This is a genomic window from Serratia sp. LTN-2 (genome assembly GCF_059740205.1).
This window is the reverse complement of record NZ_JCAXDO010000015.1, coordinates 1-114,783: the sequence shown is the minus strand read 5'-3', so window position 1 is coordinate 114,783 and position 114,783 is coordinate 1. Positions and strand designations below refer to the sequence as shown.

At 59.8% G+C, this 114,783-nt stretch carries 99 protein-coding genes, 1 tRNA gene and 1 riboswitch (1 of these 101 only partly in view); of the genes, 44 read left to right on the top strand and 56 right to left on the bottom strand.

Annotation, left to right across the window (positions count from 1 at the left end):
* Window positions 1–141 carry the 5' portion of a ubiquinone biosynthesis accessory factor UbiK gene (gene ubiK / locus AC6BYQ_RS22475; RefSeq protein ID WP_004937216.1) on the bottom strand. It extends 135 nt beyond the left edge of the window, so 141 of the gene's 276 nt are visible here — the first part of the coding sequence; the start codon lies at window positions 139–141; its stop codon lies beyond the left edge, outside the window.
* A 145-nt stretch (window positions 142–286) separates the two neighbouring features.
* A riboswitch (FMN riboswitch) is annotated at window positions 287–447 on the top strand.
* Window positions 448–556: 109 nt separating this feature from the next.
* On the opposite strand from ubiK, the gene ribB reads away from it, so the two are divergent.
* Window positions 557–1,210, top strand: a complete 654-nt coding sequence (gene ribB, locus AC6BYQ_RS22470) for a 3,4-dihydroxy-2-butanone-4-phosphate synthase (RefSeq protein WP_004937218.1) — start codon at window positions 557–559, stop codon at window positions 1,208–1,210.
* Window positions 1,211–1,264: 54 nt separating this feature from the next.
* Here the strand turns inward: ribB and AC6BYQ_RS22465 are convergent, their stop codons facing one another.
* Window positions 1,265–2,797: an alkaline phosphatase family protein gene (locus AC6BYQ_RS22465; RefSeq protein WP_498057554.1), complete on the bottom strand. Its 1,533-nt coding sequence runs from the start codon at window positions 2,795–2,797 to the stop codon at window positions 1,265–1,267.
* A gap of 325 nt (window positions 2,798–3,122) precedes the next feature.
* On the opposite strand from AC6BYQ_RS22465, the gene ygiD reads away from it, so the two are divergent.
* Entirely contained in the window at window positions 3,123–3,905 is a 783-nt protein-coding gene (gene ygiD, locus AC6BYQ_RS22460; protein WP_004937222.1) for a 4,5-DOPA-extradiol-dioxygenase, read from the top strand.
* 48 nt (window positions 3,906–3,953) lie between these two features.
* On the opposite strand, the gene AC6BYQ_RS22455 is transcribed toward ygiD, so the two are convergent.
* A complete protein-coding gene (locus AC6BYQ_RS22455) occupies window positions 3,954–5,114 on the bottom strand; it encodes a glutathionylspermidine synthase family protein (RefSeq protein WP_019453073.1) in 1,161 nt (386 codons plus the stop codon).
* A 3-nt stretch (window positions 5,115–5,117) separates the two neighbouring features.
* Window positions 5,118–5,786 carry a DUF1190 family protein gene (locus tag AC6BYQ_RS22450; RefSeq protein WP_019453072.1) on the bottom strand — a complete coding sequence of 223 codons (669 nt, stop codon included), beginning with the start codon at window positions 5,784–5,786 and terminating at the stop codon, window positions 5,118–5,120.
* Window positions 5,787–5,854: 68 nt separating this feature from the next.
* On the opposite strand from AC6BYQ_RS22450, the gene AC6BYQ_RS22445 reads away from it, so the two are divergent.
* The 5 genes from AC6BYQ_RS22445 (at window position 5,855) to dhaM (ending at window position 10,446) form a co-directional block, all read left to right on the top strand.
* The gene (locus AC6BYQ_RS22445) at window positions 5,855–5,986 is read left to right on the top strand and encodes a hypothetical protein (RefSeq protein ID WP_261799241.1); all 132 of its coding nucleotides are present in this window, start codon (window positions 5,855–5,857) and stop codon (window positions 5,984–5,986) included.
* 153 nt (window positions 5,987–6,139) lie between these two features.
* A complete protein-coding gene (locus tag AC6BYQ_RS22440; RefSeq protein ID WP_197667910.1) occupies window positions 6,140–7,240 on the top strand; it encodes a glycerol dehydrogenase in 1,101 nt (366 codons plus the stop codon).
* Between the two features lie 51 nt (window positions 7,241–7,291).
* On the top strand, window positions 7,292–8,362 hold the full coding sequence (dhaK, locus tag AC6BYQ_RS22435) for a dihydroxyacetone kinase subunit DhaK (RefSeq protein ID WP_309530661.1): 1,071 nt from the start codon (window positions 7,292–7,294) through the stop codon (window positions 8,360–8,362).
* Window positions 8,363–8,371: 9 nt separating this feature from the next.
* On the top strand, window positions 8,372–9,004 hold the full coding sequence (gene dhaL, locus AC6BYQ_RS22430; protein ID WP_154747307.1) for a dihydroxyacetone kinase subunit DhaL: 633 nt from the start codon (window positions 8,372–8,374) through the stop codon (window positions 9,002–9,004).
* 11 nt (window positions 9,005–9,015) lie between these two features.
* A complete protein-coding gene (gene dhaM, locus AC6BYQ_RS22425; protein WP_498057552.1) occupies window positions 9,016–10,446 on the top strand; it encodes a dihydroxyacetone kinase phosphoryl donor subunit DhaM in 1,431 nt (476 codons plus the stop codon).
* On the opposite strand, the gene dhaR is transcribed toward dhaM, so the two are convergent.
* Window positions 10,443–12,392 (bottom strand): dihydroxyacetone kinase operon transcriptional regulator DhaR, encoded by a 1,950-nt coding sequence (dhaR, locus tag AC6BYQ_RS22420; protein ID WP_498057551.1) that lies wholly within the window; start codon window positions 12,390–12,392, stop codon window positions 10,443–10,445. The genes dhaM and dhaR overlap by 4 nt on opposite strands.
* 150 nt (window positions 12,393–12,542) lie before the next feature.
* Window positions 12,543–14,057, bottom strand: a complete 1,515-nt coding sequence (tolC, locus tag AC6BYQ_RS22415; RefSeq protein ID WP_019453066.1) for an outer membrane channel protein TolC — start codon at window positions 14,055–14,057, stop codon at window positions 12,543–12,545.
* Window positions 14,058–14,404: 347 nt separating this feature from the next.
* Between tolC and nudF the strand changes: the two genes are divergently transcribed.
* The 6 genes from nudF (at window position 14,405) to AC6BYQ_RS22385 (ending at window position 19,822) form a co-directional block, all read left to right on the top strand.
* A complete protein-coding gene (gene nudF, locus AC6BYQ_RS22410) occupies window positions 14,405–15,037 on the top strand; it encodes an ADP-ribose diphosphatase (protein ID WP_004937242.1) in 633 nt (210 codons plus the stop codon).
* Window positions 15,037–15,462: a DUF1249 family protein gene (locus AC6BYQ_RS22405; protein ID WP_004937244.1), complete on the top strand. Its 426-nt coding sequence runs from the start codon at window positions 15,037–15,039 to the stop codon at window positions 15,460–15,462. Before nudF ends, AC6BYQ_RS22405 begins: the two co-directional genes overlap by 1 nt.
* 27 nt (window positions 15,463–15,489) lie before the next feature.
* Window positions 15,490–16,317: a 3',5'-cyclic-AMP phosphodiesterase gene (gene cpdA / locus AC6BYQ_RS22400; protein WP_019453065.1), complete on the top strand. Its 828-nt coding sequence runs from the start codon at window positions 15,490–15,492 to the stop codon at window positions 16,315–16,317.
* Window positions 16,317–16,901 carry an esterase YqiA gene (gene yqiA / locus AC6BYQ_RS22395; protein ID WP_063918730.1) on the top strand — a complete coding sequence of 195 codons (585 nt, stop codon included), beginning with the start codon at window positions 16,317–16,319 and terminating at the stop codon, window positions 16,899–16,901. Before cpdA ends, yqiA begins: the two co-directional genes overlap by 1 nt.
* A 46-nt stretch (window positions 16,902–16,947) precedes the next feature.
* Window positions 16,948–18,843, top strand: a complete 1,896-nt coding sequence (gene parE / locus AC6BYQ_RS22390) for a DNA topoisomerase IV subunit B (RefSeq protein WP_004937254.1) — start codon at window positions 16,948–16,950, stop codon at window positions 18,841–18,843.
* 82 nt (window positions 18,844–18,925) lie between these two features.
* On the top strand, window positions 18,926–19,822 hold the full coding sequence (locus tag AC6BYQ_RS22385) for a LysR substrate-binding domain-containing protein (protein ID WP_019453062.1): 897 nt from the start codon (window positions 18,926–18,928) through the stop codon (window positions 19,820–19,822).
* A gap of 8 nt (window positions 19,823–19,830) precedes the next feature.
* Here the strand turns inward: AC6BYQ_RS22385 and AC6BYQ_RS22380 are convergent, their stop codons facing one another.
* Window positions 19,831–20,139 (bottom strand): putative quinol monooxygenase, encoded by a 309-nt coding sequence (locus AC6BYQ_RS22380; RefSeq protein ID WP_019453061.1) that lies wholly within the window; start codon window positions 20,137–20,139, stop codon window positions 19,831–19,833.
* Window positions 20,140–20,172: 33 nt separating this feature from the next.
* Window positions 20,173–20,754 (bottom strand): NAD(P)H-dependent oxidoreductase, encoded by a 582-nt coding sequence (locus AC6BYQ_RS22375; RefSeq protein ID WP_019453060.1) that lies wholly within the window; start codon window positions 20,752–20,754, stop codon window positions 20,173–20,175.
* Between the two features lie 325 nt (window positions 20,755–21,079).
* Between AC6BYQ_RS22375 and parC the strand changes: the two genes are divergently transcribed.
* From parC to ftsP, 4 genes are all read left to right on the top strand, one after another.
* Window positions 21,080–23,353 (top strand): DNA topoisomerase IV subunit A, encoded by a 2,274-nt coding sequence (gene parC / locus AC6BYQ_RS22370; protein ID WP_019453059.1) that lies wholly within the window; start codon window positions 21,080–21,082, stop codon window positions 23,351–23,353.
* Between the two features lie 3 nt (window positions 23,354–23,356).
* Window positions 23,357–23,551, top strand: coding sequence for a hypothetical protein (locus AC6BYQ_RS22365; protein WP_498057550.1), 195 nt, complete (start codon window positions 23,357–23,359; stop codon window positions 23,549–23,551).
* Window positions 23,552–23,604: 53 nt separating this feature from the next.
* Complete coding sequence (locus tag AC6BYQ_RS22360; RefSeq protein ID WP_004937266.1) at window positions 23,605–24,339, top strand: 1-acylglycerol-3-phosphate O-acyltransferase; 735 nt, start codon at window positions 23,605–23,607, stop codon at window positions 24,337–24,339.
* Between the two features lie 132 nt (window positions 24,340–24,471).
* Window positions 24,472–25,887, top strand: a complete 1,416-nt coding sequence (gene ftsP / locus AC6BYQ_RS22355; RefSeq protein WP_019453057.1) for a cell division protein FtsP — start codon at window positions 24,472–24,474, stop codon at window positions 25,885–25,887.
* Between the two features lie 17 nt (window positions 25,888–25,904).
* On the opposite strand, the gene AC6BYQ_RS22350 is transcribed toward ftsP, so the two are convergent.
* The gene (locus AC6BYQ_RS22350; protein WP_498057549.1) at window positions 25,905–26,816 is read right to left on the bottom strand and encodes a LysR family transcriptional regulator; all 912 of its coding nucleotides are present in this window, start codon (window positions 26,814–26,816) and stop codon (window positions 25,905–25,907) included.
* Window positions 26,817–26,952: 136 nt separating this feature from the next.
* Between AC6BYQ_RS22350 and xapA the strand changes: the two genes are divergently transcribed.
* Together xapA and AC6BYQ_RS22340 are read left to right on the top strand one after the other, a co-directional pair.
* Complete coding sequence (gene xapA / locus AC6BYQ_RS22345) at window positions 26,953–27,774, top strand: xanthosine phosphorylase (protein WP_063918732.1); 822 nt, start codon at window positions 26,953–26,955, stop codon at window positions 27,772–27,774.
* An 81-nt stretch (window positions 27,775–27,855) separates the two neighbouring features.
* Window positions 27,856–29,106, top strand: a complete 1,251-nt coding sequence (locus AC6BYQ_RS22340; RefSeq protein ID WP_309530658.1) for a nucleoside permease — start codon at window positions 27,856–27,858, stop codon at window positions 29,104–29,106.
* A 34-nt stretch (window positions 29,107–29,140) separates the two neighbouring features.
* Here AC6BYQ_RS22340 and AC6BYQ_RS22335 read toward each other — a convergent pair whose 3' ends face one another.
* Window positions 29,141–30,073, bottom strand: a complete 933-nt coding sequence (locus AC6BYQ_RS22335; RefSeq protein WP_025160101.1) for a PfkB family carbohydrate kinase — start codon at window positions 30,071–30,073, stop codon at window positions 29,141–29,143.
* On the bottom strand, window positions 30,070–31,467 hold the full coding sequence (locus tag AC6BYQ_RS22330) for a purine-cytosine permease family protein (protein ID WP_074055062.1): 1,398 nt from the start codon (window positions 31,465–31,467) through the stop codon (window positions 30,070–30,072). Before AC6BYQ_RS22330 ends, AC6BYQ_RS22335 begins: the two co-directional genes overlap by 4 nt.
* A gap of 657 nt (window positions 31,468–32,124) precedes the next feature.
* Here AC6BYQ_RS22330 and AC6BYQ_RS22325 point away from each other — a divergent pair.
* On the top strand, window positions 32,125–32,859 hold the full coding sequence (locus tag AC6BYQ_RS22325) for a GntR family transcriptional regulator (RefSeq protein ID WP_019453051.1): 735 nt from the start codon (window positions 32,125–32,127) through the stop codon (window positions 32,857–32,859).
* A gap of 80 nt (window positions 32,860–32,939) precedes the next feature.
* Complete coding sequence (locus AC6BYQ_RS22320) at window positions 32,940–35,108, top strand: YgiQ family radical SAM protein (RefSeq protein WP_019453050.1); 2,169 nt, start codon at window positions 32,940–32,942, stop codon at window positions 35,106–35,108.
* A gap of 66 nt (window positions 35,109–35,174) precedes the next feature.
* Here the strand turns inward: AC6BYQ_RS22320 and AC6BYQ_RS22315 are convergent, their stop codons facing one another.
* The 3 genes from AC6BYQ_RS22315 to yqhD form a co-directional block, all read right to left on the bottom strand.
* The gene (locus AC6BYQ_RS22315) at window positions 35,175–35,780 is read right to left on the bottom strand and encodes a transglycosylase SLT domain-containing protein (protein ID WP_025160100.1); all 606 of its coding nucleotides are present in this window, start codon (window positions 35,778–35,780) and stop codon (window positions 35,175–35,177) included.
* Window positions 35,781–35,921: 141 nt separating this feature from the next.
* Window positions 35,922–36,746 carry a 2,5-didehydrogluconate reductase DkgA gene (dkgA, locus tag AC6BYQ_RS22310; protein WP_498057548.1) on the bottom strand — a complete coding sequence of 275 codons (825 nt, stop codon included), beginning with the start codon at window positions 36,744–36,746 and terminating at the stop codon, window positions 35,922–35,924.
* Window positions 36,747–37,011: 265 nt separating this feature from the next.
* A complete protein-coding gene (yqhD, locus tag AC6BYQ_RS22305; RefSeq protein ID WP_498057547.1) occupies window positions 37,012–38,175 on the bottom strand; it encodes an alcohol dehydrogenase in 1,164 nt (387 codons plus the stop codon).
* A 226-nt stretch (window positions 38,176–38,401) separates the two neighbouring features.
* Here yqhD and AC6BYQ_RS22300 point away from each other — a divergent pair, with 226 nt between their 5' ends.
* A complete protein-coding gene (locus AC6BYQ_RS22300; protein ID WP_154747344.1) occupies window positions 38,402–39,289 on the top strand; it encodes an AraC family transcriptional regulator in 888 nt (295 codons plus the stop codon).
* A 19-nt stretch (window positions 39,290–39,308) separates the two neighbouring features.
* On the opposite strand, the gene AC6BYQ_RS22295 is transcribed toward AC6BYQ_RS22300, so the two are convergent.
* Window positions 39,309–40,337: a zinc-dependent alcohol dehydrogenase family protein gene (locus AC6BYQ_RS22295; protein WP_498057546.1), complete on the bottom strand. Its 1,029-nt coding sequence runs from the start codon at window positions 40,335–40,337 to the stop codon at window positions 39,309–39,311.
* Between the two features lie 108 nt (window positions 40,338–40,445).
* Here AC6BYQ_RS22295 and AC6BYQ_RS22290 point away from each other — a divergent pair, with 108 nt between their 5' ends.
* Window positions 40,446–41,366 (top strand): LysR family transcriptional regulator, encoded by a 921-nt coding sequence (locus AC6BYQ_RS22290; RefSeq protein ID WP_197667901.1) that lies wholly within the window; start codon window positions 40,446–40,448, stop codon window positions 41,364–41,366.
* A gap of 10 nt (window positions 41,367–41,376) precedes the next feature.
* Here the strand turns inward: AC6BYQ_RS22290 and AC6BYQ_RS22285 are convergent, their stop codons facing one another.
* Together AC6BYQ_RS22285 and metC are read right to left on the bottom strand one after the other, a co-directional pair.
* Window positions 41,377–42,039, bottom strand: coding sequence for a DedA family protein (locus AC6BYQ_RS22285; protein WP_019453043.1), 663 nt, complete (start codon window positions 42,037–42,039; stop codon window positions 41,377–41,379).
* A 145-nt stretch (window positions 42,040–42,184) separates the two neighbouring features.
* Window positions 42,185–43,381: a cystathionine beta-lyase gene (metC, locus tag AC6BYQ_RS22280; protein ID WP_498057545.1), complete on the bottom strand. Its 1,197-nt coding sequence runs from the start codon at window positions 43,379–43,381 to the stop codon at window positions 42,185–42,187.
* Window positions 43,382–43,812: 431 nt separating this feature from the next.
* Between metC and exbB the strand changes: the two genes are divergently transcribed.
* Window positions 43,813–44,790 carry a tol-pal system-associated acyl-CoA thioesterase gene (gene exbB, locus AC6BYQ_RS22275; protein WP_498057544.1) on the top strand — a complete coding sequence of 326 codons (978 nt, stop codon included), beginning with the start codon at window positions 43,813–43,815 and terminating at the stop codon, window positions 44,788–44,790.
* A gap of 3 nt (window positions 44,791–44,793) precedes the next feature.
* Window positions 44,794–45,216 carry a TonB system transport protein ExbD gene (gene exbD, locus AC6BYQ_RS22270; RefSeq protein ID WP_004937307.1) on the top strand — a complete coding sequence of 141 codons (423 nt, stop codon included), beginning with the start codon at window positions 44,794–44,796 and terminating at the stop codon, window positions 45,214–45,216.
* A 57-nt stretch (window positions 45,217–45,273) separates the two neighbouring features.
* Here exbD and AC6BYQ_RS22265 read toward each other — a convergent pair whose 3' ends face one another.
* From AC6BYQ_RS22265 to AC6BYQ_RS22230, 8 genes are all read right to left on the bottom strand, one after another.
* Window positions 45,274–46,317 carry a LacI family DNA-binding transcriptional regulator gene (locus AC6BYQ_RS22265; protein WP_498057543.1) on the bottom strand — a complete coding sequence of 348 codons (1,044 nt, stop codon included), beginning with the start codon at window positions 46,315–46,317 and terminating at the stop codon, window positions 45,274–45,276.
* A 21-nt stretch (window positions 46,318–46,338) separates the two neighbouring features.
* Window positions 46,339–47,748: a sucrose-6-phosphate hydrolase gene (locus AC6BYQ_RS22260; RefSeq protein WP_498057558.1), complete on the bottom strand. Its 1,410-nt coding sequence runs from the start codon at window positions 47,746–47,748 to the stop codon at window positions 46,339–46,341.
* A complete protein-coding gene (locus AC6BYQ_RS22255; RefSeq protein ID WP_063918739.1) occupies window positions 47,748–49,118 on the bottom strand; it encodes a sucrose-specific PTS transporter subunit IIBC in 1,371 nt (456 codons plus the stop codon). The genes AC6BYQ_RS22260 and AC6BYQ_RS22255 overlap by 1 nt, the downstream gene beginning before the upstream one ends.
* 64 nt (window positions 49,119–49,182) lie before the next feature.
* Window positions 49,183–50,592, bottom strand: a complete 1,410-nt coding sequence (locus AC6BYQ_RS22250) for a carbohydrate porin (protein WP_498057557.1) — start codon at window positions 50,590–50,592, stop codon at window positions 49,183–49,185.
* A 194-nt stretch (window positions 50,593–50,786) separates the two neighbouring features.
* Window positions 50,787–51,713, bottom strand: coding sequence for a fructokinase (cscK, locus tag AC6BYQ_RS22245; RefSeq protein WP_154747323.1), 927 nt, complete (start codon window positions 51,711–51,713; stop codon window positions 50,787–50,789).
* 177 nt (window positions 51,714–51,890) lie between these two features.
* Window positions 51,891–53,417 (bottom strand): p-aminobenzoyl-glutamate transporter, encoded by a 1,527-nt coding sequence (gene abgT / locus AC6BYQ_RS22240; protein WP_198636849.1) that lies wholly within the window; start codon window positions 53,415–53,417, stop codon window positions 51,891–51,893.
* A gap of 100 nt (window positions 53,418–53,517) precedes the next feature.
* The gene (locus AC6BYQ_RS22235; protein WP_498057542.1) at window positions 53,518–54,969 is read right to left on the bottom strand and encodes a M20 family metallopeptidase; all 1,452 of its coding nucleotides are present in this window, start codon (window positions 54,967–54,969) and stop codon (window positions 53,518–53,520) included.
* Window positions 54,966–56,282, bottom strand: a complete 1,317-nt coding sequence (locus AC6BYQ_RS22230; RefSeq protein WP_498057541.1) for a M20 family metallo-hydrolase — start codon at window positions 56,280–56,282, stop codon at window positions 54,966–54,968. The genes AC6BYQ_RS22235 and AC6BYQ_RS22230 overlap by 4 nt, the downstream gene beginning before the upstream one ends.
* A gap of 272 nt (window positions 56,283–56,554) precedes the next feature.
* On the opposite strand from AC6BYQ_RS22230, the gene AC6BYQ_RS22225 reads away from it, so the two are divergent.
* Entirely contained in the window at window positions 56,555–57,451 is an 897-nt protein-coding gene (locus AC6BYQ_RS22225) for a LysR family transcriptional regulator (protein WP_025304273.1), read from the top strand.
* Between the two features lie 28 nt (window positions 57,452–57,479).
* Here AC6BYQ_RS22225 and AC6BYQ_RS22220 read toward each other — a convergent pair whose 3' ends face one another.
* From AC6BYQ_RS22220 to AC6BYQ_RS22160, 13 genes are all read right to left on the bottom strand, one after another.
* Window positions 57,480–59,603, bottom strand: coding sequence for a TonB-dependent receptor family protein (locus AC6BYQ_RS22220; protein WP_498057540.1), 2,124 nt, complete (start codon window positions 59,601–59,603; stop codon window positions 57,480–57,482).
* Between the two features lie 162 nt (window positions 59,604–59,765).
* On the bottom strand, window positions 59,766–60,902 hold the full coding sequence (locus tag AC6BYQ_RS22215; protein ID WP_498057539.1) for an ABC transporter substrate-binding protein: 1,137 nt from the start codon (window positions 60,900–60,902) through the stop codon (window positions 59,766–59,768).
* Window positions 60,903–60,990: 88 nt separating this feature from the next.
* A complete protein-coding gene (locus AC6BYQ_RS22210) occupies window positions 60,991–63,135 on the bottom strand; it encodes a phosphocholine-specific phospholipase C (RefSeq protein WP_498057538.1) in 2,145 nt (714 codons plus the stop codon).
* Window positions 63,136–63,258: 123 nt separating this feature from the next.
* Window positions 63,259–64,098, bottom strand: coding sequence for an NADPH-dependent 7-cyano-7-deazaguanine reductase QueF (queF, locus tag AC6BYQ_RS22205; protein ID WP_074055082.1), 840 nt, complete (start codon window positions 64,096–64,098; stop codon window positions 63,259–63,261).
* Window positions 64,076–64,972, bottom strand: a complete 897-nt coding sequence (locus AC6BYQ_RS22200; RefSeq protein WP_019453032.1) for a queuosine precursor transporter — start codon at window positions 64,970–64,972, stop codon at window positions 64,076–64,078. Before AC6BYQ_RS22200 ends, queF begins: the two co-directional genes overlap by 23 nt.
* Window positions 64,973–65,587, bottom strand: a complete 615-nt coding sequence (locus AC6BYQ_RS22195) for a helix-turn-helix domain-containing protein (protein WP_004937341.1) — start codon at window positions 65,585–65,587, stop codon at window positions 64,973–64,975.
* A gap of 526 nt (window positions 65,588–66,113) precedes the next feature.
* On the bottom strand, window positions 66,114–67,415 hold the full coding sequence (locus tag AC6BYQ_RS22190) for a cytosine permease (protein WP_025160095.1): 1,302 nt from the start codon (window positions 67,413–67,415) through the stop codon (window positions 66,114–66,116).
* Window positions 67,416–67,435: 20 nt separating this feature from the next.
* A complete protein-coding gene (locus AC6BYQ_RS22185; RefSeq protein ID WP_019453030.1) occupies window positions 67,436–68,125 on the bottom strand; it encodes a helix-turn-helix transcriptional regulator in 690 nt (229 codons plus the stop codon).
* Window positions 68,126–68,153: 28 nt separating this feature from the next.
* A complete protein-coding gene (locus tag AC6BYQ_RS22180; RefSeq protein ID WP_019453029.1) occupies window positions 68,154–68,564 on the bottom strand; it encodes a GNAT family N-acetyltransferase in 411 nt (136 codons plus the stop codon).
* A 428-nt stretch (window positions 68,565–68,992) separates the two neighbouring features.
* Window positions 68,993–69,907: an alpha/beta hydrolase gene (locus tag AC6BYQ_RS22175; protein ID WP_498057537.1), complete on the bottom strand. Its 915-nt coding sequence runs from the start codon at window positions 69,905–69,907 to the stop codon at window positions 68,993–68,995.
* Window positions 69,908–70,522: 615 nt separating this feature from the next.
* A complete protein-coding gene (locus AC6BYQ_RS22170) occupies window positions 70,523–71,407 on the bottom strand; it encodes an ATP-grasp domain-containing protein (protein WP_498057536.1) in 885 nt (294 codons plus the stop codon).
* Between the two features lie 40 nt (window positions 71,408–71,447).
* On the bottom strand, window positions 71,448–72,743 hold the full coding sequence (locus AC6BYQ_RS22165) for a lysine N(6)-hydroxylase/L-ornithine N(5)-oxygenase family protein (RefSeq protein WP_063918748.1): 1,296 nt from the start codon (window positions 72,741–72,743) through the stop codon (window positions 71,448–71,450).
* A 1,585-nt stretch (window positions 72,744–74,328) separates the two neighbouring features.
* Window positions 74,329–74,404, bottom strand: a tRNA-Phe gene (locus tag AC6BYQ_RS22160).
* Between the two features lie 703 nt (window positions 74,405–75,107).
* On the opposite strand from AC6BYQ_RS22160, the gene speF reads away from it, so the two are divergent.
* The gene (gene speF, locus AC6BYQ_RS22155) at window positions 75,108–77,273 is read left to right on the top strand and encodes an ornithine decarboxylase SpeF (RefSeq protein WP_063919695.1); all 2,166 of its coding nucleotides are present in this window, start codon (window positions 75,108–75,110) and stop codon (window positions 77,271–77,273) included.
* A gap of 50 nt (window positions 77,274–77,323) precedes the next feature.
* Here speF and mltC read toward each other — a convergent pair whose 3' ends face one another.
* The 3 genes from mltC to mutY form a co-directional block, all read right to left on the bottom strand.
* A complete protein-coding gene (gene mltC / locus AC6BYQ_RS22150; protein ID WP_198636826.1) occupies window positions 77,324–78,400 on the bottom strand; it encodes a membrane-bound lytic murein transglycosylase MltC in 1,077 nt (358 codons plus the stop codon).
* Window positions 78,401–78,463: 63 nt separating this feature from the next.
* Window positions 78,464–78,736 carry an oxidative damage protection protein gene (locus AC6BYQ_RS22145; RefSeq protein ID WP_004937404.1) on the bottom strand — a complete coding sequence of 91 codons (273 nt, stop codon included), beginning with the start codon at window positions 78,734–78,736 and terminating at the stop codon, window positions 78,464–78,466.
* A complete protein-coding gene (gene mutY, locus AC6BYQ_RS22140; protein ID WP_074055087.1) occupies window positions 78,733–79,833 on the bottom strand; it encodes an A/G-specific adenine glycosylase in 1,101 nt (366 codons plus the stop codon). The genes AC6BYQ_RS22145 and mutY overlap by 4 nt, the downstream gene beginning before the upstream one ends.
* Before the next feature lie 177 nt (window positions 79,834–80,010).
* On the opposite strand from mutY, the gene trmB reads away from it, so the two are divergent.
* From trmB to AC6BYQ_RS22110, 6 genes are all read left to right on the top strand, one after another.
* Window positions 80,011–80,730, top strand: a complete 720-nt coding sequence (trmB, locus tag AC6BYQ_RS22135; RefSeq protein ID WP_019456099.1) for a tRNA (guanosine(46)-N7)-methyltransferase TrmB — start codon at window positions 80,011–80,013, stop codon at window positions 80,728–80,730.
* Window positions 80,730–81,056, top strand: coding sequence for a YggL family protein (locus tag AC6BYQ_RS22130; protein WP_019456098.1), 327 nt, complete (start codon window positions 80,730–80,732; stop codon window positions 81,054–81,056). The genes trmB and AC6BYQ_RS22130 overlap by 1 nt, the downstream gene beginning before the upstream one ends.
* A gap of 215 nt (window positions 81,057–81,271) precedes the next feature.
* A complete protein-coding gene (gene glsB, locus AC6BYQ_RS22125; protein WP_498057535.1) occupies window positions 81,272–82,195 on the top strand; it encodes a glutaminase B in 924 nt (307 codons plus the stop codon).
* Window positions 82,196–82,225: 30 nt separating this feature from the next.
* Window positions 82,226–82,948 carry a YggN family protein gene (locus AC6BYQ_RS22120; protein ID WP_498057534.1) on the top strand — a complete coding sequence of 241 codons (723 nt, stop codon included), beginning with the start codon at window positions 82,226–82,228 and terminating at the stop codon, window positions 82,946–82,948.
* 95 nt (window positions 82,949–83,043) lie between these two features.
* On the top strand, window positions 83,044–83,286 hold the full coding sequence (locus AC6BYQ_RS22115) for a DUF4160 domain-containing protein (RefSeq protein ID WP_004937418.1): 243 nt from the start codon (window positions 83,044–83,046) through the stop codon (window positions 83,284–83,286).
* A complete protein-coding gene (locus tag AC6BYQ_RS22110) occupies window positions 83,270–83,518 on the top strand; it encodes a DUF2442 domain-containing protein (RefSeq protein WP_004937422.1) in 249 nt (82 codons plus the stop codon). The genes AC6BYQ_RS22115 and AC6BYQ_RS22110 overlap by 17 nt, the downstream gene beginning before the upstream one ends.
* 36 nt (window positions 83,519–83,554) lie before the next feature.
* On the opposite strand, the gene hemW is transcribed toward AC6BYQ_RS22110, so the two are convergent.
* The 6 genes from hemW to AC6BYQ_RS22080 are packed head-to-tail and all read right to left on the bottom strand — an operon-like array spanning window position 83,555 to window position 87,723.
* Window positions 83,555–84,697 carry a radical SAM family heme chaperone HemW gene (gene hemW, locus AC6BYQ_RS22105; protein ID WP_033635947.1) on the bottom strand — a complete coding sequence of 381 codons (1,143 nt, stop codon included), beginning with the start codon at window positions 84,695–84,697 and terminating at the stop codon, window positions 83,555–83,557.
* Complete coding sequence (locus AC6BYQ_RS22100) at window positions 84,690–85,283, bottom strand: XTP/dITP diphosphatase (RefSeq protein ID WP_019456094.1); 594 nt, start codon at window positions 85,281–85,283, stop codon at window positions 84,690–84,692. The genes hemW and AC6BYQ_RS22100 overlap by 8 nt, the downstream gene beginning before the upstream one ends.
* Window positions 85,284–85,300: 17 nt before the next feature.
* A complete protein-coding gene (gene yggU, locus AC6BYQ_RS22095; protein ID WP_025160357.1) occupies window positions 85,301–85,591 on the bottom strand; it encodes a DUF167 family protein YggU in 291 nt (96 codons plus the stop codon).
* Window positions 85,588–86,142: a YggT family protein gene (locus AC6BYQ_RS22090; protein WP_498057533.1), complete on the bottom strand. Its 555-nt coding sequence runs from the start codon at window positions 86,140–86,142 to the stop codon at window positions 85,588–85,590. The genes yggU and AC6BYQ_RS22090 overlap by 4 nt, the downstream gene beginning before the upstream one ends.
* Before the next feature lie 31 nt (window positions 86,143–86,173).
* Window positions 86,174–86,995: a pyrroline-5-carboxylate reductase gene (proC, locus tag AC6BYQ_RS22085; protein ID WP_019456091.1), complete on the bottom strand. Its 822-nt coding sequence runs from the start codon at window positions 86,993–86,995 to the stop codon at window positions 86,174–86,176.
* A 20-nt stretch (window positions 86,996–87,015) separates the two neighbouring features.
* The gene (locus tag AC6BYQ_RS22080; protein WP_019456090.1) at window positions 87,016–87,723 is read right to left on the bottom strand and encodes a YggS family pyridoxal phosphate-dependent enzyme; all 708 of its coding nucleotides are present in this window, start codon (window positions 87,721–87,723) and stop codon (window positions 87,016–87,018) included.
* 20 nt (window positions 87,724–87,743) lie between these two features.
* Between AC6BYQ_RS22080 and AC6BYQ_RS22075 the strand changes: the two genes are divergently transcribed.
* Window positions 87,744–88,766, top strand: coding sequence for a type IV pilus twitching motility protein PilT (locus AC6BYQ_RS22075; protein WP_498057532.1), 1,023 nt, complete (start codon window positions 87,744–87,746; stop codon window positions 88,764–88,766).
* Here the strand turns inward: AC6BYQ_RS22075 and ruvX are convergent.
* The 6 genes from ruvX to AC6BYQ_RS22045 form a co-directional block, all read right to left on the bottom strand.
* Window positions 88,763–89,185 (bottom strand): Holliday junction resolvase RuvX, encoded by a 423-nt coding sequence (gene ruvX, locus AC6BYQ_RS22070; RefSeq protein ID WP_498057531.1) that lies wholly within the window; start codon window positions 89,183–89,185, stop codon window positions 88,763–88,765. The two genes, AC6BYQ_RS22075 and ruvX, sit on opposite strands and share 4 nt — an antisense overlap.
* On the bottom strand, window positions 89,185–89,748 hold the full coding sequence (locus AC6BYQ_RS22065) for a YqgE/AlgH family protein (protein WP_498057530.1): 564 nt from the start codon (window positions 89,746–89,748) through the stop codon (window positions 89,185–89,187). The genes ruvX and AC6BYQ_RS22065 overlap by 1 nt, the downstream gene beginning before the upstream one ends.
* A 133-nt stretch (window positions 89,749–89,881) precedes the next feature.
* Window positions 89,882–90,832, bottom strand: coding sequence for a glutathione synthase (gshB, locus tag AC6BYQ_RS22060; protein ID WP_015379045.1), 951 nt, complete (start codon window positions 90,830–90,832; stop codon window positions 89,882–89,884).
* 10 nt (window positions 90,833–90,842) lie between these two features.
* Window positions 90,843–91,574 carry a 16S rRNA (uracil(1498)-N(3))-methyltransferase gene (gene rsmE, locus AC6BYQ_RS22055; protein ID WP_019456087.1) on the bottom strand — a complete coding sequence of 244 codons (732 nt, stop codon included), beginning with the start codon at window positions 91,572–91,574 and terminating at the stop codon, window positions 90,843–90,845.
* A 69-nt stretch (window positions 91,575–91,643) separates the two neighbouring features.
* Window positions 91,644–92,339 (bottom strand): deoxyribonuclease I, encoded by a 696-nt coding sequence (gene endA / locus AC6BYQ_RS22050; RefSeq protein WP_498057529.1) that lies wholly within the window; start codon window positions 92,337–92,339, stop codon window positions 91,644–91,646.
* 101 nt (window positions 92,340–92,440) lie between these two features.
* On the bottom strand, window positions 92,441–92,953 hold the full coding sequence (locus AC6BYQ_RS22045; protein WP_004937462.1) for a SprT family zinc-dependent metalloprotease: 513 nt from the start codon (window positions 92,951–92,953) through the stop codon (window positions 92,441–92,443).
* A 350-nt stretch (window positions 92,954–93,303) separates the two neighbouring features.
* On the opposite strand from AC6BYQ_RS22045, the gene fumA reads away from it, so the two are divergent.
* Entirely contained in the window at window positions 93,304–94,950 is a 1,647-nt protein-coding gene (fumA, locus tag AC6BYQ_RS22040; RefSeq protein WP_019456085.1) for a class I fumarate hydratase FumA, read from the top strand.
* A 151-nt stretch (window positions 94,951–95,101) separates the two neighbouring features.
* On the top strand, window positions 95,102–95,968 hold the full coding sequence (locus AC6BYQ_RS22035) for a helix-turn-helix domain-containing protein (protein ID WP_019456084.1): 867 nt from the start codon (window positions 95,102–95,104) through the stop codon (window positions 95,966–95,968).
* Here AC6BYQ_RS22035 and AC6BYQ_RS22030 read toward each other — a convergent pair.
* Together AC6BYQ_RS22030 and AC6BYQ_RS22025 are read right to left on the bottom strand one after the other, a co-directional pair.
* Complete coding sequence (locus tag AC6BYQ_RS22030; protein WP_074055094.1) at window positions 95,892–96,944, bottom strand: XdhC family protein; 1,053 nt, start codon at window positions 96,942–96,944, stop codon at window positions 95,892–95,894. The genes AC6BYQ_RS22035 and AC6BYQ_RS22030 overlap by 77 nt on opposite strands.
* An 8-nt stretch (window positions 96,945–96,952) precedes the next feature.
* Window positions 96,953–97,537 carry a nucleotidyltransferase family protein gene (locus AC6BYQ_RS22025; RefSeq protein ID WP_063919687.1) on the bottom strand — a complete coding sequence of 195 codons (585 nt, stop codon included), beginning with the start codon at window positions 97,535–97,537 and terminating at the stop codon, window positions 96,953–96,955.
* Window positions 97,538–97,745: 208 nt separating this feature from the next.
* On the opposite strand from AC6BYQ_RS22025, the gene AC6BYQ_RS22020 reads away from it, so the two are divergent.
* Genes AC6BYQ_RS22020 through AC6BYQ_RS22010 form a run of 3 tightly spaced genes read left to right on the top strand, consistent with a single transcriptional unit; the run spans window position 97,746 to window position 102,318 of the window.
* Window positions 97,746–100,535, top strand: a complete 2,790-nt coding sequence (locus AC6BYQ_RS22020; RefSeq protein WP_498057528.1) for a xanthine dehydrogenase family protein molybdopterin-binding subunit — start codon at window positions 97,746–97,748, stop codon at window positions 100,533–100,535.
* Window positions 100,532–101,086, top strand: a complete 555-nt coding sequence (locus AC6BYQ_RS22015; protein WP_063919685.1) for a (2Fe-2S)-binding protein — start codon at window positions 100,532–100,534, stop codon at window positions 101,084–101,086. Before AC6BYQ_RS22020 ends, AC6BYQ_RS22015 begins: the two co-directional genes overlap by 4 nt.
* On the top strand, window positions 101,083–102,318 hold the full coding sequence (locus tag AC6BYQ_RS22010) for a c-type cytochrome (RefSeq protein ID WP_498057527.1): 1,236 nt from the start codon (window positions 101,083–101,085) through the stop codon (window positions 102,316–102,318). The genes AC6BYQ_RS22015 and AC6BYQ_RS22010 overlap by 4 nt, the downstream gene beginning before the upstream one ends.
* Before the next feature lie 67 nt (window positions 102,319–102,385).
* Here the strand turns inward: AC6BYQ_RS22010 and AC6BYQ_RS22005 are convergent, their stop codons facing one another.
* Complete coding sequence (locus AC6BYQ_RS22005) at window positions 102,386–103,762, bottom strand: amino acid permease (RefSeq protein WP_019456078.1); 1,377 nt, start codon at window positions 103,760–103,762, stop codon at window positions 102,386–102,388.
* Window positions 103,763–104,393: 631 nt separating this feature from the next.
* Between AC6BYQ_RS22005 and pdhR the strand changes: the two genes are divergently transcribed.
* From pdhR to acnB, 5 genes are all read left to right on the top strand, one after another.
* Entirely contained in the window at window positions 104,394–105,158 is a 765-nt protein-coding gene (gene pdhR / locus AC6BYQ_RS22000) for a pyruvate dehydrogenase complex transcriptional repressor PdhR (protein ID WP_004937490.1), read from the top strand.
* Window positions 105,159–105,323: 165 nt separating this feature from the next.
* On the top strand, window positions 105,324–107,987 hold the full coding sequence (gene aceE / locus AC6BYQ_RS21995) for a pyruvate dehydrogenase (acetyl-transferring), homodimeric type (protein WP_063919683.1): 2,664 nt from the start codon (window positions 105,324–105,326) through the stop codon (window positions 107,985–107,987).
* 13 nt (window positions 107,988–108,000) lie between these two features.
* Window positions 108,001–109,884, top strand: coding sequence for a pyruvate dehydrogenase complex dihydrolipoyllysine-residue acetyltransferase (gene aceF / locus AC6BYQ_RS21990; RefSeq protein ID WP_019456076.1), 1,884 nt, complete (start codon window positions 108,001–108,003; stop codon window positions 109,882–109,884).
* A 233-nt stretch (window positions 109,885–110,117) separates the two neighbouring features.
* Window positions 110,118–111,542, top strand: coding sequence for a dihydrolipoyl dehydrogenase (lpdA, locus tag AC6BYQ_RS21985; protein ID WP_004937500.1), 1,425 nt, complete (start codon window positions 110,118–110,120; stop codon window positions 111,540–111,542).
* Between the two features lie 515 nt (window positions 111,543–112,057).
* A complete protein-coding gene (acnB, locus tag AC6BYQ_RS21980; protein ID WP_004937504.1) occupies window positions 112,058–114,655 on the top strand; it encodes a bifunctional aconitate hydratase 2/2-methylisocitrate dehydratase in 2,598 nt (865 codons plus the stop codon).
* The last annotated feature ends 128 nt before the right edge of the window (window positions 114,656–114,783 follow it).

Sequence of the window (114,783 nt, the reverse complement as noted above, 5' to 3'; positions counted from 1 at the left end):
AACCAAATCCAGGCGGGTAAGCTGCGACTGCAGTACCTGACGGATTTTTTTCTCAACGTCTTCCCCGAATTCACGAACGCCTTTAGGCATGGACTCATGAACCTGGCGTGCGATTTGTTCGATTTTTTTCGGGTCAATCATGGCGTATCCCTTTCAGAGTTTAATAGCTGCCGCTTAGTGTAATGCGAGTTGCCCGCCGGATAAACCATTAAGCGCATTCGCCGTGCGTGGCCGAATTGTGCTTTTGCCAATTGCCCTGCCTACCCATTAGCGTTATAGTCATCCTGCTTATTCTCAGGGCGGGGTGAAAGTCCCCACCGGCGGTAAATCACCTTCTACGGTGAAAGCCCGCGAGCGCTCAGCCAGCCTGTAAAGGCCGGTTAGAGGTCAGCAGATCCGGTGTAATTCCGGGGCCGACGGTTATAGTCCGGATGGGAGAGAGTAACGGTATCTGCCGGGCTTGCGCCCGCTTGCGTTATTTTTTTAGCTATTGTTAGCTACTCCTCAAGATCGCCCTGGTTCTGGTAATCCATAATTTTTAATGAGGTTTTTTACCATGAATCAGACGCTACTTTCAGACTTCGGCACGCCGACAGAACGCGTTGAACGCGCGATCGACGCACTGCGCAACGGGCGCGGCGTGATGGTGCTCGATGATGAAAATCGTGAAAACGAAGGTGATATGATCTTCGCCGCGGAAACCATGACCGTTGAGCAGATGGCGCTGACCATTCGCCACGGCAGCGGTATCGTGTGCCTGTGCATCACCGAAGAACGCCGTCAGCAGCTTGAGCTGCCGATGATGGTGACCAACAACTCCAGCCAGTTCCAGACCGCCTTCACCGTGACCATCGAAGCGGCGCAGGGCGTGACTACCGGGGTTTCCGCTTCCGATCGCCTGACCACCATCCGTGCGGCGGTGGCAGACAGCGCCAAGCCGAGCGACCTGAACCGTCCGGGCCACGTATTCCCGCTGCGCGCGCAGCCGGGCGGCGTGCTGAGCCGCCGCGGCCACACCGAAGCGACCATCGATCTGGTCTCCATGGCCGGCTTCAAACCTGCCGGCGTGCTGTGTGAACTGACCAACGACGATGGCAGCATGGCACATGCGCCGGAAGTGATCACCTTCGCCAAACAGCACGACATGGTGGTGCTGACCATCGAAGATCTGGTGGCCTACCGCCAGGCGCACGAGAAAAAAGCCAGCTGATAGCCGGCCGCTTTCAACGATAAAAAAAGCCGCTCAACGCGGCTTTTTTTGTGGCTACTGTTTTGACAGGCGTTCGCCGATGCGGCTGGCGTAATTCATCACGTGGAAGGTGTAGTTCTCCTCTACCGTACCCTGGAACAGATGCGCCCAGGGGCCGATGGCGTAGATGCCGAGATCTTCCCCGCCGTGCGTCTCACTTTTCAGCGGCACCAGCGCTGGCTGAATAAAGTCGGGCGCGGTGGCCTGCTCCATGGTCAATGCCGGGCGCTCGGTCAATGGGATTGTGCCGCCGGGGCCGTTGGCGAAGCCGACGGTGGTGTAAGGCTTGCCGTCGCTGCCCAGCCGCGGTTTGCCGTCGACGCCGACGGAAATGCCGAGGATGGGATTGCCTCGCTTGGCATAGCCGGCAATGGTCAGCGTGTGGCTGTGATCGCCGGTTACGATCACCAGGGTCTCGTCCAGATTGACCTTGTCGACGATGGTTTTCACCGCTTCGTTCAGCGCGACCGCGTCGCTCAGCGTGCGGTAGGCGTTACCGTTATGGCTGCCGTGATCGATGCGTCCGCCCTCCACCAACAGCAGGTAGCCTTCGGGATTCCTGGCCAAAATATCGATGGCCTTGCCGGTCATTTCCGCCAGCGAAGGCTCTCCCGCCGCGTCTTGCCGCCGATCGTGCTCGAAGTTCATGTGCGACGGTTCGAACAGGGCCAGCAGGTGGTCGACTTTGGCCGGATCGATTTTGTCGAACTGCGCTTGATTCCATACGTATTGCCCACGCTCGCCGTAGCGTTGCAGCCAGGCCTGCGTCAGGTCGCGGCCATCCTTTCTGGCGCCTTTCTTGTCGGGGTATTCCGGATCGCTCACGCCGTCGGGCAGGAAGTTGGCGCGCCCACCGCCCATCGCCACGTTCAGGCCGTTGCCGTATTTCATTTCCACCAGCTGGCGTGCGATGTCGCGGCAGCCTGCGGCCAGAGCATCCGCCGGCATTTTGGCGTCGGATTCCCAGTCGCGGTTGGCGATATGGGCATAGGTGGCGCCCGGCGTGGCGTGGGTAATGGTCGCGGTCGTCACGGCGCCGGTGGACATGCCGAGCGTTGCGGCCATCTCCCACAGCGTGGTGACGGCCTTGGTTTGCTGGTCTTCGCAATTGTTGAGGGCGGCCGTATGGTTGAGGCCCATCAGATCGTTGATGGTTTTGACACCGGTGGTCATCGCCACCGCGCTGGGCGCGGAGTCGGTGATTTGGGCGTCGGCGGAATAGGTTTTGGCCGCCGCCAGATAGGGGAACGCTTCCCAGGCCAGCACGTTGGATTCGCCGTCCACGCCGCGCTGCTGCCCTTCAAAAATGCGAGCGGCGGTCACGGTGGAAAACCCCATGCCGTCGCCGACCACCAGAATGACGTTTTTGGCGCGGTTGGTGTTTGGTGTTTGCTTCAGCCGCTGTTGCAGCTGAGTTTGCGCCTGAAGGAAATAAGGGTCTTCGCGCTGCGTCAGCTGCGCTTTGTCCGCCGCGCCGGCGGCTGCCGTTGCAGTGGCCAGCAAGGTCATGGAAAGCGCCAGGCGGGTTGCCAGTGTGGGTCTGAACATGAATTCCTCCTTGGTGAGACGTGATTCCCGTAGCGCCGACGGGCTGCCAACACCCTGTCGACTGAAAGAGGAGTGTATCGACTGCGTTAACAAAAAGTACATAAATTGTTCACAAATTAGATCTGTGTGGCAGTAATGTCACGGTATTCACGGAATTTATTAATTAATTGAAAAGTATGTGTTTTTTAACTTTCTGTTGGCCGGTGCATTTTTGCGCTTTTTAATTCAAATTTATTGAAGATCATCATCACGGTTATCCGGCTGTGTTGCTGCGGCAAAGCGCGTAATGTAACGCCATAGCACAATTTGAACTAAGGATCTCCCTATGAACACCTCTCGTATGCCGGCACTGTTCCTGGGCCATGGTAGCCCGATGAACGTGCTGGAAGACAACCGCTACACCCGGGCATGGCGTGCGTTGGGTGAGTCATTGCCGCGCCCGAAGGCGATCGTGGCGGTTTCCGCGCATTGGTACACCCGCGGCACTGCGGTCACCGCGATGGAAAAACCCAAAACCATTCACGACTTCGGGGGGTTCCCGCAGGCGCTGTTTGATACCCGCTATCCGGCGCCGGGCTCTCCCGCGCTGGCCGCGCAGCTGCAGCAAATCCTGGCGCCGGTGCCGGTAACGGCGGATCTCGGCGAGTGGGGATTGGATCACGGCACCTGGGGCGTATTGATCAAAATGTATCCCGATGCTGATATTCCGGTGGTGCAGCTCAGCGTCGACGGCACACAGCCGGCGGCCTATCACTATGAGCTGGGCCGCAAACTCGCCGCGCTGCGGGACGAGGGCGTGATGATCGTCGCCAGCGGCAACGTGGTGCACAACCTGCGCATGGTGAAATGGCAGGGCGATACCAGCGCCTACCCGTGGGCGGAATCATTCAATAACTTTGTCCGGGATAACCTGCGTTATCGGGGCGATAACCATCCGCTGGTGGATTTCATGCGCCATGAGGGGGCGGCGCTGTCGAATCCGACGCCGGAACACTATTTGCCGTTGCTGTACGTGCTCGGCGGCTGGGATGGAAAAGAGGCCATCAGCGTGCCGATCGATGGTATCGAAATGGGGGCGCTGAGCATGCTGTCGGTACAGGTGGGATAAAGAAAAAACGCCAGTCTCTGACTGGCGTTTTTGCCTTCAGCGGTGCGATCAGCCGAGGATGGTGTGCGGATAGAAGCGCGACAGATCCTGCGTGATCAGTTCGCGATCTTCGCGCAGGCCGATGCCGCAAGGTTGATCGTTCACCAGCCAGCTGCCGATCAGCGTGTAGCTGTCTTCGAACTTCGGCAGCGGATGGAACTGCTGCACGATCATGCCTTCTTCGCCGTATGGCCCATCGACGCGCGCCACTTCCTGACCGTTTTCGACGATCTGGATATTGGCGCCTTCGCGTGAGAACAGCGGCTTGGTGACGTAATGATCCATCGGCGGATGATCGTCTTGCGCGAAATAAGCCGGCAGCAGGTTAGGGTGGTTCGGGAACATTTCCCACAGCAGCGGCAGCAGCGCCTTGTTGGAGATGATGCTCTTCCAGGCTGGCTCCAGCCAACGCACGCCGGCGTCTTCCAGCTTGGTGGAGAACATCTCGCGCAGCATGAACTCCCACGGGTAGAGCTTGAACAGGTTGCCGATCACCTGGTCCTGCAGATCGGTGAACTGGCCTTTCTCGCCAAGGCCAATGTCTTCCATGAACAGGAATTCGGTCGGCAGACCGGCTTCCTGCGCGCAGTCCTGCAGATATTGCACCGTGCCGCGATCTTCTTCGCTGTCCTGGCAGCACGCCAGGTGCAGCAGGCCGAAGCCGTGGTGCGCTTTCAGCTCGGCGAAACGCTCGATCAGCTTCTCCTGCAGGCTGTTGTACTGATCCGATTGCGGATCCAGCTTGCCGGCGTTGATCTGGTCTTCCAGCCACAGCCACTGGAAGAAGGCCGCCTCATAGAGCGAGGTCGGCGTATCGGCGTTGTTCTCCAGCAGCTTCGGCGGGTTGACGCCGTCGTAGGCCAGATCGAGACGCGAATACAGCGACGGCTGGTTGGTGCGCCAGGAGCTGCGTACGAACTCCCAGGTGTGTTTCGGGATGCAGAACTTGGCCATCAGCTCGTCGCTGGCGACCACTTTCTCCACCACCTGCAGGCACATCTGGTGCAGCTCGGCGGTGGCGCTTTCGATCTCTTCAATCTGCGCCAGCGTGAACTGGTAATAGGCGTCTTCACACCAGTACGGCTCGCCGTACATGGTGTGGAAACGGAAACCGAACTCGGTCGCTTTTTCGCGCCAGTCCGGGCGCTCGGTAATGGCAATACGTTTCATGCATCAACCGCCCATGCTGCGAGAGCTGGAGTTGGAGGTAGCGCTGCTACGCTGCATGCTGGTCTGTTTGGCCACGGTCTCGCCGAAGCCGCCGCGGGTCACGGTGTTGGTGACCGCAGGCTTTGGCGCCATCGCGGTTTTCGGCACCGTCATGGTGCGGCCGCCGGCGGTGGCCGGGCCGTAGCTCTTGCCGCTGGCGTCGACAAATTTGCCGTTCGCCGGGCTGGCGGCGTTCTTGGAGGTGAACAGCGGCTGCTGCGCGAAGCCGGAACCGCCCATCAGGCGGCCCATCATGTAGCCCGCCATCAGCGGCATCCAGAAGCTGCCGCTGCTTTGCGATTCCGCCGCCATGCCGGCCTGCGCCGGGGCCGGCGCCTGAGTGCACTGCGCTTCGCCGAATTCGGCGACGCAGTCTTCGCGGGTCGCGTATTTAGGCGCGGTTTTCGCCGCTTCTTTCAGGGCGTTGTTGTAGGCGGTGGTGCACTGCTCGCTCATCGAAGGGTTGGCGCGCGAACAGTCATCGGCATTCTGATACAGGGAGACCGTTTCATCGCTCTTCTCGCAGCCGGCCAGCATAAAGACGGCGCTGATCGCCAAGGCCACGGGCGCGACACGGTAGCTGCGCCAGGATTTGCGGAACGTCTCTTGGTTGATGTTTTTTGTCCGTTTCATCGTTATCAATCCCATCATGCGGGCTGTTTTCGCCCTTTCCCAGTAGTGGCGCTAAGGATAGGGGAAACATGGTCAAAATTAAAGCTGAAACGCCCGCAGAAGCCACTCTTTACGCAGTTATACGTTGGGGTGTGCGCCAGTTCGCTTTCACGGCGAAAAAACGCGCGTTGGCGTTTCATCATGAAACGTTAGCGCTATGATGATGTTCCATAATGGAACAAAAATCGCGAGGCTCGCCAGGTGGACGGCAGGCGCTCATAGTCGAAGCACAACAACAAGCCGGCGGTGAAGTCGGCGCGTCATCACCTGATATCTGAACGTTACCATCGCCAATTCCCTACAAGGATCCGGTTATGTTGAGAATCATCCAGTCACCAGGCAAATACATTCAGGGCGCCAATGCGTTGGCCGCCGTCGGCGAATACGCCAAATCCCTCGCCGATCACTATTTCGTGATCGCTGACGACTTCGTGATGCAGCTGGCGGGCGACACCCTGATGGGCAGCCTGCAGCAGCACGGCGTGAAGCATCATGCGGCCCGCTTCAACGGCGAGTGCTGCCGTAAAGAGATAGACCGGCTCGGCCGCGAGCTGCAGGCCCACGGTTGCCGCGGCGTGATCGGTGTCGGCGGCGGCAAGACGCTCGACACCGCCAAGGCCGTCGCACACTACCAACGGCTGCCGGTGGTGCTCATCCCCACCATCGCCTCCACCGATGCGCCGACCAGCGCGCTGTCGGTTCTTTACACCGAACAGGGCGAATTCGCCGAATACCTGATTTACCCGCGCAACCCGGACATGGTGGTGATGGACAGCGCCATCATCGCCAAAGCGCCGGTGCGCCTGCTGGTGGCTGGCATGGGCGACGCGCTCTCCACCTATTTCGAGGCGCAGGCCTGCTTCGACGCGCAGGCTACCAGCATGGCCGGCGGCAAATCGACGCTGGCGGCGCTCAGCCTGGCGCGGCTGTGTTATGACACGCTGCTGGCCGAAGGGGTGAAGGCCAAACTGGCGGTCGAGGCCGGCGTGGTGACGGAAGCGGTGGAACGCATCATCGAAGCCAATACTTACCTGAGCGGCATCGGCTTCGAGAGCAGCGGATTGGCGGCGGCGCACGCCATTCACAACGGCTTCACGGTGCTGGAGGAGTGCCACCACCTGTATCACGGCGAGAAAGTGGCGTTCGGCACCCTGACGCAGCTGGTGTTGCAGAACAGCCCGATGGCGCAGATTGAGACCGTGCTGGCGTTTTGCCACAGCATCGGCTTGCCGATCACGCTGGCGCAGATGGGCGTCGCCGGCGATGCGACGGCGAAGATGATGGCGGTGGCCGAGGCCAGCTGCGCCGCCGGCGAAACCATTCACAACATGCCGTTCGAGGTCACCCCCGCCAGCGTGCAGGCGGCGATCCTGACGGCGGATCGGCTGGGCGCTGCCTGGCTGCAGCGTCATTGATACCCTTGGGGCGCGGTGCGCCGCGCCCCTGTTCTTACAGAGGAAACCATCGTGAAAAAACTGATTAATCAGGTCGAGTCGGTGTTGGAAGAGCAGTTGCAGGGGCTGGCGGAAGCCCATCCCGAGCTGCTGGTGCACGCGGATCCGGTGTTCGTGACCCGCGCCGACGCGCCGGTGGCGGGCAAGGTGGCGATCCTGTCCGGCGGCGGCAGCGGCCACGAGCCGATGCACTGCGGTTTCGTCGGTGAAGGGATGCTCGACGGCGCCTGTCCGGGCGAGATTTTCACCTCGCCGACGCCGGATAAAATGTACGAATGCGGTCAGGCGATCGACGGCGGCGCCGGCGTATTGCTGCTGATCAAAAACTACACCGGCGACGTGCTCAACTTCGAAACCGCCACCGAGCTGCTGCACGACAGCGGCGTCGCGGTGGCGACGGTGCTGGTGGATGACGACGTGGCGGTCAAAGACAGCCTGTTCACCGCCGGGCGGCGCGGGGTGGCCAACACCGTGCTGATGGAGAAACTGTTGGGCGCCGCTGCGGCGCGCGGCGACGACCTGGACAGCGTGGTGACGCTGGGGCATCGCATCAACAACCACGGGCATTCGATCGGCATTGCGCTGGGCGCCTGTACCGTCCCCGCCGCCGGCAAGCCGTCGTTCACCCTGGCGGAGAACGAGATGGAGTTCGGCGTCGGCATTCACGGCGAGCCGGGCATTGCGCGCCGCCCGTTCACCACGCTCAACGCGGCGGTGGATGACATGTTCCATACGCTGATCGACCACGGTCACTATCAGCGCACGATCCGCGTCTGGGATCGTCAGCAGGGCGAGTGGCGCGACGAGATGCAGACCAAGCAGCCGCTGACGCGCGGCGATCGGGTGATCGCGTTGGTCAACAACCTGGGTGCCACGCCGCTGTCCGAACTGTACGGTGTGTACCATCGGTTGGCGGAACGTTGCGCCGAGGCGGGCATCATCATCGAACGCAACCTGGTGGGCGCTTACTGCACCTCGCTGGATATGCAAGGCGTGTCCATCACGCTGTTGAACGTGGACGACGAGATGTTGTCCTTGTGGGATGCGCCGGTGAAAACGCCTGCGCTGCGTTGGGGTTGCTGAGGAGGAATCATGGCGTTGACCAAACAACAGGTCGTCGATTGGCTGATGCGTTGCGGCGAAGTGTTCAGCCGGGAGCGCGATTTTCTGACCCAGCTGGACACCGAGATCGGCGATGCCGACCACGGTCTGAACATGAACCGCGGTTTCAATAAGGTGGTGGAAAAGCTGCCGTCGGTGGCGGACAAAGACATCGGTTTTATCCTGAAAAACACCGGCATGACGCTGCTGTCGAGCGTAGGCGGCGCGAGCGGCCCGCTGTTCGGCACCTTCTTCATCCGCGCGGCGCAGGCGGCGAACGCCAAGCAAAGCCTGGATCTGACGGAGCTGCATCAGGTAATGCAGGAAGGGGTTGAAGGCGTGGTGATGCGCGGCAAAGCGGAGCCGGGCGACAAGACCATGTGTGACGTTTGGTGGCCGGTGGTGGCGAGCCTCGGTCAGTCCGCGCAGCAGAACCTGAGCGTGGCGGAGGCGTTGCAGCGCGCCGCCGACAGCGCCGAGAGGGCGGTGGAGAGCACCATCACCATGCAGGCGCGCAAGGGGCGGGCCAGTTACCTGGGCGAGCGCAGCATCGGCCACCAGGATCCCGGCGCCACTTCGGTGATGCTGATGATGAAAACGCTGGCCGAGGTCGCCGGCAGTTAGCAGGAGGCGAGATGATTAATATCGTGGTGGTTTCGCACAGCGCGTTGTTGGCGCGCGGCGTTGAGCAGTTGGCGCGGCAGATGATGCGTGGCGACGGCTGCAAGCTGGCGCTGGCGGCGGGCGTGGATGACGAGGAGCACCCGATCGGCACCGACGCGGTCAAGGTCATGGAGGCTATTGAATCGGTCGCCGACGGCGATGGTATTCTGGTGCTGATGGATTTGGGCAGCGCGCTGCTCAGTGCGGAAACCGCGCTCGATCTGCTGGATCCGGAGTTGGCCGCCAAGGTGCGGCTTTGCGCTGCGCCGCTGGTCGAAGGCACTCTGGCAGCGGTGGTGGCTGCCAACTCCGGCGCTTCGCTGGAGCAGGTGGTGGCGGAGGCGCAGGGCGCGCTGCAGGCCAAGCAGGCGCAGCTGGGCGAAGGCTCACAGGCCGCGAAGAACGCGGCTTTGCCGCTGGCGCAGGGCAAAAGCATAACCTGGACGGTGCAGAACCCGCACGGGCTGCACGCGCGCCCGGCGGCGCGGCTGGTCGAGGCGCTGGCGCCGTTCAAGGCCGAGCTGGTGCTGGAAAAACAGGGGCAGTGCGTCGATCCGCGCAGCCTCAATCAGCTGGCGCTGCTGCAGGTGCGTCACGGCGACACCATTCGCCTGATCGCCGACGGCGCGCAGGCGGACGACGCGCTGGCGGCGTTCAAGGCGCTGGCGGAGCAACACTTCGGCGAGACGGTCTCCGAGCGGCAGCAGCCTTCGCTGCATGGCATCCCGGTGGCGGAAAGCGTCACCAGCGGGCCGGTGTTCCAGGCCCGCAGTTTCTGGCCGCCAGCCGCCGATCGACGGATTGGCGCGGACGAGGTGTTGGGCGAACAGCAACGCCTGCGGGAGGCGCTGCAGCAAACGTTGAGCGATCTGAACCGGCTGGCGGAGCGCACCGGCACGCTGATCGGCAAGCCGCAGGCGGCGATCTTCGGCGCTCACAGCATGCTGCTGGACGACCCGGATCTGCAGCAGGCGGCTTACACCCGCATTGCGCAGCAGCTGTGCAGCGCCGAGCAGGCCTGGCGACAGGTGCTGGAGGCGATCGCCGAAGAGTACCGCGAGCTGGATGACGACTACATGCGGGCGCGCGAACTGGACGTGCGCGACATGCTGCGCCGCACGCTGTGCCATCTAGAGGGGCAGGCGCTGCCGGCCATCGCGCTGGCAGAACCGTCGATACTGGTGATGGACGAGCTGATGCCCTCAGAGGTGGTGATGCTCGACCGCCGGCTGGTGCTCGGCATCTGCCTGAGCGGCGGCAATGCCCTGTCGCACAGCGCCATTTTGGCGAAGGCGATGGGCATTCCGATGGTGGTCGGCATGCAGGATTGCCTGAGCAAAACCCGCAGCGGGCAGAAAGCGATGTTGGACGCCGCGCGCGGGGTGTTGCAGCTCAGCCACTAAGCGCGCAGCTTGAATTGGCGGATGTCGATCCCGTGCTGTTTGATCTTCCGCCACAGGGTGGTGCGGCCGATGCCCAGCAGCTGCGCCATCTCCGTCAGCTGGCCGCGGCTGACGGTCGCCGCGCGGAGGATCGCCTGGCGCTCCATGTCCGTCAGCGTCAACAGCGGCGCGCCGGGCTGCGGATCGCTCTCCAGCAGCGACGGCTGGCCGAGCAGGTGCGCCGGCAGATCCGCCAGCTGGATGTGGTGGCCGTGGCAGATCATCGCCGCGCGCTCCACCACCCCTTTCAGTTCCAAATCGTTGCCCGGCCACAGGTAGAGCGCCAGCTGGGTCATCACTTCGTCATCCACCCGAAAGCGGCACTGAAAATGCTGCTCCAGCGTGCGCAGATGGTGTTTGACCAGCAGCGGAATATCGCTCAGCCGCTGACGCAGCGGTGGGATCTGGATCTCGAACGCCTGCAGGCTGTAAAACAGCTGGCGGCGGAAGCGGTTTTGCTGCACCAGCAGCGGCAGATCGGCGGCGCTGCCGGCGATCACCCGCACATCGACCGGGATCACCCGGCTGGAATTGAGGCGGATCACTACGCCGGTTTTCAGCACCTGCAGCAGCGCCGATTGCATCTCCGCCGGCAGGTATTCGATCTGTTCGAGGTACAGCGTGCCGCCGTTGGCCAATTCGAATTTGCTGAGCTGACCGGCCTCTTCTTCGCTGGCGTCGCTGCCCAGCAGTTCACGTAGCCCCTGCGACTGCGGCAGCAGCTGGCAGTTGAGGGCGATATACGGCCCGGCGGCGCGTTCGCCGGCGTTGTGGATGGCCTGGCTGAGCAGCTCTTTGCCGACGCCTTCCTCCCCGCGCAGCAGGATCGGATGCTGGCCTTTGGCCGCCTGCTGCCCATAACGGATCAGCCGCCGCATCTCCAGCGAGGCGGAGGGCATCTGCTCGAAGCTGTGGCTGACGCGCCCCAACTGGCTGCTGACATACTGGCGCAACCGCTCGAGCGGGTGCAGCAGAGCGATGAAACTGCAGCGATCGCCGTCGAAAATCGGCTTTAGCGTCAGCAAGGCGGCGATAAACTGCCGCTGGCTTTCGAAGGTGACCTCGACGTGTTGCAGCGGTTGCCGATCGGCGATGGCGCGTTTGAGCAGGGCAGGCAGCGTCAGCAGTTGCGCCAGCGGTTTGCCTTGGCTCTGCTGTTCGTCCAGCTTCAGCAGGCCGGCGGCGCGTTGGTTGATGTATTGCAGGTAGCCGCGGTGATCCCAGGCCATTACGCCGTCGTCCACGCCGTCCAGCAGGCCGTAAAGCTGATTCAGATGGCGGTTGGACTCCGCCAGCAGGCCGTCGGCGTTCAGTGAATTGCCGATTTCGCGGGCGATGGCCAGCGTCAGCGACAAATCGCCGGCGGCGCAATCGGCCAGCAGGCAGCCCAACGCGATCGAGCCGCGCTGACGGCCGCTGTTGTCGTAAACCGGCGTGGCGCAGAACGACCAGCCGTGCAGCGCCCGGCGCACATGTTCTTCACCGCTCACTCGCACCGGATGGCCTTCCGCCGCCGCCAGCGCCGGGGCGTTGGTGCCGATCTGCCCCTCTGCCCAATAAGCGCCGGGGGCGAACCCCAATTGCTGCAAATGCTCCCAGGTTTGGGCGTCGCCGCAGCGCCACAGCATGCATCCGCTCTCGTCGAGGATCATCAGCAGGCAGCGGCGCGGCTCCATGTATTCGCAGGCGTCTTCCAGCGCCGCCTGGCCGAGCGTCAGCAGGTCGTTCTTGCGGCGACAAATCGATTCGAAGGTGGCGCCCTGCGCGCGGTGCGGCGCTTGCCAGACCTCGGGCTGCATCAGGCTGCGGCAGCGCAGCCAGGAGGCGTAAACCGCCTGCGTCGGGCGCAGTGGCGGCGGCAGTTCGCCGTCGTTAATCAAACGCTGCCAGCGTGAATCGTTGTCCATCGAACCTCATCCAGACTGCGAAAACGAGAGTGACGATGATACCACCTGGCGCAGCGGCGGCTGTGAGGCGGTGGGCAGAAGCGGGGGAAATAGGGCAAAAAAAACGGGGTGCGGCGCAGGCCGAACCCCGTGTTTATCAACGTGCGCGCATCAGTTGCGGAATGGGTTGCCGCTGTTGCGAACCGGCTGGCTGACGGCCGGTGCGGCAGCGCGGGTAGCGGTTGGCGCAGGCGCGGCGACCTGTTGCATCGGCGCGTTGTCCTGATAGCCGTCCGCGTAGGCGTCCTGAGCACGGTTCTGCGGCGCGACGGCGTCAGGCGCGGTCGACACCGGTTTGCCCAGTGCGCCGTTCAGCGTCAGCAGATCGTTCTGGTTCAGCGTGCCGAGCGCCGACTTGATGTTCAACTGGTTGATCAGGTAGGTATAACGCGCGCTGGAAAGCTGCTGCTTGGCGTTATACAGGGTACTGGTGGCGTTCAGCACGTCGACGATGGTGCGGGTACCCACCTGGTAACCGGCTTCCATCGCATCCAGAGAGCTCTGCGCGGAGATCACCGCCTGTTTGTAGGCGTTGATGCTGCTGATCGAGGCGTTGACGTTGTTGAACGACGAACGCACGGTCTGCACCACGCCGCGGTGGGCGCTTTCCAGCTGCTCGCTGGCGCCGACAAAGCCGTACTGCGCCTGTTCCACCTGCGAGTTGGTTGCGCCGCCGCTGTACAGCGGCAGGCTGATCGAAACGCCCACCTGGTTTTGGCCGGCATCAGAATTGCTGTAACGGCTGGAGCTCAGCGTGTCGTGAGTAGCGGAACCGTTGTAACGGGTATTGGTGATCCCGGTCGACGCATTCAGGTTGACCGTCGGCATATAACCGGTCTGCGCAGAGCGGATCTGCTCGCGCGCCAGGTCCTGGCTCAGACGGGCGGACAGCAGGCTCAGGTTGCGCGCTTCCGCTTCTTTCAGCAGGTTGTTCACCGCTTCCGGGCGCTGGGTGCTGAAGCGATCGGTATTCAGCGAGGCCAGCTCCGGATAGAAGGTGCCGGTGATCTGGCGCAGCGCTTCCAGCGCGTTGTCCAGGTTGTTGCGGGCGGTGACTTCGGCCGCCAGCACGGTGTCGTAGGAGGAACGGGCGTTCTGCACGTCGGTGATCGCCACCAGGCCCACGTTGAAGCGCTGGGTGGTTTGATCCAACGTACGGTAAACCGCTTGTTTGTTCGCCTGGGTATAGGAGAGCGTGTCAATGGCGCTCAGCACGTTGAAATAGGCGGTAGCGGTATTGAGGATCAGCTGCTGTTCCGCCGTCTGGAAGGTCACGTCGGAGATGCCGGCGGTCTTTTCCTGCAGCGTCAGCGCGCGCCATTTCGACATGTCGAAAATGGTTTGGGTCAGGCCGAGCGAAGCGCTGGTGACATTGCTGTTGACGCCGTTGCTGTCGCGATAGCCGTTATTGTAGTTGTAACCGGCGCTCAGGCCGAGCTGCGGCAGCAGCGGGCTGCGCGCTTCATTGATCTTTTCGAATGCGGCGTCGCGGTCAGCAGCACTTTTGCGCAGATCCGGGTTACTTTCCCTGGCCTGTTTGTAGACCTGCAGCAGGTTCTCTGCCTGGCTCATTGCACTGAAGCCGCCCAGGCTCAGTCCGATAAGAAGGGGGAGCAGTTTCTTCATTTGCATTCCTTGTTGTGCAGCAATATTGCTATGTTAGCGCTGACGATAGACGAAATAGTTGCCGATTCTAGCAGAGTCTGCGGTGCGCATCAGGTGGCTGAATGTGCCATCTCGCGCAACTTTTACCTTTCAGACCGCCTATTTACCTTGACGTACTGCCCGGGTCGACTGCAGCTGATATTATGGCTGACAATCCGGATTGTTTCCCACTATTACATGCGAGCGCACAAACGTGCCGCATCCGGCGGCGAAAAACAGCCTAACATAAAGCCGCGGCGGACAGTCCCGCTGTTTCTGTCATCAAAACCGTTTATTTTATCGGCATACTCACGCAGGAGAATTCGCTAATGAACCGTTCGCAGCCGTCGCCCGTCACTTTCGACAAAAAAGATGTAGAGATTATTGCACGCGAGACGCTGTACCGTGGTTTTTTTTCACTCAATTTATACCGGTTCCGTCATCGCTTGTTCAATGGCGAAATGAGTCCTGAAATCACGCGTGAAATTTTCGAGCGCGGCCATGCGGCGGTGCTGCTGCCTTACGATCCGGTGCGCGACGAAGTCGTGCTGATTGAACAACTGCGCATCGCCGCGGTCGATACCAGTAATTCGCCCTGGCTGCTGGAAATGGTGGCGGGTATGATCGAAACCGGCGAAAGCGTCGAAGACGTGTGCCGCCGCGAAGCGCAGGAAGAGGCCGGCGTGGTGGTCGGACGTTGCAAACCGGTGCTGAGCTACCTGGCGAGCCCCGGCGGCACCAGCGAACGTCTGTCGATCATGGTCGGCGAGGTGGACGCCGGCACCGCCGAAGGCATCCACGGCCTGGCGGAAGAGCATGAAGATATCCGCGTCCACGTGGTCAGCCGCGAGCAGGCTTACCGTTGGGTCGAAGAGGGCGCGATCGATAACGCCGCATCAGTGATTGCATTGCAATGGCTGGCGTTGCACCATGAATCGTTGAGAAAAGAGTGGGCCAACTAATGAAACAGCGCTATACCCCTGATTTCCCCGAAATGATGAGATTGTGCGAAACCAACTTCGCGCAATTGCGCCGCTTGCTGCCGCGCAACGACGAAGCGGGTGAAACGGTAACTTATCAGGTGAACGGCGCCGGCTATCGTTTGACCATCGTTGAGTCCACGCGTTACACGTCGCTGGTGGAGATCGAGCAGATTTTTCCGGCGGTCAGCTACTGGAGCCTGCCCGCGATGACGGTGCGGTTATACCATGACGCCATGGTTGCGGAAGTGTGTTCCAGCCAGCAGATCTACCGCTTTAAAGCGCGTTATGATTATCCTAATAAAAAGTTGCATCAACGCGACGAAAAGCATCAAATTAACCAGTTTCTTGCTGATTGGCTGCGCTACTGTTTGGCGCATGGAGCGATGGCGGTTCCGGTTTGTTAGACAGACTGAAATAACAAAGGACACCATTTGGAAAGCCTGTTTAAACTGCCTGTGGCGAGTGGGGCCGCGGTCAGGATTCTACAAATAACAGATACCCACCTTTTTGCCGGCGAACACGAGACGCTGCTCGGCATCAATACCTATCGCAGTTATCACGCGGTGCTGGAGGCCATTCAGGCGCAGCGCCGCGATGTCGATCTGATCGTCGCCACGGGAGATTTGGCGCAGGATCATTCGCAGGCGGCGTACCGCCACTTTGCCGCCGGCATTGCGCAACTGCCGGCTCCCTGCGTGTGGCTGCCGGGCAACCACGATTTTCAACCGGCGATGGTCGACGCGTTGGCCGCCGCTGGCATCGCCCCTTCCAAGCAGGTGTTGCTGGGCGACAGCTGGCAGGTGCTGATGTTGGACAGCCAGGTATTCGGCGTACCGCACGGCGAATTGAGCGAATACCAGCTCGAATGGATGGAGCGCTGCCTGCAGGCTCACCCCGAGCGCTATACGCTGTTGCTGTTGCACCATCATCCGCTGCCTTCCGGCTGTACCTGGCTCGATCAGCACAGCCTGCGCAACCCGCATATGCTGGGGGCGATCCTGCTGCGCTACCCGAAAGTGAACACCGTGGTGTGCGGGCACATTCACCAGGATTTGGATCTGGAATGGCAAGGCCGGCGTCTGCTGGCGACGCCGTCCACCTGCGTGCAATTCAAGCCGCACTGCACTAACTTTACCATCGACGACGTCTCTCCCGGTTGGCGCTACCTCGATCTGCTGCCGGACGGCCGCGTCGAGACGCAGGTGTTCCGCCTGGAAAACGACGACTTCCGCCCCGATATGGACTCGGATGGATACTGATGCCTTCGACACTGCTCTACCTGCACGGTTTCAACAGCTCGCCGCAGTCGGCCAAGGCGGTGGCCTTCAAGGCCTGGCTGGCCGAGCGTCATCCCGATATCGAGATGCTGGTGCCGCAGCTGCCGGCGTTTCCGGCGGAGGCCGCCGAGATGCTGGAGAACCTGGTGCTGGAACGCGCCGGGCAAACGCTCGGGCTGGTGGGCTCATCGCTGGGCGGCTATTACGCCACCTGGCTGTCGCAGTGTTTTTCGCTGCCGGCGGTGGTGGTCAACCCGGCGGTCAAGCCGTTTGAGCTGCTGGTCGACTACCTCGGCGCCAACGAGAACCCCTACACCGGCCAGCAATATGTGTTAGAGTCTCGGCACGTTTACGATCTGAAAGTGATGCAGATCGATCCTTTGGAGTCGCCGGATTTAATCTGGCTGCTGCAGCAAACGGGCGATGAAATTCTCGATTACGGCCAGGCAGTGGCGTATTACACCGCGTGTCGGCAAACGGTGGAGTCGGGTGGAAACCACGCCTTCGTCGGTTTCGAGCACTACTTCCCCCAGATTGTGGATTTTTTAGGGCTAAACGCGGTCTGACGGACCGTTCCGGCACCTCCCTTTAACCACGAAAAAATAATCAACGATGACTCAATCCAGCTATAACGCTGATGCCATTGAAGTACTCAGCGGTCTAGAACCAGTGCGCCGTCGTCCCGGCATGTATACCGACACGACGCGCCCAAACCACCTCGGCCAAGAGGTGATCGATAACAGCGTCGACGAAGCGTTGGCCGGCCACGCCAAGCGCATCGACGTGATTCTGCACGCCGATCAGTCGCTGGAAGTGATCGACGACGGCCGCGGCATGCCGGTGGACATCCACCCGGAAGAGGGCGTGCCGGCGGTTGAGTTGATCCTGTGCCGGCTGCACGCCGGCGGTAAATTCTCGAATAAAAACTACCAGTTCTCCGGCGGCCTGCACGGCGTTGGCATCTCGGTGGTCAACGCCCTGTCGAAGCGGGTGGAAGTCAACGTGCGCCGCGATGGCAACGTTTACAGCATCGCCTTCGAAAACGGCGACAAGGTGCAAGATCTGACGGTGACCGGCACCTGCGGCAAACGCAACACCGGCACCAGCGTGCACTTCTGGCCCGACGAACAGTTCTTCGACAGCCCGCGTTTCTCGGTATCGCGCCTGACTCACCTGCTGAAGGCCAAAGCGGTGCTGTGCCCCGGCGTCGAGATCTATTTCATCGACAAGGTGAACAACACTGAACAGCGCTGGTGCTACCAGGACGGCCTGACCGACTACCTGATGGAAGCGGTCAACGGCCTGATCACCCTGCCGGAAGCGCCGTTCGTCGGCAACTTCGCCGGTGACACCGAAGCGGTGGACTGGGCGCTGCTGTGGCTGCCGGAAGGCGGTGAGCTGCTGACCGAAAGCTACGTCAACCTGATCCCGACCATGCAGGGCGGCACCCACGTCAACGGCCTGCGTCAGGGGTTGCTGGACGCGATGCGCGAGTTCTGCGAATTCCGCAATATTCTGCCGCGCGGCGTGAAGCTGTCGGCGGAAGATATCTGGGATCGCTGCGCCTACGTGCTGTCGGTGAAGATGCAGGATCCGCAGTTCGCCGGGCAGACCAAAGAGCGTCTCTCCTCGCGTCAGTGCGCGGCCTTCGTTTCCGGTGTGGTGAAAGACGCCTTCAGTCTGTGGCTGAACCAGAACGTTCAGGCGGCGGAACAGTTGGCCGAGCTGGCGATTTCCAGCGCCCAGCGCCGTCTGCGCGCCGCCAAGAAAGTGGTGCGCAAGAAGCTGACCAGCGGGCCGGCGCTGCCGGGCAAGCTGGCGGACTGCACCTCGCAGGATCTGGCCATGACCGAACTGTTCCTGGTGGAAGGGGACTCGGCGGGCGGATCGGCCAAGCAGGCGCGCGATCGCGAATATCAGGCGATCATGCCGCTGAAGGGCAAGATCCTGAATACCTGGGAAGTCTCCTCGGACGAAGTGCTGGCCTCGCAGGAAGTGCACGACATTTCCGTGGCGATCGGCATCGATCCGGACAGCGAAGACCTCAGCCAGCTGCGCTACGGCAAAATCTGCATTCTGGCGGATGCGGACTCCGACGGCTTGCATATCGCCACGCTGCTGTGCGCGCTGTTCGTGCGCCACTTCCGTTCGCTGGTGAAAGGCGGCCACGTCTATGTCGCCATGCCGCCGCTGTACCGTATCGATCTCGGTAAAGAGGTGTTCTACGCGCTGGATGAAGAAGAAAAAGCCGGCGTGCTGGAACAGCTGAAGCGCAAGAAGGGCAAGCCGAACGTCCAGCGCTTTAAAGGCCTGGGCGAGATGAACCCGCTGCAGCTGCGCGAAACCACCCTCGATCCGAACACCCGCCGTCTGGTGCAGCTGACGGTGGCGGAGGATGACGTCGATCAGACGCTGGCGGTGATGGACATGCTGTTGGCCAAGAAGCGCTCGGAAGATCGCCGCAACTGGCTGCAAGACAAGGGCGACATGGCCGAATTGGCGGTCTGAGCCTGACCCTGGCCCGGCGGTTCGTCGGGCCTGCTTTCCCGCAGGGCGTTCATGCGGCGCCCGATAACCTGGGGCGGAGTGCATGAAGATCACGCTCGAAGAATTGCTGGCGTTCACCTCGGTGGTCGACAGCGGCTCCATTACCTCCGCCGCCGATCAGCTCGGCCAGACCACCTCCGGCATCAGCCGCGCGCTCAGCCGCCTGGAGAACAAGCTCGATACCACCCTGATGCGCCGCACCACGCGTCGCTTAGAGCTGACCGAAGAGGGGCAGAGTTTCCTGAGCCATGCGCGTACGATCATCAGCTCGGTGGAAAATGCCGAGGAGCAAATGGCGGTGCGCCGGCAAATGCCTGCCGGGCGGTTGCGGATCAACGCGGCCGCGCCTTTCATGGAGCACGTCATCGTGCCGATGGTGGCCGGGTTCAGAGAACGCTATCCGCAAATTTCGCTCGAACTGAACACCGACAACCTGATTATCGATCTGCTGGAAAAACGCACGGATATCGCCATTCGCATCGGCGTGCTGCGTGATTCGACCATTCACGCGCGCGCGCTGGGGGCCAGCCGGCTGCGCATTCTCGCCAGCCCGGCTTATCTGCAGCGGTGCGGTGTGCCGCAGAGCGTGGATGAGCTGCATCATCATTGCCTGCTGGGTTTTACCCAGCCGGAATCGCTGAACCAGTGGCCGTTGCGTTATCGCCAGGCGCCACATTTCACCATCACGCCAACCCTGGCTGCATCCAGCGGTGAAACGCTGCGGCAATTGGCGCTGCGAGGCGAGGGGATCGTACAGCTGGCAGACTTCATGACCCGCCGCGATCGTGAAGAGGGCCGGCTGGTGACGTTGCTGGAACAGGAGACGCTGGACGTGCGCCAGCCGATCAATGCCGTTTATTACCGCAATACGCAATTGGCGGCGCGCATCACCTGTTTTCTTGACTACGTCAGCGCGCACATCGACGCGCAGACGTTATAAGGCGGGGTTTACAGGGCGTTTTCCAGAATGTAGATCTCGGTGCCCAGCACGCTGTCCTTGATGGTGTCGCGGTGTTTGAGCATGTGCTCAATCGCCAGGTGTTTTTCCAGATGCGCCATGCTTTCCCATTTCTCCAGCATGAATACCGAATCCGGCGACAGCTTCTGCCAGGGGGCTTGGGTATTGCTGTCGATCATCGGCGTATATTCGCCGCAACCTTCTTCCGCCAGCACCAGCGGCACCAATTTTTCAATGGCTTGCAGTACGGTGGCGCGGTGGCCCGGTTTGGCTTTGATTTCTGCAATTACAGTGATCATGCTTGCCTCGTTAATGAAGATATTCTGGCTCAGTTAAGCAAAAATTTTCGCCAGATGCTCGCGATAACGTGCGATATCCGTCTCGATATCCGGTTGTTTTATCACGTCATTGCAGATAAAGGTCGGCAGCGCTTCCATTCCCAGGAACTGATTGGCTTTGTGGAAGTGCAGATAAACGCCATCGACGCCGACGCCGTGGAAGAACTGATCGGGATCGGTGAAAGCTTCCAGCGGGGCGTTCCAGGTCAGGCTCAGCAGGTATTTCTTGCCCTGGATCAGGCCGCCGGAGCCGTATTTTTTACCGGCGTCGGTGCGGGTGCGGCCGTCGCTGGCGTACAGGCTGCCGTGACCGGCGGTGAACACTTCATCGATGTATTTTTTCAGGATCCAGGGCTCGCCCATCCACCAGCCCGGCATCTGATAGATGACCGCGTCGGCCCACAGGTATTTCTGTACTTCGGCCTCGATGTCATAGCCGTCGTCGACCACGGTGACCTGCACATCGTGCTGCAGATCGCGCAGGAAGCTTTCCGCCACGTCACTCAGGGTTTGGTTGAGTTCGCCGTTAGAATGGCCGAATTGCTTTTTAGCGTTGATAATCAGGATATTGCTCATCTTTCGCGGCTCCCGTCAGAGTTAAGATATGGCATGCTTCCCGCCGAAAGGGGGGAAACTACCTAGCTGGCGGTGAGTGTAATCGTTAGCCGCGCAGGTAAAAATGCGATCTGGCGCACAACAGTGTTGACTGCCAGTCAATAAACAGGCCGCCAGAGAGCGAAATTTTGCATAAACCGCATAGCGCAACCGGCCGTCGCCGGCGATCCTTGCGCCAACTGTGACAGCTACCCCGCAGATGGGTTACTATCGCGGGCAGAATCGACAAGCGATGCCTTTTGTCGTCCAAGGGATTGCCAAGCCACGGTCTGAGGATAATTGAGTAATGAGTGATCTGACTCATGACGGTGTAGAGCGTTTACCGCTGCACACATTCACTGAAAACGCCTATCTGAACTATTCCATGTACGTCATCATGGATCGGGCGTTGCCGTACATTGGCGACGGTTTGAAGCCGGTACAACGCCGCATCATCTACGCCATGTCTGAGCTGGGGCTGAACAACAGCGCCAAATTCAAAAAATCCGCCCGTACCGTGGGCGACGTGTTGGGTAAATACCACCCGCACGGCGACAGCGCGTGTTATGAAGCCATGGTGCTGATGGCGCAGCCGTTCTCGTACCGCTATCCGCTGGTGGACGGCCAGGGGAACTGGGGTGCGCCGGACGATCCCAAGTCGTTCGCGGCGATGCGTTATACCGAATCGCGCCTGTCCAAATACGCCGAAGTGTTGCTGGCCGAACTGGGTCAGGGCACGGTCGACTGGATCCCGAACTTCGACGGTACGCTGCAAGAGCCGAAGATGCTGCCGGCGCGTCTGCCGAACATCCTGCTGAACGGCACCACCGGCATCGCGGTCGGCATGGCGACCGATATTCCGCCGCATAACGTGCGCGAAGTCGCCGCCGCTGCGGTGGCGCTGCTCGACAAGCCGGGCGCCTCGCTCGACGACCTGCTCGAGTTCGTGCAGGGGCCGGACTTCCCGACCGAAGCCGAGATCATCACCCCGCGCGATGAAATTCGTAAGATCTACCAGAGCGGCCGCGGTTCGGTGCGCATGCGCGCCGTGTGGAAGAAAGAAGACGGCAGCGCGGTGATCACCGCCTTGCCGCATCAGGTGTCCGGTGCCAAGGTGCTGGAGCAGATCGCCAGTCAGATGCGCGCTAAAAAGTTGCCGATGGTCGAAGATCTGCGCGATGAGTCCGACCACGAAAACCCGACGCGTCTGGTGATCGTGCCGCGCTCCAACCGCATCGATCTGGAGCAGGTGATGAATCACCTGTTCGCCACTACCGATCTGGAACGCAGCTACCGCATCAACATGAACATGATCGGTCTGGACAACCGCCCGCAGGTGAAAGGGCTGGTGGAGATCCTCACCGAATGGTTGGCCTACCGTCGCGATACGGTGCGCCGCCGCCTGAACTACCGCCTCGAGAAGGTGCTGAAGCGCCTGCATATCCTCGAAGGTTTGCTGGTGGCGTTCCTCAACATCGACGAGGTGATCCACATCATCCGCAGCGAGGATGAACCGAAGCCAGTGCTGATGCAGCGTTTCGGCATCTCCGATACCCAGGCGGAAGCGATCCTCGAGCTGAAACTGCGCCACCTGGCCAAGCTGGAAGAGGTTAAGATCCGCGGCGAACAGGATGAGCTGGCGAAAGAGCGCGATCAGCTGCAGGCGTTGCTGGCGTCCGAGCGCAAGCTGAACACGCTGATTAAGAAAGAGATCCAGGCCGACGCGCAGACCTACGGCGACGATCGCCGTTCGCCGCTGACCGAGCGTGCGGAAGCCAAGGCGATGAGCGAGCACGACTTCGTGCCGTCCGAGCCGGTAACCATCGTGCTGTCGGAAATGGGCTGGGTGCGCAGCGCCAAGGGTCACGATATCGATCCGAGCGGTTTGAGCTACAAGGCCGGCGACAGCTTCCGTGGCGCGGCGCGCGGCAAGAGCAACCAGCCGGTGGTGTTCATCGACTCTACCGGGCGCAGCTATGCGCTCGATCCGATGACGCTGCCTTCGGCGCGCGGGCAGGGCGAGCCGTTGACCGGCAAGCTGACGCCGCCGCCGGGCGCCACCATTGAACAGGTGCTGATGGCGGCCGACGATCAGAAACTGTTGATGGCCTCCGACGCCGGTTACGGCTTCGTTTGCACCTTCAACGATCTGGTGGCGCGCAACCGCGCCGGCAAGGTGATGATCACGCTGCCGGACAACGCCAGAGCGCTGCCGCCGATGGAGATCCACGGCGCAGACGACATGCTGCTGTCGATCACCGCCGCCGGGCGCATGCTGATGTTCCCGGTTGCCGATCTGCCGCAGTTGTCGAAGGGCAAGGGCAACAAGATCGTCTCCATTCCGGCGGCGCAGGCCGCGGCCGGCGAAGACAAACTGGCCTGGCTGTTCGTCCTGCCGCCGCAGGCCTCCGTCACGCTGCACGTCGGCAAACGCAAGCTGACGCTGCGTCCTGAAGATCTGCAGAAATTCCGTGCGGAACGCGGCCGCAAAGGCACCCAGCTGCCGCGCGGCCTGCAGCGCATCGATCGCGTCGAAGTGGATGCGCCGGTGCGGGCTGCGGGCGGCGACAGCGAAGAGTAAGCGTTGGCGCTGGCGTTAATGGGCGGTCGCAGCGTGCTGTGGCCGCCTTATTTATTTTTGCTGGCGTTTATTCTCCAAATAGTTAACATTTCTGCGCATAAAATTATTGTGCGTACTGCCGCCGGGCGGGAAAATAGCGAGAAATGCAGGCGACATGGGCGTGCTTTCCGCCTTGCCGGCAAATCAAATAATGAGTAAAGGAATCTGCGCAGCGAAGTAAACTGCGTTGGCAGTGTGCTAATGAGGTTGTTATGTTATTGATTTTGCGTGCCGTTCTCGCCACTCTTTTCTGTATTCTGGTGTGTATTTTCGGTTCTGTTTATTGCTTGTTCAGCCCGCGCAACCCTCGCCATGTGGCGACCTTCGGCCATCTTTTCGGCCGTCTGTCGACGCTGTTCGGCATCAAGGTTGAAACCCGCGTGCCGGCCGATGCGGCCAACAACGGCAACTGCATCTATATCGCCAACCACCAAAATAACTACGACATGGTGACGGCCTCCAATATCGTGCAGCCGCGCACCGTGACCGTCGGTAAAAAAAGTCTGGTGTGGATCCCGTTTTTCGGCCCGCTGTATTGGCTGACCGGTAATCTGCTGATAGATCGTGATAATCGTGCCAAGGCGCACGGCACCATCGCCCAGGTGGCGGAGCAGTTCAAGAAGAAAGACATTTCGATCTGGATGTTCCCGGAAGGGACCCGCAGCCGCGGGCGCGGGCTGATGCCGTTTAAAACCGGCGCGTTCCACGCGGCCATCGCCGCCGGCGTGCCGATTGTGCCGATCTGCGTATCCACCACCAGCGGTAATATAAATCTTAACCGTTGGAATAACGGTCATGTGATCGTCGAGATGTTGGCGCCGGTGGATACCAGCAAGTACGGCAAAGAAAACGTGCGCGAGCTGGCGGCCCATTGCCGCGAGCTGATGGAGGCGAAGATCGCCGAATTGGACGCCGAAGTCGCCCAGCGCAACGCTGCAAAAAAATAAGAGTCTACCGGCTTCAAAGAATAAGGTTTTAATTGGCGTTCAGCGCCGTTAACGCCTGAACGCCTGCTAATCTTGATTGGCGGGCGTTTGGGTTTTGCACACGGTTTAGTTATTGCTTTTCATGGAGAAAATATGTCACTCAGTCGACGTCAGTTTTTACAGGCATCGGGCCTGGCGCTGTGCGCGGGCGCCGTGCCGCTGAGGGCTGAGGCGAGCGGAACGCAGACCCCGTTACCCATTCCCCCGCTGCTGGAATCTCGCCGCGGTCAGCCGCTGTTCCTGACCTTGCAGCGCGCCCACTGGGCGTTTATGGATAACCGCAAAGCGGCGGTGTGGGGCATCAACGGCATGTACCTGGGGCCGACGGTGCGGGTTTACAGCGGTGATGACGTCAAACTGATCTACAGCAACCGTCTGCAGGAGCCGGTGGCGATGACCATCAGCGGTCTGCAGGTGCCGGGCACCCTGATGGGCGGCGCGCCGCGCATGATGTCGCCTAACGTCGACTGGTCGCCGGTGCTGCCTATTCGCCAGGCGGCGGCCACCTGCTGGTACCACGCCAACACGCCAAACCGTATGGCGCCGCACGTATACAACGGGCTGGCCGGGCTGTGGCTGGTGGAAGATGCCGTCAGCAAAGCGCTGCCGCTGCCCAACCACTACGGTGTCGACGATTTCCCGCTGATCATTCAGGACAAACGCTTCGATAACTTCGGCACGCCGCAATACGATGCACCGTCGCAGGGCGGTTTCGTCGGCGATACGCTGCTGGTCAACGGCGTGCAAAACCCGTATGTCGAAGTGTCGCGCGGCTGGGTGCGTTTGCGTTTGCTCAACGCTTCCAATGCCCGGCGTTATACCCTGCAGCTCAGCGACGGGCGGCCGTTCAACGTGATCGCCAGCGATCAGGGCTTCCTGCCTGCGCCGGTCGCGGTGCAACAGCTGTCGTTGGCGCCGGGGGAACGTCGGGAAGTGCTGATCGACATGTCGAAGGGCGACGAGGTGACCATCACCGCCGGTGAAGCGGCAGGCATCATGGATCGCCTGCGCGGCCTGTTCGAACCGTCGAGCATTCTGGTGTCCACTCAGGTGCTGACGCTGCGCCCAACCGGCCTGCTGCCGCTGGTGACCGACAACCTGCCGATGCGCCTGCTGGCGGATCAGCTGTTGGACGGCAGCGCCAGCCGCACCCGCGATTTCCGCCTGGGTGAGGGTGGCGTCGGCATCAACGGCGCGATTTGGGACATGAATCGCATCGACGTGCAGGCGCAGCAAGGCACCTGGGAACGCTGGAACATTCATGCGGATACGCCGCAGGCGTTCCATATTCAGGGCGTGCAGTTCCTGATCAAACGCGTTAACGGCGCGCAGCCGATGGCGGAAGATCGCGGCTGGAAGGACACCGTCTGGGTCGATGGCGACGTTGAGCTGTTGGTGTATTTCAACCAACCCACCTCCGAACACTTCCCGTTCCTGTATTACAGCCAGACGCTGGAGATGGCCGACCGCGGCACCGCCGGCCAGCTGATGGTGCAGCCGGCGATGTAACCTGCTCTGCGGGCCGCTTACGGCGCCCGCAGCATTTCCAAAAAGGCCTGCACCACCGGTGTCACGCTGTCGGTGCGGTATACCGCGTACAGATCCGCCGAAGGCGCGTGCTGCAGCGAGCAAAACCGCACGCCGGGCCATGGGATGCGGCCGTAGCTGTCCGGCAGCAGCGTAATGCCGCAGCCTTCCGCCACCAGCGCCAGCAGGGTCTGCGGCTCGTTGACTTGATACGCGACGTCCGGCAGGAATCCCTGTTGCAGGCACAGATTGTGCAGATACAGCCCCAGGCTGGCCTCATGCGGCGGCAGTACGATGAAGCTGTCGTTCTGCAGCGCCGCCAGCGGAATATTTTCCTGCTGCGCCAGCGGGTGATCGAGCGGCAGCACCACGGCGATGCTTTCGCACGCCAGCCGTTGGCTGGTCAATCCCGGCAGCGTCTGCTGCTGCGCCTCTCGCCATACCCCGATATCGATATGCCGCTTTTGCAGCGCGGCGATTTGCTGGCTGGGCGTCAGCTCGTTCAACGACCAGGTGACGCCGACGCTCTGCTCGCTGAAGCACCGCAGCGCCGCGATCAAACCGCCCCAGGCTGAGGTGCCGACCATGCCGACCACCATGTGGCCGCCTTCGCCGCGCCCCATTTGTTGTACCTGATGCAGCGCGCTGTCGGCCTGATCCAGCAGCCGTTCGACGTTGCGCAGCAGCGTGCGGCCGGCCGGCGTCAGCGTCATGGAGCGGGTGGTGCGTTTGAACAGCACTACCCCGAGCTGGCTTTCCAGTTCTTTGATGTGCTTGCTGAGCGGCGGCTGTGACATATTCAGCCGCCGCGCCGCCTGAGTAAAATTCATCTCTTCCGCCACCACGCGGAAATAATGCAGCAGGCGGAAGTTAATCCGACCGGGATCGGGCAGGGCATGGGGCGGGTTCATCCGGGGTAACGCCTCCTGTGACGCAGCTCAACTTATAGGTAAATGGAATAAATCAGCCGCCAAGAATGTATTGGTCTCGGCCATGCCTCGCTCTCTACTATGGGCATTATTGTCCCCCGCTGAAAGAGAGAATACGATGTTTAATCAAGAAGATGCTTTTACCTGCGCCGATGTCGTCCGCGCCCGCCTGCCGGGTTTCCAGCCGAAGGCGGCCTTGATTCTCGGCTCCGGGCTCGGCGCCCTGGCGGAGGTGATGACCGAAACCGTCACCATCGATTACGCGGAGCTGCCGGGTTTCCCGGTGAGCGGCGTCGCCGGCCACGCCGGGCAACTGGTTGCCGGCAAGCTGGAGGGCGTGCCGGTATTGTGCATGAAAGGGCGCGGTCATTTCTATGAAGGGCGTGGCATGCAGGTGATGACGACTGCGGTGCGCACCTTCAAGTTGCTGGGCTGTGAATTCCTGCTGGCGACCAACGCTGCCGGTTCGCTGCGCCGCTCGGTGGCACCGGGCAGCCTGGTGGCCATTACCGATCACATCAACTTCATGCCGGAATCGCCACTGGTCGGCGCCAATGACGATCGCTTCGGGCCGCGCTTCTTCAGCCTGGCGAACGCTTACGATCGCGATCTGCGCGCCCAGTTGGCGGCGGTGGCCGAAAGCGCCGGCATCCCGCTGGCGGAAGGGGTGTTCGCCGCGTACACCGGGCCGAACTTCGAAACGCCGGCGGAGATCCGCATGATGCAGACCCTCGGCTGTGACGTGGTGGGCATGTCGATCGTGCCGGAAGTTCTGACGGCGCGCCACTGTGGCCTCAAGGTGCTGGTGGTGTCCGCGATGACCAACTACGCCGAAGGGCTGTCGGATACCCCGCTCTCCCATGAACAAACGCTCAGCTGCGCGGCGCTGGCGGCGGACGATTTCATGCGTCTGATCCGCGAGCTGTTCAAAACGCTGTAACACCGCAAGCATACCGGCGGCGGGCTGCAGGGGGCCCGCCGCACCAATCATCGTTGAAAGCATAATAACAAGGTGATGGCGATGGCGATAAAAACACGATTGAAGTTAATGATTTTCCTGCAGTTCTTTATCTGGGGTGCCTGGCTGGTGACGCTGGGCTCCTACATGATCAACACGCTGCATTTCAGCGGCATGCAGGTGGGGATGGTTTACAGCGCCAAGGGCATCGCGGCGCTGGTCATGCCGGGGCTGGCGGGCATCATCGCCGACCGGTGGATGAAGGCCAACTACCTGTATGCGCTTTGCCACCTGCTCGGGGCGCTGGCGCTGTACTGTGCGGCGCAGGTTGAACAACCGATGCTGATGTTCTGGGTGATGCTGTTCAACGCTATGGTCTATATGCCGACCATCGCGCTCTCCAACGCCATTTCCTATTTCTGCCTGGAGAAACACGGCTTTGACACGGTGAAGGACTTTCCGCCGGTGCGGGTGTACGGCACGGTGGGATTCATTCTGGCGATGTGGCTGGTCGGTTTCAGCCAAATCGAGCTCAGCAACCTGCAGCTATATCTGGCATCTGCGGCCTCGCTGCTGCTGTCCGCCTACTCGCTGACGTTGCCGCGCTGCCCGACCAACCGCGCGGCCGAGTCGAAGAGCTGGGTCAGCGTGCTGGGATTGGATGCGCTGGTGCTGTTCCGCCAGCGGCGCATGGCGCTGTTTTTCCTGTTCGCCATGTTGCTTGGCGCGGCGCTGCAGATAACCAATACCTTCGGCAATCCGTTCCTGCACGATCTGTCGCTCAATCCGCTGTATCAGGACAGCCTTAGCGTCCGGTATCCGGCGGTGCTGCTGTCGCTGTCGCAGATCTCCGAAGTGTTCTTTATCCTCACCATTCCCTTCTTCCTGCGCCGTTACGGCATCAAGCAGGTCATGTTGATCAGCATGGCGGCCTGGACGCTGCGCTTCCTGTTCCTGGCCTATGGCACGCCGGTCGGCTTTGGTTTCGTGCTGCTGTTGTTGTCGATGATCGTCTACGGCTGTGCGTTCGACTTCTTCAATATTTCCGGCGCCATTTTCGTCGAGAAGGAGGCCGATCACCGCATCCGCGCCAGCGCGCAGGGGCTGTTCATGACCATGGTCAACGGTTTGGGCGCCTATCTGGGGGCGCTCGCCAGTGGCGAGGTGGTGGACTTCTTCAGCCATGACGGCGTGAAAGACTGGCAGAGCATCTGGTTGGTGTTTGCGCTGTATACGCTGGTGCTGGGGATCGTCTTCGCATTGAGCTTCAACTACCGCCACCAGCCGCAGGAGAGCGCGGCGGCGGCGCAGTGAGGCAGAGGGCGCAGCCAGGCTGCGCCCGGCAACGTCAGGCCTGAGGGAAGCGCTGTTGCAGTTGCTGCCGGCTCGGCGGATTGGCTGCGCCGAGGCTGGCCACCACGCAGGCGGCGACCCGGTTGGCCAAATCGACCGCCTGCGGCAGCGGCCAGCCGGCGGACAGGCCCGCCAGCAAACCGGCGCAGTGGGCATCGCCCGCGCCGATGGTATCGACCACGTCCACCGGATAGGCGGGAACGTGCAGCGGCGGCGTGCGGCCATCGCAGATCCATGCGCCGTCGCGATCCAGGCGGCAAATCAGCGTCAGATTACGCGCGGCGGCATAGCGCTGCGCGGCTTCCACGGCGTCACCGGCGCCGCACAGCGTGGCCACCTCGTCGCGGTTGAGCGTCAACAGGGTGTGGCTGTCGCTGAGCATGGCGAAGAAATCTTCGCTGAGCTGAGCGATGCGCGGGCCGGGATCGATCAGGCGCGGTTGGTCGAACGGCATACGCGTCAGCCACTCGCGCAGCGCCTCGCCGCTTTCGCCCGCCAGTTCGTAACCGCTGGCGTAGATCAGAGTGTGCTCCGCCAGCGGCAGCGTGGCCAGCTGCGCTTTATTCCACTGGCTTTCACAACCGGAAACCGTGATGAAGGTGCGTTCGCCGTTCGGTTCCACCAGCGCCAGGCACCAGCCGTTATCCATCTGGCCGTGGCGCAACAGCACCTCCAGCCCGAGCTCGCCCATGGCGGCTTCGATCGCCGCGCCCCATTCGCCGTTGCCGACCGGCATGCCGTTGATCACCGGCGCCTCGAGGTGCACCAGCGCGCGCGCCACGTTGAACGCGCAGCCGCCGATTTGCCGCGCCTGCGGCTGGGCTTCGATATCTTCGCCGCTGGTCGGCAGGCGCGGCAGCGTCATCACCAGATCGCCGACCGCGCCCCCAATCACCAGGACAGGTGTTACAGCTTCCCACTCACTCATTGATGTTCTCTGCGTTGGGTCAGGTACAGGCCGTAAGCGATCAGACTCACCGCAAACGACACAAACAGCCCCAGGCTGGAATCGGCGAACAAGCCTTTGGCCAGCGGGCCGTCGATAAAACCGGTTTTGGTGACCAGCAGGCCGCACAGGGCGCCGAGGAACCAGCAGAACAGCGGGGCTTTGCGCACGCCGCGGTTCTGGCCATGCAGGCCGTACAAAGCGTTGCCATCATACCCGTGGTGGCGGCGCAGGCACAGGTAATCGAGCAGGAAAATCGCCTCCCAGGCCGCCAGGAATACGCCGCAGAACACCAGGAAGGAGATGAACGGCCCCATAAAGTCGCCGGAGATGAACAGCACATACAGCGCGATGCCCAACACCACTACGGCGTCGATCGACACCGCCAACCACTGTTTGACCTGCACGCCGATGGTCAGCAGGTTAAGGCTGGCGGAATACAGGCTGAGCACCGCGATGGTGACGATGCCGGCGGTGGCGGCCAGCAGATAAGGAATGGCCATCCAGGCGGGCAACACCGAGCCAATTAGCGCGATGGGGTTGGCGGCGCTGGCCAGATCGGGCAACTGCACGGAAAGCAGGATGCCGGCCAGCATCAGCAGCATCAGCGGCAAGCAGGCACCGCCCATCACTGCGGCGAAAATGCTTTTGCTCGAGGAGTTCGGGCTTTGATAGCGGCTGTAATCGGCGCCGGCGATCGCCCAACTGATGCCGGTGCCGGCGGCGATCACCGAGACCGCAGGCAGGAAGCCGGTTAACCAACTGCCGGAAGGCAGCGCCAGCACCTGGCTCCACTCGGTATTGAACAGGATATACAGCACCACGATCAGCGTCATGGTGCCGAAGATGCGGCTGAACCAGCTTTGCATCCAGACCACGGTATTTTGCCCCAGTAGGCTGACAACGATAGTGAGCCCGCCGAACAGCAGCAGGCTGAGCGCGGTCAGCAGGTGGCTGGTTCCGAGCCCGAAGGCCTCGAACAGCGCCGCCAGCGTCAGGGTGCCGGTGATCACGTTGACCGCTTCCCAACCCATCAGATTGATCCAACTGAACAGGGTCGGCGCCACGTTGCCCTTCAGGCCGAAAATCACCCGCGAGAGCGTCAACGTAGAGGTGCGCCCGCGCTTGCCGGCGAAGCTGGTGAGGCCGACCAGCACGAAACTGGCGACGCCGACCAGTGCGGCGAGTACCGATTGCAGGAATGACAAGCCGAAGCCGACGATGATGGCGCCGTACACCACGCCGAGAATGCCGATATTGGCTGCCGACCAGATCCAAAACAGCTCGATGGGCTTACCGGTTTGCTCTGCGTCCGGCACCCGGTCGATACCGGTGCTCTCTACCTTCCATGCTTCATTGCGATTGATATCGGTCATAGCAAATGATCCCTGTTGCGCAGGGCCGCGAGGGCCGCCGCAGTTGACTGAAAATCGATTCCGTTGGCGCGGTTGACGCTGGCTATCCCGCGGTCGGGACAGGTGTCGATACCGCGCAGTGTATAGCGGCTGATGCCGCCAGGTCTGTCAAAGTGAGGGCGATGCCCGTCTTTTCGGGTGAGGCACGTCGGCCGCACGGCGCCAATGAGTGTAGTCAAAGAGTGGGTCTGCAGCGGGGGGGGGCGAAGCGGGAACGTTTCTATATGCCGACATCGATCCGTGTCGCCCGCCGCAAAGGGATCCTGTGATATGGCTATGAGCAGTGAGCAAGCTATCCATTAGCTCCGTTGCTTATTATAGGGCGTTTATGCTGACAGTATATACCCGCTGCCGACCATCAAGGGTATCCTTTAGGCGCGGCAGCGGGTTTTTTATTGTTTTTAAAGTGGGTCCCTGGTGTTGGTGCGATTGATGTATCAACATCAATAAGCACAGATTACGCGCGATCTAGATCCAATGAAAGTCCATTGAGCAAAAATTGTGATGTCACTCTGAAAACATTAGCGATATTTTAGTTATGGTGAAGGGCTTTGTCGCCGAACCGGCGATAGGATAACGGCGAACCAGGGACAAATGGCGAGACAAGAGGGTTGGCGAATGACGGATTTTATGGCCTGGTTGCGTGAACATCTGGCGCAGGGAACGGCGGCGCCGCGCTATATTCAGCTGGCGACGGCGATAGAAACCGCGATCAGACAGCAGGTGTTGGCGGCTGAGGCGTTTTTGCCGGCGGAACGGCAACTGGCTGAGGGCTTGACGCTGTCGCGCGTCACCGTCAGCAAAGCGATGAAACTGCTGGAGGAGAAGGGATTGATTTCGCGGCAGCAGGGCGTTGGCACCCGCGTGGCGATGCGTATCGGCTATTCCCTCGATAAGGACAGCGGCTTCACCGCGCAGGCGCTGCGTCACGGCAGCAGCGTCAGCAACCGCTGGCTGCTGCGCACCCGGGTCGGCGCGCCGGCCAAGGCCGCGGCGGCGCTGGGGTTAACGGAAGGGGATGAGGTGGTCAAGCTGCGGCGTCTACGTTTGTTGAACGGCAGCCCGGTCTCGCTGGAAACCACCTATATCCCGCCGCGCTTCCTGCCTGAGCCGGCGCAGCTGGAGCACTCGCTGTATGCGTTATGGCAATCGCGCGGCATCGTGCCTGAGGATAAACACTTTTTGCTGAAGGCGGTGTCCTGCAGCGACGAGGTCGCCGAACTGCTGAACGTGCCGTGCGGCGCACCGCTGTTGCATATCACTCAGACCAGCCGTAACGCCAAGGGGGAGGCGCTGGAGTTCAGCGATATTTTGTGCCGCAGCGACGTATATGAATTCGAAGTGAACGGTTAGCGAAATAACCATGCTCTTTTTGTCACTAGTGCGTATAATCGCCGCCCGGCGATTAATTAACCTGTAAAAAGAGCGGCAGAATGAGCACCACCAGCCTGATCCAACCCGATCGTGAACTGTTTTCCTATAAGCCCTATTGGGCCGAATGTTTTGGCACCGCGCCGTTTTTACCGATGACGCGGGCAGAGATGGATCAACTGGGCTGGGACAGCTGCGACGTGATCATCATCAGCGGCGACGCCTATGTCGATCACCCGAGCTTCGGCATGGCGATCATCGGCCGCATGCTGGAAGCGCAGGGCTTCCGCGTCGGCATCATCGCGCAGCCGGACTGGAGCAACAAAGAAGATTTCATGCGGCTGGGCAAACCGAACCTGTTCTTCGGCATCACCGCCGGCAACATGGACTCGATGATCAACCGCTACACCGCCGATCGCAAACTGCGCCATGACGACGCCTACACCGCCGGCAACGTCAGCGGCAAGCGCCCGGATCGCGCGACCCTGGTCTACAGCCAGCGCTGTAAAGAAGCATACAAAGACGTGCCGATCGTGCTGGGCGGCATCGAAGCCAGCCTGCGTCGCATCGCCCACTACGATTACTGGTCGGATACCGTGCGCCGCTCGGTGCTGGTGGATTCCAAGGCCGACATGCTGATCTACGGCAACGGTGAACGCCCGCTGGTGGAAGTGGCGCATCGCCTGGCCGCCGGCGAGAAGATCGGCGATATCCACGATATCCGCAATACTGCGGTGATGCGTAAAGAAGCGCTGCCGGGCTGGAGCGGCGTGGATTCCACCCGCCTCGACAAGCCGGGTCGCATTGAGCCTATCCCAAACCCGTACGGCGACGACCTGCCTTGCGCCGACGGCGCCAAGCCGGCAGAGCCGGAAGCCAAACCGATCACCGTGCGCGCCGCCAAGCCGAAGCCGTGGGAGAAGACCTACGTGCTGCTGCCGTCCTTCGAGAAAGTGAAGGGCGACAAGGTGCTGTATGCGCACACCTCGCGCATTTTGCACCATGAAACCAACCCGGGCTGTGCCCGCGCGCTGATGCAAAAGCACGGCGATCGCTATGTGTGGATCAACCCGCCGGCGATCCCGTTGACCACGCCGGAGATGGACAGTGTCTTCGCCCTGCCTTATCAGCGCGTGCCGCATCCGTCCTATGGTCAGGATCGCATTCCGGCCTACGACATGATCCGCTTCTCGGTGAACATCATGCGCGGCTGCTACGGCGGCTGTTCGTTCTGTTCGATCACCGAGCATGAAGGGCGCATCATCCAGAGCCGTTCGGAAGATTCGATCATTCGCGAAATTGAAGAGATCCGCGACAAGGTGCCGGGCTTTACCGGCGTGATCTCCGATCTGGGCGGCCCGACCGCCAACATGTATATGCTGCGCTGCACCAACCCGCGCGCCGAACAGACCTGCCGCCGCGCCTCGTGCGTGTATCCGGAGATCTGCACCTACATGGATACCAACCACGAGCCGACCATCAAGCTGTATCGCCGCGCGCGTTCGCTGGAGGGCATCAAGAAGATCCTGATCGCCTCCGGGGTGCGTTACGATCTGGCGGTGGAAGATCCGCGCTATATCAAAGAGCTGGCGACCCACCACGTCGGTGGCTACCTGAAGATCGCGCCGGAGCACACCGAAGAAGGCCCGTTGTCGAAAATGATGAAGCCGGGCATGGGCAGCTACGATCGCTTCAAACAGCTGTTTGATCACTACTCGAAGCAGGCGGGCAAAGAGCAGTACCTGATCCCGTACTTCATCTCTTCGCATCCGGGCACCCGTGATGAAGACATGGTGAACCTGGCGCTGTGGCTGAAGAAGAACCGTTTCCGCCTCGATCAGGTGCAGAACTTCTATCCATCGCCGATGGCCAACTCGACCACCATGTATTACAGCGGCAAAAACCCGCTGAGCAAGGTGGGGTACAAGAGCGAAGACGTGGTGGTGCCGCGCGGCGATCGCCAGCGTCGTCTGCATAAGGCGCTGCTGCGTTACCACGATCCGGCCAACTGGGCGCTGATCCGCACCGCGCTGGAAGAGATGGGGCTGAAGCACCTGATCGGCAGCCGTCGCGATTGCCTGGTGCCGGCGCCGAGCATCGATGAGCAGCGCGAAGCGAAACGTCTGCAGCGCCATACCCGTCCGGCGTTGACCAAACACACCGACATCAATCGGCAGCGCACGCCGTCCAACCGGCCGCCGCGCAAACCGATTCGCAAGGCCAAGCCGTAACGGCCAGGCTCACGGGCAAACAAAAAGGAGAACCCTCGGGTTCTCCTTTTTATTTACTTTGGTTCATCACAACCGTTCGTAAGCGGCTTCCACTTTCATCAAATGACGCGGCGCCTGCGGTGCGGGATGATATTTGCGCACGTGCCAGTTAAAGGCTTCCGGCGACAGGTTGTTAATCATCGCGATGGCCTGCTGACGGTTGCTGGAGAAGGTGCGCAGCAGCGCGCCGGTGCCGTTGACATAGGCGATGATGGTGGCGTAACGCAGCGTGACGGGATTGGCGATCCCTTTAAGCTGTTGTTTTTGCAAGATGGCCAGATAGGCGGCGCCGAGATCGATATTGGTGTCAGGATCCCGCAGGTCATCGTCGTCCGGGCAGCCGCGTTTCCCTTTGTAGCGATAGGCGTCGCAGCCGGCGGTATCGGCTTTCAGCTGCATCAGGCCGATCGCATTGGACTTGCTGACGGCGGCGGGGTTGAAGCCGGACTCCACCTGGATCATGGCGGTGATCAGCTTGGCGTCCACGCCGTATTCGCTGGCGGCGTCTTTGATGGCGCCATCAAAGGCGTGGCGATCGTAGCTGACGCGCTGTTTCTTGCCGGCGCAGCCCGCCAGCACCAGCATGACACAAAGCATGCCCAGCCGTGACCAGTGTGAGAAAGAGGGTTTCATGGTGCTCCGTGCTTGTCTGTTTTTTAACGGCATTAACCGGCGGCCGGGGTCTCCGGCGTTGTCATCATAACGTCAGGCAATGGAAGGGAGCAATGCGCGGAAAGGAAAAGCCCTCTTCGGCGAAGAGGGCTTGGGGAGGGATTACAGGGTATCCGGATCCGGCCCGAGGCGGTTGCCGACGTCCAGTTTGGCGATCTCGCCCAGTTCGTCCTTATCGAGTTTGAAATCAAACACCTCGAAGTTTTCGCGAATGCGCGACGGCGTGACCGATTTCGGGATCACGATGAGGCCGCTGTCCAGGTGCCAGCGCACCACGATCTGCGCCGGCGTTTTCTCGTATTTTTCGGCCAGCACCTTGATCAGCGGCTGGTCGAACACCCCTTCGCCGCCTTGCGCCAGCGGGCTCCAGGATTCGGTGGCGATGTGATGGGTGGCGTTCCAGGCGCGCAGCTGGCGCTGTTGCAGCAGCGGGTGCAGTTCGATCTGATTGACCACCGGCGCTACGTTGGTTTCATCCAGCAGGCGCTGCAGGTGCGGCGTATGGAAGTTGCACACGCCGATGCTTTTCACCAAGCCTTGATCGCGCAGCTTGATCAGTTCGCGCCAGGCGGAGACGTATTGATCCTGCTGCGGGCGCGGCCAGTGGATCAGATACAGATCCACATAGTCCAGCTTGAGTTTTTCCAGGCTGGTTTCCAGCGCCGCCAGCGGATCGCCCTGATCGTCGTTCCACAGCTTGGTGGTGATGAACAGGTCGCTGCGCGGCAGCGAGCTGGCCTGCAGCGCGGCGCCCACGCCTTCCTCGTTCTTGTAGATCGCGGCGGTATCGATGGAGCGGTAACCGATCTCCAGCGCTTTGCTCACCGCGCGGGTGGTCTCTTCAATACTCGCCTGCCAAACGCCGAGACCCAACTGCGGCATCAGATTACCATCGTGGAGTTTGATGATGGGTTGTTGCGTTGTCATGCGCATCTCCTTGTGTACGGATTGCGGCGCCTGCGGCGCCGAAACGGCTATAGATAAATTCTAGTTGGCAAAATGGGCGGTTGCCGGGTTTGCCAGCCTAATTTCAGCGGTGACGGGAGGGCGACTTTCTCCCCGCTCTCCCTGCGAATGAGCGGTAAGACGGGTGGTACGAAACGATCGGCGGCGCATTGAGGCGCCCGGCGATCGGCCGGGCGCAGGATGCCAGACGGAGACTAAAGCCTAGCAAAAAATCGCCGTTTTGCGATCAACGAGCCGCTTCGTAAATGCGGCGGCTGACGTCCAGGGTGATGTCCTGGTGCTCGCCTAAGGCGGTCATGCCGTGCTGATGCAGCTTGTCGAGCAGCGCCGGAATGCTGCTGCCGTCGAGCCCATAATCCGCCATGCGGGTCGGCACGCCCATTTGTTCGAAGAAGGCGCGGGTGGCGGCGATGGCGCCGTCGATGCGGCTCTCTTCGCTGCCTTCGCGCAGGCCCCAGACGCGTTCAGCGTACTGCAGCAGTTTTTCGCGCTTCTGCGCTTTCTTCTCGTGCAACAGCGCAGGCAGCACGATGGCCAGCGTTTGCGCATGGTCGAGATCGTGCATGGCGGTCAGCTCGTGGCCCAGCATGTGAGTCGCCCAGTCCTGCGGCACGCCGGCGCCGATCAGGCCGTTCAGCGCCATGGTGGCGCTCCACATCACGTTGGCGCGCACCGTATAGTTTTCCGGCTCGGCCAGCGCGCGCGGGCCGTCTTCCAGCAGGGTCAGCAGCAGGCCTTCGGCGAAACGATCCTGCACCTTGGCATCGACCGGGTAGGTCAAATACTGTTCCAGGGTGTGTACGAAGGCGTCGACCACGCCATTGGCTACCTGGCGCGGCGGCAGCGAGTAGGTCACCACCGGATCCAGCACGGCGAAGCGCGGCTGCACCAGCGGCGAGAAGAAGTGCTGCTTGTCGCCGCTGCTTTTACGGGTGATCACGGCACCGCTGTTGGATTCGGAACCGGTGGCCGGCAGCGTCAGCACGCAACCCATCGGCACCGCGTCGGTGATGTGGCTGCCGACGGTTTGCAGAATGTGCCAGGCGTCGCTGCTGGCCGTATAGCGGGCGGCGGCGGCGATGAACTTGGTGCCGTCAACCACCGAACCGCCGCCGACCGCCAGCAGGAAATCGATGTTTTCCGCTTTCACCACCTCGACCGCTTTCATCAGCGTTTCGTAGGTCGGGTTAGGCTCGATGCCGGAGAACTCCCGCACGTCGCGGCCGGCCAGCGCGCTATGCACCTGATCCAGCACGCCGTTTTTCTTTACGCTGCCGCCACCGTAGGTGATCAGGATGCGTGCGTCCGCCGGGATCTGGCCGGCCACGTCCGCAATTTGCTCCTTGCCGAACAGGATTTTGGTTGGGGTATGCAGAATGAAGTTTTGCATGGCTAATTTCTCTCTTTCTGTCAGGCGGGCGCCAAAGCGGCGCAAAGGTGTCTGGCCCGTATTGTCAGGAACCGGGCGGCAACGCACAATGCATATTCCTGTCGGGTTCTTGCCTATTCCTACAAGTCGCTGTAGAAATAGAGAGTTTTAAATTATTATTTATGCCGAATCGTTCTGACTGTAAGAGGGTGTTTCCGTGATTGAAATCGATGCGCTGCGCGGCCGCATGGCGCGCCAGGCGATGGCTATCGCCAGCGGCAATGGCTACACGTCGTCGCCGGTGCCGCGGGTGAAGATTTTGTATGTCGATCGCCACAGTCCGCGTCAGCCGGTGATGTATGAACCGGGGATCGTCATCGTTTTTCAGGGGCACAAGGTCGGTTATTGCGGCAATAAGAAGTTCCAATACGATCCGCGCAACTACCTGCTGATGACGGTGCCGCTGCCGTTTGAATGCGAAACCTTCGCCAGCCCGGAACTGCCGCTGGTTGGGTTGGCGGTCAATATCGATACCCAAATGCTGCAGGACTTGCTGATCGACATCGGCGACGACGACTACCTGATGCAACCGCGGGCGGAGAGCAACGGGGTGAACCTGGCGGAAATGACGGAAGAGTTGCTGTGCGCCACCGAGCGTCTGCTGGACGTGATGGCCAATCCGCTCGACGCCCGGGTGCTGGGGCCGCAGATCGTACGGGAGATTCTCTACTATGTGCTGCGCGGCGCCTGCGGCGCCTCGCTGCAGGAACTGGTGAATCGCCATACCCACTTCAGCCAGATCGCCAAGGCGCTGCGGCGCATAGAAAATCAGTATGCTGACAATCTCAACGTCGAGCAGCTGGCCGGCGAAGTCAATATGAGCGTGTCGGCGTTCCATCACAACTTCAAGGCGGTGACCAACACTTCGCCGCTGCAGTATGTGAAGTCGTACCGGCTGCACAAGGCGCGCCTGCTGATGGTGCATGACGGCCTGAAGGCCAGCACCGCGGCGATCCGCGTCGGCTACGAAAGCGCGTCGCAGTTCAGCCGCGAGTTCAAACGGCTGTTCGGCATGACGCCGAGCGACGAAGTCGCCCGGCTGCGCGACGCCAACCCGCTGCTGTTGGAGGGGTGAGTCGCCGCCGGGCGGCGGGTTATGGAGTCAATACGATCTTGCCGAACGGCCCGCGATCGAGGTGATCCAACGCCTGGGGCAGTTGATCTAAGCGGTATACCTGATCGATCACCGGCTGCAGTTTAACGGCGTCCACGGCGCGCACCAGGTCTTCCAGCGCGCGGCGGTGGCCGACGCCAATGCCCTGAATCACTGCGGATTTCAATAGCAATGGGCCGGCGGGGGCGGAGATTTCGCTGCCTTCCAGGATGCCGATTACCGAGATACGTCCTCCCACCGCCACGGCGCGCACCGAGTTGCCGAGATTGGTGCCGCCCACGGTATCCACCACATGGTCGATGCCGCGATCCTGGGTCAGCTGATAGACCTTCTCCACCCAGTCGCCATGCAGACGATTGATGCCGTGGTCGGCGCCCAGCGCCTTGGCGCGCGCCAATTTTTCGTCGCTGCCGGAAGTGACGTACACCTCGGCACCCTGCGCTTTGGCGATCTGCAGCGCGAACAGCGCCACGCCGCCGGTGCCTTGTACCAATACCGAGTCGCCGGCGCGCAGTCTGCCTTGCTCCACCAGTGCGAACCAGGCGGTCAGCCCGGCGCACGGCAAGGTGCTGGCCTGAGCATCGTCCAGCGACGCCGGCGCCGCCACCAGCCAATCTTCATGCAGTATCACGTATTCCGCCAGCACGCCCTGATAAAAACCGCCGAGGGTGTGATAAGGCACCCGGCGCGCATCGCCGTAGGGTTTTTGCTCGCCGTCGAGCCAACCGGGGCTGAAGGTGGAAATGACGCGCGCGCCGGGCTGAAAGCGGCTGACGCCGGGACCGATGGCATCGACCTCGCCGGCCATGTCCGAGACGGGAGTGAACGGCTGCGGCAGCGTGAGCCCCATGCCGCTTTCTATCATCAATTTGTCACGGTAATTGAGTGAGATAGCCTTCACTTTCACTCTGATTTCGTGTGGCCCCGGCTGTGGGATGGCGCTTGCGCTCAGCTGCAGGTGCTCACGCCCCAGGGCGCTCATCGTCCAGCGTTGCATGGTGTTGGTCATGATGTTCTCCAAAGTCAGCGATTAACAGACCTGCCGATAATATCGTTGATGAAGGTTCGCCAGTGGCGATAAGATTTCCGCAGATTGTTTCTTTCAGAGCGACAAATCATGAGCGATCGGTTGAGCGGCATTTCGGTATTCGTTACCGCCGTGGAGGCGGGCAGTTTTGCAGTGGCGGCCAGCCGGCTGCATCTTTCGCGTTCGGCGGTCGGCAAAACCATCGCCCGGTTGGAGCAGCGGCTGGGGGTGCGGCTGTTTCATCGCACCACGCGCAGCCAGAGCCTGACCGACGACGGTGCGCTGTTCTACGAGCGTTGCCTGCGGGCGCTGGAGGAGATCCGCGGCGCAGAAACGCTGCTGGAGTCGGGAAAACGACAGGTCAGCGGCCGGCTACGGGTGTCGATGCCGGTGCTGTTTGGCCGCATGTGCATTGCGCCGCTGCTGACCGAACTGACGCGCGAGCATCCTGGGTTGGAGTTGGAGCTGTCGTTCAGCGATCGGGTGGTGGACCTGATTGAGGACGGTTTCGATATGGCGATTCGCAACGGTACACTGGCCAACAGCAGCGGCTTGGTGGCGCGGCGTATCGGCGATCACCGCATGGCGCTGTGCGCCTCGCCGGCCTATCTGCAGCGACGCGGCGAACCGCATAACATCGAGCAGTTGGCGCAGCATGAGGCGGTGACCTACATGCGCGCCGGCGCGCGGCGCAGCTGGCGGGTGCTGGACGAAGGCGGCAAGCCGCAGGAGGTGATGCCGAACAACCGGCTGCAGATGGACGACCTGCAGGCCATTGCGGATGCGGCGACGGCAGGATTCGGTATCGCCTGGCTGCCGTGCTGGCTGGTGCGTGAACAGCTGCTGAGCGGGGCGTTGGTGCGCTTGCTGCGCGATCGGCCGGGTGCGGCCTTTGAAGCGCATGCGGTATGGCCGCACACGCCCCATCTGCCGCTGAAGGTGCGGCTGGCGGTGGATACGCTGGTGAGCAAGTTGCCCCCCAGCCTGGCGCTGGTCGAAAAGGCGCTATAACGCGCCGGGCTTAAGACGAGGCGGCGCGCTTCTTGCGCCAGATCACCAACATGGCGCCCAATAAGCCGACGAACAGCAGCAGCAGCGGCAGCAACATCAAGCCGGTCATCACCTGACTTTCGTGGCGTTTCACCAGCGGGATTTGGCTGAAGGCGTAGCCGAGGCCCACCAGCGCACAGACCCAGATCGCCGCGCTCAGCCAGTTAAACACCTGAAAGCGCGAGCTATTGAGCCCGGAGATGCCGGCCATGGTTGGCAGCAGCGTGCGCACGAAACCGAGGAAGCGGCCGATCAGCAGCGCCGTCAGCCCATGGCGGTTGAACAGGCTGTGCGCGCGCTGGTGGTATTGCGCCGGCAACTGTAGCAGCCAGCCTTTTACCAGGCTGGTATGGCCCAGCCAGCGGCCCTGGATATAACTCAGCCAGCAGCCGAGGCCGGCGGCGGCGGTCAAAATCAGCAGAGTGGGGGCAAAGCCCATCACGCCTTTGGCGATCAGCGCACCCGACAGCAGCAGCAGGCTGTCGCCGGGGAGGAAGGAGGCGGGCAGCAGTCCGTTTTCCAAAAACAGGGTGGTGAAAAGCACGGCGTAAACCACCCAAATCACGCTTGGATCGGCGAGGGCGACAAAGTCCTGCTGCCAAAGCGCATGAATAATCTCTCGTAATACATCCATTTTATGTCCTGTTGCATGCCGGTTGCGCCCGGGGTCACGTTCTCCAGGATGCGGCGGTTACCGTATCTGACAGTTACCCGGTTAGTGTACCGCTAATAGCTTAAGCCGACATTAAACGAGACGAAGAAAATTACCGGAATCCGCCTTAGCGCACGCCACTGAGGCGATCGAAACCGGCGGCCAGATCGGCGATCAGGTCTTCGACGTTCTCCAGGCCGATGTGTAAGCGCACCAGCGTGCCGGAGAAGTCGACGCCGCCCGCCGGGCGGATCGCTTCCAGTTCTTCCGGTTGGTTGGCCAGGATCAGCGACTCGAAGCCGCCCCAGGAGTAGGCCATGCTGAAGTGGCTGAAGTTGTCCAGGTAAGCGGCCAACTGCGTATCGTCCAGCCGTTCCTTCAGCACGAAAGAGAACAGTCCGTTGCAGCCGCTGAAGTCGCGGCGGTAGAACTCGTGGCCCTTGCAGCTCGGCAGGGCCGGATGATTGACCGTCGCCACCTCCGGCCGCGCGGCCAGCCAGTTGGCGACCTCGATGCTGCTGCGTTCGTGCTGTTTCAGCCGCACGCTCAGGGTGCGCAGGCCGCGGCTCGCCATGTAGGCGGTGTCGGCATCCACCATCTGCCCCATCAGATAGGAGTACTCGCGCAGTTGGTCCCAACAGCGCGCGTTTGCGACGGCGGTACCGAGCATGTAATCGGAATGGCCGATCAGGTACTTGGTGCCGGCCTGAATAGAAATGTCGATGTCGAAATCCAGCGCCTTGAACAGCACGCCCGCCGCCCAGGTGTTGTCGATCATGATCACCACGTCCGGCGCCACGGCGCGAATGGCCTGCACCATGGCCGGGATATCCTGCACTTCCAGGGTGATGGAACCGGGGGACTCAAGGAACACCACGCGAGTATTGGGTTGGATCAGATTGGCGATGTCGGCGCCGATCAGCGGATCGAAATAGGTGGTGCTGACGTTCATGCGGCCGAGGATATGGGTGCAAAAATCCTGGGTCGGCTCGTACACCGAGCCTGTGACCAGCAGGTGATCGCCGGCGCCGACGAACGACAGGATCGCATTGGCCACCGCCGCCGCGCCGCAAGGGTACAGCACGCAGCCGGCACCGCTCTCAAGCTCCACCATCGCATCCTGCAGCGCAAAGTGGGTCAGGGTACCGCGTCGGCCATAAAACAGCTCGCCGTGGGCGCGCTGTGCGGTGGCGTGTTTTTTGGCGGCGACGGAGTCGAAGACCAGGGAAGAGGCGCGTTGCGTAACGGGATTGACGGAGCCCTGGGTGTAGCGTTTGCCGCGGCCGGCGCCGATCAGCGTGGTTTCGATGTGTTTTGACGTCATGGTACCTGGCTCACCTCTGGTTGCTCTGCACGTGCCCGTTTGCGATAGCCCTTACGTTAGCATGAGTTAATATAGCCATCCAGACGTTTTAACTTCTGGATATAGAAACGGCTATAATTGGCTGCCGGTCACGCATTTCTCGCGTCATCCTTCTGCCGAGTGGGAAGAGAGAAGCCCATTCCTCGGCTGAGGCGCCGTTCGGCAGCGTGGTCTTGTTGCACCGTTGTGGGATAAAAGTAACGAAGTCGCCCTATAAAAGGGGCTTTTAGCGCTGAACGGACGCGGATTGGCACTTTGCGGCAAGGCTGTCTAAAATTTTCTCGTTTATTTGGTAAATAATAATGAGAACTACTATCAATCCCCGGTTGGTTTGATATGATCGCACGCTGAATTATTCCTTAATTTTGATCGGTAATGGGTGGAGGCACAGCGTGAAAACGGCTGGCAAGAATTTAAATCAAGGATCGTTCGGTCAGGGCCGGGCGCAGTGGGGCAAGGCCTTTGGCCGCAGCCTGATGGCTTCTATGGTGCTGGTCGTGGGGCTGGCCGGCAGCGCGCAGGCCGCGCCGGCGACCAACCCGGCCGTTACCGAAAGCGTTGCGCCGAGCACCGCGCTTGCGCCGGCAGCCGCCGCGCCTGAGAGCATCACGCCGGTGAACCCGGCACCAACGATCCAACCACCGGAAACTCGCGGCATGGACCTGTCCGTCTGGGGCATGTATCAGCACGCCGACGCGGTGGTGAAAGCGGTGATGATCGGCCTGGTGTTGGCCTCGATCGTGACCTGGACCATTCTATTCTCCAAGGGCAGCGAACTGCTGCGCGCCAAGCGCCGTCTGCGCCGCGAACAGCTGACGCTGGCCGAAGCGCGTTCTCTGGATGAAGCCTCCGAACTGGCGCAAAACTTCTCACCGGAGAGCGTCAGCGCGGTATTGCTGAACGACGCGCAAAATGAGCTGGAGCTGTCTGCGGAATCCAACGACAACAACGGCATCAAAGAGCGCACCGGTTTCCGCCTCGAGCGCCGCGTAGCGGCCTACAGCCGCAACATGGGCCGCGGCAACGGTTTCCTGGCCACCATCGGCGCCATCTCGCCGTTCGTCGGTCTGTTCGGTACCGTGTGGGGCATCATGAACAGCTTCATCGGCATCGCCCATTCGCAGACCACCAACCTGGCGGTCGTGGCGCCGGGCATCGCGGAAGCGCTGTTGGCGACCGCACTGGGTCTGGTCGCGGCTATCCCTGCCGTCGTTATCTACAACATCTTCGCTCGCGTCATCAGCGGCCATCGCGCCCAGGTGGGCGACGTAGCGGCACAGGTCTTGCTGCTGCAGGGCCGTGATTTGGATCTGGCCGCGACGGCGGAAGCCAAGCGCTCACAGCACGCACACCAACTGCGGGCGGGGTGAGTCATGGCGATGCGCTTAAATGAAGATCTGGACGACAGCGGCGAACTGCATGAAATCAACGTAACGCCGTTTATCGACGTCATGTTGGTGCTGTTGATCATCTTTATGGTGGCCGCGCCGCTGGCAACGGTAGATATCCGCGTCGATCTGCCGGCCTCCTCCGCCAAGCCGCAGCCGCGGCCGGAAAAACCGGTGTTCCTGTCGGTGAAGGCCGACAAGCAGCTCTACGTCGGCGATCAGCCGGTGAATGCCGATCAGCTGACTTCGGTGCTGGATCAACGCACTCAGGCGAACAAAGAAACCACCATCTTCTTCCAGGCGGACAAGAGCGTGGACTATGAAACGCTGATGAGCGTGATGGACACTCTGCGTAAAGCCGGCTACCTGAAAGTGGGGCTGGTGGGCATGGAAGGCGCCGCCAAATAGCGGGCTGATGAAACAGAAAAGGGCGCTTCGGCGCCCTTTTTTACTGGTTCAGAGATATCACTCTCCGGCCAACAAAGCCCGGGAACCGGCATGGCGCCAGCGGATACGGCCCGGCAGATAAAGCGCGTTCTGTTCCAGCGGCCGCTCGTCGATCAGTACGGTGACTTGGTCGAAGCTATATTGCGCCAACGCCCGGCAGTCCTGTGCGACGGTGTCGATCTTCAGCGTCATGCAGTCGAACAGGTAGTGATCGTCGAAGCTGCACAGGTGGATGTCGCTCTCCATCAGCTGATGTTGAGTCAGATAACGCAATACCCCTTCCAACAGGCCGCAGGCGGCGGTAAACAGCGCTTTGGGCGGCCGCCCCAACTGTGCGCAAAGCTGAGCGAACATCTCGTAACCTGAGCTGGGATGATAGTTGCCGTTGATGATCCATTCCGGTTTGCACGTTATGCCGGCGCGCTGCAGGCCAAGCTGGAAACCGGCCAGCCGATCGCGGGTCGGCGAAATGCGCGGCTGCCCGCCGAGAAAATAGATCTCGTCCGGATGTTGGCGCGCGACCTTTTCCACCAGGTCGGCGGTCGAGTTGACCGAATCGGTGATCACCAGCGGCAGTTCGGAACCGGCGATCAGACGATCCATCTGCACCACCGGTAGCCCGGCGTTGATCTTCTGGTATTCGGCATCGTTCAACTGGCTGGAGGCGACGATCAAGCCGTCCACCTGCCGCTGCACCAGACTGTTCACCGCCATCATTTCCTGCGCTGGGTTTTCATCGGTGCAGGCGATCAACAGCTGCAGCCCGGCTTCGCGGCATAGCGTTTCCAGCTCGCGCGAAATCACCGCAAAACCGTAGTTGGTCATCTCCGGCACCACCAACCCCAGCGTGTGGCTGCGGTTGGAGCGCAAAGAGCGGGCGTGGATGCTGGGCTGATAATGGTGTTCGTGCGCCAGCGCCAGAATGCGATCGCGGGTGTCGTCGGACACCCGGTATTCCTTGCTGCGGCCGTTCAGCACCAGGCTGGCGGTCGATTTCGACACCCCGGCCAGCGTGGCGATGTCACTGATGGTAATGCGTTTATTTTTTTTCACTGACGCCATCTGAAGTCATCGGAGGATGCGTCATTCTAGCATGCATGGCGTCAGCGGCCAGTATTCCAACGCCAGCGGCGCGCTCCCGCACAGCCGCAGTTGCGGCTCACCCGCCGGGAAGTAGCGTGCGCTCATCACCGCCTCGCCATGATTGATGAAAATCTCCACGCTGGAACGATCGAACAGCAGTTGCAGATGCGTGACCGGGCCGCGCCAGTAACGGTGCTCCGGCCGGCCGTCGGCCAGGGAAGCACGCGTCAGCTGCAGCCTTTCGCCGTCCCAGTTCAGCGTCATCGCGTCGCCAAAGGTTGCGTTGAACGGGCCCTGTGGCGTTAATTGCAGCTCTGCGGCGCCCAGTGCGTAGACGGGGGCGTCATCGGCGCGCCCCTGCCAGCATGTTGGTTCGCCGCGCAGCTGTTGCAGCTCGCGTGCCGGGCGCTGGTGGAGGCGGCCATGCTGCAGCAACAGCTCGCGCGGGCAGGTCATGGTGTGGAGCCAGCCGTAAAGGCGCGTCGGATGGGCTTCTTCATCTTGTTCGGGTACGCCCATCCAGCCGAACATCAGGCGGCGACCATCTTCCGCCAGCGTTGTCTGCGGCGCATAAAACTCGAAGCCGGCGTCCAGTTCGCGAAATTCGCCGTGACGGAAGGCTGCCTGCTGGTAATCCAGCTTGCCGAGCAGATAACCGGCCTGATAGCGATTGAGGTAACGTTCTGACTGCGGCGCCAGTCCCTGCGGGCAGCAGATCAACACCTCGTCACCGCCCAACGAGAACAGATCCGGGCACTCCCACATGTAGCCGAATTCACTCAGACCGTTCAGGCCGGAACCGGCGATTTCTCCCAGCGCTTGCCAGTCGCGCAGATCGCTGGAACGACATAGCAGCACCTTACCGCGATCCTGCAAGTCACGTGCGCCGAGCACCATGTACCAGTCATTTTGATGACGCCACACTTTCGGATCGCGTACGTGACCGCTGTAGCCCTCCGGCAGCGGCAGCACCGGCCCGAGTTTGCGATATTCGCCCCGCTCGCTTTCCTGAGCCAGGCATTGGTAAGCGGTGCGTGAGCCGTCTGGGAATTTCACGTTGCCAGTGTAGATCAGCGTGATTTTGTCTTCCGCCACCACGGCCGAGCCGGAGTAACAGCCGTGGCTGTCGTAACAGGCGCCGGGCGCCAGGGCGATCGGCTGGTGCTCCCAATGCAGTAAATCGGCTGACTGCCAGTGTCCCCAGCATTTGTTGCGGTGATCGCAACCCAGCGGATTCCACTGATAAAACAGATGATAAATGCCGTTGTGCTGGATAAAGCCGTTGGGATCGTTCAGCAGGCCAACGCTGGGTGCCAGATGCCAGTCCGGTCGGTGCGGATCGCGCAGCGCGAGCGGCTGGCCGTTCATTAACGCCCGCATTGCCTGCTTGATTAAGCTGAGTTCTTCCATCATTGCGCGTCCGTTTTGTATTTCAGCAATAGGGAGAGGACAAAGGCGCTGCCAAACGCGATCGCCAGACCAATGATATAGCTGACCAGAGAACTGGCCTGCACGATCGCCATGCCGGGGATCGCCGTCAGCCCGACCGCGTTCATGCCGACATGGTTGGCCACCACCCAGGCACCGCCGAGCGCTCCGCCCGCCAGCGCCGCCAGAAACGGTTTCACGAAGCGCAGGTTGATGCCAAACAGCGCCGCCTCGGTGATGCCGAGCATGGCGGAAAAGGCCGAAGGTACCGCAATGGCTTTGATTTTGGCGTCGCGGGTTTTGAAATAAACCGCCAGACAGGCGCCGCCCTGAGCGATGTTGGCCATCGACCAGATCGGCAGCAGGAAGTTGACGCCGATATTGGGGTTGCCGAGCAGCCCGGCCTCTACCGCGTGGAAACTGTGGTGGATGCCGGTGATGACGATAGCGGAATAGAGACCGCCGAACAGCAGCCCGGCGAACCACCCCGCATGGACAATCAGCGTGCTGAGCACGAAGGAGATGCCGTCGCCCAGCGCCCGACCGGCGGGGCCGATAAACAGCAGGGCGACAAAGCCTGAGATGACCACCGTCAGGAACGGCGTCAGGATCAGATCGAGCGCGTTGGGGATCACCTTGCGCAGGCGTTTTTCCAACAGGCTCATGAACCATACCGTCAGCAGCACCGGGAACACGGTGCCCTGATAGCCGATCATGGCGATTTCCAGACCGAAGAGGTTCATGGTGTGGAACCCTCCGGCGACGCCCCAGGCGTTGGTCAACGCCGGATGTGTCAAAATGCCGCCGAGCGTGGCGCCCAGATAAGGGTTGCCGCCGAATTCGCGTGCGGCGGTGAAACCGATCAGAATCGGCAGGATAATGAACGCCGCCGAGCTGAACATATCCAGCATGATGAACAACGCACTGTCGGCATCGGCCCAGCCGTAGGTTTTCACCATGCCGAGCAGCCCCATTAACAGACCGGAAGCGACGATCGCCGGGATGATTGGCACGAAGATGTTCGACAGCAGGCGGGCGATGCGCTGCAGCGGGTTGAGTTTTTTCGCCGCGATATCGGCGGCTTCGGCCTTGCTGGATTCGCTGACGCCTGCTGCCTTGATGAATTCCGCATGCACCTTGTTGACCAGCCCGGTGCCGAAGATCACCTGGATCTGGCCAGCGTTGCTGAAGCAGCCTTTGACGCCGTCCAGTTTGCCGATGGCCTCTTTGTCCACCTTGCTGTCGTCCACCAGCACCAGGCGTAAGCGCGTGGCGCAGTGGGCGGCGCTGGCGATGTTCTCTTTACCGCCGAGCAGCGGCAACAGCGCGTTGGCGGTTGCGGTAATGTCCATGTTGTCCCCTTGCTAAATTAAAATGTCGCCGTGCAGTTTTGCGGCGCAATTCCGTGAATCGGTGTCAGAAGAAATACTTGAATCTGGCGCGCACGCCGTAACGCTGGTCGTTGTCGCCGTTGGCGATCTTGTTCTCGGCGTTGGCTTCCAGCAGCGAAACATAGGCGCCTAAATACACATTGAAATTCTTCATATTCATAATATTAGGTATCTGATACGACGCATGAACGGTGTGGATGTCGTAGTTGCCCGGCTCGCTGAGCGGATTGTGGATATCGGCGGCGATCCCGGCGGTATTGAACTCTTGGATGTTGTTATGGGCATAGATATAACCCAGTTCGAAGCGCCGCCACAGCACGTTAACGCCAGCGGTAAAGTCTTGCTCGCCTGACGCATCCAGATAGGCGGTGCTCAGGTTGGCCACCATGCCGTTATCCGGATCGGCCGCGTTGGTGTTCCAGCTCATGGTCATGCCGTAGCCGTTGCGCTTCGATTGATCGACGAAGCGGCCCTGGCTGTCCTGATAGCCGTAGGCATTATTCACCACGTTGCTTTCCATCGCCGCCGCGATGCTGAAGGCATCTTTCTTCCAGGCGATCACCGGGCGCAAATAGGCGACGTTTTTCTTATTGTCCAGCGCATTGCCGTGGTAGCTGCTGTCCTGGAACAGCGAAGTGCCGTCTTCCACCAGCGTGTTCAGTTCGAAATAGACATCCCCGGCGTATTTGCTCAACATCAGGTTCCCGCCGCTGCTGCTGCGGCCACGGCCTTCTTTCATCATATAGATATAGCCAAAGCCGTCAGCGTACAGATCGTTGGCGGTATTGCCGGAGTATTGAATGAAGGTGTCCTGATTCAGCGGGAACATGTCGTAGGCTTCGAAGCGGCCGATTTTGGTTTGCCAGTTCTTTTCATTGCCGAAGAAGAAAGCTGCGTCGTCCAGGTTCATTTTGCCGGTCATGTCCGCCAGCGGCTGGACGCTGAAGCCGGAAAAGTTGCCGCCCGGATTGCGGCGATAGCCGTCCAGTCCCACCAGAATGCGGCCGTTGATATCCCAGCGCTCTTTGCTGCCGGGTTTCCAATCCTTGTGATCGCTGCCTTTCAACGACGTCAACTGGCCGCTGCGGCTGGCGCCGTCCAGATTGAACTCCACGTCGCCGTACAGCTTCAGATCGTTGAAGCCGTTCAGTTTCAGCGCGCCGGTCGAGGGAGATTGCGTTTCCGGCGCGGCGGCACGTTGCGCGACCTGAGCGGTTTGCCTTTCGGTGTTGGCGGTGCGCTGTTCCAGCTGTTGCGCCCGACGTTCAGCCGCCGTGGCGCGGGTTTCTGCCTGTGTGGCGCGCCGTTCCGCCTGCGCCAGACGTTGTTCCAGCGCGTTGAGACGCGCCTCGATACTGTTGCCGCTCGAGGCCGCTGCGTTGGAAGCGGAGAGGAAAAGCCCTGTTGTTATCGCCAAATAGCTGAGTTTTTTCATCATCGTCTATCATCCGGGAAGGGTTGTTATTATTTTTTGCTAAATTGCTAAACCGGTTTTTCAAGGCGAAAGATAGCGATCGAGAAGCGGACTGGCAATCAAGTTTGCTAACCCGATTCAGCTATTGTGATCGAGTACGCAAATCGTGGGCTAAAAGACCACGGCGCTAAGGAGAGCGCCGTGGACGCAGAGAGTCAACGCAGGAAAGCAGCCAACTCGTCGGCGCAGGGCAGGGCGGTCATGGCGCCTTTGGCGGTGGTGGCCAGCGCGCCGCAGGCCTGAGCCTGGGCGATGATCGCCGACCATTGTGCTTCTTGCGGCAATTCGTGAAGACGTGCCAGCGCCGCTAACAGCCCGGCGACGAAGGCATCGCCGGCGCCGGTGGTATCTACCGGCACGACAGGCGGCGCGGGGAAATGGCGCAGACGATGCCCATCGTGTACGCAGACGCCATCGCCGCCCAGCGTTACCAGCAGCAGGCGCAGCGGATAGGTTTGCATCATCCAGCGAATGGCGTTCTCCAGATCGTCAAGATGGCTGATAAAAGCCAGCTCTTCGCGCGACAGTTTCACCACGTCCGCCAGCAGCAGCGCCTTTTGCAGACAGGGGCGCAGCGCTTCCGGCTGGCGCCAGACCTCTTCGCGGATGTTGGGATCGAAACTGACCCGGCCACCGGCCGCCCGGATGCGTTCCATCGCGGCAAAGGCCGCGCTGCGGCTGGGTTCCTGAGAGAGCGCGATGGAGCAGAGGTGCAGCCATTCCCCCTGTTGGAAAACCGGCAGATCGTCGGGCTGCAAAAACAGATCGGCGCTGGGCTGCACCATAAACGTGAATGAACGCTCACCCTGCTGATCGAGATCCACCACGACCGTGGAGGTGTGATGTTCGGGATCCGGCCGCATATGGCCGATATCCACCCCTTCATCGCTTAGCACCTGCTGCAAAAAGGCGCCGAAGCTGTCTTGCCCCACCCGGCCGATAAAGGCGCTGTCGCCACCGAGGCGGGCGATACCTACCGCCACGTTAGCCGGCGCGCCACCGGGGCATTTGAGATAGCCGTTGGCATTTTCCGGCACCAGGTCGATCACGGCGTCGCCCAGTACCCATACGCGATTCATCATGCATAATCCCTGTTTTTGTCCTTGTTAGATGGGTTGCTAAAATAGAAGAACCGGTTTAGCAAGGCAATGAAATAATGCGTTAAGGTGTTTGGAGGGTGAGGAAGATCAATCTTTCTGCTTGGCCTGGGGAAGGGAGTCTGCCCCGCGAACCGGCGCGGGGCGAGATAACGGGGTGGCTTAGCCCATCTTCGGGTAGACGCCGGGGCCGATTGGCAACCCAAGCGCATACCAGGCCAGCAGCAGCAAAATCCACACGCTGAAGAACACCAAAGGATAGGGCAGGATCAGCACGTAATAGGTGCCGAGCTGCGCGTCTTTGCGGTAGCGCTGCAGGAAGCCGAGGAACAGCGGCAGGAACGGCGACATTGGCGCCAGCGGGAGCACCGCAGAGTCGGCGATGCGAAAGATCATCTGGGCGAATGCCGGGTGAAAACCGAGCAGCATAAACATCGGCACGAAGATCGGCGCCAGAATCGACCAGATCGCCGAGCCGCTGGCGATGAACATGCACAGGAAGGCGGAGAGGAACATCAGGCCGAGAAACGCCGGTGCGCCGCTCATGCCGGCGGCTTCCAGCATGTCGGTCAGGCCGACAGCCATAAACTTGCCCATGTTGCTCCAGTTAAAGAACGCCACGAACTGCGACAGCGGAAACACCATCACGATAAAACCCGCCATGCTTTTCATCGGATCGAGCAAGTGGTGGGGAATATCGTCCGGCCGCCGGATCTGTTTGGTGACCACGCCATAGGTAATGGCGACGGTGAAGAAGAACAGGATGATGATCGGCACAATGCCCTTGATGAACGGGGAAGGGATCACCGAACCGGTGTGCGGATCGCGCAGCGGCGCGGCCTCCGGCACCACCAGGGCGGCGATGATGGCGATAAACACCAGTGCGGCGATGCCGCTCATCATCAGCCCCCGGTTCTGCAGCGGGGTCAGCGCTGCGATTTTGTCTTCGGCGCTGCCTTGCCACTTCGGCAGTCGGGGCTCGATAAACTTGTCGGTGAGCAGTGCGCCGGCGATGGTCAGCACGATCACGGAGGTGGCCATAAAGTACCAGTTGTCGATTACGCTGACGTGAACCGCGCCGTCCACCGCCTTGGTGGCTTCGGTGCTGATGCCGGAAAGCAATACGTCGGTGGTGACGATCAACAGGTTGGCGGTAAAGCCGGAGGCGACGCCGGCGATCGCCGCCAGCAGCCCGGCTATCGGGTGGCGGCCCACCGCGATAAACATCAGCGCGCCAAGCGGCGGCATCACCACCAGCGCGGCGTCCGATGATATATGGCTGAAGAAGGCGATAAACAGCACCATATAGCTGGCGTAGCGGGCGCTGACGCGCGAGGCCATTTTGTACATCAGCGCCTGCAGCAGGCCGACCTTTTCTGCCAGGCCGGCGCCTATCACCAGCGCCAAAATAGCCCCCAGCGGCGCAAAGCTGCTGAAGTTATGGATGATGTTGGGGAATATCCATTGCATGCCCGCCACGCTCATCAGGTTATTTACCTTGATGAGTTCGCCGGTGGCCGGGTTTTTCACCGCCACGTCGAGCCAGGAAAACAGTGCGGTGGCCAGCATAAGCACCAGGATCAAATAGACGAACAGGAGAAACGGATTGGGGATCTTATTGCCGATGCGTTCTACCCAGTAAAAAACGCGTCCGGGGCTTTTATTGATTGGCGTTGTGGCCTCACTCATGATTTTACCCTCTGTGCTTGCTCTGTTGTGTGATTGTTATTATTTGATTTATTTATAATTATGTTTATTGACCCGGTTGCCCGGGCCCTGTCTGTTCATGTTATTTCAATGGCGATGGTTGCACCCCCTGTGGGATTGGGCAGCGGTACGGCTGTTCGGCGCGCTGGCGCTCGAACTCGCTGCGGCAGCGCGCCAGCAGGGCGCTGTCGCTCAGCAGATCGATGGCGGTCGCCGCCATCACCTTGCCGGCCAGGCACATGCCCTTATGGGCGATAGCGGTGCGGCCCTGCGCCACCAGTTGCCAGGTGTGCAGCGGAGTGCCGAGTGCGAAACAGGGACTGAAGCATTGGGCGGTCGGCGCCACCCAGCTCACGTCGCCAACGTCGGTAGAGCCGTACAGCAGGTCGTCGGATTCCACATAAGGCGCGACCTCGTCCATCAGCACCTTATCTCCCAGCAGTTGCACCCACTCGTGCCCGGCCGCGCCGCCGGTGCGGGCAATATTGAGTTTGGCGTTGCGCAGATCGTCGCGGCTCAGCGTCTGGCGGATTTCCTTGGCGAAGCGGCGTTCGGCGTCGCTGTACTCGGGCAGACCGAAATCGCACAGGTTTTGATACATCGCCCGTTCCAGACTGCGGTTCGGCACATAGTTGGAGCAGGCTTTGTCGAAGCGCACCTCCATCTGGGTGTCAGTCATCAGCGCTGCGCCCTTGGCGATGTTGATCACCCGTTGGTAAATGTCCTGCGCCTGATCGAGCTGCGGCGCGCGGATCAGGTACAACACTTCGGCGTCGGCCTGCACCACGTTGGGCGAGCTGCCGCCGGTGTTGGTGACCGCGTAGTGCAGCCGCGCTTCCTGCACGATATGTTCGCGCAGGAAGTTGGCGCCGGTATTCATCAGCGTCACCGCGTCCAGCGCGCTGCGCCCCAGGTGCGGCGAGTTGGCGGCATGGGCGGCGACGCCCTTGAAGTGAAACGCCGCCTGAATGTTGGCCAGTGTGCTGGTATTGAACATGCCGCTGAAGCCTTCCGGGTGCCAGGTGAGGGCGGCGTCGACGTCGTCGAACAGGCCTTCGCGCACCATAAAGGTTTTGCCGGAGCCGCCTTCTTCGCCCGGGCAGCCGTAGAAGCGCAGGGTGCCGGTCAGCCGGTTCTGCTGCATCCACGCCTTGGCGGCGAAGGCGCCGGCCAGCGCCGCGGTGCCCAGCAGGTTGTGGCCGCAACCATGACCGTTGCCGTTTTCCACCAGCGGCTGCGGCGTGGCGCAACCGGCCTGCTGGCTCAGTCCGGCCAGCGCGTCGTACTCGCCCAGCAGCGCGATGACCGGGTGGCCGCTGCCGTAGCTGGCGATAAACGCCGTCTCGATGTCGCCCACGCCGCGTTCAACCGAAAAGCCTTCCTGCTCCAGCGCATCGGCCAGCAGCGTAGCGGAATAGGTCTCGTTGAAGCGCGTTTCCGGATGGTCCCAAATCGCGTCGCTCAGCGCGCTGAAGCGGGGTTGGCGTTGGTCAATGTAGTCGCCGATAAATGCCTGCCGTTGTGGATTGCTCATGCTTCGCTCCCGAATGTCGGCAGGTTCAGCGCCAGCGACGCCAGCGTTTTCACCGCCACCGCCATCACCTGCTCGTTGAAGTCAAATTTTTCGTTATGGTGCCCGGCGCTCAGCTCGGTGCCGAAAATGACGTATGAGGCCTGGCCGCCGTGCGATTTCACCCGTTCCATCATGTAGGTGGCGTCTTCTGAGCCGGCGGCCTGTTCGCGGCGATCGACCACCGAGGCCAGCTCGGTTATCTGCTGCGCCTGGCGGCGGATGTAATCCACCCACGGTTGGGTCGGTTTGCTGCTCTGCGCCGCGCCCATCAGCGCGATATCGCAGGCGACGCCGTGCATCCTGGCGGCACCTTCGATGGCGTTCAGCGCCTGTTGATAAACGAACGCGTTGATCTCATTGGTGGCGCCGCGCGTTTCTACCTTCATAAACGCCCGATCGGCGATCACGTTGCGGCCGGTGCCGGCCTGCAGCACGCCGACATTGATGCGCGAGCTGCCTTCGCTGTGGCGTGGGATGGCGTAAAGCCCCAGCGCAGCCTGCGCCGCTGCCAGCAGCGCGTTGCGACCGTCTTCCGGCTTGGCGCCGGCGTGCGAGGCGACGCCGCGAAAGGTGACGTCCAGCTTGCTGGTGGCCATAAAGCTGTCGCTGCCGCACACCAGCTCACCGGCTGGCACGCCGGTGCCGATATGCACCGCGGTGAAGAAATCGACGTCGTCCACCACGCCGGCCTCTACCATCGATTTAGCGCCGCGTGTGCCTTCTTCCGCCGGCTGGAAGATCAGTTTGACGGTGCCGCTAAGCTGGGGCTCCAGGCTTTTGAACACGTGCGCCAGCCCCAGGCCGATGGTGGTATGGCCGTCATGACCGCATGCATGCATCATGCCGCTGTTGCAAGAGGCGAAGCCTTCACTAAACGGCAAATGTTCGGGCTCCAGCAATTCGTTGAGATCGAGGGCGTCCATATCCACGCGGTAGGCGATGGTAGGGCCGGGGCGGCCGGTATCGAGCGTTGCGACGATGCCGGCGAAGCCGCCGGAAAAGTGCGGCAGCCATTTCTCCAACGCCCCTTGATTGCGGGCGCGCTGTTCCTGCGCTTCCAGCTCGGCGGGAGAGGGTAGCCCCATGCGCGCCTCTGCCTTGATGACCTCGCGGCCCAGCTGCAGGCGATAACCCAGCCGATCGAGTTCTTCCGCCACCAGGGTGGCGGTGCGGAACTCAAACCAGCCGGACTCGGCATAGCGATGGAAGTCGCGGCGCCAGGCCTGCAATTGCGGGTACAAATCGGCCACCAACATCGAAAGCGAATTAGTCATAGTGATATCTCATAAGTTATCGCGCGCTGGATCGCTCCAGGCAGCAGTTATGCTCTGAACTGAAATCAGACGGTGAAGCTATTGCAAAGAAAAAGGTGTATTTGGTTACTAACTGCCGTGAATGGCGCTTATTGGCGCAGAAAATGCGCTTAATTAAGCGAAATAAGAATTTGGTTATTTATTATGTTTTTTCCGAATGTACACAATGGAATCTGGCTAAATAAGATGCCAATATCTTGCTATTGATAAATAACGGTTATCGCCTTTCGCCTATGCCAGCCTCGATAAAATTGCACCAATTACGTGCATTTGTGGACGTTAGCCGCCAGGGTAGCATCCGCGCCGCCAGTCGTACCTCACGCCTTTCCCAGCCTGCGCTGACCAAGGCCATTCAGGAACTGGAAGAGGTACTGGGCGCCAAGCTGTTTATTCGCCGCAGTCAGGGGGTGGTATTGACCGACTGCGGCGATAACTTTTTCCAGCATGCCAGCCTGATCCTCGAAGAGCTGCGGGTGGCGCAGGAAGACATTCAGCAGCGGTTGGGGTTGGCGGGCGGTACGGTGAATATCGGCGTTGGCGGCAGCATCGCGCGCACCGTGATGCCGCAGGTGGTCACCCAGTTTCACCGTGAGTATCCCAACGTGAAGGTGCGGATCGTCGAGGGGCAGCTGGTGTCGATGATCCCTGAACTGCGCCAGGGCGAGCTGGATTTTACCGTTAATACCTACTATCCCAGCAGCCTCGATAACGAGCTGCAGTACGAACGGCTGATGGAAAAAGAGTATCGGGTGGTGGTGCGCAAAGGGCATCCGATGGAGGGGGCGACCTCGTTGAAACAGCTGCAGCACTGCGACTGGACCATGCCGACGCCAAAAGGCAGTTATTACCGGCTATTGCACGATCTGTTCGGGGACTTGGGCATGGCGCCGTCGATCAGTGTGACCTGCGAGACCTTTATGGCCTGTACCAGCCTGGTGGCGCAGAGCGATTTTGTCAGCATTCTGTCGGTGGACGTGATTTCCGATCCGATTCTGGGCAAGCATTTGGTGCCGCTCGAGCTGGAAGAGAGCCTGCCGAAGGCGACGTTTTATCTGATCCAACGCAAGGACACCACCCTGACGCCGATGGGCGCGCACCTGGCGCGCCTGTTTCGCCTTTACTGTCGGTGATACCGAGGCCCCGGTGGGGGCCTCGATGTCAGAACGCGATCGAGCCCTGTACGAAGAAGGTGCGCGGTTCGCCGACGTATTTGCCGAAGTTGTTGTCGTTGGAGCGGGTGAAGTAGCGCTGATCGAACAGGTTTTTCACCCCGGCACCCAGCGTCAGGTTCGACAGCTGCGGCCCGAAATTATATTCCCCGCGCATGTTCCACACCATGTAACCGGCGATATCGCCGAACTGGCCGTCGGCGCTCTCCTGCGTGATGTACTCCGGCCCGGTGCCCGGCGAGTGCTGTTTGGACTGCGCGTAGCCGTCCAGATTCCACACCCAGTTGCCGGTGGCGTAGCGCGTGCCGACGGTATACACCTGACGCGAGTAGAACGGCAGGTCTTTACCGGCGAAATCGCCCTTGTCGGTGCTGGCCTTGGTGTAGGTATAGCTGGTGTAGACGCTGGCGCCGTCGAGCGCGCGATTCAGCTCGCTGAGATCGTAGCTGAGTGCCAGCTCGATGCCTTTGTGCTTGGTAGCGCCCATATTGGTCCAGCCCACGTCGTTGCTGATGTACTGCAGCTGGTTATCGAAATCGATGTAGAACAGCGTGGCCTCGGCCTTGACCACGGTATCGTCGTAGCGGGTGCCGAACTCATAGGTGTGCGCTTTTTCCGCCGTCAGCCCCGGCGCCGGCTGGTTGCCGTTACCGCCTTTGGTCAGTTGGAAATACTGCATGCTGCCGAACGAAGTATTGGCGTTGGCGAACAGTTTCCAGGCGTCGGACAGATGATACATCACGTTCAATGACGGTAGCGGTTCGCTGTAGCTTTTCTCGCGGCTGATGTTGTTGAACGAATCGTCCACGTGAGTGCGGATGCTTTCGTAGCGCAGGCCAGGCGTGACCGTCCAGTTGCCGACGTTGATGGTGTCGTCGATGTAGAACGCGTTGGCTGCGGTGCCGCCGGAGGTGTGCTGGTAATAGTCCGGGGTATCCGGCGTGGCGCCGACGTTCGCCGGGTTATACCAGGCCGAACGCGACGCCTTTTCATCCATGGTTTCATTCAGGTAGCGGTAGCCGAGGGTGATCTCGTGCGCCATATCCCAGAAACGAAACAGCTGTGAATAGCTCGGTTCGATCGCCCAGGTCGAATAGTGACGCGGATAGGACACCATGCGCCGCAATCCGGCGTTTTTGCCGGTGCCTTCCGATTCGATGTTGCTGCCGCGGTAGCTGTCGGTGAAGTAAGTCAGCACTTCGAACTGTTTGTCGTCTTCCTGATGCTTGTATTTGAACGACATATCCTTGCGGCGGCCTTCGAACTGATCCCACGGTCGCGTGGACTGGAACGGGTTCTGCGCGTATTGCGTTTTGCTCAGCCCGCCCGGCATGCCGGCTTTGGCGTCGTAGTAGTGAAAATTGGCCAGCAGTTCGTCGCGATCGGTGAACGCATAACGCGTTTTCAGCATGAAATCGTCGATGTCGGTGTTGTCGTTGTTGTCGCGGTAGCCCTGGCCGTGCAGGCCGGAGTAGAGCAGCTCGGCGCCGAGGCCGTTGTCCGCGGTGCCGCCCACCGAGGCGCTGGTCAGGGTTTTCAGGCCGCCGTGGCTGGCGCCCTGGGTCTGTACGCTGGCGGTGCCGCCAAACTGTTTGGGAATGTCGCGGGTGACGAAGTTGATCACGCCGCCAACGTTTTGCGGCCCGTAACGCACCGCACCGCCGCCGCGCACCACGTCAACCGATTGCAGATTGCCGATCGACAGCGGCGCCATCGACAGCTGAGGCTGGCCGTAAGGCGCAACCGCCAATGGAACGCCGTCCATCAGAATGGTGGATCGCGGAGAAAGGCGAGAGGTCAGGCCGCGCACGCCGACGTTGAGCGAAATGTCGCTGCCGCCGGTGCCGTTGCTGTCGCGCACCTGCACGCCGGGCACGCCGCGCAGGCTGTCGGCGATGGTTTGATCGCCCTGTTCATGCATCTGCTGCTGAGTGACGATGGAGCGCGCGCCGGGATGGTTAAGCAGCACCGAACTGGTATCAGGGTTGTCCAGCCAGTTGCCGACGACGGTCACGGTGTCGGCATCGTTTTGAGATGAGTTATCAGCAGCAAGGACAGGGAATGCGACGGCAATGGAGGTCGTCAGCAAAGAAAGTCGAAAAAGAGGTGACATAATAATGCCTTAAGAGTTTCAGACCCGGATGTGTTTTTTTAGAAAAGACAATCTTAATGATAATTATTGGCAAGTAAATAGAATTGTTACGGGATAGTTAAGCGGGTAACGATGTGGCGCGGGCGGGGTGTCAGGGCCCGGAGGGTGGGCCCTGAACGGACATTATTGCGGCGTAAGCCAGAAGACGCCGCTGTAATCCAGCGTGGTGAATTTCTGGTGGACCATTTCGATATCCGCTTGCGGATCAATATCTTTAAACAGCGCCGGGTGCAGGAATTTGGCGATTGCCTCAACGGCGATAAAGTTGAGCGGCGTGTCGTAAAATTGATGGTAAATCGCCATCACGCGTTTTTCTTTCACCGCTTTCAGTACGTTAATGCCGGTGCGATCCAGCAGATGCGCCAGTTTCTTTTGGCTGGTGGCCATATCGGTGGTGTAGCCCAGCGGCACCGCCAGCGTGCCGCGATGACCACGGCTCCAGTCGGCGCCGGTCAGCAGATAGAAATCCGGGTTGCTGCCGATCACCTGCTCGACGTTCACTTCACCGCCCATGTCGGAAAACAGCTTGCTGCCGATATTGTCGCCGCCGGCGGTCTCGATAAACTGCCCGAAGCTGCCTTTGCCGAAAGTGTTGCAGCACTGCTCGCCTTTGATGCCGGCGCTGCGTTCGATGAAGACGCTGGGGCGCTGCTCCGGTTTCAGCGTGGCGACCCGTTGGCGCACCAAGTCGAGCCGTTGCTGATAAAGCTGAATAAAGGCGTCGGCGTTGGGCTGTTCATCAAACACTTTACCCAGCAGCTGCATGCTGGCGACGGTGTTGGTCAACGGCTGCTGGCGAAAATCGATGATCAGCACCGGAATACCGACTTTTTCCAGCTGGGTCAGTACGCCACTGTCCTTCAATTTGCTCAGCAGACCGATGTCGAAAATGATCAGATCCGGTTGGCGCACCACCGCGCTTTCTACGCTGAAATCGCTGGTGTAGGGGTTGTCGAAGGTGGGGATCTGCATGACCTGCGGGAATTTTTTTGCGTAGGCCTCCACCAGATCCGGTGCTTTGACCTTCAGCGAGTTGTCCCAGGCGATGATGTTTTTCAGCGGTTCCTGCGGATGCAGAATATTGAGCGCCAACAGCGCACGGGCATCGGCCAGGATAACGCGTTTGGCCGGTTGCGGCAGAGTGACCTGACGGCCGGCGACATCGGTGACGACGATCGGCGCGGCCTGAGCGGCGCCGGCCAACAGCAGAATGCAGGCGGCCAGCCAGCGGCCGGCTTTGGCGATAAGAACAGCGGGCATGGAGATCCTTGAGTAATCGGCGAAGAACGAGAGCGCAATGATAAGCGATATCCTTTCGCTTTTTGAACACCCTTGATGCCGATAGTGGCTACTCCTGGCCCATCAGCGGGTCGCTGACGCTGTGTTCGCCGTTTTCCAACCGGCCCGCCAGGCGGCGCAGCCAGCCGGGGCTTTGCAGCGTAAGGTCATACCAACCGCCGCTGGCGCGGGCGTCAAACGTTTGCTGGTGGCTGCCGCCCGCCGGCAGCGTGATGTGCCACGGGCCCTGCTGCGTATAGGGGCAGCGTTCGAGGGTAACCGCTATCGCTTCGGCGCCCGGGTTGTTCAACTGCAGCTGCAGGCTGCGCCCCGCCGGGCGCAAACGCACTTCCGGCTGCGGCCGGCTCAGGGCGCCGCGCAGTTCACGATGAAAACCGTTGGGGCCGAGCAGCCACAGATGGTACTCATCCTCCGTCTGCCAATCGTCGCTGACCGCTTTGCCGGCCTCGACGGTGTAGCGGCGCGGGATCTGTGCCAGATCTCGCCGATCGTAAACGTGAAACACCGCCCCCTGTTCGCCGGTATTGAACAGATTCAGCGTGACGCGCCGCTGCTCGGCCGCGACGGCGGCTTCGACGTGCAGCTGGTAAGGCAATGCGCGAGAAGGGCGCGCCAGGCGGCGTTGATGCGGCAAACGCTGGTGGGCGGGCGACGGCAGCGGCACCTGCGGCAGCTGCTCCTGGCGTTGACGCAGGCCGTCGGCGGCGCGACGGCTGGTGGCGGGCAGGCTCGGCAATGCTTCGCCGTTAGGGTCGACAAAGTTGAACGCCGAGGTGAGATCGCCGCACACCGCGCGGCGCCAGGCGCTGATGTTGGGTTCATGCACCTGAAAGCGCTTCTCCAGAAATTGCAGCACCGAGGTGTGATCGAAGACCTGCGAGTTGACCCAGCCGCCGCGGCTCCAGGGCGACAGCACCAGCATCGGCACCCGCGGGCCGGGGCCATAGATGCGGCCGTCTGGCGGTGGCTGATCCTCCGAGCCGGGCGGCGCCACGTGCTGGAAGATCTCGGTGTCGAACGGCACCGTCGATTTACCGGCGAAGCTGCCGTCTTCACGCAGCGACGGCGCGGAAGGCGAGGGCATGTGATCGAAAAAGCCGTCGTTTTCGTCGTAGTTGACCAGCAGGACGGTTTTGCTCCATACCTCCGGGTTATCGGTCAGCGCGTTGAGGATCTCTTGCGTGAACCAGCCGCCCTGCACCGGGCTGGAGGGATCGGGGTGTTCCGAATAGGCCGCCGGCGCGATGATCCAGCTGACCTGCGGCAGTTTGCCTTGCTGCACGTCGGCGCGGAACCCGGCCAGCATGGCGTCCAGATCGTTGCCGCTGGCGGCGGGCAGGGTGTTGCCGTTGCCTTTGTATAGCGGCGCGCTTGCGTTGAGCTCGTCGCGATAGGGCACGAAGGCGTTGAAGTCTTTCGGCGGCCGCGCCGGGTTGCCCACCTGAATGCTGGCGGCGCGGTACTGGCGGAAGCCCGCCAACGGGTTGTCGGTAAAGTTGTCCGGCAGGAATTGATACACCTTCCAACTGACGCCGCTCGCCTCCAACCGTTCCGGATAGGTTGTCCACTGGTAGCCGATCTCTGCCGGGCCGGGGCTGTCCCATTCGTTGACCACCACCGCCACGTCGGCGGCGGACGGGCCGTTGGTGCCGGTCCAGTGGAACAGCCGATTGGTATTGGTGCCGGCGTGGATGGCGCAGTGATAGGCGTCGCACAGGGTGAAGGCGTTGGCCAGCGCGAACTGGAACGGCAGCTCATGCTGGCGATAGTAGCCCATCGAGGCCGGCGTTTTGTAGGTCGGCCAGGCGCTCATGCGGCCGTGGTCCCAGGCGGCCTGTTCATCCACCCATGAGTGCGGCGTGCCGGTGACGCGCTGGGCGTTACCGCGTTTGCTGTCCAGGTGGTAGGGCAGCACCAGCCGCTCGGCGCCCTGTTGCTGCCAGACGTGGCGGCCGTCGGGCAGTGGGATGGTAAAGCGATCGCTGAAGCCGCGTACGCCCGGCAGGGTGCCGAAGTAGTGGTCGAAAGAGCGGTTCTCCTGCATCAGGATCACCACGTGTTCGACGTCGCGCAGGGTGCCGGTGCGATTATTGGCGGGAATGGCCAGCGCTTTGCGAATCGAAGCGGGCAGCAGCGAGAACGCCGATCCGATGGCGGCAGCCCGCAGTATGTCTCTGCGTGAAAGGTCAGGCATGCGTCGTTAATCTCCGTCAGTGTGCTTTGAAGATAGCCGCTGACGACGATAATGGCGAAAAATAACAGGGAGATGAAATCGAGGAAAACAATGCTCCCTGGCGGGAGCATTGGTGGATGACGCTTACTGTCTGATCAGGCGGCCGAGCGCCGGCGCCGTTTCGAAATCGCTGCGGAAGGGGTTGATATCCAGGCCACCGCGGCGGGTATAGCGCGCGAACACGCTGAGTTTTTCCGGGCGGCAGTGCTGCTTGATGTCGTTGAAAATACGTTCGACGCACTGCTCGTGGAATTCATTGTGCTGGCGGAAGGAGATCAGGTAGCGCAGCAGGCTTTCGCGATCGATTTTGCGGCCTTCATAGCGGATAACCACGCTGCCCCAGTCTGGTTGATTGGTGACCAGGCAGTTGGACTTCAGCAGGTTGGAAGACAACGTCTCCGTTACCGGTTCCCCTTGATCGGCCGCGCCGCTCAGGTATTCCGGCTTGAACGTGAAGTCGTCAACCGCGATGTCCAAATCGTCGATGTTGATGCCCGGCAGGCGATCGATCTGCGCCGGATAACCTTCCAGCCCCGGATAGAGTTTGACGGTGACCTGGCCGTTGGCCGCCTGCGACAGATCCTGCTGCATGGCGGCGCTCACCTGTTCCACGCTGTCGAAGCGCGTTTGGTTGAAACTGTTGAGATACAGCTTGAACGACTTGGACTCGATCAGGTTCGACGAGGAGTGCGGGAAGGTAAACTCGCCGATGCCCACCACCGGTTTGCCCTTGCCGTTGAGCCAGGACAGCTCGAAGGCGGTCCACAGATCGAAGCCGCTGAACGGCAGCTGCCGCTCGTCGACGCCGATCAGATCGCGGCCACGCGCGCGCGGCAAGGCTTCGAGCAATGCGGGAGCATATTGATCCGGATAATCGGAGTTGGCGCCAAGATGGGTGATCTTATCTTGCTTTTGGATATGCATATTCATTGCCTTTTGCTTGTTCGGTATTGATGTAGCGGTTAAACAGACTGCGGGTGGCGTAGATCGGCCCGACGCCCAGCAGGGCGTAAACCACCTTGATCAGGAACTGCGACAGGATCATGGTTTTGATGATATCCCAGCTCAGCACGTTGTAGAACGCCAGCGTACAGAACACCACGCTGTCGATGGCCGACGCCACGACGGTGCTGGTGATCACGCGTACAAACAGGTAGCGGGAGTTGGTCAACTCTTTGATTTTGCAAAGCAGGTAGGAGTTGACGTTCTCGGAGATCAGATAGGCCGCCGACGAGGCCACCAGCACCGCCATGATGCTGTGCACGATGCCATTGTAGGTCTCGCTGTACTCCCACTGCGGAATGCTCGGCACCAGCGTCGTTACCCAAACGCCGAGGACGAAGGTCAGGTTGGCGATAAACGAGATGATGATGGTGCGTCTGGCCAGCCGCAGCCCATAGAACTCGTTGAGGATGTCCACCAGGATGAAGGTGAGCGGATAGATGAAGATCGCCGGCGGCGTGATGAGGTTCAGCACCGGAATTTGGATCGGTTTGACGCCGCACAGCGTTGAGAAAATATAAATCACGCTGAGCGCAACGGTGATGATCAAATAGGCGTACCAAGAGCGTTCATGGCGATCGCTGAGTTCGTAGGCGGTTTTTTGCTTGTTGTCGCCATAGAGTTTACGGTACAGCGCCTGCAGCTCATGCCGGCTTAAATCTTCTGATATCTCACTATCGGCCAGTTCATTCAGCCCCATGGTGATGGTTTTGCCGGTGGCCAATACCATAACATTGGCCGCGATAGTGCCATGCCGGGTGAAGCCCAACAGCTTGAACTTCTGATTCGGTTCCATTTATAGCCTTTCTCCAACGATGTAACCCAGGAATTGCACGGTGTCCTGAGGGCGTTTGTCCATGCTTTCGCTGTCTTTGTCGTCAACCACAAAGAAGCCGCTTTTTCCCGAGTGATACAGCAAAGGCGAATCGCAAATCAGTACCGGCGGACGTTTGATGATAATGACTTCGCCGGGAATAAATGACCCTTTAATTTCGGTCTCTATTTTCATTGCCAACATGTTTGACTCATCGCCGAAGAAATAAGTCAAAGGAAACTCGGTGACCAGTTGCCCGATCTTGCGCTGCGAGACGGCCAGGTAGCGCGACTGCGGGATCACCGGAATGGCGGAAGGGTTCTTGTTGCCTTCGGTGGACAGCGTTTCGTTGAGCAGCTCGAGTTTTTCCAGATCGTAGTCTTCGATCTCTTCGCAGGAGACGCCGAAGAAATCGGAAATTCGATTAACGGTGGATTGCTGAACGTTGTTCACTCTTCCGTCGAGAATTTTGTAGAGGGTGGTGCGCGTCAGGCCGCTGCGGTTGGAAAAGGAAGCCTTGGTTTCACCGCGGGTACGCATCAGATATTCAATGTTTTTAATGATGTTGATTTTGCGCTGTGCGTTGGTGGTTTTCATTGGCTGTCCTTACAAACATTACGCAGGCTTCACTATATCTTACGCATCGGCGTTGTCCAGATAAAAAGGCGCCGGCTAAAGGGTAACAGACTGATTATTTACGGTAATTATTGTTTTTTTCCAGCTGGTTAGCCTATTGGCGCTAGCGGAATTATCCGGTTTATCCGAGCACATGATAAAACCGTGTAAATCAATTGATTAGCTTTTGCTTATGGAAAAGTGAACACAAAAGCCGATTTTGTGTTTACTTTTATGTTGACCAAAACCGATTTCATGGGCTACTGTTCATGCAAGCTGAAGTTTTTCTTTACGATAAAAACACGGAAGCTTCGATTATTTATAATAAAAAGCTCAGAGGGGGCGTTTCCACACTCTGAGCATGATGGATACTTGCTACCGACACCAGGGACCCTCACCGCAGCCGTTTGTCTGTACGAGCGGCTCGTTCTCCTGCATTGAAATCCGTATTTTCAAGCGTATAACACTCCCCCGTTACCGGAGGAGTGCATTCGCGCGTGCCTGCCAATCAGAGTGACTTTTGCGAGGCCAGCGGTTTTTGCGCCCGGCTGAAGGCCAGTTTAAGCACCCAATACAGCAGGCTGGCGGCCACCAGGGAGTTGATGGTCGGTACGCCCCATTCGGTCGCCAGGCCAACGGCGCCGCCGGCGATGCTGGCGACGATCGCCGCCCAGCCGATGGTCGGCGTTTCGTTCGGCAGTTGGCCCGTGCGGCGGCTCTCGTCGAGGATTTTGCGGTGGCTGCGCAGCAGATAATAGTCCACCAGCATGATGCCGATAATCGGCGGGAAGACCACGCCAAGCACCGTCAGGAAATCGACGAAGCGGTCGAGAATGCCCAGCACCGAGAGCGTGGTGCCCAGAATACCGATCACCAGCGTGGTGTAGGTGTACTTCAGCTTTTTGCCGGTGATGCCTTCCACCGCGTTGACGATGCCCAGCGAAGAAGAATACAGGTTGAGATCGTTGACGCGCAGGGTAGAGAACACCACCACCAGCAGGCCCGCGCCGCCGGCCGCTTGCGACATTATGGTGACGACGTCTGCGGTGCCCAGCGTTTTAGCAATGAGGATAGCCAGGCCGTTCACCACGAACTCGCCGGCGATGATGGTGAAGAGCGTGACGCCGAGCACGTGTTTGCCGTTTTTGGAATAACGGGTCAGATCGGGCGTCATCAGACTGGCGACGATGGCGCCACCGACAACGATGGTGATGCCGGCGCTGATGGTCAGTGGCTCTCCCGGCGGAGCCAGCTGGATGATCTCCTGCAGGTTATGGCCGGAAAGCGCCGTCACGGAGATATAGGCCACCAGCATGATGAACATCGGTACGGCAATGCGAGCGGCGATGCGCAGCGCCTTGAAGCCGAACGCCACCAGGATGGTCAGCAGCGTGCCCGAGAGCCCGGCGGCCAGGCCGAAGCCCAGCTTATTGCCGAGCGCGAAGTCGAGCGACTTGGCGAAAATGGCGTTTTGAATGCCGAACCAGCCCAGCAGGCTGACGGCCACCACGACGCCGATCAGTACCGACCCCAAACGGCCGAAGCCGCACCAGCGCGCCAGCAGGCTGCCGGAAATCCCTTCGCGCATGCCCGCCAGCCCCAGGCCGTAGGTCACTACGCCGAAGATCAGGCTGCCGACGAAAATGGCGGTGAAGGCGTCAATCAGCGACATGGAGTTGCCGAGCACGGCGCCGAGCATGAACTGATCCAGCGCGGTCAGCATGCCCATATGCACTATGGCCACGCTTAAAAATGAGACTCTTTTATCCTGCGGCACCCGGGTGAGCGGATAATCTTCGATCTTTATCACGGTGAGATCTTCCTTGCGGTTCAAATAAACTGAATGCCTTTAGTTATCAGGCGATCGGGTATGTAGTTATCCAGGTTGGCGTATTTGCAGTACTCCTCAAATTGCTGCTGAGTATGCACGTTGGCCTTCTGGTAGATGTTATAAATGCGGTTTTCGATGGTCTTATTGCTGACGCTATAGATTTTGGCGATCTCTTTCACCGTAAATCGCTGCAGCATAAGGAAAATGACATCGAGTTCAGCGCGGGTGAACAGCTCGTTATTGACCTCGGTGGTCAATACGCTGGGCTTTTGCTGGTTGATGTACTTGAGCGGCGACAGGCTGTTCATCGGCTTGGCGTTCCAGATCACGCCAATCACCTGTTTGTCGTCGTTGTACACCGGCAGCTTTTCGCTGATAAACGGCGTCAGGCTGTCTTTACCGTACCAATAGTGCGTTTCTATGACCGTGACCCGATCGCGCGCCGCTTCGGTCATTTTATCGTGCTCGATAAAGTCGGCGGCGGAGTCGGCCCAGTCGGCGGGGAATTCGTGGTCATATTTACCGGCGACGTCGAAGTTCAGCGGCGTATTGGTATAGAGATAAGCGGCGCGGTTCATATAGAGGTGGCGGGACAGCTGGTCTTTGATGCCCCAGGGCTCGCTCAGGTGCTCCATCATGGTGATGAGACCCTTAAAATAAGATTCATTATTTTTATGCGAGGAACCCATACCCTACCTCTGCGCCGCTCAGGCCGCGTTACAGGCTTTTAGCCAGGTAATGGCGGGTGTGGCGGTGTGCGTAATCGCCCAGTTCGCCGTAGACCCGGTAGCCCAGTTTTTCGTAGAAGCCTCTGGCCTGGAAATCGAAGGTATCGACATAGGCCATGTGGCAACCGCGTTTGCGGGCTTCTTCTTCGGCCAACTGCATCAGTTGGCGGCCGTAACCGCTTTTGCGGCATTGATCGCCGACCCACAGATACTGCACTTCCAGGCCGCCCCACCAGGTGCGCGCGACCAGGCCGCCGACGATCTGCTGATTGTCGTCGGTAACGGTCAGGAACAACGGGTGAATGTCTACGGGCTGGGTTTTATGGTTGTGAGCCCACAGACTGTCGATAACGAACTCTTCATCCTGCGGGTTGGGTTTGTCGGTGATATTAATATTCATTTTTAATATAATTCCCTGATTTAATTATTCAAAACTGAACTAGGCGTTTTCGCCTTAACCGCTTCTAATATCACTTTCATTAATGTATTTCAAGGGTGGTTTTCACCCTTTTCCGCCAGGTGAGAGGGCGCTTATAGTAGCTGCCACAGGGAGAAGAAAATAGTGAAACAGGCGGTATTAAAACGCTGAAATGCCCTGCTTACACCATCTTTTCCTATCTTGCGCCTCACCAGGGCCCCACCGGGAAAACTGCAGTACTGTATGGCTCCACCGGATAGAGCAAGCTAACTTGCCGACGGGGGAGCCACTTTGTTTTTTCCGCAGCCATTCCACGTTGGCCACTCTCTGTCTCAGATATTAAACACTCTTCTTATCAGAAGATATGAGTCGCAGATGAAAATGCGGCCGATACCTGCCGATCCGCTGATTTAGTCCTCTGATATGACGCCGAGCAGCGCCGGCTCGATGGTGGCGCTCAGCATGGCACCATGCCCTAAGGCGGGCCATTCCCGGTAGCCGACGGCAAGGCCGTTGAGCGGCGCCAGGTGTTCGGCCAGCAAATGCGTCGCGTCCGCCGGCAGCGCGGGGTTCTTTACGCCGGGCGGTGCCGCGCGATCGCGTTCCGCCAGACCAACCCATAATTGCAGACTTGCCGCCAGCGTCGGGCGCCGTTCGATCATCTGTTGCGCTTCCCGCAGGATCATACCCTGCCCCCACCACAGCGAGGGCTCAACGGCGATGTAGCGCTGGAAGGTGGCGGGACGGGTGAATAGCGTGTGCAGAACGAAGAGCCCGCCGTAGGAGTGCCCCCACAGCGTTTGTCGCTGCGGATCGATCGCTATTTTGGCGGCGATCGCCGGTTTGATCTGCGTTTCAATCAACTGCAAGAAGGCATCTGCGCCTCCCACGGCCCGCGGCGGTTTCTTCATGCTTGCCGGCAGAGGGAGCGTATAGTCGTAGGCACGGCCGGCGGCATCGATGCGCAGATCGTTGTCATAGCCGATCATGACCAGCACCGGTGGCCGCTTCGCCGCCGCCAGTTTTGCCAGCAGGGCAGCGTTCAGCTCCATTAGCACCGCATTGCCGTCGAGGAAATAAATCGTTGGATAGCCACCAGGCGCAGGCGCCTGACGCGGCTGAGCGATACGAATGCGATAATGCCGCTCGCCATCGGCGGAGGCGAAGCGCAGATCGCTGAAGCGGTAATCCGTTGAATCGCTATCGGCGACGGTAACGCCGATCTTGCGTTCCAGATCGGGCCTGGCCAGCACGCTGCCCGGCAGCCCAACGCCGATGGCGAGCGCCAGAAGCGCGGAAATAAAATTCCGGTTAGACAATAACATGCAGGTCAACATCCTCGGAAAAAGTCGATATTAGCACCCGTACGCGCCCGGTAAAAACCTATCCTTTGGATGGACATTCCGGCGACGAATTGCGGCCGAAGCCCACAAGCGGGCCGTCAGTCGCTTTGCAAAGTTAATAGCAACCCATTGTTATTATTGGCGAGTACAGGAATAAGAGAGGTTAAAATTAATTAGAAATAGTTATGATTTTTGTGAGAGGGAAAATCTGCGTGAAGGCATGTAAACACAAGGTTATCCAAGAATATCAGTGAAAAAAGCCCTATAAAATAGGGCAAAGACACACAACAACACCAGGGAAACTTTCCGGTATCTTATATTATAGCTACCTATACATATAGAACATTTTATTATAAATATGTAAACGATTCTTATTAATGTATTAATGCCATTGTTTTTCAAACGGTTATGCAGCCTGGCTGAGGTATTGTTCCTGAATCATGTGTTGGGCAGGCAGAGGGGCAGGAGGCTGGGAGCTGTGCTGTAACGGCGGTATTGCCTTAAGGATCATCGGCCCGATGATCCTTAAGGCAATACCGGCTGGCGGGCTGCAAAAATGCCTGCCGGTATTTCTCCTCAGCGGCTGTCCGCTGAAAATCAGTGCTGTTGCAACGTCAACATCTCGCCAAGTAAAACATCGGTTGGCGGCAGGATATCCGTATCCAACCCGGCGGAAGGGGTAAAGGTCAGCTCGCCGAAAATGATCTGACCTTTGGAAATGTAGAAATCAACGCGAACAAACTCGAAGGGCGCCGACAAGCGTGCGGCATACTCAAACAGCTCGTCGTAACCTTCAGGTTTTACGAAAGCGTCTATCTGTTCCTGGTTTAATGCCTGGCAGTCTTCGCTGTAGCACAGAAACTTGAAATCTTTGTCAAAGAAGTAATATTTTGGCGACCCAGTCTCTCTGCCGACGCACAGCAAGGTGCAGTATGGCACACCGCGGAAGCAATAGATCTTATAGTCTTCAGGTCCGTGGCCATTGGCCGATTCGATATACTTCTCCCCAATGATCTTCTTTTGTATTCCTTTGTAGTTGAGCTCTACATAGGTTTTCCAATAATCATCCCTCATCCAGCCATCGATCAATTTGGCAGCGCTCTTGATATTCAGTAATTTTTTATTCTGGCAAATCAGGTTATATCCGGAACCATGATTCCCTTTGATCACGAACTTATCCGGCAATGAGTCCCACGGGATATCGCTTACTGAGTCACAGGCAAAGTACAATTCATTAAGGATCTCTTCGCACCCTTGATCTTTGATGTACTGTCTTACCGCGTATTTATCCGCGCACTGCTTCACCAACGCATTGTGACTATAGCCATTCAACTTCAGGTGATTGATCTTTTCATTCCAGGTAGATGGCGCCTGTAAGTTTAACGGTTTGCCAAATGCCTTTTTGTAGAGCAATCTGGCCTTGAATTCGGGGGCCAATACGGCCAGATTCTTCGTAATAAATTTAATGATTTGTCTTTTCATATACCTGATTCCATCAAAGCGTAGTGACAATGATTAAGACTTAAAGCGCGGGTAACACGCTTTCACTGCGCCATTGCATGGCGGTCGGCGTGGTTCCCAGATCAAATGGCTGGTGATCTAACGCCCGATTAAGAATGCGAGCCGATCGCCACGCCATCAGGCTCAACTGAGGATCGGCAATGCCGTGATTATGCATACTGGCGTTCATGGCGAATAAACAGTTCTCCGCAGGGCCTTCCCACTCAAAGGTAAAATCAGGGGCTATGCGGTATTCGCCGTCGGCAGTGGTCAATAAACGGTGGGCTAAAGGTTCAAGGAACTCTGGCGTTGCCGATTGATAACCGGTAGCAAAGATCACCACGTCCGCCTTGAAGGCTTCCTGGCCATGATCGAGATGATGGTGCGTTTCGAGTTGGTAGGCGTTATCCAGCGTGTGCTTCAAGGCCGTTAGCGAACGGCTGGGCAGCAGGCGCACCCATAATTTCTCGCGCAATACATCGAAGCGGTGGTACATGGCGCGATAAATGGCCAGCAGCGATTCGCTGGTGATGCCGTCTGAGGTCATCTTCTGCTCGGCCAGCATATGCCGCTTGGCCGCGCTATCGAGCGAGTAAAAGCTCTCGACGTAATCAGGCGTGAAATATTCGTTGGCAAAGGCCGCTTCATCAAGCGCGTTGTAATTATTGCGCCGTGATATCCAGTCGAGTTGTTCCGGCTGCCCCCATTCCCCTTTAAAAATATTCAGGAACAGATCCGCGCCGCTCTGGCCACCGCCGACGATCGCCACGCGTTTGCCTGCCAGGTTGGGGTTGCGCAGCATCATTTCGCTGGCATGGAAACAGCGATCGTTTTGCGCCGTCACGCAGTCCGGCAACTTTATTTTCTTACCAATACCTATGCTTACGTGTCTGGCGTGGAATACTGCATTTGAGGTCGTGACCACGAATTGGCGCTCCCGATCGTCAAACTCGACCCGCTGAACGTCTTGATTGAACGCCAACGATCCCATTCCGCTCGCGGCCCAGGTGAGGTAATCGGCGAATTCTTCACGCGACGCGGTGCGCTGTTCCGTTGTCAGGAATCGGTAGAACTTTCTGTTTTTTACCAGATAGTTGAGAAAACTATAGGGGTTGGTTGGGGCAACTGCGCTCACCAAATCTTTTAAAAAGTTGGTCTGCATGCTGCAATCCGCCAGGATCATCCCTGGATGCCAAGAGAAATGAGGTTTGCGTTCAAGGAATTGCCCCGTAAATCCCTCTATTTCACTCCCTAAGGCCGCCAGGCTAAGATTCGACGGGCCAAGGCCAATACCGATGATATCCAAACGCTGATTCATTAATAAGCTCCAGTATAATGAGAATAATACCCAGAAATACGGCTGCAGATGGGGTGGCTCATAGCAACCAGGCTGCCTTTTTCTTATAAGTAAACTTCACGAATTAAATGTGATTAAAAATTGCACGGGTTAAAAATGTCGTATTTTTAAATATCCGTTTAAAATTCGGTAGCGCATAAGGTAAAGGCTACGGGTGTTTTCTTTCCATGAAAATCCCTATGAAAGCTTGCGTGTGTATTTAATTAATATTCTTAAGTAAGAATCTGATAAACCTGATTCATCACGTCATGAAAACAGTAACCTTGGGGAAGAGGTCAACCGTTCGGGTACTCATCTGTTTTTCTGCTGTATGCGCCAGCCTGCGTTCGTCTGGCATTTCTGAGATCAGGTATTTGTTGCTTAGGATAGCCTTAAAATAGGCGCTGGGAAGGTGAAATAACGTGATATTAGAAGCCGGGTGCTTTTTGAAAATATGAAATCAGAAGTGAAATTATAAAATCGATTGGTTTTTATTTCTGTTTTTTAAATAAATTCAATGGGTTGATTTTGTTACGCTGGGGCGTGGCGCGTCAGTTAACCGGAGTCGAGCCTGGCATTTTTCCCCTGGTTTTTCCTTATTACCGCGCTAAACAGTAAGATTTTACCCACCCGTTGCATAAACCCGTGGGCATGGATTGTTCGCGTTAACTCTTGGGTTTACCTTTTGTTTAACTAATGAGGGCAACGATTGCCAGGGGAGGGTGATTGCTCGAGCCGGCTGCGAAAGATTCTGGTACGGCGACCAGGTTAGCGAGTTCTATCCGACAATCCGTTTGGCCATCGTGACTGGCACTTAACCCGCAGGGCAACCAAGAGGAGAGTCCGGTTAACTCAGTGCATTTCTACTCTTTAGCCAGAGTGAAAAACTGTCGGGCCAGGGTAATGGGTAGACATGCATTATTACTCTGTGTAAGGCAATATATTTAGCTTTATTTTTTATTAAAACTACGGCCTATTCGTAAATAACGCCGTTTGCTGTTCTGCCTCTCTTTCTTCCACTACTCATTTGACTGAGCATGATCAATACACCTTCCGCGTGTAATGAGGAGGGCATTCACTTTTTGGCTAATGGATATGCACGGGAGGAGCGGAATTTTTGCGAGAGATTTATTAGCTGAGTAATATTTTTAATAATTCAGATAGCATTTTATTAATCAGAACCTGTACGGTCGGGTAGCGCGAACCCTGAAAGCGAAAAACCCGCCATAGGCGGGTTCTTCTGAATAGGGCGACCGGACTCGGACAACCGGCGCTGGCGCCGTGTTGAACAGCGCTTCAGCGCTGGCCCATAGGGTGAGGCCCTTGGCCGAATAATCGAACGCAGTTCGATGGAGAGTCCGTACCCCAGAAAGCGAAAAACCCGCCATAGGCGGGTTCTTCTGAAGATGGTGCCCGGACTCGGACAACCGGCGCTGGCGCCGCGTTGAACAGCGCTTCAGCGCTGGCCCATAGGGTGAGGCCCTTGGCCGAATAATCGAACGCAGTTCGATGGAGAGTCCGTATCCCAAAAAGCGAAAAACCCGCCATAGGCGGGTTCTTCTGAAGATGGTGCCCGGACTCGGAATCGAACCAAGGACACGGGGATTTTCAATCCCCTGCTCTACCGACTGAGCTATCCGGGCAACGGGGCGCATTAAACCGTATTGGCCGGATGGCGTCAATCGCTTTCTGTCACAAAGCCGATCGGTTGCTCTATTTTCAGGCAGCGAGCCAGGCGTGGGGTGAGGCAGGCGGCGATTGTCATCCAATAAATATGCATATAAAACGTGTATTTATACCGTAAAGGAAATGGGTTTATATAGAATTCTATTTAAATAACAGCGTATTAAGGTTTAATCAACGGACGCTCAATCAAGATGACTCTTGCTTGAACCCCGCAGCGAATCATGCAATCATTGCGCAAATTTTAGCACTCTCCGTTCCCTGACGGTGTTCACGCTTCTTATAAGTCAGAGGGTTATTGGCATGACTGGTTTTGTCGCTCAAACGCTTTCGTGCTCCAGACATCTGACGCCGCCACCGTTCCGTCGCTGCTTCCTCCGTACGTCATCCGTCCGAATACGCCTGCCGGCCATGCGGTAAGCCCGCCTGATGCTCGCTGTTAGGCATGCGTAAAGCCAGCGCTGCGGCCCTGATTTTACTGATGCCTGTCGGACGCTGCCCAGATCAGTTCCTCCGATAACCGTCACGATCCCCGATCATGAGGCGGTCACGCACGTCGCTTATGCTGCCGTGCCCGGGCATCGCTTTTGCCGGGATAACCGCGTTATCTCATTACCGTGCCGGTGGCACACCCTCATCCTTCACCGTTTGAGAGTCAGCATGATGAAAGAATTGAAAATCGCGACCAGCGCCAGCCTGGTCGCCACCATTGAGACGCTGCGCCAGATCGTGCGCGTAGAGCAGACGGACTACACCGACGTGGCGGCGGTGGTGGTGTCGGTCGCCGACGTGAACGCCGGCATTCTGGCGCGCTTGCAGGCGACGGGGTTCGACATTCCGACCTTCGTGGCGGTGGAAGGGGACGAGCATCTTTCCCCGGACTATCTGCCGTTCGTCAGTGGGGTGTTCGCGCTGCTGGCCGGCGCCAGCAAGCCGTTCTACATGGCGCAGCTGGAGGCCGCTGCCGATGCCTATGAGCAGGCGCTGCTGCCGCCGTTCTTCAAAACGCTGAAGACCTACGTCGAGATGGAAAATTCTACCTTTGCATGCCCGGGGCACCAGGGCGGCGAGTTTTTCCGCAAGCACCCGGCCGGCCGGCAGTTTTTCGATTTCTACGGTGAAACCCTTTTCCGTTCCGACATGTGCAACGCTGACGTCAAGCTGGGCGATCTGCTGATCCATGAAGGCTCGGCCAAAGATGCGCAGAAGCACGCGGCACGGGTGTTCAACGCCGATAAAACCTACTTCGTGCTCAACGGTACCTCGGCGGCCAACAAGGTGGTGACCAACGCGCTGCTGACCCGCGGCGATCTGGTGCTGTTCGATCGCAACAACCACAAATCCAACCACCACGGGGCGCTGATCCAGGCCGGTGCTACGCCGGTCTATCTGGAAACTGCCCGCAACCCGTTCGGCTTTATCGGCGGCATCGATGCGCACTGCTTCGACGAACGTTACCTGCGCGAGCAGATCCGCGAAGTGGCGCCGGAGAAGGCTGCGGCAGCGCGGCCGTTCCGGCTGGCCATCATTCAGCTCGGCACCTACGACGGCACGATTTACAACGCTCGCCAGGTGATCGACACCATCGGCCACCTGTGCGATTACATTCTGTTCGACTCCGCCTGGGTGGGCTACGAGGGTTTTATTCCGATGCTGAAAGAGTGCTCGCCGCTGCTGCTGGAGCTGGACGAGCACGATCCGGGCATCTTCGTCACTCAGTCGGTGCATAAGCAGCAGGCGGGGTTCTCGCAGACGTCGCAGATCCATAAGAAAGACGACCATATCAAAGGGCAAAAGCGCCACTGTAACCATAAGCACCTGAACAATGCGTTTATGCTGCATGCGTCGACCAGTCCGTTCTATCCGCTGTTCGCCGCGCTGGACGTCAACGCCAAGATGCACGCCGGCCCCGCCGGGCGCCGCATGTGGATGGACTGCGTCAAGCTGGGCATCGAGACGCGCAAACAGCTGCTCAAGCGCTGTTCCCAACTGAAACCGTTTATTCCGCAGCAGGTGGCGGGCAAAGATTGGCAGGATCACGATACCGATCTGATCGCCAACGACGCGCGCTTCTTCACCTTCGTGCCGGGGGAAACGTGGCACGGCTTTGAAGGCTATGCCCAGGATCAGTATTTGGTCGATCCGTGCAAGCTGCTGCTGACTACGCCGGGCATTGACGCCACGACCGGCCAATACACCGCGTTTGGCGTGCCGGCCACCATTCTGGCCAACTTCCTGCGCGAGAACGGCATCGTGCCGGAGAAGTGCGATCTCAACTCGATCCTGTTCCTGCTGACCCCGGCGGAGAACCCGGCCAAGATGGAGCAGCTGGTGGATATGCTGGCGCAGTTCGAACGCTATGTTGAAGAAGATGCGCCGCTGAGCGTGGTGCTGCCGACGGTTTACCGCAAGAACGAGCAGCGTTATCGTGGCTACAGCATTCGTCGGCTGTGTCAGGAGATGCACGATCTGTACGTCAGCTTTGACGTCAAACAGCTGCAAAAAGAGATGTTCCGTCAGGATCATTTCCCGCCGGTGGTGATGAACCCACAGGACGCCAACGTGGAGTTTATCCGCGACAACGTCGAGCTGGTGCCGATCGGCCAGGCTGCAGGGCGCATCGCGGCGGAAGGGGCCTTGCCGTATCCGCCGGGCGTGCTGTGCGTGGTGCCGGGTGAAGTGTGGGGCGGGGCGGTGCAGCGCTACTTCCTGGCGCTGGAGGAGGGCATCAACCGCCTGCCGGGCTTCTCGCCGGAGCTGCAGGGGGTCTACATCGAGAAAAAAGATCACGGCTGGAAGCGCATCTTCGGCTATATGATCAAGCAGTAAAAAAAGGGCCGGTTCGCACCGGCCCTTCTCATATATCCACGCGGGCAGCGTTACTTTCTGCGGTAGCTCTTCTGTGCGGTATTCACTTTCACCAGATAGCGGCGCGACTCGGCGGCCGGGTGTTTGGTGGTCAGCGTTTGGTACACGTCGCCCGGCTGCATACCGTTGATGATGCCCACCGCGCGCGTTCTGTCGCTGGAGAACACCCGCAGCACGCTGCCTGCGCCGCCGTTGTAGGCGGTGATCACCGCATAGCGGCGCGAGGTCGGGTTCTGAATGCCGCCCAGGTAGTTGTTCTGCAGGATCGCCAGATAGGCGGTGCCGGTGTCGATGTTGTTCTCCGGATCGAACAGGTAGCTGCGGCTCGGCACGCCCCACTTGCCGCGCATCTGGAAGACGTCCTTGCCGGCGCTATGCTGCATGACCTGCATCAGGCCCAGTGCGTCAGAACCGCTCACCGCATACGGGTTGAAGCTCGATTCGGTCTGCATGATCGCCAGAATCAGTGACTCGTCCACGCCGTATTTTTCCGACGCCTTGCGCACCATCGGCAGGTATTTGTGCGCACGTTTGTCCAGGTGGTTAGGTACCAGCTGGATGGTGACCGAGTAGATCACGTGCAGGCCGGAGGTGCGTTTTTGCAGCTTGGTCTGCAGCAGATAATCGGCGAAGTGCGCCGCGCGCCATTCCCAGCGGATCGGCGCGCCTTTGTTATCCAGCACCTGGCCGTACAGGAACGGCTCTTTGCTGATCTGGATATCGTTGGCGTCGGAGTAGAGATCGATGGAGCCCGGATCGTCACCCATCAGCAGCGTGCTGATGATCGCCTGGCGCAGATGCGCGGCCGGATCGGTGGTGGCGATGGTCTCGACGGTAATGGCGCCGGTGTCGAAGTTGATGTGGCTGCGGGTTTGGTATTGGTCGGTGTACTTGACGTAGTCTTTTGGCCCGGCGATCAGAACTTCGTTCAGACCCCAGATGTTCTCGATGTTGTGGGCGAATTGGCCCATCAGAATGTCGAAGCCGTTGGTATCTTTGATCCAGGCTTCGTTGATTTCTTCACTTTTTTTGCCGGAACAGGAGATCAGCAAAGGCGCTATTACGAGCAAAGCTAAAATTTTCTTCATCTTAAAGCCGTTTGGAAGAAGTATAAGAGGATTGAAGCGGGCCAGCGCCTGGCCCCAACAGCGTTATTCGCTCGGCGGCGTATAGCCTTCGATGTGCACGTCGTGTCCTTCGAACAGGAACTTGATCATTTCCTCTTCCAGCAGCTTGCGGTCGTCCACGTTCATCATGTTCAGCTTCTTCTCGTTGATCAGCATGGTCTGCTTCTTCATCCACTCGCCCCAGGCCTCCTTGGAGATCTCGTTGTAGATGCGTTTGCCGACGTCGCCCGGATAAAGCTGGAAATCCTGGCCTTCGGCGTCGCGCTGCAGGAAAGTACAAAAAATGGTGCGGCTCATGCTAATTCCTCATCGATGGCGCTATCGCCATATAAGTTTTGTTGGATCGGGGGCTGCTTCGCCAGCTGTTGCAACAGGCGATCCACCGGCGCTGCCAGCCCGACCGATGGCGGCTGCGCTAAGTTATACCAGAGACCTGCGCCCTCATCCATGCCGCTGCCCGCCGCATCGAGCGACAGCCACATCGGCACGATATCGAGATGGAAATGGCTGAACGTGTGGCGAAACGCGGTCAACTGCTCGAGGCGCTTGCCTTTCAGACCGCGCTGCTGCAGCCAGAGTTCCAAATCCACGCGCGCGCTGAACTGCGGGAAGCAGAACAGGCCGCCCCACAGGCCCACCGCCGGGCGTTGTTCCAGCCACACGCGGTCGCCGTGCTGCAGCAACAAGAAATAAGCGGTTTTTTCCGGCAGGGTCTGCTTGGGTTTCTTGCCGGGGTAGTTGGCCCAGCTGTGATTGGCGTAAGACAGGCAGCCGACGTTGAGCGGGCAGAGTTCACACTTGGGTTTGGAGCGGGTGCAGACCATGGCGCCCAGATCCATCATCGCCTGGTTGAACTGGCCGACGCCCTGTGCCGGGGTGACCTCTTCGCTGATTTTCCACAGCCGGTTTTCGACCTCTTTCTTGCCCGGCCAGCCTTCTACCGCGTAGCAGCGGGCCAGCACGCGCTTCACGTTGCCGTCGAGGATCGGATAGTGTTGGCCCAGCGCCAACGACAGCACCGCGCCGGCGGTGGAGCGGCCGACGCCCGGCAAATCGGCGATTTCTGCGAAGGTTGTCGGGAACTCGCCGCCGTGCTGTGAGACAATGGTCTGAGCCGCCTTGTGCAGGTTGCGGGCGCGGGCGTAATAGCCGAGACCGGTCCACAGATGCAACACTTCGTCCAGCGGGGCTTCCGCCAGCGCACGCACGTTGGGAAAACGAGCCATAAAGCGCTGAAAATAAGGAATGACGGTGGCAACCTGAGTCTGTTGCAACATCACCTCGGAGAGCCATACTTGATAGGCGGTTTTCTCCAGCTGCCACGGTAGGGTTTTGCGGCCGTAGCGCTGGTACCAGTCAAGCACCACCTGTGCGAATTGTTGTGCTTGCATCATGAGCAGAGTCGTTATCCGGCAGAAAATGAAGCGAGATTGCAGCATAGAGTCATGATGCTGTAAACCGGAACTTTCCGACGCCGCACGGCGGGTACAGAAGATGAACACTTGCTAAACCAATGTATCTTTGCATAATGCGCGTTTCCCTAATTGGCAGCCAAACAGACAGAAAGCACTATGATTAATGACGTCATCTCCCCGGAATTTGATGAGAACGGCCGCGCGATGCGCCGTATCCGCAGTTTTGTCCGCCGCCAGGGGCGGCTGACCAAAGGCCAGCAGCACGCGCTGGAGAACTATTGGCCGGTGATGGGCGTGGAGTATCAGGCTGAAGCTGTCGATCTCGCCGCGCTGTTTGGCCGCGAAGCGCCGACGGTGCTGGAGATCGGTTTTGGCATGGGCGCCTCGCTGGTGACCATGGCGGGCAACAACCCGCAGCAGAACTTTTTAGGGATTGAGGTGCACTCGCCGGGCGTGGGCGCCTGCCTGGCCGACGCCCACGAGGCGGAGCTGAGCAACCTGCGCGTGATGTGTCACGACGCGGTTGAAGTGCTGGAAAACATGATCCCGGACGGCTCGCTGGACATGGTGCAGCTGTTCTTCCCCGATCCGTGGCACAAGGCGCGCCACAACAAGCGCCGCATCGTGCAAACGCCGTTTGTCGAACTGGTACTGCGCAAACTGAAGACCGGCGGCGTCTTCCACATGGCCACCGATTGGCAACCTTATGCGGAACATATGTTAGAGGTTATGAACGGGGTCGCAGGCTATCGTAATCTTTCCAGCGATAATGATTACGTGCCGCGTCCGGATTCACGCCCGCTGACGAAATTTGAATTACGCGGCCAGCGCCTGGGACATGGCGTTTGGGACTTGATGTTTGAGAGGAAAGAATAATGGCTAAGAACCGCAGTCGTCGTTTACGTAAAAAATTGCACATTGAAGAATTTCAGGAGCTGGGTTTCTCCGTAGCCTGGCGTTTCGCCGAAGGCACGTCGGTGGAAGACATCGACAGCACGTTGGATACCTTCATCGATGAAGTGATCGAGCCGAACGGTCTGGCGTTTGACGGCAGCGGCTACCTGCAGTGGGAAGGTCTGATCTGCCTGCAGAAGATCGGCCACTGCACCGACGAGCAGCGCGAACTGGTGAAAAACTGGCTGGAAGCGCGCAAACTGACCGACGTTAAGGTCAGCGATCTGTTCGATATCTGGTGGGATTGATCGCGCTTGCCCGATGAGCGCGGCTTCGCGCTGCTTATTTCCCCCTAAATAATTGGATTCGCATCACGGCGGCAAGAGGGTGAGTCCCCAGGAGCTTACTTCAGTAAGTGACTGGGGTGAGCGCTCGCGGCCAACACAGATGCGGATTCAAGTATGACGGGGATGGATTTAAGGTGCCTTAACGGCGCCTTTGTTTTGCCCGGAGTGTGACCGAGGTGGTAACAACATTGGATAACGCGTTGCTGGAGGAGATCCTGCAACAGGTGCGCCCGCTGATTGGCCAGGGGAAAGTGGCCGACTACATCCCTGCGTTGGCAGAAGTGCCCGCCGACCGGTTGGCGATCGCCGTTTGCACGGTGGACGGTGAACTGTTCCAGGCCGGCGACGCCGCGGAGCGCTTCTCTATCCAGTCGATCTCTAAAGTGCTGAGCCTGACGCTGGCGCTGACGCGCTATCAGGAGCCTGAGATCTGGCGGCGCGTGGGCAAAGAGCCTTCCGGCCTGCCGTTCAACTCGCTGCTGCAGCTGGAGATGGAGCAGGGCAAACCGCGCAATCCGTTTATCAACCCCGGTGCGCTGGTAGTCTGCGACATGCTGCAAACCCGGCTCAGCGCCCCCAAACAGCGCATGCTGGAGGTGGTGCGTCAGTTGGCCGGCGAAGACGATCTGGCCTATGACCTGCGGGTGGCGCGCTCCGAGTTCGAACACTCCGATCGCAATGCGGCCATCGCCTATCTGATGAAGTCGTTCGGCAACTTCGAAAACGACGTGATCACCGTGCTGCAAACCTATTTCCACTACTGCGCGCTGCGCATGAGCTGCGTGGAACTGGCGCGCAGCTTCGTCTATCTGGCTAACCACGGCCGCGATCTCAGCGGCGCGGCGGTGATCAGCCCGCTGCAGGCCCGGCAGATCAACGCCCTGATGATGACCAGCGGCATGTACGACGGTGCCGGCGAATTCGCCTATCGGGTGGGAATGCCGGGCAAGTCCGGCGTGGGCGGCGGCATCGTGGCCATCGTGCCGGATGAGCTGTCGATCGTCGTCTGGTCGCCGGAGCTGGATGCATCCGGCAACTCGTTGGCGGGAACTGCGGCGCTGGAACTGTTGTCTCAACGTATCGGTCGTTCGATTTTTTAATCCCAATCTGGATGGGAGTCAGGAGAAGCTATGTTGAAGAAAACCGGGTTAGCCTTACTGCTGCTGGCGGCGACTGTCGCGCAGGCCCACGCCGAGTACCAATGCAGCGTTAAACCCCAGGACGATGTGATCATCAGTCCGCAAAGCGTGCAGGTGAAAGGCGCCAGCGGCGACCTGCAAATCTCGCCGGATGGCGACGTGATCCGCAACGGCCAGGCGCTGAGCCTGAACGACAGCCAGCGGCAGAAAGCCTTCAGTTACCAGAGCGCGCTGCGCAAGCAGCTGCCGTGGATCGACGACGGCGCGCAGAAACACCTGGAGAAAGCCCGCTCGGCGCTGGATAAGGTGATTGTCAAAGAGCTGGGCAGCAACAGCAACGTGCGCAACCGCCTGACCACCCTGAATGGCCAGCTGAAACAGCAAATGAACCGTATCATCGAGCACCGCAGCGACGGCCTGACCTTCCACCACAAGGCGATCGACCAGGTGGAACAGGACGGCCGCAACATCGTGCAGCAGAGCATGGGCGGCGTGCTGCAGGACAGCCTGAACGAGATGGGCGTCAAACAGGCCGCCAACAGCGGCGGCAACCCGCTGCAGGCGATCATGGGCAACCTGGGCGGCTTGCAGAAGGCGATCCAGAACGAGTGGAACAACCAGGAACAGGACTTCCAGAACTTCGGCCACGATGTGTGTAACCGCGTCACCGCACTGGAAACCCAGCGCAAGGATCTGCTGAAGGCGTTGAAATAACGGATAGGAATAGCCGCCGTGCGTTTTTTGACCTCACGACGGCTATCTGACAAACTGGCTAAACTATAATCAATCGGCAAAAGGATTTTGCATTGATGCCAGTGATATTCCGTTATAAAGGCTACAGGTTCTTTTTTTATTCCAACGAGGGTGACCCGCTTGAGCCGCCGCATGTTCATATCAGAGACGCTGAGGCTGAAGCGAAATTTTGGTTGGTTCCTGGCGTGCAGTTGGCGCGTAATGACGGCTTTAACGCCAGGACGCTAAAAGAGCTGGCGGGTCTGGTTGATACCTATCAGGCATTATTTTTGGAGGCTTGGCATGAGTATTTCGGCTAAACGCGTCAGCTTTGACGATGCGACGATGTGGGTCGAACTGAGCGACGCCAGAATTATTGGCGTGCCGCTGGCCTGGTTTCCGCGTTTGTTGAATGCGACGCAAGAACAGCGGGCAGAGTATGAACTCAGCGCTCGCGGCATCCATTGGGATGCGTTGGACGAGGATGTTTCCGTTGAGGGATTGCTGAAGGGGCGTGGTGACGTGACGCATCGCCCTCATAATGCCGCCTGAACCTGAAAAAAAGCGCTGATTATTCAGCGCTTTTTTTTACTCGTCGTCCGCCAGGAACAGCTCCAGCAGCGAGTTGAGGAACAGCTTGCCCTTCTCGGTGATCTGCCAGTGCTCAGCGGTTTCTTCCAGATAGCCTTTGGCCAACGCCTCGTCCAATTGCGGGCGAATGACGCTTTCCGCCAGCCCGGTGTAGTTGACGAAGTCGGCGCGCGGCGCGGCTTCCAGCAAGCGGAAGCGGTTCATGAAGAACTCGAACGGCCGATCCGCCGCCGCCACCTCATGCTGCTTGTCCATGTAGTCACCGCGCATGAAGCCGCGCGGGTGTTTGGTCTTGGCGGTGCGCAGGATGCGGCCGTCGCTGAAGGTCACCTTGCCGTGCGCGCCGCAGCCGATCCCCAGATAGTCGCCGAAGCGCCAGTAATTGAGGTTGTGTTGGCATTGGTAGCCCGGCTTGGCGTAGGCCGAGGTTTCGTACTGCTGATAGCCGGCGGCGCTCAACAGCTGGTGACCGCGTTCGAAGATGTCCCACAGCGCATCGTCGTCCGGCAAAACCGGCGGGCGTGAACTGAACAGGGTGTTCGGCTCGATGGTCAGCTGATACCACGACAGGTGCGGCGGGTTGAGGGCGATAGCCTGGCGCAGATCGTCCAGCGCCTCTTCCAGCGACTGGTCCGGCAGGCCGTGCATCAGATCGAGGTTGAAGCTGCGCAGGCCGAGGCCAGTCGCCAGCGTTGCCGCGCGCTTGGCCTCTTCCGGGCCGTGGATGCGCCCCAGGCGGGTCAGCTTCTCGGCGCTGAAGCTCTGCACCCCGATGGAGATGCGGTTGACGCCGGCGCGCTGGTAGCCGCTGAAGCGATCGGCCTCCACGGTGCCGGGGTTGGCTTCCATGGTGATTTCGGCGTCGTCGGCGACGCGAATGCGCGCCCGCACGCCGTCCAGCAAGGCTTGCATCGCCTCGGCGCTCAGCAGGCTGGGGGTGCCGCCGCCGATAAATATGGTGCTTATCTCCCGGCCGCCGGCCAGCGGTAGATCGGCATCCAGATCCGCCAACAGATGATCGACATACTCCTGATGCGGCACGTCACCCTTCAGCGCATGGGAGTTGAAGTCGCAGTACGGGCATTTCTGCACGCACCACGGGATGTGGATATAGAGACTCAGCGGGGGCAGCTTAAGCATTGCGCAGGGTTTCCAACATCAGCTTCAGCGCCTTGCCGCGATGAGAAATCGCCCGCTTTTCGTCGCGGCTCAGCTCGGCGGCGGTGCGGCCCAGTTCCGGCACGTAGAAGACAGGATCGTAACCGAAGCCGCCTTCACCGGCTGCCTGCTCGGCGATCTCGCCGGCCCAGCTGCCGTGGAACACCAGCGGCGTCGGGTCTTGTGCGTGGCGCAGATAGACCAGCACGCAGTGGAATTGCGCGCCGCGCTGGCCTGGCGCCACGTCTTTCAGCGCCGCCAACAGCTTGTCGAGGTTCTGCCGATCGTCGGCGTCTTCACCGGCGTAGCGTGCGGAGTAGATGCCCGGCGCGCCGCCCAGCGCATCTACCGCCAGGCCGGAGTCGTCGGCGATCGCCGGCAGGCCGGTGACCTGTGCCGCATGGCGCGCTTTCAGAATGGCGTTTTCGATAAACGTCAGGCCGGTCTCTTCGGCGGATTCCACGCCCAGATCGGTTTGCGCGACCACGTCCAGGCCGAAATCGGCCAACAGATCGGCGAGTTCGCGCACTTTGCCCGGATTACCGGTGGCAAGAACGACTTTTTGCATAATGACTACCTTGAAAATTATTCGATGAGCGCCGCGACCACGGCGGGGAGCTGTTGCGGATTCACGATGCGTAACTGTTTATGCCGCCCCAGTTCGCCTTTCTCGATGGTGACGTTGCTTTTCGCCACTTTGAACTGCTTGGCGATAAACTTGATCAGATGGGCGTTGGCTTGGCCGTCGACCGGCGGGGCGGTGATGGCGACTTTCAGTTCGTCGCCATGCAAGCCGATAATTTGGTCGCGGCTGGCTTTCGGCTGAATATATAGCCTGATCGCCAGCCCGTCCAGCACCGAAGTGACTGCACTCACAGCAGGAACCAAAGTTGGGGGAACAGATCCATGCCCAGGTAGTTGAGCAGATAGAGGATCAGGATCACCACCATGGCGGAAAAGTCGATGCCGCCCATCGCCGGGATGATGCGGCGGATCGGCGCCATCAAGGGTTCGGTCAACTGGTACATCACGTAGTCGATCGGGCTGCGGCCCTGGCTTACCCAGCTCATCAGCGCGCGAATGATCATCACCCAGAAGATCAGGTAGCCGACGGACTTCACCAGCGAGATCAGGCCGAACAGCAGGTTATAGGGGCTGAGCGACATCGCACCGCCTTGAATCAGCAGCAGCAGCGGGTACTTGATGGTCATCAGCAGGAATGCCAGCAACAGCGAAGCGCTGTCGATAGGCCCCAGCGACGGAATGATGCGGCGCAGCGGGCCGACCACCGGTTGGGTGATCTTCACCACGAACTGCGAGAACGGGTTATAAAAATCGGTGCGCGTCCATTGCATCCAAATGCGCAGCAACAGCACCATTACGTACAGATCAATAACGGTCTTGACCAGGAAAGTCAGCGTTAGCATGAAGTGGTCCTTCTCCTTAACTCGTGGTTATTTAAAATAATTTTTCCATCTCTTGCGCACGGGAAACGGCGGCTTGCATCGCTTGTGCCACGGTTTCCGGCAGCTGGCGTTCATTGAACACCCGCAGCGCTTCGGCGGTGGTGCCGCCTTTGGAGGTCACCTGCTCGCGCAGCGTACCCAGCGGCGTATCCGGGTTGGCTTCAACCAGCGCGGCGGCGCCGGAAGCGGCCTGCTGCACCAGATCGCGCGCGGTCTGGCTATCGAAGCCCATGCGCTCGGCTTCTTTTTGCATCGCTTCCATAAACAGGAAGAAATAAGCCGGGGCGCTGCCCGCGGCGGCGATCACGCCGTTGATGCCATTTTCGTCATCTACCCAGCAAACTTTACCGACCGACGCCATTAAATCGCCGGTGTAATCGCGATCCTGCTGGCTGACCTGCGCCGGCGCGTACAGCCCGCTCATACCCTTGCCGACCAGCGACGGGGTGTTGGGCATGATGCGCACGATGTCCAGCTTGTCGCCCAGCAGCTGATAGAACCGGCTGACCTGAATGCCGGCGGCGATCGACAGCACCAGTTTGCCGCTGAAATCGACCTGCTCGCGCAGCGGTTGGCACACGTCGGCCATCATCTGCGGTTTGACCGCCAGCACCACCACGTCGGCCTCGCGCGCGCAGGCGATGTTGTCGCCGCTGCTGACGATGCCGTAGTCCGCCGCCAGCGCGTCACGGTTTTTCGGCGAAGGGGCGCAGACGCTGATGGATTTGGCCGGATAACCGCCCGCCACCAGGCCGGCGATGATTGCACGCGCCATGTTGCCGGCGCCGATAAAGGTAATCTTGCGATGTTGCATCAAATCCCTCGTCTGTTTTGTCAGGCCTGCGAGTAGTCGCGGGCGCCAAAAATTGCGGTGCCGATACGCACCAGGGTGCTGCCGGCGGCGATCGCCGCCGCCATGTCGTCCGTCATGCCCATCGACAGCGTATCGACCTGCGGATAACGCTGGCGCAGGGCGAGAAATGCGTCGTTCATCCGGCTGAATACCGCCAGCTGCCGCTGATAATCTGCTTCCGGTGCCGGGATGGCCATCAGGCCGCGCAGCGCCAGGTTCGGCAGCGCGGCGATCGCCTCGGCCAGCGCCGGCAGTTCGGCCAGCGCGATGCCGGATTTGCTTTGCTCGTCGCTGATGTTGATTTGAATCAGCACGTTGAGCGGCGGCATGTCGGCCGGGCGCTGATCGCTCAGGCGCTGGGCGATGCGCAGCCGATCCACGGTATGGCACCAGGCGAAGTGTTCCGCCACCAGCCGACTCTTATTGGATTGCAGCGGGCCGATAAAGTGCCACACCAGCTCGCCGCCCTGCGGCGATTCGGCGAAATGCCGGATCTTGTCTACCCCTTCCTGCACGTAGTTCTCGCCGAAGGCGCGCTGGCCGGCGGCGATGGCTTCTGCGATCGCCGCCACAGGTTTGGTTTTGCTGACGGCAAGCAGGGCAACTTCTTCTGGCGCCCGCGCGCAGTTTTGCGCGGCGGCCGCGATGCGGTTTCTGACATCCTGCAGGTTCTGTTGGATAGTGCTCATTATTGACCCGGGAGAGTGATATGGATATCGATGAATTCGTGGCCCTTAGTGTAAAGCATAATGCTTCCGATCTGCACCTTTGTGCCGGTCATCCGCCGATGTTGCGCATCGACGGTGAACTGCAGCCGCTGGCGGCGGCGCCAACGCTGACGGCGCAAGGCGTGCAGACCCTCTGCGACGAATTGCTGAATGCGCAGCAGCGCGAGAGCCTGCTGCGGTTGGGGCAGGTCGATCTGGCGTTGCACCGGCCGGGCGGGGAGCGGCTGCGCGCCAATGTTTTTCAACAAAGCGCGGGGATGTCTCTCGCGTTGCGGCGCATCGCCGGGCAGTCGCCCTCGCTTGCCGAGCTGGCGGCGCCGGCCATCGTCCCGGCGCTGCTGCGGCGCGACGACGGCTTGATCCTGATCAGCGGCGCCACCGGCAGCGGTAAATCCACCACGCTGGCGGCGATGATCGACGAGATCAACCGGCATCAGCAGCGGCACATTCTGACGCTGGAAGATCCGATCGAATTCCTGCACCGCAGCCGACGATCGCTGATCCAGCAGCGAGAGATCGGCCGCGACAGCCACAGCTTCGATGTGGCGTTACGCGCCGCGCTGCGTGAAGATCCCGACGTGATCCTGCTGGGCGAGCTGCGTGATGTCGCCACTATCCGGCTGGCGCTCACCGCGGCGGAGACCGGCCACCTGGTGCTGGCGACGCTGCACACCCGCAGCGCGCCGCAGGCGGTGGAGCGGCTGGTGGACGTGTTTCCGGCGGACGAGAAACCCTATGTGCGCGCCCAACTGGCGGGCAGCCTGCAGGCGGTGATCGCGCAAAGGCTGATGAGACGGCCCGGCGGCGGGCGAGTGGCGATCTTCGAAGTGCTGACGGCGACGGCGGCGGTCAGCAGCCTGATCCGCGAAGGGAAAACGCATCAGCTGGCGAGCGTGTTGCAAACCGGCGCGCAGTCCGGCATGCAAACCTTTGAGCAAGGTTTGCAGCAGCGGATCGACGCCGGTTTGCTGGGGGATAGCGCGGGGGAGAGGGCGGGTCTTTAGCCCAGCTGCCGTTCGAACCAGCTTTCGAGGATCACCACCGCGGAAGCGGAGTCCACGCTGCCTTTATCGAGTGCGCGAAAGCCGCCGCGATCGAACAGGTTGGCGCGCGCTTCTACGGTGCTCAGGCGCTCGTCTTGCAGCTCGATCTGGATGCCGAAACGGCCGTGCAGGCGATTGGCGAATTTGCGCGCCTGGGCGGTAACGGGCTGTTCGGTGCCGTCCATGTTCAGCGGCAGACCGACCACCACCAGATCCGGCTGCCACTCCTTCAGCAGTTTTTCAATTTTCAGCCAGTCCGGCGAACCGTCATGCGCTTTGAACGCCGCCAGTGCGCGAGCGCTGCCGGTCAGCTCCTGGCCGATGGCCGCGCCGATGCTTTTGGTGCCGAAGTCGAAGGCGATAATGGTGCGGTTGCTCATCAGGCGTGTCCTGCATGGTTGGCGATGCTGCGAATATCGATGCCCAGAAGGTTCCCCGCCTCGCGCCAGCGGCTGGCGATCGGCGTGCGGAACAGAATGTCGGTGTTGGCTTCGATGGTCAGCCAGGCGTTTTCCAACACCTCTTTCTCCAGCTGGCCCTTTTCCCAACCTGCATAGCCCAGCGCCACCAGCACGTCGTCCGGTTGTTCCGGGGTGCCGAGCGTCTCCAGCACGTCTTTCGAGGTGGTGATCATGGTGTTGGGAGAAATTTGAATGCTGGCGCCGAAGCCGTGGCGCGGCGTATGCAGGATAAACCCACGATCGTCCGCCAGGGGGCCGCCGGCGAACACCGGTTTGTCCAGGCTGATGGCCGGATCGCGCGCAGGCGGCATGATCTTCAGCTTGCTCAGCACCGTGGCTACCGTGAATTGCTCCACCGGTTTATTGATCACCAAACCCATGGCGCCTTCTTCATTGTGCTCGCAGATATAAATCACCGAGCGTTTGAAGCGAGGATCCTGCAAGGTTGGCATGGCGATCAGAAAATGGTGCTGTAAATTCATGGCGTTAGTATAAGGTAATCAATGGGTGAGAAAATAAACAGCCGCCAGTATGCGGCTATACCCGCCGCCTTTCAAGGCGCGCTTTGGCGGGCGCGATGCAGAACAGCGGGCGGCATGCCGCCCGCATTGCGCATTACTTCGCCGCCAGGCGCTTTTCAATGGCGTCCATCAGCATGCCGGTAATCGAAATCGGGAATGCCGCTTCGATCTCGCGCGCGCAGGTCGGGCTGGTGACGTTGATTTCAGTCAGGCGGTCGCCGATCACGTCCAGGCCGACGAAGATCAGCCCTTTCTCTTTCAGCGTCGGGGCGACGGTGCGGGCGATTTTCCAGTCGCTCTCGCTCAGCGGGCGCGCTTCGCCACGGCCGCCGGCCGCCAGGTTGCCGCGGGTCTCGCCCTGCGCCGGAATGCGCGCCAGGCAGTAAGGCACCGGCTCGCCGTCGACGACCAGGATGCGCTTGTCACCGTCCTTGATCGCCGGCAGGAAGTTCTGCGCCATGCAGAAACGGCTGCCGTGTTCGGTCAGGGTTTCGATGATCACCGACAGGTTAGGATCGTCCTGCTTCACGCGGAAGATCGACGCGCCGCCCATGCCGTCCAGCGGCTTCAGGATGATGTCGCCGTGCTGCTGGTGGAATTTGCGGATGTGCGCGGCGCTGCGGCTGACCAGCGTATCCGGCGTCAGCTCTGGGAACCAGGCGGTGAACAGCTTCTCGTTGCAATCGCGCAGGCTTTGCGGCTTGTTGACCACCAGCGTGCCTTTAACCTCGGCGCGTTCCAGAATGTAGGTCGCGTAGATGTATTCGGTATCGAACGGCGGATCCTTGCGCATCAGGATCACGTCCAGCTCGTGCAGCGCCAGATCCTGCTCGGCGCCGAAGCTGAACCAGCTCTCCTTGTCTTCCTTCACGCTCAGCAGGCGGGTGCGGGCGCGCCCGTCACCGGCATGCAGATAGAGATCGTTCATCTCCATGTAGTGCAATTCGTAACCGCGGCGCTGCGCTTCGAGCAGCATGGCGAAGCTGGTGTCTTTCTTGATGTTGATGGAATCGATTGGGTCCATCACGATGCCGAGCTTAATCATCTTTTCTCCTTTAACCCAGGTCGCCGAAGCGGACCTGCAGAGCGGTAATGGCGGTGAGCGCTGTGGTTTCGGTACGCAGAACGCGTGGTCCCAGCAGAATATCAGTAAATCCGTGGTCGGTGGTCATGGCGATTTCGTCAGCGGACAAACCGCCTTCCGGGCCGATCAGCAGGCGAACGCGATCCACCGGCTGCGGCAACGTGTTGATGCTGTGGCTGGCGCGCGGGTGCAGGTTGAGCTTCAGGCTGCCGTCCTGCTCGGCGCACCAGGCCTCCAGCGACATCGCCTCGCGGATTTCCGGAATGCGGTTGCGGCCGCACTGTTCGCAGGCGGCGATGGCGATCTTTTGCCATTGCTGGATTTTCTTCGCCAGACGCTCGCCGTCCAGTTTGACGCCGCAGCGCTCGGAAAACAGCGGGGTGATGACGTTGACGCCCAGCTCGATGGATTTCTGGATGGTGAACTCCATCTTCTCGCCGCGCGAGATCACCTGGCCCAGATGCAGGTTGAGCGGCGATTCGATGTCATCTACGCGGCCGTCGCCGAGGCGCACCAGCACGCTCTTCTTGTCCACCCGAACTATCTCGGCGTCGAACACCTGGTTGCTGCCGTCGAACAGCTGCAGCGCCTGGCCGGCGCTCATGCGCAGCACGCGCCCGACATGGTTGGCGGCGTCCTCGCTGAGGGCGATCTCCGCCTGGTCGGTCAGCGGTTGCGGATGGTAAATGCGGGGTATGCGCATGGGTAGTGTGATCCTGACGAAACGGCGCCGCAGGTTGGCGGCACCATGAAAGATAAAGGCTATAGTAGGTTAGCTTTTCTGCTGCTGACAAGCCTGTTGAATATAGGGGTTGTGGTTGCCCTGCACCTTGGCGATACGTGCTTCGCGCTGACATTCCCATTGGCTCACCGGATATTGCCGGTTCCACACCTCGAACAGCTGGGTTTGCTGGCGCGATAGCCGCAGCTGGTAGCGATCGCGCATGTAGAAGTAGGTGCGGGCGATGGCACCGCGGGCGCGGGCAGGCGGTTCCGCCTGTTTATTCTTGAAGTCCACTTTCATCGGACACTGTCCGTACTGGCCTTCGCCGCCGTTCCATTGGCTGTACATGAAGTTGTTGCGGTCGCCGTTCACTTCGCCGATCGCCGGCTGCAGGTTGTGCAGATCGGTTTCTATCTGGCGATAGGTGGCGTCTTTGTTGCAGTTCTTGCGCCCGCCGTCTTGCCAGCACTGCAGCTGGTGGCCGAACTGCCAGGCCGGCACCACGTGTTCCCATTCGATGCGCTGTGCGCGCTGGGCGTTTTTACGCACCTGATAGCCACAGCCGGCGAGATCCGGGATGCCTTTTTTACCTTGCCAGTCGATACGGCAGCCGCAGTAAAAACTGCCTGGCGCATCCTGGTTAATCTTGGCCGCCGCCGCTTTGGCCTGAGAGAAGTTATTGATGCCGTGCGCCTGTGCGGCGCCTGCGGTGAAAACCGCCATAAACAAAATTCTGCGAAGCATATTCCAAAACAGCTCAAAATTGGAAAAGCAGGCAGGGTAGCGGAACTTGCCGGCAGTGGCAAATGGCGATATTTGCTTGTTTTAACGTATAAATCGTTTAGCTAAAGGTTCTCGCTGGCGAGAAATTTCAGTTTCTCACCGCAGCGGCGGCAGCGGTATTCGCTTTCGCCGCGCAGCACGCGGTTATGGCGGCGGATGGTGAGCTGGTGCTGCCCGCAGCCGCAGCGGTAGGGGAAGGTTTTGCTTTGCACCGAGGCGGTTTCGAAACGGTGAGTGCGGCTGGCGGGCGTCAACAACACGCTTTCCATCATCCAGCGCCATTCGCGGCCGTGCGGCGCCACCCGGCCGAATTGGCGAAACACCAGCAGGTGCGCCAGCTCGTGCGGCACCACTTCATCGATAAACGGCTGTTGGTTTTCCAGCAGCAGCACCGGATTCAGGCGGATTTCCCAACTTTGCAGCCAGGCGGTGCCCGCGCTGGTGCCGCGTTGCTGATAGACGATGCTGGGTTCGGGGAATTCGACGGCAAAATGCTGGCGGGCCAACTGCAGCTTTTCTCGCAGGCAGCGCATCACCGCTTGTTGCAGCGCGATGGGGATTCTTGGTTTGTTCATTGCGGCTAGCTTAAGCAATGGCGGGGCGACTGACAATATGCCCCGTCGCAAATCCGCATCCGGCGCTTTTTCACCACATTGATAAGGCGATCGCTGCCGATGGATTGTAATCAATGTGTTAACTGCGGGATAATAAAGCGTGCATGATGAGCCTGTACCCGCAGTTCTCACCGAGCAAGGTTGAAACGCCGCCTGTGGTAATCCCTTACGCAAAGAGCGGTTATTTTGCGATTTGGCGCAATAACTGACTGATTAAAAATACGTAAGGTGGGGGCAGTTTTTTGACAAGGCGCCGAGCCGTGCGCCGCAAGTGTGAATTTAACGCAGCTGATGTTGCAAGTGAGAGATCAATGTCGAATAAACCGTTCCACTATCAAGATCCGTTCCCGCTGAAGAAAGACGATACCGAATACTACCTGCTGAGCCGCGACCACGTTTCCGTGAGCGAATTTGAAGGCCAGGAAATTCTGAAAGTTGCCCCTGAAGCGTTAACCCTGCTTGCCCAGCATGCGTTCCACGACGCGTCGTTCATGCTGCGCCCGGCGCACCAACAGCAGGTGGCCGATATCCTCAAAGATCCGGACGCCAGCGAAAACGACAAGTACGTTGCGCTGCAATTTCTGCGTAACTCAGAAATCGCCGCCAAGGGTATTTTACCGACCTGCCAGGACACCGGCACGGCGATCATCGTGGGCAAGAAAGGCCAACGCGTCTGGACTGGCGGCGGCGATGAAGCTGCCCTGTCGCGCGGGGTGTATAACACCTACATCGAAGAAAACCTGCGCTATTCGCAGAACGCCGCGCTGGATATGTACAAAGAGGTCAATACCGGCAGCAACCTGCCGGCGCAGATCGATCTCTACAGCGTGGACGGCGAAGAGTACAAGTTCCTGTGTATCGCCAAGGGCGGCGGCTCCGCCAACAAAACCTATCTGTATCAGGAAACCAAGGCGCTGCTGTCGCCGGGCAAACTGAAAAACTACCTGGTCGACAAGATGCGCACGCTGGGCACTGCGGCTTGCCCGCCGTATCACGTGGCGTTCGTCATCGGCGGCACCTCGGCAGAAGCGACGCTGAAAACCGTCAAGCTGGCCTCGACCAAGTATTACGACGGTCTGCCGACCGAAGGCAACGAGCATGGCCAGGCGTTCCGCGATCTGGAACTCGAAGCGGAACTGCTGCAAGAAGCGCAGAACCTGGGGCTGGGCGCACAGTTCGGCGGTAAATACTTCGCGCACGATATCCGCGTAGTGCGCCTGCCGCGCCACGGCGCGTCCTGCCCGGTCGGCATGGGTGTCTCCTGCTCGGCGGACCGAAACATCAAAGGCAAGATCAACCGCGACGGTATCTGGCTGGAAAAACTGGAGCACAATCCGGGTAAATTCATTCCTCAGGAGCTGCGCCAGGCCGGGGAGGGCGAGGCGATCAAGGTCGATCTCAACCGCCCGATGGCCGAGATCCTCAAACAGCTGTCGCAGTACCCGGTTTCCACCCGTCTGTCGCTGAGCGGCACCATCATCGTCGGTCGCGATATCGCGCACGCCAAGCTGAAAGAGCGTCTGGATCGCGGTGAAGGCCTGCCGCAGTACGTCAAGGATCACCCGATCTATTACGCCGGCCCGGCCAAAACGCCGGAAGGCTATGCGTCCGGTTCGTTGGGGCCAACCACCGCCGGGCGTATGGATTCCTATGTCGATCTGCTGCAATCCCACGGCGGCAGCATGATCATGCTGGCGAAAGGCAACCGCAGCCAGCAGGTGACGGATGCCTGCCACAAGCACGGCGGTTTCTACCTCGGTAGCATCGGCGGCCCGGCGGCGGTGCTGGCGCAGCAGAGCATCAAGAGCCTGGAGTGCGTGGAGTATCCTGAGCTGGGTATGGAAGCGATCTGGAAAATCGAAGTGGAAGATTTCCCGGCGTTTATCCTGGTGGATGACAAAGGCAATGACTTCTTCCAGAAGATCCAGGCCGGTCAATGCTCCAGCTGTCTGAAATAAGCGTTGCCCCTTCGCCGCCTGCGGGCGGCGAAGGGGGATTGTGTAAAGTCCTGTAGCTTGCTGGACGCCGAGTTTTAACCTGTATACCCTACGCGGATAGCACTAAAATTCGACTAATGGAATATCGGCAACAGAAGGTTTCAGCAATCACATGGGAACGCAGGAAAATCATATCAGGGAACTGCTGGTCTGGATTGAAGATAACCTGACCAATCCGCTGTCGTTGGATATCGTTTCCGCCAAGTCAGGCTATACGAAATGGTACCTGCAGCGCATGTTCAAGAAGCAGACCGGATTGTCGTTAGCCTCTTACATTCGCGCTCGCCGCCTCTATCTCGCCGCTTTCGCCTTGCGTTTCACGCAGAAGAGCATCCTCGATATTTCGGTAGAATATCAATTCGATAATCAGCAGACGTTCTCGCGCTGTTTCAAGAAACACTTCGCCGAATCGCCCAGCGTGTATCGCCATGCCCGCAAACAGGACTTCAGCAACCTGGTGCGTTCGCTGGCGGCCAGCCAGCCCGGCGATATTCAGGTCGAACGCGTCAGCATCGCCAGAGGGCAATACGCGTTTCACGGCAAGCATTACGCGTACCATCTGGATATCGAGAATCTGGATAAGTCGCACCTGCCGCTGCGCAGCGCGCTGCGGGCGCAGTTCTACACCTTGTTGGGCGAGCGCCCGACGCAGACCTATTCATTTACCCAGCTGGTGCCGGACGGCGAGCGGGTCAGAGTCGACTATACCCTGGGCGTGAAGACGGAATATCCGCTGCGCGAAGGCGTGGCGCTGGAGCCGCTGCCGGAGATCCACGGCGAGTTTTGCCGTTTTCGCTATTCAGGCAAGCCGGTGGCGCTCAACGATCACATCATTAAGATTTACACGCAGGTGCTGCCCGAAATGGGGCTGGCCCGCGGTGACGGGCCGGACATGACGGTGTTCAGCTATTCGCTGAGCGGGAAAGAGGAGCTGCACCTGGAGCTGCAGCATCTGGTGCCGGTGGTGCCGCTGCACTGAGCCCGTCGGCGGCCGGCAGCCGGTTTTTTTGCTGCACGATAGCCGCCATCACCGCCAGGGCGATTTCCGCCGGGGTTTTGCTGCCGAGCGGCAGGCCGATCGGCGCATGGATGCGTTCCAGCTCCTGCGGCGTGAACTCGGCGATCTGCTGCAAACGCTGGCGCCGCCGCGCGCTGTTTCTGAGCGAGCCCATGGCGCCGATGTAAAACGCCGGGGTGTGGATCGCTTCCATCAGTGTCAGGTCGTCCATCCGCGGATCGTGGGTCAGCGCCACGACGGCGGTGTTGGCATGGCAGCCGCCTTCCTCGATGAACTTGGCCGGAAACTGGCGCAGCAGCGTCACGCCGGGCTTCAGCTCGGCGGCGAAGTTGTCCAGCGCCTCAGGGCGGTTCTCGCACACCAGCACCTCAAACCCCAGCGCTACGGCGAAATCGGCGCAGTACAGCGCCACGCTGGACAGCCCGGCGATCAGCAGGCGCGGCGCGGCCGCGATATGCAGGGTGATCTGCTCGAGCCGGCGTTCAACCTGAGTGGCGCTGGTGAAATGGCTCTGCTCAAGGCTATGGCAGGCGTTGGGCAGCGTCAGGCGTTTGAGCAACGCATGATGCCCTTCCAGCGCGCCGGCGATGCGCTGCAGGTAAGCGACGCTGGCTTCTCCCGCCGGCAGATACTCGATCAGCACGTCCAACACGCCGCCGCACGGCAGCGCTACATTGGGCGTCATGCCGCCTTCGCCGTAACGGATCACCTGGCTGGCCGCCTGATACTCCCCGGCGGCCACGCGCCGCAGAAAGTCTTCCTCCACGCACCCGCCCGACAATGAGCCGCTGTAGCGGCCGTCACGGGTCGCCGCCATCAGCGCGCCCGGCGACCGCGGCGAAGAGCCGTAGGTGCTGAGCACGGTGCATAGCCAGACCGGCTGTTGTTGCAGCCAGTTTATCGCCTGGCTGACCACGGTGACATCAAGATGTTGCATAGGTGAATTTACTCGCTGGCCGGGAGTTGCGATGGAAGATCAATATCCTGCACGACGCCGGGGTGCTCAAGCGGCAACAGGTGTACCGCTGCGCCTTGCAGCAGCCCACGCGCGCCATTATCGCCGTGCAGTTGGCAAAGTTGTTTGCGCAATAGGGCGGAAAAGCCGACCGGGTGACCGGGCTGTTGCGCATAGCTGGGGCGCACGATCGCGTGTTGCCGTAAGGCGTTCGCCACCTGCCGAAAGACATCGGCGCTGACGAACGGCATATCCGCCAGGTGGATCAACCAGCCTTGCCAGTGCGACGTGGCCGCAACGCCCGCGGCGATCGAGTCGCCGAGGCCCGCGCTGGCGAGCAGGGTGACCGGCACCTGGTTGGCGGCGCAGGCTGCCAGTACCGGCAGATTATCCGGCCGGGTCACGACCTGTACCGGCAGGCCGGAGGCCAGCGCCTGGCATAGGGTGTGCTCGAACAGCGAACGCCGCTCGCCCGCCGCATCGGCAAATCCTGCGTTTAACTTGTTGCCCTGGCCGCCGGCCTGAATAAATCGCTCCCCGCGTCCGGCGGCGGTAATGACAATGCCCGTAGTCATGGTTGAGGCCCGCGTTTGCGCAAATTATTTATTAGCATACAAACCATAAGTGTTTTGCAAATGTTTTTTTGTTGAAAACAGCCTGTTAATCATCACATAATTTTAGTTATAAGCATATGCTTATGACGTCTACGGCAAGGTCGTCAGCGTTTGCGCAACAACACCGCGAACAAAAACCAATTACAAGAAAGACGTGAAGGACTTATTTATGAGCAATTTCAACCCGTCGCGGCGCCGCTTTATCAAAAGCGCCGTGATTGCGGGGGTATCCGTGTACCTCGCGCCTTTGTACAGCCGCGCCTACGCCGCGCTGTTCGAGCAAAAAATCCTCCAGTCGCCCAACTGGGATCCGCAGACCAAGCGCGTGCGTTTCCGCATCGACGGCCGCGCCAAGGTTATGGGGCAGAAGGTGTTCGCACGCGATATCCGCGCGGTGGACATGCCGCACTGGCCGCAGAAACAGGCACACGCCTTTATTCTGCGCGTCACCCAAGCCGACCGGCTGTTCGAAGGGGTCGATCTGTCGCTGCTGGGGGACGATCTACAGCCGGATCGCCTGGTGACGGCGGAAGATCTGGCGCGCGACGGCCTGGCTTTCCCGGCGTTCTACGGTGATGACATGCTGCTGCCGAGCGGCAAAACCCCGGCCTATCTTGGCCAGGCGGTGGCAATCCTGATCTATCACGACTTCGCCCGTTTCCGTTTCGCCAAGGACAAGCTGAAATTCCGTGAAGAGACCATCAAATACGGCGCGGTGACCGGCCCGCTGGAGCGCGATCCCTGGGGCAGCTTCCGCTATGTGCGGGTGGGCGGGGAGCAGCCGTTCGACGACGATCGCTTCTCCAGCCTGAAAGACACGCCGATTTTCCCGGTGTCGATGAAAAAACACCTGCCGGTATGGCCGGAAGGGCGCGAGGGCGGCAAGCTGGATCAGGAAGGCATGCGCTATGCGGGCCTGATCGCCGACGAGCTGGCGAATCCGCCGGCCGATTGGCTGGTGATGTCGCGCCGTTACACCACGCAGTCCATCGACACCTCGGCGCTGGAGCCGGACAACGCCAACGGCTGGTTTGACGCACAGACGCAAACGCTGCATCTGGTGGTGCCGACCCAGTCGCCGCAGGAAGTGGCCGACGAAATGCCGCGCATGCTGGCCAAACGCAACCCGCCAGTGAAACAGCTGATCCTGCACCCGTGCTACACCGTGGGCTACGGTTCGAAAGATCACTACAACTTCCCGTATTACGGCGCGGTGGCGGCGATGTACGGCGACGGCCATCCGGTGCGCCTGGCCAACGACCGCTTCGAACAGTTCCAGACGGCGCTGAAGCGTCACGCGTTCGACATGAACTACCGCATCGCGGTGAACCGTCAGACCGGCGTCATGCAGTCGTTCCTCGGTGACATGACCGCGGACGGCGGCGGCCGCAGCAACTTTACCCCTTCGGTGGTGATGGTCGGCGCGACCGCCGCCCAGTCGATTTACTACTTCCCGAAAAGCGATCTGTCGTCGGTCGGATTAGCTTCACGCGCCATCGACGCCGGTTCGGCGCGTGGTTACGGCACGCTGCAGAGCATGGCCGCCACCGAGATGATGGTGGATGAACTGGCCGCCGAGCTGAAGATCGACCCTATCGAGTTTCGCCTGCGCAACGTGCTGAAATCCGGTATGAAAAACACCCAGGGGGCGATCCCGGCCGGTGCGATCCGCGCCGATGAAGTGCTGGAGAAGGCGGCGAAGCATGAGATGTGGCTCAAGCGCGCCGAACGTAAGGCCGAGTTTGAGAGCCGTCATCCCGGCAAGCGCTATGGCGTTGGTTTCGGCTGCGTGCAGAAAGATTTCGGCACCGGGGCGGAAACTTCGTTCGCCCGGGTGGAGCTGAGCGAAGATGGCCGCATCACCCTGCATCACAGCGGCGCGGAGATGGGCACCGGCATGTCGACCTCGCAGTCGGTGCTGTGCGCCCAGTGGCTGAGCAAACCGGCCGACGAAGCGCACTTCTCGGTCACCGACTGGTCGGTGCTACCGATGGTCACCAGCGGCGATCCTTACCTGATGTCGCAGGAAGAGCAGGACAAGCTGCAAACCAACCCTAACTGGACGCCGAGCTACTGTTCGCCGTCCAGCGCCAGCAACTCGGCCTATTACTTCTCACACAGCACCCGCGAAGCGGCGCGCCTGATCTTCGATCACGGCCTGTGGCCGGCGGCGATGGCGCTGTGGCAGGCCGGTATCGGCGGCGGCCAGGCGGCGCCGTTGGTGGTGCGGCGCGAAGATGCGCGTTGGGTCGAAGGCGGCCTGACGGCGGCGGGTATGTCGGTGCTGAGCCTCGAACTGCTGGCCAAGACGGCTTATAAGATGGGCGGCGTCACCGGTGCGGCGGTGCACGTCTTCAACCGCTGGCAGTGGGCGGAGGCCGATTTCACGCTGAACGGCAAAAGCGAACGCCTGCCGGTCGACGGCATGGCGCTGCGCAACGCCGGCGGCGAATTCAAACCGCTGGCGCGCGGGCAGGTCTACTACCCGCCGACCCAGCGCAACAATGCGGCGGTGACCTACTACAGCGCCGTCGGCACGCTGGCGGAAGTGGCGGTGGATATCGCCACCGGCCAGGTGGAACTGCTGAATCACCATTCGATCATGGAGTGCGGCAACCTGATCGTGCCGGAACTGGTTTCCGGCCAGCTGCAGGGCGGGCTGGCGATGGGCATCGGCCACGCGCTGCACGAATATTTACCGCTGTACGAAGACGGCCCGGGCAACGGCACCTGGAACTTCAACCGTTACCACCTGCCGCGCGCCAGCGACGTGGCGGTGTGGAAACAGAGCGGCGACATCCTGCCGGCGCTGTCGGAAACCGATCCGCCGAAAGGCATGGCGGAGGTGGTGATGATCCCGATCGTGGCCGCGCTGGTCAACGCCATCGCCGACGCCACCGGCCACCGTTTCCGTGATTTGCCCGTTCGTGCAGAAAATATTCGTGAGGTATTACAATGAGCATTAAAACCCAGCCGATCTCCCTGACCATCAACGAGAAACCGTACGGCCCGATCGAGGTGCCGGAAGGCTTGATGATGATCGATTTCCTGCACGAGTATCTCGATCTGACCGGTTCGCGCCTCGGCTGCGGGCAGGGCATTTGCCACGCCTGCGTGGCGATCGTCGATCACCCGAGCGGCACCAGCGAAGAGGTGCGTACCTGCATCACCGGTGCGCATTTCTTCAACGGCAAGAAAGTGCGCACCGTCGAGGGCCACGCCAAGGTGGACGAACAGGGCGAGGTGGTTGAGCTGTCGCCGATCCAGCAGGCGTTTCTGGAGCACTACAGCTTCCAGTGCGGCTACTGCACGCCGGGCTTCGTCAATGCCGCCACCATTTTCGTAGAAAAGCTCAAGCGTGAGCCGATTGCCCGCGATCAGCTGGAAAACGCCATCGAGCAGGCGCTGGACAGCCATATCTGCCGCTGCACCGGCTACGTGCGTTACTACGAAGCGGTGCGCGACGTGGTGCTGAAAACGCCGGGGCTGCTGAAGGAGACGGCACAATGAAAAAACGTCTCGCAGGGTTGATTTTGCTGGTGGCAATCGTGGTGATTGCGCTGTTGTGGTGGCGGGAAAACCGCCGTTACGACGGCCCGGTGCAGCAGGTGACCGCCAGCGCCGAACAGATCGCCCGCGGCCGCTATCTGGCGCAGGCCGCCGACTGCGCCGCCTGTCATACCGCCAGCGGCGGGGCGCCGTTGGCCGGCGGCTATCCGCTGGACACGCCGTTCGGCACGATTTACGGCAGCAACCTGACGCCGTCGGCCGATCACGGCATCGGGCGCTGGAGCAAGGACGACTTCTTCCTGGCGCTGACGCAGGGCGTGGCGCCGGGCGGGCGGCACCTGTACCCGGCGATGCCTTACACCTCGTACAAGGGCATTTCGCGTCAGGACGCCGATGACATCTATGCTTACCTGATGACGCGTCCGGCGGTAGACGTGGCCATTCCGGCCAACGAGATGCCGTTCCCGTTCAACCAGCGCATGGCGCTGATCGGCTGGAATCTGCTGTTCCGTAGCCAGGATCCGCTGCCGGCCAGTTCGCAGGGCAGCTCGCCGCAATGGCAGCGCGGCCGCTATCTGGCCGATGTGCTGGGCCACTGTGGTGAATGCCACACGCCACGCGGCGCGCTGGGGCAGATGGATCTCGACAAGCCGATGCAGGGCGGCGATCTCGGCCGCTTCATGGCGCCGGACATTACGCCGCATGGCCTGGCGCAGCGCGGCTGGACGCCGCAGGACGTCAGCCGCTTCCTCAGCACCGGCCTTGCGCCGCAGGGGTCGGCCTTCAGTGAGATGCATATGGTGGTGGATCTCAGCACCCGTCATTTGACGCCGCAAGACCATCAGGCGCTGGCGCTGTATCTGATGGGCGAGCAGCCGCCGGCGGCGGTGCCGGTGAAAATGGGGCAGGGCAGCGATACCGGGCGCATGACCTATCTGGATCAGTGCGCCGGCTGCCATGCGCGCGAAGGCGAAGGCAAACCGCACGTCGCACCGGCGATGCGCGATAACGCCACGCTGCGCCAGGCGGACGGCAAGAACCTGATCGTGTCGGTGCTGGACGGCCTGCCGGCCCAGCAGTTCCCGAACGGTGAAAGCATGCAGAGCATGCCGGGCTTCGGTGAGCGGCTGAGCGATGCCGACGTGGCGGAATTGGTAAACTACCTGCGGGTGACCTGGGGCGGTTTGCCGGCGGACGTTACCGCCGAGCAGGTGAAAGCGCTGCGCAAGTAAGCGGCGTTCAGGCGAAAAAAATGGCCCGCATCTGCGGGCCGTTTTATTTATTGCGCGGTCATGGGATTCAACGGCTGGTGACGCCGTCGACGCGTTGGCTGCGTTGTTTGATGGCGTAACCGACGGCCAGGATCGCCACCCACACCGGGATCAGCAGCACCGAGATTTGAATGCCCGGCGTCAGATACATGATCACCAGGATGCCGGCCATGAACAGCAGGCACAGGTAGTTGCTGAACGGGTACCAGAACGCTTTGAACTTCGGCACCACGCCTTCGCGATTTTTGGCGGCACGGAATTTCAGGTGCGCCAGGCTTATCATCGCCCAGTTGATCACCAGCGCCGACACTACCAGCGCCATCAGCAGTTCGAAGGCGCGGCCCGGGATCAGGTAGTTAATCAGCACGCACAGCGCGGTGGCGAGGGCGGAAATGCCGATGGCCACCACCGGCACGCCGCGGCCATCGACCTTCAGCAGGCTTTTCGGCCCGTTGCCCTGCTGCGCCAGGCCGTACAGCATGCGGCTGTTGCAGTAGACGCAGCTGTTGTAGACCGACAGCGCGGCGGTGAGCACCACGATGTTCAGCACGGTCGCCACCAGGTTACTGTTCAGCGCGTGGAAGATCAGCACGAACGGGCTGCCGCCTTCGACCACTTTGCCCCACGGGTACAGCGACAGCAGAATGGCCAATGAACCGATATAGAAGATCAGGATGCGGTAGATCACCTGATTGGTGGCTTTCGGGATGCTCTTTTGCGGGTTGTCGGCTTCGGCGGCGGTGATGCCGACCAGCTCGAGGCCGCCGAAGGAGAACATGATCACCGCCATCGCCATCACCAGGCCCATGATGCCGTTCGGGAAGAACCCGCCTTGCGCCCACAGGTTGGTGACGGTGGCTTCCGGGCCGCCCAGGCCGCTGAACAGCAGGTAGGCGCCGAACACGATCATGCCGATAATCGCCACCACCTTGATGATGGCGAACCAGAACTCCATCTCGCCGTAAACTTTGACGTTGGCCAGGTTAATGGCGTTGATCGCCAGGAAGAACACCGCGGCGGAAACCCAGGTGGGGATCTCCGGCCACCAGTACTGTACGTAGATGCCGACCGCGGTCAGCTCCGCCATCGCCACCAGGACATACAGCACCCAGTAGTTCCAGCCGGAGGCGAAGCCGGCGAAGTTGCCCCAGTATTTGTAGGCGAAGTGGCTGAAGGAACCGGCGACCGGCTCTTCCACCACCATTTCCCCCAGCTGGCGCATGATCAGAAACGCGATGAAGCCACCGATGGCGTAGCCGAGAAGCACTGACGGGCCGGCCATTTTTATTGTTTGAGCGATACCGAGAAATAATCCGGTGCCGATTGCGCCACCTAAGGCGATGAGCTGAATATGGCGGTTTTTCAGGCCGCGTTTCAGCTGGTCACCATGCTGTTGACCATCCATCAATCTAACCCTCTGTCGTTGTGAATGCCCACATGCCTGTAAAGCAGTGGTTACGATGTGTGTTTTGTTTTATTTACGGCGTTATATCTATTAATTCCACGGCGCCGCTACCGTTTGGCAGAGAATAATGTTATGTGCGTCGGTTTGCACCTGCTTTGTCGTGTGAGTGATTAAGATTGCAGCAGTTTAGGAAACAAAATGCGGGTTGTGTGACGGCGGGGGGGATTCAGTGCATGAAATAAGCAACAAATCACATAATGCGCAAAAATAACGTAGATCTGTGCGGTGGGCTGCGTTCAAATAATGAACAAACCAGCGCCGTATTGTTCGCCAAATAGTCATTCATCAAAGCGTAATAACCATGCAATAAAACTCGGGCAAAAAGTTTGCACTCTTCCTTGCGTAAGGTTTGGTAAAAGTTAAATCCATAACCCGTCGCGTAAATGGTAATACCATCACGGCGTTACCGGTTTGCAGCGGGGTTTTCAGCGGGGTGTTAAAATGTGCGGGTAACCTGATTTCGATCAAGGCCCGTATGGACAGGAGGTGAATACTTTGTTACTTTACCGTCACGTTTTTGAAATTGGTATTACCAATTGACTCCGCGCCATTCGCAGAGAAGAATTCACTCATGGCCTACAGCAAAATCCGCCAACCCAAGTTGTCAGATGTTATCGAGCAACAGCTCGAATATCTGATCCTCGAGGGGACACTGCGCCCAGGCGAAAAACTGCCTCCGGAGCGCGAGCTGGCGAAACAGTTTGATGTCTCCCGTCCTTCTCTGAGAGAGGCCATTCAGCGCCTGGAAGCGAAAGGGCTGCTCCTGCGCCGTCAGGGCGGCGGCACCTTCGTGCAAACTAATCTGTGGCAGAGCTTCAGCGATCCGCTGGCCGAGCTGCTGGCCGACCATCCCGAATCACAGTTCGATCTGCTGGAAACCCGTCACGCGCTGGAAGGCATCGCCGCCTATTACGCGGCGCTGCGCGGCACCGATGAAGATCTGGCGCGCATCCGCGATTGCCACATTGTGATTCAGCAGGCTCAGGACAGCGGCGATCTCGACGCCGAAGCCGATGCGGTCATGCAGTATCAAATCGCCGTGACCGAAGCCGCCCACAACGTTGTGTTACTTCACCTGCTACGCTGCATGGGGCCGATGCTGGAACAGAACGTGCGTCAGAACTTTGAATTGCTCTACTCGCGCCGTGAGATGTTGGCAAAAGTGAGCAGCCACCGCGCCGGAATTTTTGAGGCGATTGTGGCACGCGAGCCGGAAAAGGCCCGTGAAGCCTCGCATCGCCACTTGGCGTTTATCGAGGAAATCTTGCTGGATCTCAGCCGGGAGCATACCCGACGCGAGAGATCGCTACGGCGTCTCCAGCAACGCAAGGATTAAGAGCTGTCCTCTTCAGGGTACACCAGCCTGCGGGGGTTAAGTTCGAGGTACTTAGTTAAGTACTTAAGCGGCAACTAAACTGATGGGCCTGTCTTCGTGTGTTTTTTCACAGAGCACAGGAAGACAGGCTCCAAACAAACCATTAGACAGATAAGGAATACCACCATGTCAGAACGTTTAAACAATGACGTGGATCCGATCGAAACCCGCGACTGGCTGCAGGCGATCGAATCGGTCATCCGTGAAGAGGGTGTTGAGCGAGCTCAGTTTCTGATTGATCAGGTATTGGGAGAAGCCCGCAAAGGCGGCGTTAACGTTGCGGCCGGTGCTGCAGCGCACAACTACGTCAACACCATCGCGGTCGAAGACGAACCGGCTTACCCGGGCAACCTGGATCTGGAGCGCCGCATTCGTTCAGCGATCCGTTGGAACGCGGTCATGACCGTTCTGCGCGCATCCAAAAAAGACCTGGAGCTGGGCGGCCACATGGCTTCCTTCCAGTCTTCCGCGACCTTCTATGAAGTCTGCTTTAACCACTTCTTCCGCGCACGCAACGAGAAAGACGGCGGCGACCTGGTGTACTTCCAGGGCCACATCTCTCCGGGCGTTTACGCGCGTGCCTTCCTTGAAGGCCGCCTGACCGAAGAACAAATGAACAACTTCCGTCAGGAAGTGCACGGCAACGGCCTGTCGTCTTACCCGCATCCTAAGCTGATGCCGGAATTCTGGCAGTTCCCGACCGTTTCCATGGGCCTGGGCCCAATCAGCGCCATCTATCAGGCGAAGTTCCTGAAATACCTGGAACACCGTGGCCTGAAAGACACCTCTGATCAAACCGTTTACGCCTTCCTGGGCGACGGCGAGATGGATGAGCCGGAATCCAAAGGCGCTATCACCATCGCGACCCGCGAGAAGCTGGACAACCTGGTGTTCGTTATCAACTGCAACCTGCAGCGTCTGGACGGCCCGGTCACCGGTAACGGCAAGATCATCAACGAACTGGAAGGCATCTTCTCCGGCGCAGGCTGGCAGGTGCTGAAAGTGATCTGGGGCGGCCGTTGGGACGAGCTGCTGCGTAAAGACACCAGCGGTAAACTGGTTCAGCTGATGAACGAGACCCTGGACGGCGACTACCAGACCTTCAAATCCAAAGACGGCGCTTACGTGCGCGAGCACTTCTTCGGCCGTTACCCGGAAACCGCTGCGCTGGTCAAAGACATGACCGACGACGAAATCTGGGCGCTGAACCGTGGTGGTCACGATCCGAAGAAAATCTTCGCTGCACTGAAAAAAGCGCAGGACACCAAAGGCAAACCGACCGTTATCCTGGCCCACACCATCAAAGGTTACGGCATGGGTGAAACCGCGGAAGGTAAAAACATCGCTCACCAGGTGAAGAAAATGAACATGGAAGGGGTTCACCACTTCCGCGATCGTTTCAACGTGCCGGTTGCCGATGCTGACATCGAAAAACTGCCGTACATCACCTTCGAGAAAGATTCCGAAGAGTACAAATACCTGCACGAACGTCGCCAGGCGCTGAAAGGCTACGTGCCGACTCGTCTGCCGGAGTTCACCCAGAAGCTGGAAATGCCGGCGCTGGAAGATTTCAGCTCGCTGCTGGAAGAGCAGAACAAAGAGATCTCCACCACTATCGCCTTCGTGCGTGCCCTGAACGTGATGCTGAAGAACAAGTCGATCAAAGATCGCCTGGTGCCAATCATCGCTGACGAAGCGCGTACCTTCGGTATGGAAGGTCTGTTCCGTCAGATCGGTATCTACAGCCCGAACGGCCAGCAGTACACTCCGCAGGACCGTGAGCAGGTTGCTTACTACAAAGAAGACGAGAAAGGCCAAATCCTGCAGGAAGGCATCAACGAACTGGGCGCAGCTTCTTCCTGGCTGGCCGCAGCGACTTCCTACAGCACCAACGATCTGCCGATGATTCCGTTCTACATCTACTACTCGATGTTCGGTTTCCAACGTATCGGCGACCTGTGCTGGGCAGCGGGCGACCAACAGGCGCGCGGCTTCCTGATCGGCGGGACGTCGGGCCGTACTACCCTGAACGGCGAAGGTCTGCAGCACGAAGATGGCCACAGCCACATTCAGTCTCTGACCATCCCTAACTGCATCTCTTACGATCCGGCTTACGCGTACGAAGTAGCGGTAATCATGCACGACGGTCTGGTGCGCATGTATGGCGACAACCCAGAAAACGTGTACTACTACCTGACCACGCTGAACGAAAACTACCACATGCCTGCGATGCCGCAGGGTGCGGAAGAGGGTATCCGCAAGGGTATCTACAAGCTGGAAACGCTGGAAGGCAGCAAAGGCAAGGTACAGCTGCTGGGCTCCGGCGCCATCCTGCGCCACGTGCGTGAAGCTGCGCAGATCCTGGCGAAGGACTACGGCGTGGGTTCCGACACCTACAGCGTGACCTCGTTCACCGAACTGGCGCGCGACGGCCAGGACTGCGAGCGTTGGAACATGCTGCACCCAACCGAAACGCCACGCGTGCCTTACATCGCTCAGGTGATGAGCGACGCGCCGGCGGTAGCCTCTACCGACTACATGAAACTGTTCGCCGAGCAGGTTCGTACTTATGTGCCGGCCAGCGATTATCGCGTACTGGGCACCGACGGCTTCGGTCGTTCGGACAGCCGCGAAAACCTGCGTCACCACTTCGAAGTCGATGCGTCTTACGTGGTGGTTGCTGCTCTGGGCGAACTGGCTAAACGCGGTGAGATCGAAGCTTCTGTGGTTGCTGATGCAATCAAGAAATTCAACATCAACCCAGAAAAAGTTAACCCGCGTCTGGCCTAAGAGGTACTGAATAATGTCTATCGAAATCAACGTACCGGACATCGGTGCAGATGAAGTCGAAATCACCGAGATTCTGGTGAAGGTCGGCGATAAAGTTGAAGCGGAACAATCGCTGATCACCGTGGAGGGCGACAAGGCTTCCATGGAAGTGCCATCCCCGCAGGCGGGCGTGGTGAAAGAGATCAAAGTGGCGGTCGGCGATAAAACTGAAACCGGCAAACTGATCATGATCTTCGAAGCGGCAGGCGCAGCGGAAGCTGCACCGGCGGCGAAAGCGGAAGAAAAACCGGCGGCGGCAGCAGCTGCCCCGGCTGCCGCTGCGGCCAAAGACGTTGCCGTGCCGGACATCGGCGCCGACGAAGTTGAAGTGACCGAGATCCTGGTGAAAGTGGGCGACAAGGTGGAAGCCGAGCAGTCCCTGATCACCGTTGAAGGCGACAAGGCTTCTATGGAAGTCCCTGCGCCGTTCGCGGGCACCGTGAAAGAGATCAAGATCGCGACCGGCGACAAAGTGAAAACCGGCTCCCTGATCATGGTGTTCGAAGTGGCCGGCGCCGCATCCGCTGCGGCCCCGGCTGCGGCGCAAGCTCCTGCCGCCGCTGCAGCGCCAGCGGCCTCTGCGGCCAAAGACGTCGCCGTGCCGGATATCGGCGGCGACGAAGTCGAAGTGACCGAAGTGATGGTTAAGGTAGGCGACAAGGTTGCCGCCGAGCAGTCTCTGATCACCGTGGAAGGCGACAAGGCTTCTATGGAAGTGCCTGCGCCGTTCGCGGGTACCGTGAAAGAGATCAAGATCGCGACCGGCGACAAAGTGAAAACCGGCTCCCTGATCATGGTGTTCGAAGTGGAAGGCGCTGCGCCAGCCGCTGCCGCCGCTCCAGCTGCTAAAGCGGAAGCTGCGCCGGCTCCGGCCGCCGCTAAAGCCGCCGCACCGGCTGCGAAAGCTGACGACAAGGGCGAGTTCGCCGAGAACGCGGCCTACGTGCACGCGACCCCGGTCATTCGTCGTCTGGCGCGTGAGTTCGGCGTTAACCTGGCGAAAGTGAAAGGCACCGGTCGTAAAGGCCGCATCCTGCGCGAAGACGTTCAGACTTACGTGAAAGACGCGGTGAAACGCGCCGAAGCGGCCCCGGCTGCTGCCGGCGGCGGTCTGCCGGGCATGCTGCCATGGCCGAAAGTGGACTTCAGCAAGTTCGGCGAGATCGAAGAAGTCGAAATGGGCCGCATCCAGAAAATCTCTGGCGCGAACCTGAGCCGCAACTGGGTGATGATCCCGCACGTGACTCACTTCGACAAAACCGACATCACCGATCTGGAAGCGTTCCGCAAGCAGCAGAACGAAGAAGCGGCCAAGCGCAAGCTGGACGTGAAGTTCACGCCTGTCGTGTTCATCATGAAAGCCGTCGCTGCCGCTCTGGAGCAGATGCCGCGCTTCAACAGCTCGCTGTCCGAAGATGGCCAGAAGCTGACGCTGAAGAAATACATCAACATCGGCGTGGCGGTAGATACCCCGAACGGCCTGGTGGTTCCGGTGTTCAAGGACGTGAACAAGAAGAGCATCACCGAGCTGTCTCGCGAACTGATGGCCATCTCCAAGAAAGCGCGCGACGGCAAGCTGACCGCGGGCGAGATGCAGGGCGGTTGCTTCACCATCTCCAGCCTGGGCGGTATTGGGACGACTCACTTCGCGCCGATCGTCAACGCGCCGGAAGTGGCAATCCTGGGCGTCTCCAAGTCTGCGATGGAGCCGGTCTGGAACGGTAAAGAGTTCATGCCGCGCCTGATGATGCCGATGTCGCTGTCCTTCGACCACCGCGTTATCGACGGTGCCGATGGTGCGCGCTTCATCACCATCATCAACAACATGTTGTCCGACATTCGCCGTCTGGTGATGTAATGCAAAAGGGGCGCAGCATGCTGCGCCCCTGACGATTCTGTAGCAGTTTTGTCGGATTTTGCATTACTCGACAAAATTGTTGAGACACGGGTCACTCGAACACGCTTTGCAGATTATTAACAATTCTGTAAACTGCTCGCGGTGTAAGCGTCCCGGTGGATGAAGGGCGTTATGAGATCGATTAGCAATAAAAATGACGTCTGACCCGCCGGACAATCAATTAAGAGGTCATGATGAGTACTGAAATTAAAACTCAGGTCGTGGTACTTGGGGCGGGCCCGGCAGGTTACTCTGCAGCCTTTCGTTGCGCTGACTTAGGTCTTGAAACCGTTCTGGTTGAACGTTATTCCACTCTGGGCGGGGTTTGCCTGAACGTGGGATGTATCCCTTCCAAAGCACTGCTGCACGTTGCCAAAGTGATCGAAGAAGCCAAAGCGCTGGCCGAACACGGCATCGTTTTCGGCGAGCCGAAAACTGACATCGACAAAGTGCGCGTCTGGAAAGAAAAAGTCATCACTCAGCTGACCGGCGGTCTGGCTGGCATGGCGAAAGGCCGTAAAGTGAAAGTGGTCAACGGCCTGGGCAAGTTCACCGGCGCTAACACCCTGGTTGTGGAAGGCGAAAACGGCCCAACCACCATCAACTTCGACAACGCCATCATCGCTGCAGGTTCTCGTCCGATCCAACTGCCATTCATTCCTCATGAAGATCCACGCGTGTGGGATTCTACTGATGCGCTGGAACTGAAAACCGTCCCAGAGCGTCTGCTGGTTATGGGCGGCGGCATCATCGGCCTGGAAATGGGCACCGTATACCATGCGCTGGGTTCACAGATCGACGTGGTTGAAATGTTCGATCAGGTTATCCCGGCTGCAGATAAAGACGTGGTGAAAGTCTTCACCAAGCGCATCAGCAAGCAGTTCAACCTGATGCTGGAAACCAAAGTGACCGCGGTAGAAGCCAAAGAAGACGGCATCTACGTCACGATGGAAGGTAAAAAAGCGCCGGCAGAACCACAGCGTTACGACGCGGTGCTGGTGGCGATCGGCCGCGTGCCGAACGGCAAACTGCTGGATGCCGGCAAAGCCGGTGTTGAAGTTGACGAGCGTGGCTTCATCAACGTCGACAAACAGCTGCGCACCAACGTGCCGCACATCTTCGCTATCGGCGACATCGTCGGTCAGCCGATGCTGGCGCACAAAGGCGTGCACGAAGGCCACGTTGCCGCGGAAGTCATCGCCGGCATGAAGCACTACTTCGACCCGAAAGTGATCCCATCCATCGCTTACACCGAGCCGGAAGTGGCATGGGTGGGTCTGACCGAGAAAGAAGCGAAAGAGAAAGGCATCAGCTACGAAACCTCCACCTTCCCGTGGGCGGCTTCCGGCCGTGCGATCGCTTCCGACTGTGCAGACGGCATGACCAAACTGATCTTCGACAAAGAAACTCACCGCATCATCGGTGGCGCGATTGTCGGCACCAACGGCGGCGAGCTGCTGGGTGAAATCGGTCTGGCTATCGAGATGGGCTGCGACGCGGAAGACATCGCGCTGACCATCCACGCTCACCCGACCCTGCACGAATCCGTGGGTCTGGCGGCGGAAATCTATGAAGGCAGCATCACCGACCTGCCTAACCCGAAAGCCAAGAAGAAGTAATTCTGCTGGCTTGACCGGTTAACAAGCGGCTCCTGAAAAGGGGCCGTTTTTTTTTTGCTCAGATTCAGGGAGCGGTTTTTTTGTGGCCGCTGCGCCAAATTCCGATCCCCATGCTTATATCCATTCTAACTCTATGGATATAATGCCCTGCTAGTCCGGCAGCCGATTACGCTGCGCTCAACGATTCAGCAAAGATTTAATGTTGCTTTTATGTGAACGAATTAACAACCGTTTCAAATCCTGATATGCTGGCTGAGCGGAACCGGGCACTGTACCTTACAGTCCAGGACATCGACAGCAGTGCCCCGTCAGGATAGATGGCATCAATATCGCCGTGCGCTCTACCCATCAGTCTTTCATGCTGCAACGCTGTTTGACCGTGCTTGTTTACCCCAATCACCGTTTCGGGGACTTTACGGGCCGATCGCCTAGCCACAGTGTGAAACCCAAGGGTATAAACCCGGTTTGCATATACGCCAGGCACAATAAATGACAATGAGAGCGAGGAGAACGTCGTGCTAGAAGAATACCGTAAGCACGTAGCCGAGCGTGCTGCTGAGGGCATCGCCCCTAAGCCGCTAGACGCCACCCAAATGGCCGCGCTGGTCGAACTACTGAAGAATCCGCCAAAAGGCGAAGAAGAATTCCTGTTAGACCTGCTGATTAACCGTGTTCCACCGGGCGTCGATGAAGCCGCCTACGTCAAAGCAGGTTTCCTGGCGGCCATCGCCAAAGGTGAAGCGACATCCCCCCTGGTTACCCCCGAGAAAGCGATTGAACTGTTAGGCACCATGCAAGGTGGCTATAACATTCATCCGCTGATTGAAGCGCTGGACAACGAAAAGCTGGCGCCGATCGCCGCCAAAGCGCTGTCCCACACGCTGCTGATGTTCGACAACTTCTACGATGTGGAAGAGAAGGCGAAGGCCGGCAATCCGCACGCCAAGCAGATCATGCAGTCCTGGGCAGACGCCGAATGGTACCTGTCGCGCCCTGAACTGGCGGAAAAGATCACCGTCACCGTGTTCAAAGTCACCGGCGAAACCAACACCGACGACCTTTCTCCGGCGCCGGACGCCTGGTCGCGCCCTGACATCCCGCTGCACGCGCTGGCGATGCTGAAAAACGAACGTGAAGGCATCGTGCCGGATCAGCCGGGCAGCGTTGGCCCGATCAAACAGATCGAGCTGCTGAACAAGAAAGGCTTCCCGCTGGCCTACGTCGGCGACGTGGTCGGCACCGGTTCTTCCCGTAAATCCGCCACCAACTCCGTGCTGTGGTTTATGGGCGACGACATCCCGCACGTGCCGAACAAGCGCGGCGGCGGCGTGGTGCTGGGCGGCAAGATTGCGCCAATCTTCTTCAATACCATGGAAGATGCCGGCGCATTGCCGATCGAAGTGGACGTGTCCGAGCTGAACATGGGCGACGTGATCGACGTTTACCCGTACAAAGGTGAAGTGCGCAACCACGAGACCGGCGCGCTGATCGCCAACTTCGAGCTGAAAACCGACGTGCTGCTGGATGAAGTGCGCGCCGGCGGCCGCATCCCGCTGATCATCGGTCGCGGCCTGACCACCAAGGCGCGCGAAGCGCTGGGCCTGCCGCACAGCGACGTGTTCCGCATCGCCAAACCGGTTGCCGCCAGCAGCAAAGGCTTCTCGCTGGCGCAGAAAATGGTGGGCCGCGCCTGCGGCGTCGCCGGCATTCGCCCTGGCGAATACTGCGAACCGAAGATGACCTCCGTCGGTTCTCAGGACACCACTGGCCCGATGACCCGCGATGAGCTGAAAGACCTGGCCTGCCTCGGTTTCTCCGCCGATCTGGTCATGCAGTCGTTCTGCCATACCGCCGCGTACCCGAAACCGGTTGATGTGACCACGCACCACACGCTGCCTGACTTCATCATGAACCGTGGCGGCGTCTCGCTGCGTCCGGGCGACGGCGTGATCCACTCCTGGCTGAACCGCATGCTGCTGCCTGACACCGTCGGCACCGGCGGCGATTCCCACACCCGTTTCCCGATCGGCATTTCCTTCCCGGCCGGTTCCGGCCTGGTGGCGTTTGCCGCCGCGACCGGCGTCATGCCGCTGGATATGCCTGAGTCGGTGCTGGTGCGCTTCAAAGGCAAAATGCAGCCGGGCATCACCCTGCGCGATCTGGTGCATGCCATCCCTTACTACGCGATCCAGCAGGGTCTGCTGACCGTCGAGAAGAAGGGCAAGAAAAACATCTTCTCCGGCCGCATTCTGGAGATCGAAGGCCTGCCGGATCTGAAGGTCGAGCAGGCGTTTGAGCTGACCGATGCGTCCGCCGAACGTTCCGCCGCCGGTTGTACCATCAAGCTGGACAAGGCGCCGATCGAAGAGTACCTGAACTCCAACATCGTGCTGCTGAAGTGGATGATCTCCGAAGGCTACGGCGATCGCCGTACGCTGGAGCGCCGTATTCAGGGCATGGAGAAATGGCTGGCGGATCCACAGTTGCTGGAAGGCGATGCGGATGCTGAATATGCGGCGGTGATCGACATCGATCTGAACGAGATCAAAGAGCCGATCCTGTGTGCGCCGAACGATCCTGACGATGCACGCCTGCTGTCCGACGTGGCCAACAGCAAAATCGATGAAGTGTTCATCGGTTCTTGCATGACCAACATCGGCCACTTCCGCGCTGCCGGCAAGCTGCTGGATCAGCACAAGGGGCAGTTGCCGACCCGTCTGTGGGTGGCGCCGCCAACCAAGATGGACGCGGCTCAGCTGACCGAAGAGGGCTATTACAGCGTCTTCGGCAAGAGCGGCGCGCGTATCGAGATCCCGGGCTGCTCGCTGTGCATGGGCAACCAGGCGCGCGTAGCGGACGGCGCGACGGTGGTTTCCACCTCGACCCGTAACTTCCCGAACCGTCTGGGCACCGGCGCCAACGTCTATCTGGCCTCTGCCGAACTGGCTGCGGTTGCGTCCCTGCTGGGCCGCCTGCCGACGCCGGACGAGTACCAGACCTATATGGCGCAGGTTGACAAGACGGCGGCGGATACCTACCGCTACCTGAACTTTGACCAACTGGGGCAGTACACCGAAAAAGCCGACGGCGTGATCTTCCAAACCGCGGTTTAATTCGGATTGGCATTAAATCAAACGATGGGGCCCATTAAGGGCCCCATTTTTTTTGTGCACAGAAAACCCCCAGCTAGGCTGGGGGTTCAGTAAAGCTTTCAGCTTTGGGCCAGTTATAAAAACCCCTT

Coding starts and splice junctions, on each gene's coding strand:
- AC6BYQ_RS22255 (WP_063918739.1), bottom strand. CDS start 49,118: ATGGACATTACCGCAACCGCCAACGCGCTGTTGCCGCTGCTCGGCGGT.
- endA (WP_498057529.1), bottom strand. CDS start 92,339: ATGCTTCGCAGAATTTTGTTTATGGCGGTTTTCACCGCAGGCGCCGCA.
- AC6BYQ_RS22330 (WP_074055062.1), bottom strand. CDS start 31,467: ATGACCGATATCAATCGCAATGAAGCATGGAAGGTAGAGAGCACCGGT.
- AC6BYQ_RS22210 (WP_498057538.1), bottom strand. CDS start 63,135: ATGCCTGACCTTTCACGCAGAGACATACTGCGGGCTGCCGCCATCGGA.
- ygiD (WP_004937222.1), top strand. CDS start 3,123: ATGAACACCTCTCGTATGCCGGCACTGTTCCTGGGCCATGGTAGCCCG.
- AC6BYQ_RS22080 (WP_019456090.1), bottom strand. CDS start 87,723: ATGAGCACTATCCAACAGAACCTGCAGGATGTCAGAAACCGCATCGCG.
- yqiA (WP_063918730.1), top strand. CDS start 16,317: ATGCCTTCGACACTGCTCTACCTGCACGGTTTCAACAGCTCGCCGCAG.
- AC6BYQ_RS22020 (WP_498057528.1), top strand. CDS start 97,746: ATGAGCAATTTCAACCCGTCGCGGCGCCGCTTTATCAAAAGCGCCGTG.
- AC6BYQ_RS22335 (WP_025160101.1), bottom strand. CDS start 30,073: ATGAGTGAGTGGGAAGCTGTAACACCTGTCCTGGTGATTGGGGGCGCG.
- AC6BYQ_RS22110 (WP_004937422.1), top strand. CDS start 83,270: ATGAGTATTTCGGCTAAACGCGTCAGCTTTGACGATGCGACGATGTGG.
- AC6BYQ_RS22225 (WP_025304273.1), top strand. CDS start 56,555: ATGCCAGCCTCGATAAAATTGCACCAATTACGTGCATTTGTGGACGTT.
- mutY (WP_074055087.1), bottom strand. CDS start 79,833: ATGATGCAAGCACAACAATTCGCACAGGTGGTGCTTGACTGGTACCAG.
- AC6BYQ_RS22215 (WP_498057539.1), bottom strand. CDS start 60,902: ATGCCCGCTGTTCTTATCGCCAAAGCCGGCCGCTGGCTGGCCGCCTGC.
- metC (WP_498057545.1), bottom strand. CDS start 43,381: ATGACGTCAAAACACATCGAAACCACGCTGATCGGCGCCGGCCGCGGC.
- AC6BYQ_RS22180 (WP_019453029.1), bottom strand. CDS start 68,564: ATGAATATTAATATCACCGACAAACCCAACCCGCAGGATGAAGAGTTC.
- ribB (WP_004937218.1), top strand. CDS start 557: ATGAATCAGACGCTACTTTCAGACTTCGGCACGCCGACAGAACGCGTT.
- fumA (WP_019456085.1), top strand. CDS start 93,304: ATGTCGAATAAACCGTTCCACTATCAAGATCCGTTCCCGCTGAAGAAA.
- AC6BYQ_RS22015 (WP_063919685.1), top strand. CDS start 100,532: ATGAGCATTAAAACCCAGCCGATCTCCCTGACCATCAACGAGAAACCG.
- AC6BYQ_RS22320 (WP_019453050.1), top strand. CDS start 32,940: ATGAGCACCACCAGCCTGATCCAACCCGATCGTGAACTGTTTTCCTAT.
- AC6BYQ_RS22380 (WP_019453061.1), bottom strand. CDS start 20,139: ATGATCACTGTAATTGCAGAAATCAAAGCCAAACCGGGCCACCGCGCC.
- AC6BYQ_RS22195 (WP_004937341.1), bottom strand. CDS start 65,587: ATGAAAACCACCAACGCACAGCGCAAAATCAACATCATTAAAAACATT.
- AC6BYQ_RS22045 (WP_004937462.1), bottom strand. CDS start 92,953: ATGAACAAACCAAGAATCCCCATCGCGCTGCAACAAGCGGTGATGCGC.
- AC6BYQ_RS22455 (WP_019453073.1), bottom strand. CDS start 5,114: ATGAAACGTATTGCCATTACCGAGCGCCCGGACTGGCGCGAAAAAGCG.
- nudF (WP_004937242.1), top strand. CDS start 14,405: ATGAACCGTTCGCAGCCGTCGCCCGTCACTTTCGACAAAAAAGATGTA.
- yqhD (WP_498057547.1), bottom strand. CDS start 38,175: ATGCAAAACTTCATTCTGCATACCCCAACCAAAATCCTGTTCGGCAAG.
- AC6BYQ_RS22165 (WP_063918748.1), bottom strand. CDS start 72,743: ATGAATCAGCGTTTGGATATCATCGGTATTGGCCTTGGCCCGTCGAAT.
- AC6BYQ_RS22220 (WP_498057540.1), bottom strand. CDS start 59,603: ATGTCACCTCTTTTTCGACTTTCTTTGCTGACGACCTCCATTGCCGTC.
- AC6BYQ_RS22175 (WP_498057537.1), bottom strand. CDS start 69,907: ATGTTATTGTCTAACCGGAATTTTATTTCCGCGCTTCTGGCGCTCGCC.
- abgT (WP_198636849.1), bottom strand. CDS start 53,417: ATGAGTGAGGCCACAACGCCAATCAATAAAAGCCCCGGACGCGTTTTT.
- rsmE (WP_019456087.1), bottom strand. CDS start 91,574: ATGCGCATACCCCGCATTTACCATCCGCAACCGCTGACCGACCAGGCG.
- AC6BYQ_RS22375 (WP_019453060.1), bottom strand. CDS start 20,754: ATGAGCAATATCCTGATTATCAACGCTAAAAAGCAATTCGGCCATTCT.
- AC6BYQ_RS22235 (WP_498057542.1), bottom strand. CDS start 54,969: ATGAGCAATCCACAACGGCAGGCATTTATCGGCGACTACATTGACCAA.
- pdhR (WP_004937490.1), top strand. CDS start 104,394: ATGGCCTACAGCAAAATCCGCCAACCCAAGTTGTCAGATGTTATCGAG.
- aceE (WP_063919683.1), top strand. CDS start 105,324: ATGTCAGAACGTTTAAACAATGACGTGGATCCGATCGAAACCCGCGAC.
- mltC (WP_198636826.1), bottom strand. CDS start 78,400: ATGAAGAAAATTTTAGCTTTGCTCGTAATAGCGCCTTTGCTGATCTCC.
- speF (WP_063919695.1), top strand. CDS start 75,108: ATGAAAGAATTGAAAATCGCGACCAGCGCCAGCCTGGTCGCCACCATT.
- AC6BYQ_RS22265 (WP_498057543.1), bottom strand. CDS start 46,317: ATGGCGTCAGTGAAAAAAAATAAACGCATTACCATCAGTGACATCGCC.
- AC6BYQ_RS22445 (WP_261799241.1), top strand. CDS start 5,855: ATGGTCAAAATTAAAGCTGAAACGCCCGCAGAAGCCACTCTTTACGCA.
- cscK (WP_154747323.1), bottom strand. CDS start 51,713: ATGATGAATCGCGTATGGGTACTGGGCGACGCCGTGATCGACCTGGTG.
- queF (WP_074055082.1), bottom strand. CDS start 64,098: ATGCATATCCAAAAGCAAGATAAGATCACCCATCTTGGCGCCAACTCC.
- AC6BYQ_RS22170 (WP_498057536.1), bottom strand. CDS start 71,407: ATGAAAAGACAAATCATTAAATTTATTACGAAGAATCTGGCCGTATTG.
- dhaR (WP_498057551.1), bottom strand. CDS start 12,392: ATGGACAACGATTCACGCTGGCAGCGTTTGATTAACGACGGCGAACTG.
- AC6BYQ_RS22035 (WP_019456084.1), top strand. CDS start 95,102: ATGGGAACGCAGGAAAATCATATCAGGGAACTGCTGGTCTGGATTGAA.
- exbD (WP_004937307.1), top strand. CDS start 44,794: ATGGCGATGCGCTTAAATGAAGATCTGGACGACAGCGGCGAACTGCAT.
- AC6BYQ_RS22405 (WP_004937244.1), top strand. CDS start 15,037: ATGAAACAGCGCTATACCCCTGATTTCCCCGAAATGATGAGATTGTGC.
- AC6BYQ_RS22130 (WP_019456098.1), top strand. CDS start 80,730: ATGGCTAAGAACCGCAGTCGTCGTTTACGTAAAAAATTGCACATTGAA.
- AC6BYQ_RS22120 (WP_498057534.1), top strand. CDS start 82,226: ATGTTGAAGAAAACCGGGTTAGCCTTACTGCTGCTGGCGGCGACTGTC.
- AC6BYQ_RS22315 (WP_025160100.1), bottom strand. CDS start 35,780: ATGAAACCCTCTTTCTCACACTGGTCACGGCTGGGCATGCTTTGTGTC.
- AC6BYQ_RS22385 (WP_019453062.1), top strand. CDS start 18,926: ATGAAGATCACGCTCGAAGAATTGCTGGCGTTCACCTCGGTGGTCGAC.
- ftsP (WP_019453057.1), top strand. CDS start 24,472: ATGTCACTCAGTCGACGTCAGTTTTTACAGGCATCGGGCCTGGCGCTG.
- lpdA (WP_004937500.1), top strand. CDS start 110,118: ATGAGTACTGAAATTAAAACTCAGGTCGTGGTACTTGGGGCGGGCCCG.
- AC6BYQ_RS22325 (WP_019453051.1), top strand. CDS start 32,125: ATGACGGATTTTATGGCCTGGTTGCGTGAACATCTGGCGCAGGGAACG.
- AC6BYQ_RS22065 (WP_498057530.1), bottom strand. CDS start 89,748: ATGAATTTACAGCACCATTTTCTGATCGCCATGCCAACCTTGCAGGAT.
- AC6BYQ_RS22300 (WP_154747344.1), top strand. CDS start 38,402: ATGGCGCGCCAGGCGATGGCTATCGCCAGCGGCAATGGCTACACGTCG.
- trmB (WP_019456099.1), top strand. CDS start 80,011: ATGATTAATGACGTCATCTCCCCGGAATTTGATGAGAACGGCCGCGCG.
- AC6BYQ_RS22260 (WP_498057558.1), bottom strand. CDS start 47,748: ATGGAAGAACTCAGCTTAATCAAGCAGGCAATGCGGGCGTTAATGAAC.
- AC6BYQ_RS22090 (WP_498057533.1), bottom strand. CDS start 86,142: ATGCTAACGCTGACTTTCCTGGTCAAGACCGTTATTGATCTGTACGTA.
- ruvX (WP_498057531.1), bottom strand. CDS start 89,185: ATGAGCAACCGCACCATTATCGCCTTCGACTTCGGCACCAAAAGCATC.
- AC6BYQ_RS22285 (WP_019453043.1), bottom strand. CDS start 42,039: ATGGATGTATTACGAGAGATTATTCATGCGCTTTGGCAGCAGGACTTT.
- AC6BYQ_RS22230 (WP_498057541.1), bottom strand. CDS start 56,282: ATGACTAATTCGCTTTCGATGTTGGTGGCCGATTTGTACCCGCAATTG.
- AC6BYQ_RS22290 (WP_197667901.1), top strand. CDS start 40,446: ATGAGCGATCGGTTGAGCGGCATTTCGGTATTCGTTACCGCCGTGGAG.
- AC6BYQ_RS22200 (WP_019453032.1), bottom strand. CDS start 64,972: ATGGAACCGAATCAGAAGTTCAAGCTGTTGGGCTTCACCCGGCATGGC.
- AC6BYQ_RS22145 (WP_004937404.1), bottom strand. CDS start 78,736: ATGAGCCGCACCATTTTTTGTACTTTCCTGCAGCGCGACGCCGAAGGC.
- AC6BYQ_RS22030 (WP_074055094.1), bottom strand. CDS start 96,944: ATGCAACATCTTGATGTCACCGTGGTCAGCCAGGCGATAAACTGGCTG.
- hemW (WP_033635947.1), bottom strand. CDS start 84,697: ATGCTTAAGCTGCCCCCGCTGAGTCTCTATATCCACATCCCGTGGTGC.
- dhaM (WP_498057552.1), top strand. CDS start 9,016: ATGATTAATATCGTGGTGGTTTCGCACAGCGCGTTGTTGGCGCGCGGC.
- dkgA (WP_498057548.1), bottom strand. CDS start 36,746: ATGACAACGCAACAACCCATCATCAAACTCCACGATGGTAATCTGATG.
- AC6BYQ_RS22350 (WP_498057549.1), bottom strand. CDS start 26,816: ATGAACCCGCCCCATGCCCTGCCCGATCCCGGTCGGATTAACTTCCGC.
- AC6BYQ_RS22440 (WP_197667910.1), top strand. CDS start 6,140: ATGTTGAGAATCATCCAGTCACCAGGCAAATACATTCAGGGCGCCAAT.
- parE (WP_004937254.1), top strand. CDS start 16,948: ATGACTCAATCCAGCTATAACGCTGATGCCATTGAAGTACTCAGCGGT.
- aceF (WP_019456076.1), top strand. CDS start 108,001: ATGTCTATCGAAATCAACGTACCGGACATCGGTGCAGATGAAGTCGAA.
- dhaL (WP_154747307.1), top strand. CDS start 8,372: ATGGCGTTGACCAAACAACAGGTCGTCGATTGGCTGATGCGTTGCGGC.
- xapA (WP_063918732.1), top strand. CDS start 26,953: ATGTTTAATCAAGAAGATGCTTTTACCTGCGCCGATGTCGTCCGCGCC.
- AC6BYQ_RS22465 (WP_498057554.1), bottom strand. CDS start 2,797: ATGTTCAGACCCACACTGGCAACCCGCCTGGCGCTTTCCATGACCTTG.
- AC6BYQ_RS22360 (WP_004937266.1), top strand. CDS start 23,605: ATGTTATTGATTTTGCGTGCCGTTCTCGCCACTCTTTTCTGTATTCTG.
- AC6BYQ_RS22025 (WP_063919687.1), bottom strand. CDS start 97,537: ATGACTACGGGCATTGTCATTACCGCCGCCGGACGCGGGGAGCGATTT.
- parC (WP_019453059.1), top strand. CDS start 21,080: ATGAGTGATCTGACTCATGACGGTGTAGAGCGTTTACCGCTGCACACA.
- AC6BYQ_RS22005 (WP_019456078.1), bottom strand. CDS start 103,762: ATGGATGGTCAACAGCATGGTGACCAGCTGAAACGCGGCCTGAAAAAC.
- AC6BYQ_RS22100 (WP_019456094.1), bottom strand. CDS start 85,283: ATGCAAAAAGTCGTTCTTGCCACCGGTAATCCGGGCAAAGTGCGCGAA.
- AC6BYQ_RS22185 (WP_019453030.1), bottom strand. CDS start 68,125: ATGGGTTCCTCGCATAAAAATAATGAATCTTATTTTAAGGGTCTCATC.
- proC (WP_019456091.1), bottom strand. CDS start 86,995: ATGCAACATCGCAAGATTACCTTTATCGGCGCCGGCAACATGGCGCGT.
- AC6BYQ_RS22250 (WP_498057557.1), bottom strand. CDS start 50,592: ATGAAAAAACTCAGCTATTTGGCGATAACAACAGGGCTTTTCCTCTCC.
- AC6BYQ_RS22450 (WP_019453072.1), bottom strand. CDS start 5,786: ATGAAACGGACAAAAAACATCAACCAAGAGACGTTCCGCAAATCCTGG.
- tolC (WP_019453066.1), bottom strand. CDS start 14,057: ATGAAGAAACTGCTCCCCCTTCTTATCGGACTGAGCCTGGGCGGCTTC.
- AC6BYQ_RS22010 (WP_498057527.1), top strand. CDS start 101,083: ATGAAAAAACGTCTCGCAGGGTTGATTTTGCTGGTGGCAATCGTGGTG.
- AC6BYQ_RS22075 (WP_498057532.1), top strand. CDS start 87,744: ATGGATATCGATGAATTCGTGGCCCTTAGTGTAAAGCATAATGCTTCC.
- AC6BYQ_RS22115 (WP_004937418.1), top strand. CDS start 83,044: ATGCCAGTGATATTCCGTTATAAAGGCTACAGGTTCTTTTTTTATTCC.
- gshB (WP_015379045.1), bottom strand. CDS start 90,832: ATGATTAAGCTCGGCATCGTGATGGACCCAATCGATTCCATCAACATC.
- AC6BYQ_RS22295 (WP_498057546.1), bottom strand. CDS start 40,337: ATGACCAACACCATGCAACGCTGGACGATGAGCGCCCTGGGGCGTGAG.
- AC6BYQ_RS22340 (WP_309530658.1), top strand. CDS start 27,856: ATGGCGATAAAAACACGATTGAAGTTAATGATTTTCCTGCAGTTCTTT.